At 75.1% G+C, this 115343-nt stretch carries 85 protein-coding genes and 1 pseudogene (1 of these 86 running past the window's edge); 59 read left to right on the top strand and 27 right to left on the bottom strand.

Translation table 11 applies throughout. The features are described 5' to 3' along the window. The 3 genes from KPL60_RS25380 to KPL60_RS25370 form a co-directional block, all read left to right on the top strand. A protein-coding gene (locus tag KPL60_RS25380) for a toxin glutamine deamidase domain-containing protein (RefSeq protein WP_226367431.1) crosses the window boundary here: on the top strand, positions 1–20253 show its 3' portion. The gene continues 8904 nt to the left of window position 1, outside the view; 20253 of the gene's 29157 nt are visible here — the last part of the coding sequence; its start codon lies beyond the left edge, outside the window; it ends in the stop codon at positions 20251–20253. Beyond that, on the top strand, positions 20250–20858 hold the full coding sequence (locus tag KPL60_RS25375; protein WP_226367430.1) for a type VII secretion system-associated protein: 609 nt from the start codon (positions 20250–20252) through the stop codon (positions 20856–20858). The genes KPL60_RS25380 and KPL60_RS25375 overlap by 4 nt, the downstream gene beginning before the upstream one ends. Positions 20859–21012: 154 nt before the next feature. After that, positions 21013–23445 carry a right-handed parallel beta-helix repeat-containing protein gene (locus tag KPL60_RS25370; protein ID WP_226367429.1) on the top strand — a complete coding sequence of 811 codons (2433 nt, stop codon included), beginning with the start codon at positions 21013–21015 and terminating at the stop codon, positions 23443–23445. Positions 23446–23473: 28 nt separating this feature from the next. On the opposite strand, the gene KPL60_RS25365 is transcribed toward KPL60_RS25370, so the two are convergent. Next, positions 23474–26134 carry an AAA family ATPase gene (locus KPL60_RS25365; RefSeq protein WP_226367428.1) on the bottom strand — a complete coding sequence of 887 codons (2661 nt, stop codon included), beginning with the start codon at positions 26132–26134 and terminating at the stop codon, positions 23474–23476. Positions 26135–26346: 212 nt separating this feature from the next. Here KPL60_RS25365 and KPL60_RS25360 point away from each other — a divergent pair, with 212 nt between their 5' ends. The 9 genes from KPL60_RS25360 (at position 26347) to KPL60_RS25320 (ending at position 36206) form a co-directional block, all read left to right on the top strand. Continuing rightward, positions 26347–29064: a LuxR C-terminal-related transcriptional regulator gene (locus tag KPL60_RS25360; protein WP_226367427.1), complete on the top strand. Its 2718-nt coding sequence runs from the start codon at positions 26347–26349 to the stop codon at positions 29062–29064. Positions 29065–29074: 10 nt separating this feature from the next. Beyond that, the gene (locus KPL60_RS25355; RefSeq protein WP_226350140.1) at positions 29075–29854 is read left to right on the top strand and encodes an enoyl-CoA hydratase/isomerase family protein; all 780 of its coding nucleotides are present in this window, start codon (positions 29075–29077) and stop codon (positions 29852–29854) included. Between the two features lie 91 nt (positions 29855–29945). Continuing rightward, complete coding sequence (locus KPL60_RS25350) at positions 29946–30902, top strand: class I SAM-dependent methyltransferase (protein WP_226367426.1); 957 nt, start codon at positions 29946–29948, stop codon at positions 30900–30902. Next, positions 30899–32074 carry a MacS family sensor histidine kinase gene (macS, locus tag KPL60_RS25345; protein WP_226367425.1) on the top strand — a complete coding sequence of 392 codons (1176 nt, stop codon included), beginning with the start codon at positions 30899–30901 and terminating at the stop codon, positions 32072–32074. Before KPL60_RS25350 ends, macS begins: the two co-directional genes overlap by 4 nt. Next, positions 32071–32724 (top strand): response regulator transcription factor, encoded by a 654-nt coding sequence (locus KPL60_RS25340; RefSeq protein WP_226350143.1) that lies wholly within the window; start codon positions 32071–32073, stop codon positions 32722–32724. Before macS ends, KPL60_RS25340 begins: the two co-directional genes overlap by 4 nt. Positions 32725–32853: 129 nt before the next feature. Beyond that, the gene (locus KPL60_RS25335; protein ID WP_226350144.1) at positions 32854–33459 is read left to right on the top strand and encodes a DedA family protein; all 606 of its coding nucleotides are present in this window, start codon (positions 32854–32856) and stop codon (positions 33457–33459) included. A gap of 71 nt (positions 33460–33530) precedes the next feature. Further along, entirely contained in the window at positions 33531–34193 is a 663-nt protein-coding gene (locus tag KPL60_RS25330; protein WP_226367424.1) for a response regulator transcription factor, read from the top strand. 43 nt (positions 34194–34236) lie between these two features. Beyond that, positions 34237–34743 carry a helix-turn-helix transcriptional regulator gene (locus tag KPL60_RS25325; protein WP_226367423.1) on the top strand — a complete coding sequence of 169 codons (507 nt, stop codon included), beginning with the start codon at positions 34237–34239 and terminating at the stop codon, positions 34741–34743. 11 nt (positions 34744–34754) lie between these two features. Further along, positions 34755–36206, top strand: coding sequence for a serine hydrolase (locus tag KPL60_RS25320; RefSeq protein WP_226350147.1), 1452 nt, complete (start codon positions 34755–34757; stop codon positions 36204–36206). Between the two features lie 5 nt (positions 36207–36211). Here KPL60_RS25320 and KPL60_RS25315 read toward each other — a convergent pair whose 3' ends face one another. Both KPL60_RS25315 and KPL60_RS25310 read right to left on the bottom strand, forming a co-directional pair. Next, entirely contained in the window at positions 36212–37150 is a 939-nt protein-coding gene (locus KPL60_RS25315) for a nucleoside hydrolase (RefSeq protein ID WP_226367422.1), read from the bottom strand. Between the two features lie 33 nt (positions 37151–37183). Further along, positions 37184–37387 (bottom strand): hypothetical protein, encoded by a 204-nt coding sequence (locus KPL60_RS25310; protein ID WP_226350149.1) that lies wholly within the window; start codon positions 37385–37387, stop codon positions 37184–37186. Positions 37388–37467: 80 nt separating this feature from the next. On the opposite strand from KPL60_RS25310, the gene KPL60_RS25305 reads away from it, so the two are divergent. Beyond that, positions 37468–38187 (top strand): acyltransferase, encoded by a 720-nt coding sequence (locus tag KPL60_RS25305; protein ID WP_224401605.1) that lies wholly within the window; start codon positions 37468–37470, stop codon positions 38185–38187. 6 nt (positions 38188–38193) lie between these two features. On the opposite strand, the gene KPL60_RS25300 is transcribed toward KPL60_RS25305, so the two are convergent. From KPL60_RS25300 to KPL60_RS25290, 3 genes are all read right to left on the bottom strand, one after another. Beyond that, positions 38194–39432 carry a glycosyltransferase family 4 protein gene (locus tag KPL60_RS25300; RefSeq protein WP_226367421.1) on the bottom strand — a complete coding sequence of 413 codons (1239 nt, stop codon included), beginning with the start codon at positions 39430–39432 and terminating at the stop codon, positions 38194–38196. Positions 39433–40027: 595 nt separating this feature from the next. Next, the gene (locus KPL60_RS25295; protein WP_226367420.1) at positions 40028–41521 is read right to left on the bottom strand and encodes a 1,4-alpha-glucan branching protein domain-containing protein; all 1494 of its coding nucleotides are present in this window, start codon (positions 41519–41521) and stop codon (positions 40028–40030) included. Then, complete coding sequence (locus KPL60_RS25290) at positions 41518–42267, bottom strand: bifunctional 2-polyprenyl-6-hydroxyphenol methylase/3-demethylubiquinol 3-O-methyltransferase UbiG (protein WP_226350152.1); 750 nt, start codon at positions 42265–42267, stop codon at positions 41518–41520. The genes KPL60_RS25295 and KPL60_RS25290 overlap by 4 nt, the downstream gene beginning before the upstream one ends. Before the next feature lie 152 nt (positions 42268–42419). On the opposite strand from KPL60_RS25290, the gene KPL60_RS25285 reads away from it, so the two are divergent. Together KPL60_RS25285 and KPL60_RS25280 are read left to right on the top strand one after the other, a co-directional pair. Further along, entirely contained in the window at positions 42420–42644 is a 225-nt protein-coding gene (locus tag KPL60_RS25285; RefSeq protein WP_062397238.1) for a hypothetical protein, read from the top strand. A gap of 172 nt (positions 42645–42816) precedes the next feature. After that, positions 42817–43023, top strand: coding sequence for a hypothetical protein (locus KPL60_RS25280; protein ID WP_062397236.1), 207 nt, complete (start codon positions 42817–42819; stop codon positions 43021–43023). 16 nt (positions 43024–43039) lie between these two features. On the opposite strand, the gene KPL60_RS25275 is transcribed toward KPL60_RS25280, so the two are convergent. After that, positions 43040–44263: a CdaR family transcriptional regulator gene (locus KPL60_RS25275; RefSeq protein ID WP_226367419.1), complete on the bottom strand. Its 1224-nt coding sequence runs from the start codon at positions 44261–44263 to the stop codon at positions 43040–43042. Between the two features lie 167 nt (positions 44264–44430). Between KPL60_RS25275 and KPL60_RS25270 the strand changes: the two genes are divergently transcribed. From KPL60_RS25270 to KPL60_RS25255, 4 genes are all read left to right on the top strand, one after another. Further along, positions 44431–45876 carry a class I adenylate-forming enzyme family protein gene (locus KPL60_RS25270; protein ID WP_226367418.1) on the top strand — a complete coding sequence of 482 codons (1446 nt, stop codon included), beginning with the start codon at positions 44431–44433 and terminating at the stop codon, positions 45874–45876. A gap of 111 nt (positions 45877–45987) precedes the next feature. After that, positions 45988–47787 carry a DUF3556 domain-containing protein gene (locus KPL60_RS25265; RefSeq protein WP_226367417.1) on the top strand — a complete coding sequence of 600 codons (1800 nt, stop codon included), beginning with the start codon at positions 45988–45990 and terminating at the stop codon, positions 47785–47787. Positions 47788–47864: 77 nt separating this feature from the next. Continuing rightward, the gene (locus KPL60_RS25260; protein WP_226350157.1) at positions 47865–48635 is read left to right on the top strand and encodes an SDR family NAD(P)-dependent oxidoreductase; all 771 of its coding nucleotides are present in this window, start codon (positions 47865–47867) and stop codon (positions 48633–48635) included. A 22-nt stretch (positions 48636–48657) separates the two neighbouring features. Continuing rightward, positions 48658–50070, top strand: coding sequence for an NAD(P)/FAD-dependent oxidoreductase (locus tag KPL60_RS25255; protein WP_226367416.1), 1413 nt, complete (start codon positions 48658–48660; stop codon positions 50068–50070). A 7-nt stretch (positions 50071–50077) separates the two neighbouring features. On the opposite strand, the gene KPL60_RS25250 is transcribed toward KPL60_RS25255, so the two are convergent. Then, positions 50078–50374, bottom strand: coding sequence for a hypothetical protein (locus KPL60_RS25250; protein ID WP_062397226.1), 297 nt, complete (start codon positions 50372–50374; stop codon positions 50078–50080). A gap of 400 nt (positions 50375–50774) precedes the next feature. Between KPL60_RS25250 and KPL60_RS25245 the strand changes: the two genes are divergently transcribed. The 9 genes from KPL60_RS25245 (at position 50775) to KPL60_RS25205 (ending at position 59546) form a co-directional block, all read left to right on the top strand. Further along, the gene (locus tag KPL60_RS25245) at positions 50775–51560 is read left to right on the top strand and encodes an electron transfer flavoprotein subunit beta/FixA family protein (RefSeq protein ID WP_226350159.1); all 786 of its coding nucleotides are present in this window, start codon (positions 50775–50777) and stop codon (positions 51558–51560) included. Positions 51561–51605: 45 nt separating this feature from the next. Further along, complete coding sequence (locus KPL60_RS25240) at positions 51606–52553, top strand: electron transfer flavoprotein subunit alpha/FixB family protein (protein ID WP_226350160.1); 948 nt, start codon at positions 51606–51608, stop codon at positions 52551–52553. A 195-nt stretch (positions 52554–52748) separates the two neighbouring features. Beyond that, positions 52749–53516 carry a GNAT family N-acetyltransferase gene (locus KPL60_RS25235; RefSeq protein WP_226350631.1) on the top strand — a complete coding sequence of 256 codons (768 nt, stop codon included), beginning with the start codon at positions 52749–52751 and terminating at the stop codon, positions 53514–53516. Beyond that, the gene (locus KPL60_RS25230; protein ID WP_226367415.1) at positions 53513–54604 is read left to right on the top strand and encodes a 1-acyl-sn-glycerol-3-phosphate acyltransferase; all 1092 of its coding nucleotides are present in this window, start codon (positions 53513–53515) and stop codon (positions 54602–54604) included. The genes KPL60_RS25235 and KPL60_RS25230 overlap by 4 nt, the downstream gene beginning before the upstream one ends. 67 nt (positions 54605–54671) lie before the next feature. After that, positions 54672–55880: a cysteine desulfurase family protein gene (locus KPL60_RS25225; protein WP_226350162.1), complete on the top strand. Its 1209-nt coding sequence runs from the start codon at positions 54672–54674 to the stop codon at positions 55878–55880. Between the two features lie 3 nt (positions 55881–55883). Continuing rightward, positions 55884–56966, top strand: a complete 1083-nt coding sequence (gene mnmA / locus KPL60_RS25220) for a tRNA 2-thiouridine(34) synthase MnmA (RefSeq protein ID WP_226367414.1) — start codon at positions 55884–55886, stop codon at positions 56964–56966. Between the two features lie 202 nt (positions 56967–57168). Then, on the top strand, positions 57169–57630 hold the full coding sequence (locus tag KPL60_RS25215; RefSeq protein WP_226367413.1) for a nitroreductase family deazaflavin-dependent oxidoreductase: 462 nt from the start codon (positions 57169–57171) through the stop codon (positions 57628–57630). 101 nt (positions 57631–57731) lie between these two features. Beyond that, positions 57732–58178 (top strand): nitroreductase/quinone reductase family protein, encoded by a 447-nt coding sequence (locus tag KPL60_RS25210; RefSeq protein WP_226367412.1) that lies wholly within the window; start codon positions 57732–57734, stop codon positions 58176–58178. 333 nt (positions 58179–58511) lie between these two features. Further along, positions 58512–59546 carry a methionine synthase gene (locus tag KPL60_RS25205; RefSeq protein WP_226368232.1) on the top strand — a complete coding sequence of 345 codons (1035 nt, stop codon included), beginning with the start codon at positions 58512–58514 and terminating at the stop codon, positions 59544–59546. Between the two features lie 389 nt (positions 59547–59935). Here the strand turns inward: KPL60_RS25205 and KPL60_RS25200 are convergent, their stop codons facing one another. Both KPL60_RS25200 and KPL60_RS25195 read right to left on the bottom strand, forming a co-directional pair. Next, positions 59936–61252: an MFS transporter gene (locus tag KPL60_RS25200; protein WP_226367411.1), complete on the bottom strand. Its 1317-nt coding sequence runs from the start codon at positions 61250–61252 to the stop codon at positions 59936–59938. A 103-nt stretch (positions 61253–61355) separates the two neighbouring features. Further along, entirely contained in the window at positions 61356–62042 is a 687-nt protein-coding gene (locus tag KPL60_RS25195; protein ID WP_226367410.1) for a GntR family transcriptional regulator, read from the bottom strand. A 114-nt stretch (positions 62043–62156) separates the two neighbouring features. On the opposite strand from KPL60_RS25195, the gene KPL60_RS25190 reads away from it, so the two are divergent. The 5 genes from KPL60_RS25190 to KPL60_RS25170 are packed head-to-tail and all read left to right on the top strand — an operon-like array spanning position 62157 to position 69185. After that, a complete protein-coding gene (locus KPL60_RS25190; RefSeq protein ID WP_226367409.1) occupies positions 62157–63917 on the top strand; it encodes a thiamine pyrophosphate-binding protein in 1761 nt (586 codons plus the stop codon). Continuing rightward, the gene (locus KPL60_RS25185; protein ID WP_226367408.1) at positions 63914–65311 is read left to right on the top strand and encodes a phenylacetate--CoA ligase family protein; all 1398 of its coding nucleotides are present in this window, start codon (positions 63914–63916) and stop codon (positions 65309–65311) included. The genes KPL60_RS25190 and KPL60_RS25185 overlap by 4 nt, the downstream gene beginning before the upstream one ends. A 42-nt stretch (positions 65312–65353) precedes the next feature. Beyond that, a complete protein-coding gene (locus tag KPL60_RS25180) occupies positions 65354–66877 on the top strand; it encodes an aldehyde dehydrogenase (RefSeq protein ID WP_226367407.1) in 1524 nt (507 codons plus the stop codon). A 15-nt stretch (positions 66878–66892) separates the two neighbouring features. Beyond that, complete coding sequence (locus tag KPL60_RS25175; protein ID WP_226367406.1) at positions 66893–67522, top strand: gluconate 2-dehydrogenase subunit 3 family protein; 630 nt, start codon at positions 66893–66895, stop codon at positions 67520–67522. A gap of 10 nt (positions 67523–67532) precedes the next feature. Next, positions 67533–69185, top strand: coding sequence for a GMC family oxidoreductase (locus tag KPL60_RS25170; protein WP_226367405.1), 1653 nt, complete (start codon positions 67533–67535; stop codon positions 69183–69185). Positions 69186–69228: 43 nt separating this feature from the next. Here the strand turns inward: KPL60_RS25170 and KPL60_RS25165 are convergent, their stop codons facing one another. After that, positions 69229–70008 (bottom strand): isocitrate lyase/phosphoenolpyruvate mutase family protein, encoded by a 780-nt coding sequence (locus KPL60_RS25165; RefSeq protein ID WP_226367404.1) that lies wholly within the window; start codon positions 70006–70008, stop codon positions 69229–69231. Between the two features lie 104 nt (positions 70009–70112). Here KPL60_RS25165 and KPL60_RS25160 point away from each other — a divergent pair, with 104 nt between their 5' ends. The 7 genes from KPL60_RS25160 to KPL60_RS25130 all read left to right on the top strand — a co-directional run bounded on the left by KPL60_RS25160 (position 70113) and on the right by KPL60_RS25130 (position 74929). Continuing rightward, positions 70113–70514 carry a hypothetical protein gene (locus KPL60_RS25160; RefSeq protein WP_226350174.1) on the top strand — a complete coding sequence of 134 codons (402 nt, stop codon included), beginning with the start codon at positions 70113–70115 and terminating at the stop codon, positions 70512–70514. A gap of 36 nt (positions 70515–70550) precedes the next feature. Continuing rightward, on the top strand, positions 70551–71396 hold the full coding sequence (locus tag KPL60_RS25155) for a fumarate hydratase (RefSeq protein WP_226367403.1): 846 nt from the start codon (positions 70551–70553) through the stop codon (positions 71394–71396). Beyond that, the gene (locus tag KPL60_RS25150) at positions 71393–71944 is read left to right on the top strand and encodes a FumA C-terminus/TtdB family hydratase beta subunit (RefSeq protein WP_226350176.1); all 552 of its coding nucleotides are present in this window, start codon (positions 71393–71395) and stop codon (positions 71942–71944) included. The genes KPL60_RS25155 and KPL60_RS25150 overlap by 4 nt, the downstream gene beginning before the upstream one ends. A gap of 38 nt (positions 71945–71982) precedes the next feature. Then, complete coding sequence (locus KPL60_RS25145; RefSeq protein ID WP_226350177.1) at positions 71983–72684, top strand: SDR family NAD(P)-dependent oxidoreductase; 702 nt, start codon at positions 71983–71985, stop codon at positions 72682–72684. A 19-nt stretch (positions 72685–72703) separates the two neighbouring features. After that, positions 72704–73759 (top strand): catalase family protein, encoded by a 1056-nt coding sequence (locus tag KPL60_RS25140; RefSeq protein WP_226350178.1) that lies wholly within the window; start codon positions 72704–72706, stop codon positions 73757–73759. Then, on the top strand, positions 73759–74418 hold the full coding sequence (locus tag KPL60_RS25135; protein ID WP_226367402.1) for an SDR family oxidoreductase: 660 nt from the start codon (positions 73759–73761) through the stop codon (positions 74416–74418). The genes KPL60_RS25140 and KPL60_RS25135 overlap by 1 nt, the downstream gene beginning before the upstream one ends. A 115-nt stretch (positions 74419–74533) precedes the next feature. After that, a complete protein-coding gene (locus KPL60_RS25130; protein WP_226350180.1) occupies positions 74534–74929 on the top strand; it encodes a VOC family protein in 396 nt (131 codons plus the stop codon). A 10-nt stretch (positions 74930–74939) separates the two neighbouring features. On the opposite strand, the gene KPL60_RS25125 is transcribed toward KPL60_RS25130, so the two are convergent. Further along, positions 74940–75491, bottom strand: a complete 552-nt coding sequence (locus KPL60_RS25125) for an SRPBCC family protein (RefSeq protein ID WP_226367401.1) — start codon at positions 75489–75491, stop codon at positions 74940–74942. Between the two features lie 66 nt (positions 75492–75557). Between KPL60_RS25125 and KPL60_RS25120 the strand changes: the two genes are divergently transcribed. Continuing rightward, a complete protein-coding gene (locus tag KPL60_RS25120) occupies positions 75558–76064 on the top strand; it encodes a MarR family winged helix-turn-helix transcriptional regulator (protein ID WP_226350182.1) in 507 nt (168 codons plus the stop codon). Positions 76065–76069: 5 nt separating this feature from the next. Here the strand turns inward: KPL60_RS25120 and KPL60_RS25115 are convergent, their stop codons facing one another. The 3 genes from KPL60_RS25115 to KPL60_RS25105 are packed head-to-tail and all read right to left on the bottom strand — an operon-like array spanning position 76070 to position 79009. Continuing rightward, positions 76070–76891: a DMT family transporter gene (locus KPL60_RS25115; RefSeq protein WP_226368231.1), complete on the bottom strand. Its 822-nt coding sequence runs from the start codon at positions 76889–76891 to the stop codon at positions 76070–76072. 37 nt (positions 76892–76928) lie between these two features. Then, a complete protein-coding gene (locus KPL60_RS25110; protein WP_226367400.1) occupies positions 76929–78575 on the bottom strand; it encodes a peptide chain release factor 3 in 1647 nt (548 codons plus the stop codon). A 50-nt stretch (positions 78576–78625) separates the two neighbouring features. Continuing rightward, positions 78626–79009 carry an ankyrin repeat domain-containing protein gene (locus KPL60_RS25105; protein ID WP_226367399.1) on the bottom strand — a complete coding sequence of 128 codons (384 nt, stop codon included), beginning with the start codon at positions 79007–79009 and terminating at the stop codon, positions 78626–78628. 114 nt (positions 79010–79123) lie between these two features. Here KPL60_RS25105 and ligA point away from each other — a divergent pair, with 114 nt between their 5' ends. Then, positions 79124–81568 (top strand): NAD-dependent DNA ligase LigA, encoded by a 2445-nt coding sequence (gene ligA, locus KPL60_RS25100; RefSeq protein WP_226367398.1) that lies wholly within the window; start codon positions 79124–79126, stop codon positions 81566–81568. 239 nt (positions 81569–81807) lie between these two features. Continuing rightward, on the top strand, positions 81808–82527 hold the full coding sequence (locus KPL60_RS25095) for a 3-keto-5-aminohexanoate cleavage protein (protein WP_226367397.1): 720 nt from the start codon (positions 81808–81810) through the stop codon (positions 82525–82527). A gap of 40 nt (positions 82528–82567) precedes the next feature. Here KPL60_RS25095 and KPL60_RS25090 read toward each other — a convergent pair whose 3' ends face one another. Continuing rightward, a complete protein-coding gene (locus tag KPL60_RS25090; protein ID WP_226367396.1) occupies positions 82568–83224 on the bottom strand; it encodes an amino acid-binding protein in 657 nt (218 codons plus the stop codon). Between the two features lie 339 nt (positions 83225–83563). Here KPL60_RS25090 and gatC point away from each other — a divergent pair, with 339 nt between their 5' ends. From gatC to KPL60_RS25040, 10 genes are all read left to right on the top strand, one after another. Then, positions 83564–83890 carry an Asp-tRNA(Asn)/Glu-tRNA(Gln) amidotransferase subunit GatC gene (gene gatC / locus KPL60_RS25085; protein ID WP_226350187.1) on the top strand — a complete coding sequence of 109 codons (327 nt, stop codon included), beginning with the start codon at positions 83564–83566 and terminating at the stop codon, positions 83888–83890. Beyond that, positions 83887–85395 carry an Asp-tRNA(Asn)/Glu-tRNA(Gln) amidotransferase subunit GatA gene (gatA, locus tag KPL60_RS25080; protein WP_226350188.1) on the top strand — a complete coding sequence of 503 codons (1509 nt, stop codon included), beginning with the start codon at positions 83887–83889 and terminating at the stop codon, positions 85393–85395. Before gatC ends, gatA begins: the two co-directional genes overlap by 4 nt. Beyond that, the gene (gene gatB, locus KPL60_RS25075; protein ID WP_226367395.1) at positions 85392–86894 is read left to right on the top strand and encodes an Asp-tRNA(Asn)/Glu-tRNA(Gln) amidotransferase subunit GatB; all 1503 of its coding nucleotides are present in this window, start codon (positions 85392–85394) and stop codon (positions 86892–86894) included. The genes gatA and gatB overlap by 4 nt, the downstream gene beginning before the upstream one ends. A 67-nt stretch (positions 86895–86961) precedes the next feature. Beyond that, positions 86962–88125 carry an ROK family transcriptional regulator gene (locus KPL60_RS25070; RefSeq protein WP_226367394.1) on the top strand — a complete coding sequence of 388 codons (1164 nt, stop codon included), beginning with the start codon at positions 86962–86964 and terminating at the stop codon, positions 88123–88125. A gap of 157 nt (positions 88126–88282) precedes the next feature. After that, positions 88283–89236 (top strand): LysR family transcriptional regulator, encoded by a 954-nt coding sequence (locus KPL60_RS25065; RefSeq protein WP_226350191.1) that lies wholly within the window; start codon positions 88283–88285, stop codon positions 89234–89236. 220 nt (positions 89237–89456) lie between these two features. Next, positions 89457–90857, top strand: a complete 1401-nt coding sequence (locus KPL60_RS25060) for an MFS transporter (RefSeq protein ID WP_226367393.1) — start codon at positions 89457–89459, stop codon at positions 90855–90857. Positions 90858–90895: 38 nt separating this feature from the next. Next, positions 90896–92176 carry an NAD(P)/FAD-dependent oxidoreductase gene (locus tag KPL60_RS25055; RefSeq protein ID WP_226367392.1) on the top strand — a complete coding sequence of 427 codons (1281 nt, stop codon included), beginning with the start codon at positions 90896–90898 and terminating at the stop codon, positions 92174–92176. Then, on the top strand, positions 92173–92613 hold the full coding sequence (locus KPL60_RS25050) for a RidA family protein (RefSeq protein WP_226350194.1): 441 nt from the start codon (positions 92173–92175) through the stop codon (positions 92611–92613). Before KPL60_RS25055 ends, KPL60_RS25050 begins: the two co-directional genes overlap by 4 nt. Next, positions 92610–93275: a DUF1028 domain-containing protein gene (locus KPL60_RS25045; RefSeq protein WP_226367391.1), complete on the top strand. Its 666-nt coding sequence runs from the start codon at positions 92610–92612 to the stop codon at positions 93273–93275. The genes KPL60_RS25050 and KPL60_RS25045 overlap by 4 nt, the downstream gene beginning before the upstream one ends. Then, a complete protein-coding gene (locus KPL60_RS25040) occupies positions 93272–94411 on the top strand; it encodes a M20 family metallopeptidase (protein WP_226367390.1) in 1140 nt (379 codons plus the stop codon). Before KPL60_RS25045 ends, KPL60_RS25040 begins: the two co-directional genes overlap by 4 nt. Here the strand turns inward: KPL60_RS25040 and KPL60_RS25035 are convergent. From KPL60_RS25035 to KPL60_RS25020, 4 genes are read right to left on the bottom strand one after another with little or no spacing between them, the layout of a single operon-like run. Then, complete coding sequence (locus KPL60_RS25035; protein WP_226350197.1) at positions 94408–95295, bottom strand: carbohydrate ABC transporter permease; 888 nt, start codon at positions 95293–95295, stop codon at positions 94408–94410. The two genes, KPL60_RS25040 and KPL60_RS25035, sit on opposite strands and share 4 nt — an antisense overlap. Continuing rightward, entirely contained in the window at positions 95292–96206 is a 915-nt protein-coding gene (locus KPL60_RS25030; protein WP_226367389.1) for a carbohydrate ABC transporter permease, read from the bottom strand. The genes KPL60_RS25035 and KPL60_RS25030 overlap by 4 nt, the downstream gene beginning before the upstream one ends. Next, the gene (locus tag KPL60_RS25025) at positions 96203–97582 is read right to left on the bottom strand and encodes an extracellular solute-binding protein (RefSeq protein ID WP_226367388.1); all 1380 of its coding nucleotides are present in this window, start codon (positions 97580–97582) and stop codon (positions 96203–96205) included. The genes KPL60_RS25030 and KPL60_RS25025 overlap by 4 nt, the downstream gene beginning before the upstream one ends. Before the next feature lie 47 nt (positions 97583–97629). Further along, positions 97630–100659 carry a glycoside hydrolase family 38 C-terminal domain-containing protein gene (locus KPL60_RS25020; RefSeq protein WP_226367387.1) on the bottom strand — a complete coding sequence of 1010 codons (3030 nt, stop codon included), beginning with the start codon at positions 100657–100659 and terminating at the stop codon, positions 97630–97632. A gap of 157 nt (positions 100660–100816) precedes the next feature. Here KPL60_RS25020 and KPL60_RS25015 point away from each other — a divergent pair, with 157 nt between their 5' ends. Then, complete coding sequence (locus KPL60_RS25015; RefSeq protein WP_226367386.1) at positions 100817–101770, top strand: ABC transporter substrate-binding protein; 954 nt, start codon at positions 100817–100819, stop codon at positions 101768–101770. A 52-nt stretch (positions 101771–101822) separates the two neighbouring features. Here KPL60_RS25015 and KPL60_RS25010 read toward each other — a convergent pair whose 3' ends face one another. Both KPL60_RS25010 and KPL60_RS25005 read right to left on the bottom strand, forming a co-directional pair. Beyond that, the gene (locus KPL60_RS25010; protein WP_226367385.1) at positions 101823–103247 is read right to left on the bottom strand and encodes an MFS transporter; all 1425 of its coding nucleotides are present in this window, start codon (positions 103245–103247) and stop codon (positions 101823–101825) included. A gap of 129 nt (positions 103248–103376) precedes the next feature. Then, positions 103377–104474: a glucose dehydrogenase gene (locus KPL60_RS25005; RefSeq protein ID WP_226350203.1), complete on the bottom strand. Its 1098-nt coding sequence runs from the start codon at positions 104472–104474 to the stop codon at positions 103377–103379. A 55-nt stretch (positions 104475–104529) separates the two neighbouring features. Between KPL60_RS25005 and KPL60_RS25000 the strand changes: the two genes are divergently transcribed. The 3 genes from KPL60_RS25000 to KPL60_RS24990 are packed head-to-tail and all read left to right on the top strand — an operon-like array spanning position 104530 to position 106977. After that, the gene (locus KPL60_RS25000) at positions 104530–105450 is read left to right on the top strand and encodes a 2-hydroxyacid dehydrogenase (protein ID WP_226364479.1); all 921 of its coding nucleotides are present in this window, start codon (positions 104530–104532) and stop codon (positions 105448–105450) included. A gap of 25 nt (positions 105451–105475) precedes the next feature. After that, positions 105476–106078: a DoxX family membrane protein gene (locus tag KPL60_RS24995; RefSeq protein WP_226350205.1), complete on the top strand. Its 603-nt coding sequence runs from the start codon at positions 105476–105478 to the stop codon at positions 106076–106078. After that, the gene (locus tag KPL60_RS24990) at positions 106075–106977 is read left to right on the top strand and encodes a phosphotransferase (RefSeq protein ID WP_226350206.1); all 903 of its coding nucleotides are present in this window, start codon (positions 106075–106077) and stop codon (positions 106975–106977) included. Before KPL60_RS24995 ends, KPL60_RS24990 begins: the two co-directional genes overlap by 4 nt. A gap of 7 nt (positions 106978–106984) precedes the next feature. Here KPL60_RS24990 and KPL60_RS24985 read toward each other — a convergent pair whose 3' ends face one another. Both KPL60_RS24985 and KPL60_RS24980 read right to left on the bottom strand, forming a co-directional pair. Beyond that, a complete protein-coding gene (locus KPL60_RS24985; protein WP_226350207.1) occupies positions 106985–108367 on the bottom strand; it encodes an NAD-dependent succinate-semialdehyde dehydrogenase in 1383 nt (460 codons plus the stop codon). A gap of 90 nt (positions 108368–108457) precedes the next feature. Beyond that, positions 108458–109288: a hypothetical protein gene (locus KPL60_RS24980; protein ID WP_226364478.1), complete on the bottom strand. Its 831-nt coding sequence runs from the start codon at positions 109286–109288 to the stop codon at positions 108458–108460. A gap of 62 nt (positions 109289–109350) precedes the next feature. Between KPL60_RS24980 and KPL60_RS24975 the strand changes: the two genes are divergently transcribed. Then, complete coding sequence (locus KPL60_RS24975) at positions 109351–109992, top strand: VC0807 family protein (RefSeq protein ID WP_226364477.1); 642 nt, start codon at positions 109351–109353, stop codon at positions 109990–109992. Between the two features lie 21 nt (positions 109993–110013). Here KPL60_RS24975 and KPL60_RS24970 read toward each other — a convergent pair whose 3' ends face one another. The 3 genes from KPL60_RS24970 to KPL60_RS34875 all read right to left on the bottom strand — a co-directional run bounded on the left by KPL60_RS24970 (position 110014) and on the right by KPL60_RS34875 (position 113557). Further along, positions 110014–111012: an aldo/keto reductase gene (locus KPL60_RS24970; protein ID WP_226364476.1), complete on the bottom strand. Its 999-nt coding sequence runs from the start codon at positions 111010–111012 to the stop codon at positions 110014–110016. 68 nt (positions 111013–111080) lie between these two features. Then, on the bottom strand, positions 111081–112922 hold the full coding sequence (gene ilvD, locus KPL60_RS24965; protein ID WP_226364475.1) for a dihydroxy-acid dehydratase: 1842 nt from the start codon (positions 112920–112922) through the stop codon (positions 111081–111083). 170 nt (positions 112923–113092) lie between these two features. Beyond that, positions 113093–113557, bottom strand: a complete 465-nt coding sequence (locus KPL60_RS34875; RefSeq protein WP_226364474.1) for a PH domain-containing protein — start codon at positions 113555–113557, stop codon at positions 113093–113095. A 510-nt stretch (positions 113558–114067) separates the two neighbouring features. Between KPL60_RS34875 and ilvB the strand changes: the two are divergent. Next, positions 114068–115343, top strand: a pseudogene (gene ilvB, locus KPL60_RS24955) (biosynthetic-type acetolactate synthase large subunit); the annotation flags it as partial.

Here is a 115343-nt window from a genome sequence, read left to right as displayed (position 1 = left end):
AACGACCGCGGGGTCACCGAACGCGGGCTCGCCACACCCGAGCAGGTGCACAAGCGCCGCTGGCGGGACCGGCGCGGCACCGTCGTGTCCACCCTGGGCCTCTACGACCTGCGGGTCGTCGACGTGCGGCACGCGCCGCCGACCGGCCGCGCCCGCAGCGAGGTCGTCTACGGCGGCTACGTCGCGTCCGGCTCGTCGTCGAACGCCCGGGGCGCCCAGGGACGGGCCGGGTTCGAGGTCAACGACTCGTCGCTGACCGCCCAGGAGCTGGAGCAGTCCTCGCGCCACCCCACCGGGTCGGGCGGGATCCACGGCGGCTACCAGGCCGGCGCCCGCGACACCGGGGCCCAGGGGACCCTCGGTGCGCGCGAGACGTTCAACGACGGGTCCGGTGGCCGGTCGTTCGTCGTGAAGGCCCGTGGCGTGGTCACCCACCGGGCGACGTCGTGGGAGAGCAACCAGCTCCTCGACACCGTGCACACCCCCACCCGCCGGACCGCCATCCGCTACGTCGACCTGCCCGACCACGTGTTCCTGTCCGTCGGCGAGGAGCAGATGCGGGTGTGGGGCCTGCTCCCGCAGGAGGAGAACCGCCCGCACCAGGCACCGGTGGACCTGCAGGTGCCGCCGACGCTGCGCGGCGACGACCCCGTCGCCGGTCTGGGCTGGCCCACCGACGAGGGGCTGCGCGCCCCGCTGGCCGACATCAACGACCAGCTCCCCGGGCACTTCGCCGGCCGGCTCGACGCCGACGAGGTCGCGCTGCTGACCGAGCGGCTCACCGATCCGCAGCGGGGCATCTCCGCGGCCGACCTGAAGGGGCTGCACAGCAGCCTCGGCGGGGACGGGGTGCCGTTCAGCGCCTCCCGGCGGGGCTTCTTCGTCCACCACGACCTGTCCGGGCACCTGTCGTTCGTGCCGGACACCACCCCGGGAGCGACGCGCGTCGAGCAGGTCGTCCACGACGGGCACGCGCCCAAGGTGGAGCAGTACTTCGCCGACCAGCGCTCGTCGACGTCGGTGCGCAGCTCCGGCCCGGTCGCGCAGTTCGGCGGCACCCTCGGCGGCCGGGGCGGCAGCGGTGGCGAGGACCCGTACTACGGCGGCGGCTCCGGCGGGCTCGCCGCGTCCTCGTCGCGGACCGACGTGCACACCGACACCACGGCCGACACCGTCCGGACCTGGCGCTTCCTCGGCTACGACGGGCCCACCGCGATCATCGGGCAGACCGGTCGTCTCTCGCTGACCGTCACCCGCGACGGCGAGACCATCCCCGGCCCGACGTCGGCGCCGTTCACGCTCCGCCACCGGGTGCCCGCGGCGTTCCTGTCGTCCCTGCCGGACCTGCCGCAGCCGCCCCCGGACCAGACCCGCCGGGCCGGACCCGGTGGTGACGCGCCGCGGATCGACCCGGACACGGCGATGGGCGTCGTCCGCACCGACGCCGTGGCGATGAGCCGCGCGGTGCAGGACCACCTCGCGACGGTGGACGTGCCGGACGCGTTCCGACGGCCCGGCGAGGGGGGCCGCCACCAGCTCGACGTGCTGTTCTCGCCCGAACACCTCGACTCGTGGATCCCGTCGATGCTGAAGGGCTCGGCGACGCTCCCGCCGGTCGTGCACCCCACCCAGGTGGGCGTGACGCTGACCCCGCGGATCACGGCGACCCCGGTGTCGCTGCACACCGACGGGGTGTCCTCGGCGATGAACCTCGGCGCCGAGTCCAACTTCCACATCGGGACCCAGACCGCGTCGTCGCAGACCCACTCCGGTGACGTCGTCGGCTCGGTCGTCGGGGAGGGCCGCGACGTCGGCAGCAGCCGCGGCGACGCGCGCGCCGACGGCGCGGCCGGAGCCTCCACGAGCAACCGCGGCGGCCAGGCACCGTTGATCGGGCGCGAGCACGAGACGAAGCTCGGCGACCCCGTCCGGCTGCTCGGCGGCCGGTTCGACTACCGGATCGAGCTGGAGCTGAACCGGCCGGGCCGGGCCCCGGAGACGTTCACGGTGCCGACGGTGACCGGCACCGGGATGCGGCTGTTCCTGCCCGAACGCCACGCCGCGGACCTGCTCGGACCGATGCCCGAGACGGTGCGCACCGCGATGGAGCAGGAGAAGACCCGCGCCGGCGAGTGGCGGGCCGCCGACACCGCGCTGGTGGAGCTGCAGCGCCGGAACGACCAGCTGTGGCTCGACGCGGGCCCCGGCGGCCGCGCCACCCTGGCTCGGGACCGGGCCGCCGAGATCGCGGCGATCGACGCCGACCGACGGACCGCCGCCACCCGGTTCGACGAGGCGGCCCGGGCCTGGGCGCAGGCCAAGACCGACCTCGACCGCCGCGTCCGCGAGTGGGTGAGCCCCGGTGCCGGTCGCGACGACGTCGTCCCGCCCCCGCCCGTGCGTCCCGCCCCGCCGCCCGCACCGCCCGCACCGCCTGCCCCGGCGCCGCCGCAGCGTCCGGCCGCGGCCGCACCGGCCCCGTCGCCGGTCCCCGAGGGGATGCCCCCGGCGGTGCCGCACCCGTCGGTGCCCGAGGCGCCCACCGACGCCCAGGCCGCGGCGATCGGCCAGGCCCTGCAGGTCTACGACCGGCCGTCCGGCCCGGACGAGGTGCGCGAGGCGTACGCGCAGTGGCGCGGGCGCGGCGAGCCGATGCCGCGCGGGGGCGACTGGTCGCTGGCCGCGGCCGTCGCGAACCCGGACCTGGTCGGTGACGGGCCGGGTGCCCGTGCGATCGGCGTCGAGGCGGAGTTCCTCCGCCACCGGTTGGTGAACCTCGCGGAGTTCGTCGCCCCCGGTGACGAGCTCGCCGGGTCCACGGCCCTCACGGCGGTGGCCGAGATCGGCCCGTCGGGCATGACGCTGGAGCTGGTCACCCAGCCGGCCGGCCTCCTCGACGGCGACGTCGGCCGGGTGCCGCTCGAGGAGAGTGCGGCGGCGCTGGACCGGGTGCTGCAGCGGCTGGCCGCCCTGACCGGTCCCGCGCCGCTCTCCACCATCTTCCCGTCGCCGGAGTACCGGCTCTCCTCCGACGCCGACGGGGTCCGGGTCGAGCCCCTGACCGGGTCCGGCGGGGTCACGGTGTCGCCCCACTACACCGCCGGGACCGCCGTCGCCGGACTCGCGGACCTGCTGACCTGGCTGTCCGGCCGGTCGGCGGCGGTCAACGTGTTCCCGGCCCACGCGGCCCGCCTGCACCTGGCGGACGGGCTGGAGCTGGGCCGCCGGGTGGCCGAGGAGATGGTGACCGACCCGGCGTTCGCCGACCGGCCGCCGCACACCCTGGCCGCGACCCGGACGGCCGTGCACGGCACGGTCGCCGCCCTCTACCTGCAGTTCGCGGCCATGTCCCAGCGCCTGCACGCCGACGGCGGAGTCGCGCTGACCAAGAACTTCTCCGCGTTCAACCTGCGGCACTTCCCCGACCACGTCGTCGAGGGCACCGGCCCGGAGGGCGCCGCCTGGCTGCACCGCAACACGGGCCCGGTGATGGAGCGGTTCGCCTCGACGTTCCGTGCCCTCGACCCGCAGGGACACCGCCGGGACCCCGACCCCGGCCTGCTCGACCGCAGGCTCCCCCCGCGCCGCATGAACGACTCCGACCCCAGCACCGCGACCCTGCGCGACTGGCTGTACGGCGGGCTCAGCGACGACCCGCAGCGCCGCCGGGTGGGCCCCGACGAGGCGCTGGGGATCAGCACCACGCTGCCGGAGCTCGACCACAACCGCGCCGCGGACGGCACGCCCCGGCTGACCCCGCCCGCCGCCGTGGGGGAGATGCGCCACGAGGGGCCGCGCACCCAGCGCGACGGCGGGTCGCCGTTCGCCGGTCCCCAGGACCTGCAGACCGGCATCCGCGAGATCGGTACGGCGAGCCGGGAGGCCTACAGCGCGGCCGAGGCGCTGCTCGCCCAGGCGTCGATCGCGGCGACGCCGTTCGCCGCCCCGGGGACGTGGGCCCCCGCCCTGCGCGGTGAGAGCCTCGGCGCCGGCCTCGACGCGGGGCTGGCCGCCCACGAGACCTGGCGGGGGACCCCCCGGGTCGCGTACGGCTCCGCGGCGACCCCGCTCGCGGCCGCCGTCGCCGACGTCGAGAACGCCTTCGGCGCTCCGCTCGCCCCGGTCGGGGAGGGACCGGAGGCGTTCGGCACGGTCGTCGACCGGATCCGGCGGGCCGGCCACGGGGCCGACGCGATCGTCCACGCCTACCCGGAGGCCGCCGAGCCCGGCCGCTCCTACGGTCGCGGCGACTGGGTCGGGCCGGTGCGTCGCGTCTGGAACCTGGTCAACCACGAGGGCACCGTCTGGCTCGTCGACCCGCGGACCGGCACGGCCACCGTCGCCGGTCCGGACCCGATCCCGCGGATCGGCCGGGTGTTCGCCGTGGGCGCCGATCCCGGCGCGGCCCCGATCCGGTTCACCCCCGACGCCGCGGCCCGGACCACTCCGGACGACCCGGGCGCGGGGGCCCGCCCCGAGACAGGCCCGCCCGGCGACGGGCCGACCACCACGGCCGGTCCGGATACCGGGCCGCCCGCCCCCTCCCGGTCGTGGCGCCCCGGCCCGCTGTGGCGCACGGACGCGACGCCGGCCGCCCCGCAGCTCCGGGACCCGCTGCAGCCCGCGCAATGGGACGCCCGCCGTGGCGACGCGACGCCCGGGACCGCGCACACCGAGCAGATCCGCGTCCTGCAGCAGCCGGACGGCACCCTGACCCCGCAGGGCAACCCGGTGACCGTCGACGTGCGCCGCATCGAGGTCGAGCCGGGACGGTGGGTGCGCGAGCTGACCCTGCCGCTGCACCTCGTCGGGGACCCGGCACACGTCGCCCGCGCCACGGAGCTGGCCACGCAGGCGCTGCGCGACCACGTCGACGGCCGCTACACGCTGCCCGGCGGCGACCAGCTGCACCTGCGCATCGAGCCGACGACGCGGGCCGACGCCAACCGCGTCCTCGTGACCTCCGAGCCGGGGTACACCGGGGCGAACTCGACGTCGCTGCACTGGCGGATGGAGCACCTCGAGCGCGGCGACGACCCCGCGCAGGCGGTCGGCCGCACGTTCCACGAGCTGCTGCACCGGGTCGGCCTGCCCGACCGCTACCGGGTCCCCGGCGCGGTCCTCGGCGGGGTCGTCGACGGGACCGGTGTGATGGGCACGGACTGGCGGAGCACGCTGCTCACCGGCGCCGACCTGGCCCGGATCGACGAGGTCGCACGCCAGGCCCCCACCCACGACCTGCCGCTGCCGGCGCCGCGGGACGCCACCCCACCCGCCCCGCCCGCCGCGGAGGGCCCGCCGGTGCGCGGCGCCGACGGCGACCCGATCGCCCCGGACTCCTTCGACTGGGGCACGACCCGCTCCGGCACCGACGCCCCGGGGGACACCGGGGATCCGCTCGGGCCGGAGAGCACGCACGGCTCGTCCGACACCGGGAGCACCCACGGTCCCGGCGACGCGACCCGGCTCACCGTCGCGTTCGACGAGGGTGTCCACCGTGTGGACGCGACCGGGCGGGCCGCCGTGCAGGCCGCCACCGACCGGTGGATCGACGACGTCGTCGCGGCCCGCGCCGAGGGCCGCCCCACCCCGGCCCTGACGGTGACCGGGCACGGCAACGGCTCCCGCTCGGCGTCGCGGGCGTGGGCCGACCGCACCGGCGCCGAGCGGACCGGGCTCGACCGGGCCCGCGACGTCGAGTCGATCGCCCGGGCCCGGCTGCGCGCACGGGTCGTCAACGGCGCGACCGGCGGGCTCGCGGAACGGGAGTTCCGGATCGTCGCCGCCGGGACCGTGCGACCGCCGTCGCCCGGGGCGTCCCCGGCCGAGCACCGTGTCGCGGTGCTGGGGCGCGACACCGCCGACGTCACCGCCGTGGACTCGGTGCACGACGTGCCGTTCCGCAGCCACACCACCCGCCTGGACGCCGCCGCCCGCCGTGAGCTGCAGGGCATCGCCGAGCAGGTCCGTGAACGGGCCCGCCTCGCCCGCGACCAGGGGCTGCCGCCGCCGCGGGTCCGGCTCGTCGGCGACGGCATCGGCCACCGCGCCGACCGGCTCCGCGGTGACGCGCGCAGGCTGCTGGGCGACGCCGACACCGACCGGGCCGGTCGCGCGCGCGACGACGTCGACCACCGCCGCACCACCGGGCACGGTCGTGCCACCGCGGCCGCGGTCTACCTGCGCGGCCTGCTCGCCGACGTCGAGGGCGGGGTCCGGGTCACCGCCCGCTCCGCCGTCGACGCGCCCGACGGCGTCGTCCCACCCCCGTCGCGCGGGGTGCAGGCGCTCGTCGACCAGCCCGTCCGGCGCACCGTGATGGGCGACCAGGACGGGCGCCACCTCGCCGACGTCCCGCGCCGGGTGCACCTCCCGATGCTGGACGGGCGGCTGGACGCACAGATCCTGCAGTCGCTGGACGTGTGGGCGGAGCGGACCGGCGACCCCGCCACCGTGCACGTCTGGACCGACGCGGGCCGGCTCACCGACACCGCCCGGGCCGGCCTGGACCGGCGTGGGTTCACCATCCGCGACGTCGCCACCGAGTTCCCCGCGGGCACCCGACCCTCTGACCGCATCCTCAGCCGGTTGATCGCCGGCGACCTCGACCGGGCCCGTGCGGACGTCGCCGTCGCCGTCCTGCACCGCGACGGCGGCATCTGGGCCGAGCCCGGAGTGCTCCCGGGCGCCCTCGGCCCGCTTCCGGACACGATGCCGCGGATGCCGCGCGGCCTCGTCGACGGCGAACCGCTGTTCCCGCTGCTCACCCGACCCGACGGCGACGGCTCCGCCCCGCCGCCCACCGGGCTCGTGGTCGCCCCGCCCGGGTCGCCGTTCCTCGGTGCGCTGCTGGACTCCCCGCGTCTGGCCGAGGACGGTTTCGTCGCCGGTCGGCTGCACGAGTACCTGGAGACCCGGGGCCTGGTCGACCTCGACGCGCCCCGCGACCCAAACGCGGTGCGCGCGCTGCGCGACGACCTGGAGTCGGGCCGCTACCGCTTCGACGACGACGTCCTGGCCCCCTGGACCGGTCCCGACGCCGGTCCCCGGCGCGGCGACGGGCCCGCGGGGGCCGGTACGTCGACCCGCGCCGGCGGTCCCGGCCCGGACCGGCTGCTGCGCGTCCGGACCGTCGGCGCCGACCAGCGCCGCGCCGTCGCCGAGCTGATCGACGAGATGGTCCCCGGCCGCCACCGTCGCCGGGACCGGGCGGTGGCCGAGCAGCTCGACGAGATGCTGCAGGCCCGTCCGGAGGCGCTGCACAGCGGCCTGCCGTTCGACGTCCGGGTCGGCGGCCGGGTCTACGAGGCCGTCGTCGCGATCGGCGAGGACCCGACCCGTCCGGGTCCGGCCCGCGGTGCGGACGCCCCCGCGGCCACCGACGGCACCGAGCAGATCCGCCGGGGCACCGCCAACCACGTCGAGGGCCTCGCCCACACCTCCGGCCTGTCGGTCCCGGTCGTCGGCACCGGCGGTTCCATCACCGGCTTCGCCGGCGGCGGGATCACCCTCGGCGGCAGCGACACCGTGCACCACCGCACGCGCAAGACCGTGAACGTCGACGTCGGCTACGACGGCAAGCACGCCCCGGCCGGCGACGTCCCGGTGCGCTTCACCGTGACGCTGCGCGACGACTCCGGCGCCCTCGTCGGACCGGGCCCGCGCACCCTCGCCGGCACCGCGAGCGGCTGGTTCGACACCGCCGACCGCAGGCCCGGCGGGCGCGTCCCCGCCCCGCTGGACGGGACCGCGGGCCCCGCGCTGTCCAACGCCGCGGTCCTCGACATCCGCACCCCCGGCGTCGACGCCGCACTGGCCGCGCTGGCCGGTCAGCTCCCGCCGGCGCTGGTCAGGCCCGGGACCCCGGGACACAACCGGCTCGCGCACTTCCTGTCCGACAACACCCTCACCCACCACTTCCAGCGGCTGACCGGCGGCTGGATGAAGTCCGACGAGCTGGCCGTCGGCGGTGGCCGGTCGGCGTTCGTGATGGCCCGGCTGGTCCCCAGGGCCGGCTCGTGGCGCGGTCCGGTCGCCGGGAAGACGACGCTGTCCCAGCGCATCGACTGGGGTGTGGAGTCCGGCCGCAGCCGGGGACGCGGTGTGTCCGGTGAGCTGCGTGGCGGCTGGCGGGTCGCTCCGAAGTTCCTGTTCATGAACCTGGGGCCCTACGTCGGCGCGGGCTGGAACCACCGCCGCGGGTGGGCCGCCAACCACATCAGCGCCTCCCGGCGCAACGTCGACCAGACCCGGCTGCAGGCCTTCGACGTCGACTTCGACCTGGAGATGAAGGTCGCCTGGGGCTCGACGAGCGAGACCGCCCCGCCGGTGCGGGTCCCGGTCGAGACCCTGCTCGCCGACGACCCGCACAACGCCCGCGACGCCGGTCTCCCGGTCCCCGACGAGATCCGCGACGCCCCCCGTTCGGCCCGCACCGACACCCTGCCGCCCTACATCGCGGCGGGCCGCGGCATCGGTCGCGCCCACGTGCACTCGCTGGGCGACGCCCCGGCCCGGCTGCGGGAGCGCATCGAGCGGATCGCCGCCTCCGAGGAGGGCGGCATGGCCTCGCTGGTCGACCACGACGGGTCGCAGCGCACGGCGTCGAAGGCCGGCACGGTCGAGGGCTTCAGCGAGAGCTGGCGGATGCTCGACCACCAGACGACCCACGCCGTCCTCGGTGCGACGGCCGACCAGCTCTACGACGGCGGCGTGCACCTGCTGTACTCCCGGGACGGGGTACGGCACACCGAGTACCTGCACGTCCGCGTCGACGCGGTGATGTCCGACGTCGTCGACGAGGGCCCGCGGGCGGGCGTCGCCGTGAAGACCAGCGCGGGCCACCGCAAGGAGTCCACGGCGAGCTCGGGCAGCGCGTTCGACGCCGGGTTCGGCGGCCGGTTCGGCCTGAGCTTCGACGTCGGCCCGATGTACCTGGGCGGGACGGCCCGTGCCGGGTACGCCCACGGCGGCGACGCCGGGGGCGCGGTCGGCACCGTCACCGGCCGGCGCAGCGTCGGCGGCCCCGGCGGCGACGCGCACCGGGTCACCGGCGTCAACACCTACCGCGTGACGGCGGAGAGGTTCTCGGTCACCAACGCGTTCGGCCGGGTCACCGGCGTCGGCACGCCGGGCCTGCAGGCCGTCGAGCGGACCCCGGTGCGCGACGTCGCCGAGCCGCCCGTCGCCGAGCCGTTCGCCCTCGACGTGCCGAAGGACGAGATGCTGCGGCCGGGCGCGCCGCCGCACCTGCGGCGCATCCCGATGCCGGGCGCCCCGACGGCCACCCCGATCCGGCCGAACCGGACCAATCTCGCCCCGACCCTGCGGCCCGACACGATCATCACCTGGGTCGGCGGGGCGGGCGCCCGGCGCGCGGCCATGGAGGCGGCGTTCGACGCGACGACCGGTGCCGGGGTGCTCGCCCGGTCCGGCACCGATGACGGCCGCGCCCTCGACATGACCTTCGGCCCGGAGCGGGTCGCCAACGACCGCACCGTCACGCAGAAGGGGATCGGGACACCGGTCTTCGTACACAAGGGGCGCCTGTTCGACCGGCGCGGCACGGGCGAGGGCGAGCTGATGCTGTACCGCCCGCGGATCCTGTCGGTGGACCACGCGCCGCCGGTGGACCGTTCCCGCAGCGAGGTCGTCTACAGCGGTGGCCTGGCCTCGGGCAGCAGCAACCGCACGCACACCGTCACCGGCCGCACCGGCGTCGAGATCAGCGACAAGGCGCTGACGGCGCAGGACATCGCCGCGGCCGACGGGCACCCGACCGGCTCGGGCGGCGCGCACGCCGGCTACCGGGCGTCGCACCGGGCCGGGCGGTCGCGCGGCACGGCGGGGGCCAGCGAGACCTTCCACGACCTGGGCAGCAGCCGCTCCTACGTGGTCGTCATGGACGGGGTCTTCAAGGCGACGGCCCGCACGACGGTGACCAACCAGCTCCTGGACCTGGTGCGCACGCCGGCCGAACGGACCGCGACCCGCTACGTCGAGCTGCGCCGGCAGGTCTACGTCTCCGCCGGTGAGGCGCAGCTGCGGGACTGGGGGCTGCTGCCCCCGGAGCTCCCGCGCCCCGACACGTCCGAGGTGCCCCTGCTGGTGCCGTCGCGGCTGCGCGGGACCTCGCCGGTGGTGGGCCTGGGCTGGGCCATGGACGAGGACATCGCCCGCCCCCTCGCCGACCTCGCCGCGAAGATCCCCGGGCACTTCGACGGAAGGCTCCCGGCGGCCGACGTCCGCACCCTGACCGAGCGGTTCACCGACCCGCAGCGCGGGTTCACCGCGACGGACCTGAAGGGCATGCAGGACAGCCTGGGCGGCAACGGCCTGACCTTCACCGGCTCCCGCGGCGGCGTGGTCGGCCACCACGACCTGACCGGGACCCTGCGGTTCGTGCCCGACCCGGCACCGGACGCGGCGCGGGTGGAGCGGGTCGTCCACGACGGGCACGCGCCGAAGGTCGAGCAGTACGTCAGCGACCAGCGGATGAGCGTGACCGCGGTGTCGTCCGGGCCGAGCGCCGACATCGGCGGCAGCGCGGGGGGCCGGGAGGGCTCCGTCGACGGGAGCGCGCACTACGGCGGTGGGCTCGCCGCCGCGGGCGCGTCCTGGTCCTCGACGACCCACCGCCCCGACGCGACGGCCCACACCTACCGCGGCTGGCGCTGGCTGGGGTCCGACGGCCCGACCGCGATCCTCGGCCGCGACGGGCATCTGGAGCTGTCGGTGTCCCGGAACGGGACGACCACCCCGTCGCTGGCCTCGGTGCCGTTCACCCTGCGCCGGCGGGTCCCGGTGTCGTTCCTGTCGACCCGGCCCGACCCGGCGGTCCCGCCGCCGGACCAGATGCGTCCGGCGGCCGACGGGCGCCCCGCGGCGACGGTCGACCCGGAGACCGTCCTCGGCAACATCCGGGGCGACGCGCAGCGCGCCCGGACCGCGTTGCAGCAGGCGCTGCAGGCCGCGGACGTCCCCCGGGCCTGGACGACCCCGGGGGAGCCCGGCCACCACGCCCTCGACGCGATGTTCACCCCCGAGTACCTCGACACCTGGATCCCGCTGCTGCTCGACGGCCCGACCGACCTGCCGCCGGTCGCGCACCCGAGCCTGCCCGGGTACGTGCTGACGCCGCGGCTGCGCATCGTGCCCGAGTCGCTGTACACCGAGGCCGTGTCGGCCCAGCTCGGGGTCGGTGCGGAGTCCAACTCCATGACCTCGACGGTCGCCGGTCCCTACAGCGACGTGTCCGGTGGCGTCGGCGCCGGACTGCTCGGGGACGGCCGCACCGTCGGCGAGTCCCGCGGGGACCTGCGCGGCGACGCCCAGGGGCAGGCGTCGGCGAGCAACCGGTCGATGCAGCTGCCCCTGACCGGACGCGAGCACGAGACCAAGCTCGGCGGCTCGGTCCGGATCCTCAGTGGCTCCTACCGCTACGACGTCGAGGCGGTCCTCACCCGGCCCGGTCGCGACGACCTGCACGTCGCGGGCACGACGCGCGGCGGGGACCTGCGCCTGTTCATCGCCGAACGCGACGCCGAGACGCTGCTGGGCCCGATGCCGGCCGATGTCCGTTCCGCGATGACCGAGGAGAAGGCACGCGCGGACGCCTGGCGCGCCGCCGACAAGGAGCTCGTCGCGGTCCAGCACCGCTACGACGCGCTCTGGCTCGACACCCCCGCGGCGGACCGCCCCCGCCTGGAGGGCCTGCGCGGCGAGAAGACCGGTGACATCGCGACCGACCTCCGTGTGGCCGGCGAGAAGTACGCCGACGCCGCCCGCGGGTGGGCCGAGGCCAAGACCGAGCTGGACCGGCGCACCGCGGAGTGGGTGCAGCGGCGTCCGGTGGCGTCCGCACCGCTGCCGCCCCGGGTGCCGCGGCTGGCCACGATCCCCGAGGGCGAGGAGCCCCCGGCGACCCCGCCGTCGCCGCCGCGCCCCGCCGACACCTCCTCGGAGCGGGCCCCGCGCTCGTCGACGGTCACCGGGCCGCGCACGACCACCGGGCCGGCCACGGACCCCGGAGCGAAGGCTTCCGGGGCGAAGGACGCCGGTGCGAAGGACGCCGGGGCGAAGGACCCCGGTGCGAAGGACCCCGGCAGGAAGGACGCAGGCGGGAAGGACGCAGGCGGGAAGGACGCCGGCACCGCGCGCGACACCCCGGCGCCGACCCGGCCGGGGAGGAGCACGGCCCCGGCTGACCCCGGGACGGTCGTGCACCCGCCCCTCCCGGCGCCGGAGATGCCGACGCGACCGCAGATGGACGCCCTCCGTGTCGCCCTGGACAACCGCGGGCTGCGCTCCAGCCGCGACGACTCGTTCGAGGTCTACCAGCGCTGGCGCGAGCAGGGCCGCCCGGTGCCGGAGTCCCCGGCCGAGCTGGCCCGCGCCGCGGTCGAGCACGCCGACCGGAACGGGTACACCGCCGAGGGACGCCTCACCACTGCGGTCACCGGCCGGGACGGGGTCCCACGACCGTTCGTGTCGCCGGACCGCTGGGCGCACCTGCTGCAGGGCGACACCGTGGACTCCGCCGTGGCCGTCGTGGAGACCTGGCACGGGGCTCCCCGGCTGCCCGACGCGGGCTACCGCCGCCCGGCGGACGAGGTCGTCGCCGAGGGGCTCGGCACCGAGCTGGTCGTCATCGGCGACGGCGCGGGCGCGTGGGCCGCGGTGTCCACGGCCGTCCGGGACGCGGGGCACGGTTCCTCGGCCGTCGTGGAGGCCGTCCGGGACACCGGCCGGCGGGGACCGCGCCTCGCTCCCACCACCTGGGTGCTGCTCCAGGACGGGGACACCCAGTGGCTGGTCGACCCGCGTGCGGGCACCGCGACGCGGGTCGGGCCCGACGGTCCGCCCGCCGTCCGCGGGGTGCGCGCCGCCGCGGTCACCGGCGGCCGGGCGCCGCTCCCGCTACCCACCCACCCGGCCGGGCCGGAGACCCCGCCGCGCCCGGAGCCGACCCCGCGCCCGGAGCCGACCCCGCGGACGGAGCCGACGTCGCGGACGGAGCCGACGTCGCGGACGGAGCCGGATCCGATGGAGGAGTCCGTCCCGGACGCCGGCGGACCCGTCCTCACCCCGCTGCGGCTCGCGGAGATCCGCTCCGCGCTCCGGGACCTGCGCGACGACGCCGGGCTGCCCCGCACCCCGCGGGACGCGGCCGACCTCGACGCCCGCCGCGCGTTCGACCGCTGGTCCGCGCTCGGCCGCGAGATGCCGGCCGACGCGCGCCGGCTCGCCCGTGAGGTCGCCGAGGTCGCCCTGACCGGCGGTGTCCTGCGGCTGCGCGGCGGCGCCCCCGACGGTCCGGCCCACCGGTCCGGCCCCGTCGCCGACACCCCCGCGACGCGGCCGGACGGCGCTCCCGTCCCGCGGCCGTCCGTCCCCCGGCCGGACGGTGTCCTGCGCGCCGCGGTGACCCGGGTCCGGCGGCTCATGACCGGCCCCGGCACACCGCTGCCGACACCGGTCTCCGCCGGGCGTGCGCTGCCGGTCTCCCTGCTGCGCAACCACCGCTTCGCGCTGCACCGGGACTGGGCACGGATGCTCACCGGCACCTCGTTCGACGTCCACCTCGCCTTCCACGACATGTGGCAGGGCAGGCCCCGGGCCGCGGGACCGGACGTCCCGGTGGCCGACCGGTTCGAGGCCGTCACCCGTGCCCACGGTCGCCCGCCGGTGCGGGTGGGTACCGGCCCGGACGCGCTGCTGTCGGTGGCGGCGACCGTCCGGTCGGCGGGACACGGGGCCGAGGCCCTGGTCCTCGCCTCGGGCGGCCCGCTGTACGACGGCTCCGCACACACCCTGGTCAACGTGCGGGGCACGGTCTGGCTGGTGGACCCGGCCGCGGGGTCCGCGGTGGACCCGGCGTCGTCGTCGGTGTCGGTCGGCGCGTGGGTGGCGGCCGTCGGTACGGACGCCGACGGCGCGGGCCTGCCGTTCGAGGTGGCCCCGCCCGGCCCGCCTCCGGTCCTGGGCACCGCCCGGGGCCCGCTGGGCGCGTCCCGTGACGGCGTCCCCCTCCGCGTGTCCATCGGGCCCTCGGCCGTGCCCGGCTACCTGCCCGCCGCGCGGGTCGCGTCCTCCCCGCTCGACCCGTCGAGCGCGGCCTGGCGCCGGCAACGTGAGCAGGCCGCACCCGCCGAGGCGGGCGCCGACGTGGTGCAGCCGTGGGTGGACGCCGACGGTCGGCCGGCCGGCCGCGGGACCCGGGCCACCTTCGACGTCCGCCGGTTCGAGGTCGAACCCGGACGCTGGGTGCGGGAGCTGACGCTGGCGATCCGGTTCACCGGCACCCCGCGGGCCGTCGAGGCCGCCTCGGCCCTCGCCCGGGAGACGGCCGAGGAGATCAGCGCCCGGAACTACCTGTTCCCGGACGGCGACCAGCTGCACGTCTCGGTCGAGCTGGCCGACCACCGCATCACCCCGCACACGGTCGCGGTGGTGGACGACTCCTACGTGCACGGCACCGACCACTCGCACAGCTCACGCTGGAACCTGGTCCAGATCCGGGACAACCTCGCCGCGGGCCTGCGCTCCACCGCCATGCACGAGATGGCGCACCGGCTCGGCACCGTGGACCGCTACACCCGCGACGCGTCGGACTCGGCGGTCGCCTCCGTGCGGGACTGGACCGGCATCATGGGGGCGCTGGAGAACCGCAGCCGCCTGCTCAGCAACACCGACATCGAGCGCATCGACCTGGCGTCCCGGCACGCGGTGGTCCACAGCCTGCGGCTGCCCGACGCCGACGCCGACACCGCCGCGGCGGGCCGCGGCCGGCGGGCCGCGCCCGCCGGGGTGCCGGAGATCGTCGTGCAGCCCGCGCCCGACGCCGGGTTCCGGCCCTCCACAGTCCCGTCGGGACAGATGCTCGCCGCCATCGACCGGGCCCTCGCCGGGCGCGGACTCGCCGCCCCCCGCTCGGCGGTCCTGGCCGCCTACGCCCGGTGGAACGAGCGGACCTCCGGCCTGTCCTACACGACCGACCAGCTGGCGGCGCACACCGTCGACCTGATCGAGCGTTCCGGCGAGGCCAGGACGCTGCCGGCGGCGCCCCCGACTGCGGCCGCCGCGGCGGACCCGTTCGCGCTGCTCAGCCCGCAGACCGGGCCCCGGCCCGGGGCCGGGATCACCGCGCTGCTGGGCGGCCCCCCGGCCACCCGGCAGGCCCCAGCCGGGCTGGACGCCCTGCTCCTCGGGCGCCCGGCACCCGGGGCCGACGGTCCCGCCCCGGCCGCCGGCCTCGACGCGCTGCTGCTCGGTGATCCGTCGTCGCGGTCCGGTGCGGACGGCGCCGCGCCGGAGCAGCCGCGGGCCGACCGTCGTCCGTCCGGAGGGGAGTGGACCGGGTCGGCCGCGGACGCGGTGGAGTTCCGCCGCCTGTGGCGCGGCGACCCGGCACCGGCCGGCTCCCCGGTCGGCGACCCCGTCGAGCAGGCCTTCGGCGCCCACCCCGCCGACGTGGGTGCCGGCCGGGCCGCCATGGTGCGGGTCGTCCGCGCCGTGGCCGACGCGGGTCCCGGCGCGGACGCGCTGCTGCAGGGGATGCCCGAGCCCCTCCCGGCGGGCACCCGGTCCCGGCGCGGCGACTGGGTCGGCCCGGTCCGCCGCACCTGGCTCCTGGTCAACGACGCGGGCTCGGTACGGCTGGTCGACCTGGCCGCGGGGACGAACGTCGAGGCGACCCCGGGCGGGATCGAGCGGCTGGGCCGGCTGCGGGCCGTCGCCGCCCACCCCGACGGCAGCCCGCTGGACCTCCCGCCGGTCGACACCGGCCGTCCGCGGCTGGACGTCACCGACGAGCCCGGCGCCCGGTTCGCCCTGCGGTCCGACGCGCACCGGCTCCTCGGGCCCGGCCTCGACGGCCACCTCGCACTGCACGACATGTGGTGGGGGCGGCCCCGCCCGGCCGACCCCGACCTCCCGGCCGGCGAGCACGCCGCCGCGGTCGAACGCACCTACGGCCACCCGCCCACCGAGGTCGGGACCGGGCAGGCGGCGCTCGACCGGGCCGTCGAGACGGTCCGCCGGGCCGGCGACGGCGCCGACGCGCTGCTGCTGGTCCGTGCCCCCGGCGACACCACCGAGACCCCGGTCAGCGTCGTCCGGGCCGACGGGCAGACGCTCGTCGTGCTCCCCGACGGGCCCCGCGCCGCCTGGGCGGGGGAGGCCACCGTGCCGGACGGCGCCGTCGTCCGTGCCGTCGGTGTCGGCGCCGACGGCGGCCGGCTGCCGTTCCCGGCCCCCGAGCGGCCGGCACCGGCCCCGCTCCCGGGCCCGGCCGCGCCGCCCCCGCCTGCGGGCCCCGCGCCGGCCCCGCGCCGTGGCCCGGACCCGCTGCTGCTGGCCTGGGACGGGCAGCTCCGTCCGGGGCGCCTCGACACCGGCCCGACCTGGTACCCCGGGACGCTGCCGCGCGCCACGCCGCTCACCGACCCGCTGCAGCCGGGTCCCGCCTGGGAACGTGCGCTCGCCGCTCCCGGCCGGACGGCGCTCCCGGAGACGCCGCGGGCCGCCGAGGTCGACGGGGCGATGGGCGCCGTCGGCGGCGATCTGCTGTTCGAGGTGCGCCGGTTCGAGGCGGAGCCGGGCCGCCGGGTCACCCACGTGACGCTGCCGATCGTGTTCGACGGCCCGCCCGAGGCCCGGCGGCAGGCCCGCGCACTCGCCGAGGCGGCCGTCGCCCGCGTCAACGGCACCTACGCCTTCTCCGACGGGGACCAGTTCCACCTCGCCGTCGACCCCGATCCGCGGCCGGGCCCCCGGTACCGCATCCGGGTCACCGACGAGGAGCTGGGCGACGGGTTCGACGGGGTCTCCGACCACCGGCACTGGCGGGTCGACCGGATCCTCGACGAGCTCGCCACGACCGGGGCCGACGTCGCCCTGCACGAGCTGCTGCACCTGGTCGGCCTGAAGGACCGCTACGGCGGCGACGCGACCCTGGCGCTGGTCGGCGGCGTCGTCGACACCGACGGTGTCATGGGCGTCCTCGAGACCCGGCGCGACGTGCTCACCCAGGCCGATCTTGACGAGATCGAGACCACGGTCCGCCAGGTCGTCGTCGACGAGCAGCGGCTGCCCGGGTCCCCGGCCGGCATCGACGCCTCGGCCCGCTCGACGATCACCCCGGGCGTCGACCAGCGGGAGGCGATCGACACCGAGCTCGCCTCCCGCCGGCTGACCGCGAGCGACGAGGACGTCCGCTCGGTCTACACACGGTGGCGTCGGACCACCACGCCGCTGGCCGTCGACGTCGTCGAGGCCGCCCGTGCCGTGGTCGCACTCGGGGTGGCGCGCGGAGCGTTCCGGGCCGTCGACGACGCCGTCGCGGGGCAGAGTCCGACCGTGCCGTCGCTCGTCGTCCTCGACCCCGGCACGATCGGCTCCGCCGCGACGAGATCGTCGGCCCCGCGGACGGTGGACGACCTGGCCTGGACCTACTCCGGATCGAACCCCACCTACGCAGCCGAGTTGCACGAGGCCTGGCACGGGCGGTCGCCCGCTCCCCGCGAGGAGCCGTCCGGGCCCGTCGGCACCCGTCGGATGCTGGAGCAGACCTTCGGCACCCCGATGACCCCGATCGGAACCGGTCCGGCCGCGCTCGGCACGGTCATCGACACCGTCCGGGCGGCCGGGCCGGGCGCCGACGCGGTGGTCTGGGGCTCGTTCGAGCGCGACCCCGCGATCCCCCCGACCGGGGAGGGGCACCTCCGGCTGGTCGGGCCGACCTACTGGAACCTGCTCAACGACGGCGGCGCGGTGCAGCTCGTCGAGCTGCGTACCGCTGACGTCGTCCCGGCCACCGCCGACCACCTGAGCCACCTGGGCCGGGTCGAGGCGGTCGGGACCGGCGCCGACGGCGTGGCGCTGGTCTTCCCCCGGGAGGACCGCCCGTTCGTTGCGCGGATCCCGTTCTCCGACGACCCGACGGCCGTGTTCAGCCTGCACGAGCCGACCTGGCGGCAGCTGCGGGGATCCGGGCTCGACGGGCACCTGGCGGTGCACGATCTCTGGTGGGGCCGCCCTCGCGCCACGCCGGACGCCGTCGCGACGCCCGAGCCGGCCGCCGCACCCGATCCGGTCGGCACCGCGGACCCGGCCGGGAGCGGGAGGAACCGGGAGGACGCCCGGGAGCAGATCGAGCGGACGTTCGGGTTCCCGCCGGTCGACATCGGCGCCGGCCCGGACGCGTGGGCCCGGTTCGCCGACGCGCTGCACACCGGTGGCCATGGCGGCTCCGGCCTGGTCCGGATCGAGCACCCGGGCGACGGTCGCGTCGAGACGCTCTCCGTGGTGCAGGTCGAGGGTGACGTTCTCGTACTGACCCCGTCCGACGGCGGCGTCGTGCTCGCCGAGCACGTCGTCGTCCCCGAGGATGCGCGCCTCACCGCGGTGGGCGTCACCGGCGCGGGCGACCGTGTGCGGACCGTCCCGGTCGGCGAGCCGGCACCGTCCGTGCCCGGGCCACCGGCGCCCGAGGCGCCGCCGCTGCCGCCCGCCGACGCCCGTCCGGCCGCCCTCCCCGGCGGTGCGGAGCCGCGCCACCGCGTCGGCCCCCGATGGCACGGGGGCCGTGAGCCGGCGGCGGACTCCGAGCAGCTGTACCGCCGCGACGTCGTCTGGGACGCCCAGCGGGCCGCGGCCCCGGTGACCGTCGTACGGCCCGACGCGGTCACGGTGCTCCCGCCCGACGGACAGGGCACCGGGGTCTCCCGGTACGACGACCTCGCGCCGGTGGAGGTGCGCCGCTACGAGGTGTTCCCCGGGCACTTCGTCCGTGAGCTGACCGCTGCGGTGCGCCTGGTGGGTGACCCGGCCGCGGTCGCCGAGGCCACCGCGCTGGCCGTCGAACAGCTGGAGCTGCTCAACCACCGCTACCGGCTTCCCGGCGGGGACCAGCTGCACCTGAGCCTCGATCTCTCGCCCACCCGCCCCGAGCACCAGGTCGTCGTGGTGGAGGACGTGCCGTGGGTGCGCGGGCAGTCGGCCACGTCCCATCAGGGGCGCTGGCAGCTGAGCCAGATCCGCAGCCTGAAGGCGACGGGGTCCGCCGTCGCGGCGCACGAGCTCTCCCACGTGTTCGGCCTGCCGGACAGGTACGGCCCGCACGGGAACGACGCCGCCGTCGGCGGGACCACCGCGTACGAGGCCTTGATGGGGCCCGACGGCATCCTGGTGTACACCGAGGCCGACCTGGCCCGCCTCGACGCCCTGTTCGGCGGGTCGCAGCTGCCGAGCAGGCCGCTGCCGTCGGTCACCGCGCCGACGGCCGGGGATCGGCTGGTGCCCGGCCACCACCAGTGGGCCGCGATCCAGAACGTGCTGAGGGACCTGGGTCTCCCCGTCGTCCGGGACGACCTCCCGGAGCCGATCGCCCCGGACGGGCCGACCGGGTCCGGCGATGCCGCGGCGACCGCGCGTGACCGCGCGGCGTACCACGGGGACGAGGCCTACCGCACGGCGCTGCTGGACGCCTACGACGCGTGGCGGCGGCGGACCTCCCCGCTTCCCTTCGACGTCGACACGCTCGCCCGTGCGACCGTCTCACTGGCCGAGATGCGCAACCTGGTGCGCGACCTGCTCCCGTTCACCGCCGACCGGACGGACCGGTTCGCGCTGCACCGTGGGGCGTGGGAGGAGCTGGCGGACACCGGTCTCGACGGGCATCTGGCGCTGCACGACCTGTGGCGGGGACGCCCGCGGGAGGTCGTCGCCGAGCCCGCGGCGGATGCGGTCGAGCAGACCTTCGGCGCCCCGCCGGCGGAGATCGGTACCGGCGTCGCCGCCTGGGTGCAGGTCTACAACGGCCTGTTCCACGGCGGGGACGGCAGCTCGGCGCTGGTCCGGATGCACGACCCGGCCACCGGACGGACCGAGACGGTGTCGATGATCCACAGCCGGGGGGCGGTGGTCGTGCTGACCCCGTCCGACGGCGGCGTCGTCGCCGCGGTGCGGCGGGAGCCGGGCGCCGGCGTGGTCGTCTCGGCCGTGGGGACGGACCGCGACGGGAACCCGCTCCGGCTGCACGGTCCCGCCCCGGACGACACCGTGGCCACACCGGGCGGTCCGACCACGGGTGCCGACGAGGTCGTCGTGGCCCCCGCCGCCCCGCCGGCGCACGAGAGCTGGGTCTCCGAGGCGGTCCCGAGCTGGGACGTCGACGGTGACGCGCCCGCCCCCGTGCCCGGCCGTCCACCCGCAGACACCACGAACCGCCCCCGAACGGAGCACCGTCCATGAGCACCGCCCCCGACCACACGCCCGCCCCCGAGGGCGGGCCCGCCGAGCCCGAGGTCCCCGGCACGGCCGAGGACCGGATCGCCTACCTCGTCGACCCCGCCTGGCGGCCGACCCCGGAGCAGTCCCAGCCCGACCCGACCCGGATCGTGGGGGCCTGGATCCTGCGCGCCGACGGCGGGGTCGAGGGGTTCCAGACCAACCCCGACTACGTCCCCGCGGACCCCGGGTCGCCGACCGACCCCGTCGACGCCGTCCTGCAGATCCTGGCCCTGGACCGGGCGGACGGCCTGCGTCCCGAGGCCGAGACCCTCGAGCTGCTCGACACCGTCCTGCTCGAGGCCCGGCTCGGGGTGGCCCTCGACGAGACCGGCGTCGCCGTGGTCCGGCCGGCGCCCGGCGGCGGCGTGGTCCCCGTCGTCACCGCCGCCGCGCACCGCGACCGGGTCACCGGCGTCGCGTCCTGGCGCGAGACCACCGCCGCGGAGCTGGCCGCCGCCCTGCCCGCCGAGGGCGTCGACGTCGTGGTCAACCCCGACTCGCCCGCCCCGGCGCTGATCCCGGCCGCGACGCTGCGCTCGCTCACCGGCGGGGCCCCCACCGGGTGACCGGTTCGCGGGGGATGTCCCCCGTGGGGCGCGCGTGGGGTCCCGTCGCCGCTCCGCGGTGCCGGGGTCCGCACTAGACAGGGGAGGACCGCCGGAACCGACTCTGCCGAAGGGGTGCGATGGAGCCGCGACGCCGTACGGGACCGGTGCCGCGATGAGCGCGGCCCTGGCCGTCTCGCCGATGGGCGGGTCCGGACACCGCAGCCTGGCCGAGGCCGTGGCCGCGGCTCCGGAGGGCGCCGTCATCAGCGTCGCGCCCGGCACCTACACCGAGCCCCTCGTGCTGCGCCGGGCGGTCACCGTCACCGCGGAGGAGGGCCCCGGCACCGTCCGGATCGCCCCGCGCGAGGGTGTCGCGGTGGTGCTGGCCGGTCCGCCGTCGGCGACCGCGCAGCTGTCCGGGATCACCGTGCAGGGCGCGCCGGGCGTCGTCGCCGCGGTGCTGGTGACGAGCGGTGCGCTGCGGCTCACCGAGTGCACCGTCGCCGGCGCGGGCTGGTCGGCGGTGCTCGCCCGCGACGACGGCGCGGTACACGCCGGTGACTGCGCGCTGTCCGCCCCGGCGGGCGCGGGGGTCGTCGTCAGCTCCCCGGTGGGCAGCTCCGTGTCGCTGTGCCGCATCACCGACATCGGCACCACGGCGGTCGTGGTGGCCGGGGACGGCGTGCTGGACCTGACCGCGACCCGGATCGACGGCCCCGCCGGCAACGGCGTGTTCGTCCACGAGCGGGGCCGGCTCACGCTGTCCCGGACCTCGGTGGCCGGGGCGGGCAAGCCGGCCGTCGCCGTCGAGCAGGACGGTGCCCTCACCGCCTCCGACCTGCAGGTCACCGACGCCGCCGGAGTCGGCCTGTACCTCGCGAGCAGCGCCTCCGTGCAGGTCGACGGGGCCGGGATCGGACCCTGCGGTGCAGTCGGTGTGCACGTCGACCAGGCCTGCCGCCCGCAGCTGCGCTCGGTCACCGTGCGCGGCGCCACCGGGGCGGGTCTGCTGTGGACCGGCAGGGCCTCGGGCACCGCCACCGGCTGCACCGTCGGCTCCACCGCGGGCGACGGGCTGCGGGTGACCGGGCGCAGCACCCCCGAGCTCGACGCCGTCGAGACCGCTGCCGACAGCGGCGCCGGCGTCGTCGTCGACGACGGCGCGGACCCGTTCCTGCGCCGGCTGCGCGTCCTGGACGCCGGGACCTGCGCACTGGTCGTCTCCGGCGGGGCCCGCGGTCGTCTGGAGAACGTGGAGATCGAGCGGGCCGGCGCCGACGGCGTGCGGGTCACCGACGGGGCCCGCCCGCAGATCGACGGGCTCACCCTGCGCGGTGCCGCCGGGTCCGGTGTGGCCGTCACCGGCGCGGCGTTGTCGCTGGCCGACTGCGACCTGTCGGCGGTCGGCGGCGACGGCGTCGCCGCCGGCACCGGCGCGGACCTGACCCTGCAGCACTGTCGCGTCGCGGGCGCCCCCGGAGCGGGGTTCCGGCTGGGCGCGGGCTCGGGCGGCACGCTGGAGGAGTGCACCGCCGGCGACGGCGGTGCTGACGGTGTCGTCGTCGCCACGGCCGAACCGGTCCGCCTCACCGGCTGCGCCGCGCAGGGCAATGCAGGCGCCGGTCTGCGGGTGACGGCCCCCGCCGCGTCGCTCACCGTCGAACGGCTGACCAGCCTCGCCAACGGGGTCCCGGACGCGCCGGGGCCCCGGCCCGGTGGTCCGGCCGCGGCGGCCGCCGGCGGCCCGCAGGAGGCCGTCGCCTCCGCGCCGGGTGCGGCACCGTCCCGGCGCCCGGCCAACGACCCGCTCGACGCCCTGCACGCACTCGTCGGGCTGGAGGGGGTGAAGGCCGACGTCACCTCGCTGGTGAACCTCAACAAGATGGCCAAGCGACGGGTCGACGCCGGGCTGTCCGCCCCGCCGATGGCCCGCCACCTGGTGTTCGCCGGCGCGCCGGGCACCGGCAAGACGACCGTCGCCCGGCTCTACGGCGAGGTCCTCGCCCGCCTCGGGGTGCTGCGGTCCGGGCACCTGGTCGAGGTGGCGCGCGCGGACCTGGTCGCCCAGATCATCGGCGGCACCGCGATCAAGACCACCGAGGCGTTCACGAGCGCGCTGGGCGGGGTCCTGTTCATCGACGAGGCGTACACGCTGTCCAGCGGCCGGGGTGGGACCGGCCCCGACTTCGGGCGCGAGGCGATCGACACCCTGGTCAAGCTGATGGAGGACCACCGGGACGACGTCGTCGTCATCGCGGCCGGCTACTCGAAGGAGATGCAGCAGTTCCTGGAGGCCAACCCGGGCATGGAGTCCCGCTTCAGCCGGACCATCGAGTTCGCGAACTACGACGCCCCCGAGCTGGTCACGATCGTGCGCAGCCAGTGCGAGCGCCACGACTACCGGCTCGCCCCGGAGGCGGAGCAGGCCCTGCTCACCTACTTCGAACAGATCCCGAAGGACGGCACGTTCGGCAACGGCCGGACCGCTCGCCGGGTGTTCGAGCGGATGGCCGACCGGCAGGCGTCCCGGCTCAGCGCCGGCGGTGCCGTGGCTCCCGCCGACCTGACACTGCTGACCGCGGATGACCTCGAACTCGCCGTCTGAGGCCGTCGCGCGCCGGGGGGACGGCCGGTCAGCCGGTGAACCCGCGGTCCTGCATCGCCGTCATCAGCTCGGTCCGCGACCGGTAGCCGGCGCGGGCGAACATCCGGCCCAGCCGGCCCTCCACGCTCTTCTCGCTGACCTGCAGGATCGTGGCGATCGTGCGGTTGCCGAAGCCCTGCCCCACCAGCAGCCCGAGCAGCCGCTCGTTCTCCGCCACCACCGTGGTACGGCCGGGTACGGTCACGCCGGCACGGGTCATCTGACCGCGGACCCAGTTCCGGCACAGCAGGGCGCCGAGGTCCCCGAAGAGGTCGTAGCACTCCCACAGGTCGTCGGGCCCCACGAGGTCCTGCTCGCCCAGGATGCCGATGACCGTCGCCAGCTCGAGAGGGAGGCCGCGCTCCCGGGCGACCCGCAGGCAGCTCTCGACGGTCGCCGGGTGGCGGTCGACGAGCGAGCGGACGAGCAGGAGGTACAGCTCGGTCCGCGAGGTGCCGAGCACATCGTGCAACCGTTCCAGCGCCCGGCCCGCGCGCCGCGCGCCGTCGAGATCGCCGCGGGCCATGGCGATGCGCGCGAGTTGGAGGTGGCTCGCGTCGGTGCCGATGAGGATGCCGCGCTCCTCCGCGTCGGCCACCGAGCCCTGCAGCCGGTCGACCGCCTCGTCGAGGTCCCCGACGGCGACGTCGGCGACGGCGCGCGGGGCGGCGAGCAGGTGCCGCAGCGAGGACTTCGCCGCGATCGCCTCGTCCAGGAACTCCCGGGCCCGGGTGATCTCGCCCCGGGCGAGCAGCAGGAAGGCGTGGTGCTGCTGCATCAGTTCCAGGCCCGCGTCGTGCCCGACGACGAACCCGCCGACGCGGTAGCGGCGGGCCAGGTCCTTGGCCTCGGTGGTCCGGCCCTCCAGGAACGCCAGCGAGGCCCGGTCGGACAGGCTCAGCATCTCCGGGGTCAGACCCTCGTCCGCCATGAGCCGGCGGGCCCGGCCGACGTCGCTGAGCAGGAGCAGGAGCGTGACCAGCCCCTGGGTGAAGGCCAGCCGGCGACGGGCGGAGTTGTCGGCCGGCCACAGCCCCGGATCGGCGAGCAGCGTCTCGAACGTCCCCGGACGCCCCGCCCCCAGCTCGGCCATCATCGAGAGCGTGTCCCCGAGGTAGGAGGTCGCCCCCGGCCCGCGCCACGCCCACCGCGCGTCGTCGAGCAGCTCCAGGGCGTCTCGCCACCGGCCGAGCATGAACAGGGCCAGCGCACGCCACGAGGACCGGGCGGCCACGTCACCGGGGAGCTCGCGGCGGCCGTGGGCGACGGCGCGGAGCCCGTCGAGGTCGCCGAGGCTGCGCATCGAGCCGAGCATCGTCGCACCGGCGTCGACGACCCAGTGCTCGGGCAGGACGTCGCCGAGCTCGTCCAGGACGGACTCGATGGTCGTGACGGCGGTGGCGTAGTCACCGGTGCGGTAGCAGCTGGTGGCGTACATCCAGCGGGCCATCGCCTCGTCGGCGCGGTCGGGCGACAGGTCCGCGGCGGTCAGCCACCAGGCCTTGGTCCGGTGCGGGTCGTCGGCCGCGCGGATCGTGGCCCGCTGGACCAGCTCGGACCGGGCGCGGTCGGTGTCCAGCAACGCGCCCGCCTCGGCGATCCGGTCCGTGAGGTAGTCGGGGTCCTCGGCGTGGGCGACACCCGTCCACAGGGCGACGACGGCGGTGACGGCCACCCAGCGCCGCTCGTAGGGCCGCAGGCAGGCCGCGAGTTCGACAGCCACCTGGGGGACCGGGAAACGCCAGCCGTCGTCGGCCCCGCCACGGTGCAGCACCCCGGCGTCGACGAGCTCCGCCAGGTGCTCACGGGCCTCGTCGACGTCGATGTCGAGGCTCGCGGCGAGCAGCCGGGGCAGCGCGGGCCCGAGGGGTGCGAGCAGGGCGACGGCGGTCGCGACCGGCCACATGGCGGGCCCCAGACGGCGGACCGGACGCAGCAGCGGCCCGTCCGGCCGGGGGCCGGGCTCCGGTCCCGGGCCGAGATAGGCGTGCCGGTCGGAGATCACGACCCGGCCGCCCGCCGACAGGCTCCCCAGCAGGTCCAGCACCGCCTCCGGCACCCCCCGCGTCCGCTCGAGCACGAGGTCGACCAGTTCGGGTGCCGGGCGGCTGCGCAGCTGCTCGGCCAGCAGCCTCGCGGTCTGCGCCCGGTCGAGCGGCCGCAGCCGGTGCGAGTCGAGGACGCCGTCGCGGCGCAGGGCACGGACCACCGCGACGAAGGGGCGCAGGAATCCGGGGACGGGTGTCTGGACGGTGAACACCGCCCGGACACCGGCCTCGGCCAGGGACGGCACCAGCGCGGCGAGCACCGCGACCGAGTCGGGGTCGCTGCGGTGCAGGTCGTCGACGAGCAGCGTCAGCCGGTGCCGGTCGAGCACCATCGCGATCGGTGCCGCCATCCGGGCGGCGAGGGCGGGGGAGTGCCGCGCACCGTCGACCGGGTGCAGCAGCGTCGGGGGGACCCGGGCGAGCACCGCCGTGCTGCCGTCGATCACCGGACCGTCGGGGGTGTAGCGCAGGCGCAGGACGTCGCCGCCCTGCTCCCCGACGCGGGCGGCCAGCCGGTCGAGCACGGCCGTGCGCCCGATCCCCGGCGGTCCGTGCACGAGTGCCGAGCGGGTTCCGTCGTCCGGAAGGTCCGGGACGGGCAAGGGTGCCTCCACAGGGCGGTCGTCGACGACGGTGCGACGGGGCGAGGAACTCCTCGCACCACGGGACGACGAGCGGACTTCGGGCGGGGACCACGGCGGCCCCGGGTACCGGTCCCGGCGGTGCCGACCGGGAACCTGTTGTCGAGCGTACCGTTTCGCGGCACATGTCATGATCTTCGCAGCCCGCGGGGCCGCACGACCGGGACGGTGACATGAGCAGGGAACAGATCGAGTTCTGTGGTCGGGACGAGGTGCTGGACGCCCTGCGAGGCACCCCCGAGGCGTCGTTGACGGTCCTGCGTGGACCGACGTCCAGCGGACGTACCGCGCTGCTCACCCGGATCGGTGACGAGCTGCGCGAGTCGGGTTCCACGGTCCTGTTCGTGGACGCGGTCCAGGACCATGCGCGCTGGGACCGGTTCGGCGTCCGTCCGCTGCTGGCCGCGGTCGGCCGGTCCTTCGAGCAGCTCGACCCCGGCCCCGAGCTGCCCGGAGCGATGAGGTCGGTGCGCCGCCTGGCCACCGCCGAGACCTACGAGTCGATCGCCGGCCGCTCCCGGTTGCGCGCCGAGACCGGTCGTCTCCTCGCCGCGGTCGGGACCCGGGGCCCGGTCACCCTCGCCGTCGACGACGCCGACCACGTCGCGGCTCCGCTGTTCGTGCTGGCAGAGGCCCGGCGCGCCGGGCACCGTGTGCTCGCCGCGATGCGGTCGGTGCAGCTCCCGACCGAGCAGCTCGCCGAGGTCGGCGACGCCGCCGACGAGATCATCGACCTCCCGATGCTGTCGGACGAGGCATCGGTGGAGATCCTGCGACGGGCGGCCGGCGGCCCGGTCGACCCGGGACTCGTCGACGCCCTGCGGGAGTCCCTGGGGCTGCTGTTCGGGTGCCCGGGGACCCTGATCTCCACCCTGGCCGCGTCGCGTGACGAGGGCCGTGTCGTGCGCGTGGACCGCACCCTCTGCCTCCGCGACGACCGGGTGGCGATCGGGCTCCCGACCGGGCACTTCCTGGTGGAGACGGTGCGCGCCGCAGGCCGTGCCGGGGAGGGCCTCGTCGCCCTCGCGGCAGGCCCGACGGGGTTCCGGATCGCCGACCTCGACGCCGTCGCCGGGGCGACCGGACGGACCGCGGTGGGGTGTGGCGCCGTCGTCGACGCCCTCGCCGCGGAGTCCGCGCTCGAGTGCGACTTCCGGGGCCGTCTGACCCCGCTGTGCCGGGCACTGGGGACGACGGTGCGGGCCGGGCTGGGGGAGGACGCACTGCGCGACCTGCACGTGCGGATCGGTCGCCGGGTGCAGTCGACGGTCGGGCTCAGCAGCCGTGACGACCTGTCCGCACTCGCCGGCCACGTCGCCGCGGCCGGGACGGCGTGGCCCGTCCAGCGGCGGCTGACGGTGGTGCTGCACGACGAGGCCGTCCGCATCGCCGACAGCGACCCCGACCTCGCGATCAGCCACCTCCGTAGTGCGTGGCGGCACGCCGGGCCCGGACACGGCCGGCGTCGTGTGCAGGCCGAGCTGATCCGCGCGACCCGGGCCGCCGGCCGCTTCGACGAGCTGGCCGACTTCGTCGCCGACGCCGTCGACGAGGGTGGGTACCGGACGACGGGGTCACGCGCCGAGCTGGCAGCGGCCGCCGCGCTCGCCGCCCTGCAGCTCGGCCGCCGGGTGAGCACGCCGGTCCGTTCGGCCCTGGCGGGGATCGGGGACCCCTACTGTCCGCTGCAGCTCTGCGAACGGTGGTGGCGCGGTGAGAACCTCTCGATCGGTGAGCTGGTGCAGGGCTTCGCGCCGCTCGCGCCGGGCGGGCCGGTCCGCACGCTGCGGGACCTGTCCGCGGACTCGCTGCGGGTGCCCGCGGACGTCCGGCACGCGTTCTCCCGGCGACGGCTGGTGCCGATGCTCCGGTGGCTGCTGGGTCCCTACTACCGGCCCCCGGCCGACGGTCCGTTCGCCGCGTTCGAGCGGATGATGATCGCCTACGGCGACGGGCGCTGGAACCGGGCGTTGTCGGCCGCCCGGTCGCTGCAGACCCAGGAGTCCGCGGACCTGGTCTCCCGGCCGTGGGCGGCGCTGGCCGCCGCGGCCGTCCACCGTTTCCGGGGCCGGGAACGGCGCGCCCGCGCGTGGGCACAGACGATTCCCGAGACCGACTACACCGACACCGACACCGCCGTGCCCGCGCTGCGCGAGTGGGCCGAGGCGCGGCTGGCCCACACCGGGGAGAACCCGCTGGAGGCGCTGCCCGCGACCTGGGCGGTGTACTGCGGCGAGCTGCGACGCGGTTCCCGGGGGCCGCACGCCGGGGAGGTCCTGAACTGGCTGGCGATGCTCGCCCGCAGCAGCGGCGACGACGGGTGGCGACGCCGGATCGCCGAGGCGGTCGAGGAGGCGCTGGCCGACGAACCGGAGTCGGTGGGCCCGGAGTACGGCGAGCTCATCGAGGCGATGCTCCGCGACGACCCCGCTGCCGCCCGCCGGGGCGTCGCGTGGTGGCGCGAACGGGCCAGCCTGCCGGACCTGGCACAGGCGTGCCTGCAGGCCGCCGACGTCGTCGGGCCCGAGGAGGCCGAGCCCCTGCTGCACGAGGCCCTCGCCATCGCCGACGACCTGAAGGCGACCCGGATCAGGCGCTCGGTGCGCCGGGCGATGTCGCGGTACGGGATCGCCGTGCGGACCCCGGAGCTCGGCGAGCAGCGGCTCTCCGAGCTGGAGATGCGGCTGGTCGGGCTCGTCACCGAGGGCCGGTCGAACCGGCAGATCGCGGCCCGGATCACGATGAGCGAGAAGACCGTCGAGAACCACCTCACCCGGCTGTTCGGCAAGACCGGCTGCCGCAACCGGCGTGAGCTGGTCGTCGCGCACCTCGCGGGCCGCCTCACCGGACTGGGTCCCGAGCCGTGGGAACCCGCCGCCGGAGCCCGTTAGAGTCCGCTCCGTGACCGAATTCGTGAGCCTGTCCGTGGACGAGGGCGTCGGGACGATCCGGATCGACCGCCCGCCGATGAACGCCCTGAACCGCCAGATCCAGGGTGAGCTGCTGGAGGTGGCCGACGAGGCCGCCACCCGCGCCGACGTGCGTGCGGTCGTCGTCCACGGCGGGGAGAAGACCTTCGCCGCGGGTGCGGACGTCAAGGAGATGGCGTCGATGTCCTACGCGGACATGACGGTGGTGGCCCGCAAGCTGTCCGCCGGCCTGGGCGCGATCTCGACGATCCCGAAGCCGACCGTCGCCGCGGTGACCGGCTACGCCCTCGGCGGTGGCCTGGAGGTCGTGCTCGGCGCCGACCGCCGCATCGCGGGCGACAACGTCAAGCTCGGCTTCCCGGAGATCCTGCTCGGCATCTTCCCCGGCGGTGGCGGCACCCAGCGCGCCGCGCGGCTGATCGGGCCGTCGCGCACGAAGGACCTGATCTACACCGGCCGGATGGTCAAGGCCGACGAGGCCCTGGCGATCGGGCTCGTCGACGAGGTCGTCCCGGCCGACGAGGTCTACACCCGGGCCGTCGCCTGGGCGAAGCAGTTCACCGCGGGCCCCGCCCTCGCCTACGCCGCCGCGAAGGCGGCCATCGACAACGGCCTCGACACCGACCTGCGCACCGGCCTGGACATCGAGTCCGCGCTGTTCGCGGGCGTGTTCGCCACCGACGACGCGAAGGCGGGCACCGCCAGCTTCGTCGAGAACGGCCCCGGCAAGGCCACCTTCACCGGCCGCTGAGCCGCCGCCGAGCCACCCCGCCCCCGCCCGGACGCGCGACGCGCCCGGGCGGGGAGCAGGTCGGCGGCCGTGTTCTGCAAAACTCCTACTCATGAGTTCGGACCCGGCGCCCACCCCGCACGCCACCGCCGAGCAGGTCGAGGCGGCCTGGCACGACCCGAAGCTCGCCAACGTGCTCTACCACGACTGGGAGGCGGGCACCTACGACGAGAAGTGGTCGATCAGCTACGACGAGCGCTGCATCGGTTACGCCGCGGGCCGCTTCCGCGCCGCGGCCCCGTGGGACGGCCGGCCCTACCTGCGCGCCCTGGAGCTGGGCAGCGGCACCGGGTTCTTCCTGCTCAACCTCATGCAGGCCGGCGTCGCCGAGCGGGGCGTCGTCACCGACCTGTCCCCGGGCATGGTCGCCGCCGCCACCCGCAACGCCGAGCACCTCGGGCTCGAGGTGGAGGGCGCCGTCGTCGACGGCGAGCACATCCCGTTCCCCGACGACAGCTTCGACCTCGTCGTCGGGCACGCGGTGCTGCACCACATCCCTGACGTCGAGGCCGCGTTCCGCGAGGTCCTGCGGGTGCTGGAGCCGGGCGGGCGGTTCGTGTTCGCGGGCGAGCCCACCACCGTCGGCGACGCCTACGCCCGCACGCTCGGGCAGCTCACCTGGAAGGCCACCACCACGCTGACGAAGCTCGGCCCGCTGCAGGGCTGGCGCCGCCCCCAGCACGAGCTCGACGAGTCCTCCCGCGCCGCCGCGCTGGAGTCGGTCGTCGACATCCACACCTTCGACCCGGCCGACCTGGAGCGCACCGCGACCCGGGCCGGGGCCGAGGGGGTGCGGGCCTCCACCGAGGAGTTCGCCGCCGCGATGCTGGGCTGGCCGGTCCGGACCTTCGAGGCGGCCGTCCCGCCCGGCAAGCTCGGCTGGAACTGGGCGATGTTCGCCTACCACGGCTGGCAGCGGCTGTCCTGGCTCGACGAGCACGTCCTGAACCGGGTCGTGCCGCGCAGCTGGTTCTACAACGCCCTGATCACCGGTACCAAGCCGAGATGAGCGATCGGCCCCGGCGCGGCGCGCTGTCGGTCAGCATGGACGACGTGGAGCACCCGCTGGAGCCGTTCTGGCGCGGCGTCATCGCCTACCGCCTGCTGACGTTGCTGACCGTCGTCGGTGTGACGCTCTACCACCTGCGCACCGGCTACGAGCGCCCGCTGGCCGCGGTCGGCGTGCTCGTCGTGATGGCGGTGTGGACGGCCGTGACGTCGTGGGGCTACCTCGGCGGGCTGCCCGGCGCCCCGGACCGCCGCGGCCTGCTCGCGCTCGCCGACCTCGGCGTCTGCGTCGCGATCATGGCGACGACGCCGCTGGTCGTGCGGGTCGCCCACCTCGACGAGGGCGGCCCCGGCATGGGGTCGATCTGGACCTCCGGCGCGGTGCTGGCCTGCGCGGTCGCGTTCCGGATCACCGGCGGGGTGCTCGCCGCCGCCGTGATCTCGGCGGCCCTGGTGCTGTCCAAGCAGCGGTTCGGGGTGCTGGAGCTGGGCGACATGCAGCTGCTCCTGCTGGCCGGGCTGACCGTCGGGTTCGCCGCGCACGTGCTCGACCGCACCGCCGCCCGGCTGCGCCGCCTCGTGGCCGAACAGGCCGCCACCGCCGAACGCGAGCGGCTCACCCGGGCCGTGCACGACGGCGTCCTGCAGGTGCTGGCGCACGTCCAGCGCCGCGGCGCGGAGCTGGGCGGCGGGGCGACCGAGCTCGGCGTGCTCGCCGGGGAGCAGGAGACCGCGCTGCGTGCGCTGCTGTCCGGGCCGGGGACCACCGACGCGTCCGGGCTCCGCGACCTCGCCGCCGCGCTGCGGATCCTCGCCTCGGACCGGGTCACCGTCTCGGCCCCCGGACGCCCGGTCGAGCTGGGCGGGCCGGTCGTCGACGAGGTGGAAGGCGCGGTGCGGGCCGCGCTCGCGAACGTCGCGCTGCACGCCGGCCCGGACGCGCGCGCGTGGGTGCTGGTCGAGGAGCTGCCCGGGACGGTCGAGGTCAGCGTCCGCGACGACGGCCCCGGCATCCCCGAGGGCCGCCTCGCCGAGGCCGAGGCGCAGGGCCGGATGGGGGTGTCCCGCTCCATCCGTGGCCGCGTCGGCGACGTCGGCGGGACACTGACGCTGGACACCGGACCGGACATCGGGACCGAATGGGTCATCCGGGTCCCCAGGGAGGACACATGAGCATCCGGGTGATGGTCGTCGACGACCACCCGATCTGGCGCGAGGGCGTGGCCCGCGACCTCGCCGAGCGCGGCCTCGACGTCGTCGCGACGGCCCCGGACGCGCCCGCGGCCGTCCGGATCGCGACGGCCGTGCGGCCGGACGTGATCCTCATGGACCTCAACCTGGGCGCGACCTCCGGCGTGGACGCGATCGCCGCGATCGGGCAGCAGAGCCCGGACAGCCGCGTGCTGGTGCTGTCGGCCTCCGGCGAGCACGCCGACGTCCTGGAGGCGGTCAAGGCCGGTGCGCTCGGCTACCTGGTGAAGTCCGCCGGGGTCGACGAGCTGCTCGAGGCGATCCGGCGCACCGCCGACGGCGTCGCCGTGTTCACCCCGGGGCTGGCCGGGCTGGTGCTGGGGGAGTACCGGCGGCTCGCCGACGCCCCGCGCCCCGCCGACGGCGCGCCCGCCGTCCCGGCGCTCACCGAGCGCGAGACCGAGGTGCTGCGCCTGGTCGCGAAGGGCATGACGGCCAAGCAGATCGCGGCGAAGCTCGTCGTCTCGCACCGGACCGTCGAGAGCCACGTGCAGAACACCCTGCGCAAGCTGCAGCTGCACAACCGCAGCCAGCTCGTCCGCTACGCCATCGAGCAGGGCCTCGCGGACTGAACGAGCGGGACGGTCCGTTCCCTGCGGTGAGCGGAGGCAAACCCGTAACGGGGGCCACCCCCATCACGAACAGGTCACGGGACCGGGCACACTCGGCTCCGCCCCCGCCGCTCGACCTCCGGAGAGCCCGTGACCGACCCGAGCGCCCTGATCGGGTACCTGCTCCAGAGCCCCTGGCTGGTGCCCCTGCTCGCCGTCGCCGTGATGTGCGACGGGCCGTTCCCGTTCCTGCCGAGCGAGCCGGTGCTGTTCAGCGCCACGGCCGCCGCACTGGCGGACGGCGACCGGTGGCGGATCGCGGCCCTGTTCGGCGCCGCGGTGGTCGGGTCCCTGCTCGGCGACGCGGTGCTCTACGGCGCCGGACGCAGCTCCAACTCGGTCGTCCGGGGCGCCCGTCGCGGCGACGGGATCGGCGCCTGGGTCCGCCGCCACCTGCACCGCCGGCCGGTCGCCGCGCTGGTCGCGACCCGGCTGCTGCCCGGCGGACGGCTGGCGAGCGTGTCCGCGGCCGGCCGGGTCCGGCTGCCGCTGCGCGCGTTCCTGCCCGCGACCGTCGCGAGCGCGCTGGTGTGGAGCACCTGGATGACCGGCATCGGCGTATTGGTCGGGCCGATCACGCATGGCGACCCGCTGATGTCGGTGCTCGCCGGGGTCGTCCTCGCGGCGCTCGTCGCCTCCGCGGCGGCAGCGGCCAAGGCGCTGCTGCGGCTGCGCCGCCCCGTCGTCGCGGTCTGACGCCCGCCCGACCCGTTCGCGTCGAACCGGCGGGTTCCGCGCCGTTCGGACGGCCTACTGTGCTGCGGCACATGGCAAGCTGGGCCGTCCGGACGAACGGGGCGGGGAGAACTGAGGACGTGCACGACGACGGCGACCGGGTCTCGGCGGTGGCGGTGGGGCGGCCGGTGGTGCCGCCGGGGGTCGAGGTCGTGGCCCACGTGCCGCCCGCGCCCGCCGAGGGGGCCGCGGCCGCGGTCGATCGCGCCCGGCCCGCTCTGGTCCTGGTCGATCTGACCGGCCCCGAGGGTGTGGCGCCCGCGGTGATCGCCGCCGTGCTCGCCCGCGTGCCGGACGCGGCGGTGCTGGCCGTCGCAAGTGCGGTCGCCGACCACGCCCGGGTCCTCGACGCGGTACGAGCCGGGGCGACCGGCGTCGCGACCGGCGCCGACCCCCGGGAGCTGGCCGCCGTCGCCGCCGCGGCCGCCGCCGGGCGTCCCGCGTTCTCCCCGGGGCTGGCCGATGTCGTCCTGGAGTCGGTCGCGGCCCCCACGCACGCGGTACCGGAGCTCAGCCCACGCGAGTCCGAGGTGCTGCGGCTGGTGGTCGAGGGGCTCACCGCCAAGCAGATCGCGGCCCGGCTCGTGCTGTCCCCGCGCACGGTCGAGAACCACGTGCAGCGGCTGCTGCGCAAGTTCGAGGTGCCCGGCCGCGCGGCCCTCGTCCGGCACGCCATCGAGTACGGACTCGCCTGAACCGTCGTTTGTGCGTTTCCACGTACTTCCGTACTTTGGGGGCGTGAGTGGGATCGAGGAGCGGCTGCGCGCCGTCGAACAGGCCGTCGCGGACCTGCAGGACGCACTCCGCCCGACCGGCGGGGACACCCCGGCGGCGGCGCCCGCGGACGGCGCCCTCTGGGCGCTGACCGAGCTGGAGGCCCGCAGCCCCGGCGCGGTGCTGATGGCCGGCAGCGTCGGACTCCCCGGCGACGAGGGCACCGTCCGCTGGCAGTACGCCCGCCCGAGCGAGGTCCTGCTCGACGCCGACTGGTCCGAGCTGAGCGCGACCCTCGACGCGCTCGCCCACCCCGCGCGGCTCGCGATCCTGCAGCACGTGCTGGGTGGCGTGCACAGCACCGCCGAGCTGCTGGAACAGCCCTCGGTGGGCACGACCGGGCAGCTGCACCACCACCTGCGCCAGCTCGTCGCCGCCGGCTGGCTGGCCTCGACCCGGCGCGGCCACTACGAGGTCCCGGCCGCCCGGGTCGTCCCGCTGCTCGTCACCGTCCTGGCCGCGCACCGATGATTGGAACCGTCATGACCACCTCCGTCACCGGGCACCGGATCGGGATCGTCGCGGCCGTCGTCGCCGTGCTGGCCGTGCTCGTCGGGGCACTCGCCGGCCCGGATCGCCAGCGGCTCGGCCCGCAGGGCGCCGGGGACCCGGCCCTGGCCGACCGGGTCCGGGCCGCCGCCGGCCCGCTCGGCGGCCTGCGGTCGCTCGCCGTCGCCGAGGTCACGCCGACGGCGGTCACCACCGCCGCACTCGGCCCCGCCGCCCCCGGGGCGCCGTTCGAGATCGGGTCGGTCACCAAGACCTTCACCGCCGCGCTGTTCGCCGACGCCGTGACCCGCGGCGAGGTCCGCCCGGACGAGCGCCTCGACCGCGTGCTCGGGGAGCTGGCGGGCACCTCGGCGGGCGGGGTGACCCTCGGGTCGATCGCCCAGCACCGCTCCGGCCTGCCGCCGTTGGGCGCCACCGCCGCCACGGGCGCCCTGGCCGCGCGGGCGGTCAACGGCAACCCCTACCTGTCGACGACGACCGCGCAGCTGATCGACGACGCCCGCAGCGCCCCCGTCGAGCCGCAGCAGCCCCCCACCTACTCGAACTTCGGGGTCGCCCTGCTCGGGACGGCGCTCGTCCGCGCGGCGGGCGCCACGGACTACCCGGCCCTGGTCCGGGACCGGATCACCGGTCCGCTCGGCATGACCGCGACGACCTTCGCCGCCACCGACGCGCAGATCCCGCCGGACGCGGTGCCCGGCCACCTCGACAACGGCCGCCCGGCACCGCGCTGGTCCGGCGAGGGCTACCTGCCCGCCGGGAGCTCCACGTTCTCCACCGCCGACGACCTGGCGCGCTGGGCGCAGGCCCAGCTCACCGGCGTCGCACCGGGGACCGCGGCGCTGACCCCGACCGCGCAGGACGACCCCGACACCTCGATCGGCTGGATCTGGGTCACCAGCACGGCCACCGGCGGGGACGGCGCCCGGCACCCGTTCGTCTGGCACAACGGCGGGACCGGCGGGTTCCGCAGCATGCTCGCCCTCGACCGCGAGACCGGGCGGGCCGTGGTCGTCCTCGGCGACACCACGGCCGGGGTCGAGCCGGTCGCCGCGGCACTGCTGTTCGGCACGCCGCCGTCCGAGGACGCCCCGCACCCGCTGGTCTGGGTGCCGGTCGGCATCGCCGCGCTGTTCTCGCTGCTCGCGCTGCGTCGCGCGGTGCGGGCGGGTGCGCGCCTGCCGATCGCCGACGGCCTGCTGACGGCGGCGTTCGGGCTGGTGCTGCTGTGGAACCGCGGCCCGTGGGCGACGGTCGGCGGCTGGGTCTGGGGCCTGGCGCTCGCCCCGGCCGCGGCGGCCCTGGTGGTCGCGGTGCTGCGCGGCCGGGAGCTCCCGACGGTCCCGCCGCGGCGCGCCGTCACGGCCTGGGGTGGGCTCGTGGTCTCCGTCCTGCTGCTCGCCGCGGCGGTGTGGGCGGGCTGAGCCCGCTACGGGTGCGCGGTGAGCCGGGCCAGCGCCGCGTCGAGGACGGCCGGCACGTCGGGCGCGGACAGCACGTCCACCGGGCGGGTGCCGGGTCCGGCGGGCACGGTCGCCCCGCGGGCCGGGCCGAACCCGGTGTCCACGGTCAGCGCCGTCGGCGTCGGGGTCAGCGAGCCGGGTGCGACGCACTCCAGCAGCGCCGTCGCGTCGTGCAGGGCGACGGCGTCGCGGCCGTAGCGTTCCTGGTAGAACCGCATGTAGGGGGCGATCATCGCGGCCAGCTCGGCGCCGACCGGGTCGGCGTCGCCCAGTGCGGCGACCCACTCCGGGCCCGCGGCACAGCCCAGCGTGGTCTCCAACGGCACCAGCGCGACCGGCACGGAGCCCTCGCCGGGGTCCTGGGCCAGGACGCGGTGCGCGGCCTCCGGGTCGGCGTGGACGTTGAACTCGGCGGCACCGGTGACGTTCCCGCCGCCGATCGCCCCGCCCATGACGACGACCCGCTCGATCCGCCCCACCAGGTCCGGGCGGGCGGCCAGCAGGATCGCGGTGTCGGTGAGCGGGCCGATCGAGGCGATCGTGACCGGCTCGGTCGCCTCCTCCAGTACCCGCGCCATCAGGGCGACCCCGGCCCCGGCCACCGGCGCGACCGGCTCCGGCAGCGCCGCGGCGCGCCCGCCGAGCCCGTCGGAGCCGTGCACGTGCTCGGCCCGCTGCTCGCGCCGGTGCACCAGCGGCCGGGCGGCGCCGCCCCCCAGCGGGACGTCCGGGCGTCCGGCGAGGGCGAGCAGCCGTCCGGCGTTGGGCAGGGTGGCGTCCAGGCCGACGTTGCCGAACGTGGCGACGACGGCCCGGACGTCCACCTCGGGACTGCGCAGGGCCAGCACGAGCGCGACGGCGTCGTCGACACCGGGGTCGGTCGAGATGATCAACGGGCGGGGCACACCGGCGAGCCTACGACCGGCCCGCCGGGGGGATCACTCGCTGCGGGTGGGCTCGTCCTCGTTCTCGGCCTCGACCTCGCGGGCGGCCGCTCCGGTCGCTCCGGAGTCGTCGGTCGTCGCGTCGGGGCGGGGGTTGCCCGCCTTGTCGGTGTCGGCGCGGGAGGTGCCGCCGCCTCCGGAGGTCAGTTCGTCGGTACCGACGTCGGTGCCGTCGTCGGGCTGGCGGTGGTCGCTCACGGGCGGACCTCTCGGATGGGGGACGTGGTCCCCGGGAGGTACCCGGCGCCGCAAGGGTGCACACGCCTAGGGTCTGACGGGTGCGACGTCCGCCGATCCCCGACGCCGACCCGGAGCAGGCGAAGCTGTTCAGCCTCACCTCGCTGCGCTGGATCCTGCGCCACCGCGCGTACAGCCCCTGGTACCTGCGGCGGTACTGGCGGCTGGCGAAGCTGCGGCTGCGGCACCCGCACGTCGTGCTGCGCGGGATGGTGTTCCTCGGCAAGGACGTGACGATCGAGGCCCGCCCCGGGTTCGGCCGGCTCGAGATCGGCCGCTGGGTGCACATCGGCGACGGCACCGCGCTGCGCTGCCACGAGGGCTCGATGCGGATCGGTGACAAGGTCGTGTTCGGCCGGGACAACACGGTCAACTGCTACCTCGACGTCGAGATCGGCGCGACGACGCTCGTCGCCGACTGGGTCTACGTCACCGACTTCGACCACCGCACCGAGGACGTCCGGCGCCCGATCAAGGACCAGGGCATCGTGAAGTCGCCGGTCCGGATCGGCGAGGGCTGCTGGCTCGGGGTGAAGACCTCGGTGCTGCGCGGCACCCGGATCGGCCCGGGCAGCGTGCTCGGGGCGCACGCGGTCGCGCGGGGGGACATCCCCGCGGAGTCGATCGCCGTCGGGACCCCGGCCCGGGTGGTGCGCGACCGGCGGGCCGACTACGAGGCCGCCGCCGCCGAGCGCGCCGCGGTCGCGGACATGGCACGCAAGGCCGACCGGGCCCTGCAGGCGCGGCTCGACCGGGCCTGAGCCGGCTCAGGCGTCGAACAGGTTCCCGGTGGGGATCTTCGGGCGGGGGAGCTCCCGCGGCCCGGCCGCGGTGGCGCCGGCGTAGATGCGGGCGGTGTGCCCGGCGATGACCGGCCAGGCGAAGTCGGTGCGCAGCCGGGCCCGGGCCGCGCGGGCCCGGCGGCGGGCGGCGGCCGGGTCGGCCAGCGCGCGGTCGACGGCGTCGGCGATCCCGGGGACGTCGCCGGGGGTGAACCCGAGGCCGGTCTCGCCGTCGCGGACCAGCTCGCCGAGCCCGCCCGCGGTCGAGGCGACGAGTGTCGCGCCCACCGCGGCGGCCTCCAGCGCGACGATCCCGAACGGCTCGTAGCGGCTCGGCAGCACGACGGCGTCCGCGCCGCGCAGCAGGGCGGTCAGCTCGCCGTCGGGCAGGTGGCCGAGGAAGGTCACCGAGCGCGTCACCCGGTGCCGCGCCGCGCGCTCGGCCAGCATCTCCTGCTGCGTCCCGCTCCCGGCGACGAGCAGCCGGGTCCCGCGGTGCCGCCGCCGGATCCGGGGCAGCGCCGCGATCAGGTCCTGGACGCCCTTCTCGTACTCCAGACGTCCGAAGTAGACGATCCGCGGCCCGTCGCCGGCGTGCGCGGGGGCGGCGGCGCGGGACCGCCAGCGACGCGGGTCGATGCCGTTGTGCACCACGTGGACGGCGGCCGGGTCGAGGTCGTGCAGTGCCGACACCTCGGTGCGCATCGCGCCGGAGCAGGTGATGACCTCGTCCGCGCGCTGCGCGAGCCACCACTCGGTGGAGTGCACCTGCCGGTTCAGCGGCCCCGGCAGCCAGCCGGAGTGCCGGCCCGCCTCGGTGGCGTGCACGGTCGCGACCAGCGGGACCCCGAGGACGTCGGCGAGCGCGATCGACGGGTGCGCGACGAGCCAGTCGTGGGCGTGCACGACGTCCGGCCGCCAGCCCGGCAGCAGTGCGGTCAGCGCGTGGCGCAGCATCGCGTGCCCCATCGCGAGCGTCCACGCGACCAGGTCGGTGGCGAACTCCAGCTCCGGCGGGTCCTCGGCCACCCGCAGCACCCGCACCCCGTCGACGGTCTCGGCGCGGGTCGGGTGGGTCTCGGCGTCGGTGCCGGTGGGGGCCCGGGACAGCACGACGACCTCGTGCCCGGCCGCGACGAGCTCGCGGGACAGCGCGTGCACGTGCCGGCCCAGCCCGCCGACGACGACCGGCGGGAACTCCCAGCTGACCATCAGCACCCGCATCGCTAGATCCTGACAAATGCCGGACCGGCGGTAACCCCCGGGGCGCCGTGCCCATCGCGCCCACCGCACCGACCTCCGCCCCGCCGTGCCCGGTCCCTGTCGCGCGCCGGCGTCCCGCGCCGAACCGTCGACGCGCGGGGGCTGGGAGAACGCGCGTCCGATCGGGAGCGCGTTCTCCGGACGCGGACGCGTCCATCGGCCGGTCGGTGGGACGTGGCACGGGGGTCGGGTGGGGGCCCGTTGCGTGGCACCCCGCCCCGTCGCGTGGCACCCCGCCCGGCGGTCGCCGCGCCCGGCGACAGGTAGCCATACCGTGCGATCGGGTGCCACGTCCGGCGGTGTCGCGCCGCCCCGGCGCGGCCGGGAGGCCACGCCGGTGGGAGCAGAGGCCCGTTGCGTGGCACCCCGCCCCGTTGCGCGGCACCCCGCGCGGCGGTCGCCGCGCCGGGCGGCAGGTCGCCACACCGTGCGATCGCCGCGCCGCACCCGGCAGAACAGGATCGGTGGCCCGGGCCCGGGGCCCCGAGGCGTCCGGGGCCGGTGCTCCCCGACCTCGACCCCGCCGAATCCGCTTACCGGGTAAGCGAGTTCGCGGTCAGACCCGTCCCAGGTCCCGGGCGTCCACGTGTCCGAAGGTCGGCAGCGGCGCGTCCGCCCAGGCCGCGACCCGGCGCTGTGCGGCCCGCCGCCGCCCGGCGCGCAGCAGCCCGGACAGCTCGGCCACCCGTCCGGCGTGCAGGTCGGCGCGGGAGCGGGCGTACCCGGCGGCGGAGTCCTTGCTGACCATGAACGCCCAGTCGCTGGACAGGGCGTGCAGCGCCTGGTCGGCGAGCAGGTCGGCCAGCGGGTCCCGGACGGGTCCGGGCAGCGGGGCGGCGAGCAGGTCGGACTGGACCTCGGCGTTCCGCGCGACCAGGTCGGCGACCTGCGGCCCGGCCCAGACCCGCCAGTCCTTGCCCGAGCCCCAGGACGACTCCCGCAGGTCGACCGGGTCGCCGACCAGACCGTCGTCGACGGCGTCGCCGAGGGTGCGCACGGCGACCCCGGCCTCGGGCAGCCTGCGGAGCACGGCGGCCAGCCAGGCAGGTCCCTCGTGCCACCAGTGCCCGAACAGCTCGGTGTCGAACGCGGCGACGGTCAGCGCCGGGCGGCCGCGCTCGGCACGCAGCGCGGTCAGGCGCGCGACGACGGTGTCGACGAAGTCGTCGGCGTCGCGGGAGACGGCGCGGGCGGCGAGCGCGGGGTCGTAGGGCTTCTTCCGCTCGGTCGGTACCCGCCGTCCGGTGACCCGCGCCGGCTTGAGGCCGGACTCGTGGTCCCAGGTGTGGAAGTCGCGGTACTCGGCCGAGCCGGGGTAGCCCTTGCGGGGCGACCACACCCGGTAGGTGATCTCCAGGTCGCGGCCGACGCACACGACGTCGGAGGTCCCGACCGGCCGGGCGAACGCGGTGTCGCCGCGCAGCGCGGGGCCGTCGACGAGGAAGCGGCGCACCCCGGCGGCGGCGTAGTCGTGCTCCATCCCGGGCGCGAAGCCGCACTCGGGCGCCCAGATCCCGGCCGGCCGGGCGCCCAGGCGCAGGGCGTGGTCGTCGAGCCCGGCGCGTAGCGAGAACGCCCGCACCCGTGGGTCGAGCAGCGGCTGGAACGGGTGCGCGGCCGGCCCGCCCAGCAGCTCGACGGCGCCGGAGTCGCGCAGACCGCGCAGCGCGGGCGACCCGCCGTGGCGCCAGTGCCGCTCGAACTCGGCCGTCGCCGCCGTCGACACCCGGTGCTCGTGCGCGGCCAGGTCCGGCAGCCGGCCCGCCGCCGAGTGCGCGCGCAGCGTCCACCCGCCGAGCCAGTCGTGCACCCCGCGCAGGCAGTGCGGGTCGTCGAGCTGCGCGGCCAGCACCGGCGTCACCCCGAGGGTGGCCAGCCCGGTGCGGCCCTCCTCGGCCAGCTCCCGCAGCGTCGCGACGACGGGCAGGTAGGAGTGCGCCCAGGACTGGTAGAGCCACTCCTCGCCGACCGGCCACCGGCCGTGCCGGGCCAGCAGCGGCAGGTGCGAGTGCAGGACGAGGCAGAACGTCCCGACGGGCGCGCCGCTCACGGCCGGGTCGCCGTGACCAGCAGGTCGAGCGAGGCGTCGAGGTCGGCGTGGTCGCCGGTGCGCAGCACGAAGTCCGAGCACCGCACACCGGCGACGTCGACGGCCAGCGCGTGCGGCCACGGCTCCCCGGACAGCGCCAGCCGGGTCTGCGCCTCGATCAGGCCACCGTGGCGGGCGTCGAGCTCGCGCAGCCGCGGACCGTGGTGCAGCCCCTGCACGACGACACGGCCGAACCCGGCGTCGTCGACCAGCCCGGCCAGCTCGCGCGGGTCGAGCTCGCGGGTGTGGAACGGGTTGAGCGGGGTGTCACGGCCGGGGGAGAAGGTGATCCGGTTCGGCGTCGACACCATCAGCCGCCCGCCGGGGCGCAGCACCCGCCTGCACTCGCGCAGGAACCGCTCCTGCTCCCACAGGTGCTCGATGACCTGCAACGACACGACGACGTCGACGCTCCCGTCGGGCACCGGCAGCGCCACCAGGTTGGCCCGGGCCACGCCCACCCGCGGGTAGCGGGCCCGGACGTGGGCCACGGTCGTCTCGTCGTAGTCCAGCGCCAGCACCGAGCGGGCGGCCCCGGCGAGCAGGTCGGCGCCGTAGCCCTCGCCGCAGCCGGCCTCCAGCACGGCGACGCCCGAGCAGTCGGCGGCGATGGCCGCGTAGACCACCTCGTGGCGGCGGAACCAGTAGTTCTCGTGGCTGATGCCCGGGACGGTGCGCTCTCCGGTGAGGGGCAGGCTGCTGGTCACCCACCGACTTCACCACGCCCGTCGGGGGGAGTTCGCACCGGTCCCCTCGCGTGCGCTACCGCTCGTCGACGCGGAGCAACGCAGTGTCACCACGGACGTCTGATGACGTGGAGCCCGACTGACATCCCGCCAGGCACGACGGAGGGGGACACATGACCGACATCGCGACCGACGAGGACACGGTGACGCTGACCATCACCGGCCGTAGCGGATCCTGGCTGGTGTCGGGTGTGCTCGGCCGGGAACCGCTGCCGCTCAAGGGGTTGGACGACGGCGCGCTCGCCGAGATGCTGTGGGCGATGCTGCCGGTGGCACCGTCGGCCGCGCACGGTCCCGCGTACCCGGCCCCCGCGCCCGGCCGCCGTCACCCGGGCTGAGCCGCAGTCCGGTCGCGCACGTCCGGTTCGCGGTCGGCGCACGGTTCGTGCCGGTCGGCGTGCGGTCGGTCCCCGGACGGGTATCAACTGCCCACCGACGGGTATCCGCCGTTCCCCGGGCCCGTGCGGGCCAGGGGTGACGCCGACGGCGTCGTGCCGAGAGGAGCCCAGGATGAACGATCCGGCGGACGAGAACGAGACGCTGTCGCTCACCATCACCGGGCGGTCCGGTTCCTGGGTGGTGTCGGGTGTTCTCGGCGACGAGCCGGTCGAGCCGCGCGCGATGGACGACGAGGCCCTCGGCGAGGTGCTGTCGATGGTCGTGCCCGAGGAGGACCGCGTCCACGCCGAGCCCCCGCCCGGCCGCCGCGTGAGCTGAGCGAGGGCGGGCGGAACTACAGCCGTCCCCGCAGCAGCGACGCCGCCAGCAACGCCACCTCGACCTGCAGCCGGTCCTCCCCGACCGGGCGCCCGAGCAGCTCCTCGGCCTTGCGCACCCGGTAGTGCACCGTGTTCTTGTGCAGGTGCAGCCGGGCCGCGGCCTGGATGTAGCTGCCCCCGGCGGCCAGGAACACCCGCAGCGTCTCGCGCAGCTGGTCGGTGCCGGGCTCGTCGGCGGTCAGCCCGGACAGGGTCCGGGCGACCCAGCGGCGCAGGTCCTCGGACCGGTCGGTGAGCAGCGCGGCGACGGCGACGTCGTCGAACCGGATGACCGCGGGCCGGTCCTCGGCGGTCTCGGCGACCGCACGGGCCCGCTGCGCCTCGGCGAGCGAGCCGCGGAACCCGTCGATCCCGGCGGCCGACCCGCCGACGGCGATGCGCACCCCGGCCGGGAGCCGGTCGCGGAGCAGGCCGACGTCCAGCCGCACCTCGTCGGGCCCGGACAACCACGCCCACAGCGTGCGGCTGTCCGCGAGCACCGTCAGCGGGGTCCGCCCGGACGCCTCGTAGAGCAGCCGGGCCCCGGCCTGCAGCGCGTGCCCGTCGGCGGGGCCGTCGCCGGACGCGGGGGTCCACACCAGCGCCGCGGTGTGCCGGCCGGTCACCGGGATCCCCAGCAGCTCCGAGGCGGCCGCGTCGGTCAGCGGGTCGGTGTCGAGCACCATCCGGACCCGGGTCGCCAGTCCCGCCCCGGACCGGGTGCTCCACCGCCGTCGCTCGGCCTCGTAGATGTCGATGAGCCCGGCGATGACCTCGTCGATGTAGCGGTTCGTGCGTTCGCTCAGCACCGACACCGCGTCGAGCACGTCCGGGTCCCCGTGGTGCGGCCCGGCCCGCAGCGCGTCCAGCGCCCACTGCGCGAACATCTGCTCGCCGAGCCGGTAGGCCCGCAGCAGCGCCTCCAGCGACAGGTCGTGCTGGGCGAACCGGCGGGCGTACTCGGCGGCCGCGGGCGGCACCGTGATGCGGTCCATCGGGATCGAGTGGACGAGCATGTCCATGATCGCGACGAGGTTCGCCGAGGTGCTCGCGACCATCAGCCTGCGCAGCGTCTCGTCGTGCCGGAACTCGGGGATGACCTCGACGAACCAGTCGGTCATCGCAGTCGTCAGCTCGGGCAGCCGGGCCTCGACGTCGCGGGCGACGGCCGCCACGACCTCGTCGACGTGGGCGGACACCCGCGCGACGCTAGCGGGTCGGCCGGTCCCCGGGCCGGCGGGTACGACGCGTTGTGTCCCCGGCACAACGGGCCCGCCACGATTCGTGATCGACGTACATGGTGTCGGTCACACCGCGGACCTACGTTTCCCCCACACCGGTTCCGACGACGCCGAGGGGGAGTCCGATGCACATCGCCGTGCTGCCGCGGGAACGGGCGCGCACCGCGCCGGAGGCGCCCTGTCTCGCCGACGAGCACCGCGCGCTCGACAACGCCGGGTTCGCCGCCGCCGCCGTCGCCGCGGCGGCGGGCGCGCTGCACGCTGCGGGGACCGGGGCGGGCGACGTCGTCGCCGTCGTGCTGCCCAACCGCGTCGAGCTCGTGGTGACGTTGTTCGCGGCCTGGCGGCTCGGCGCGGCCGTCACCCCGGTGAACCCCGCGCTGACCGCCGACGAGGCGGGCCACCAGATCACCGACTCGGGGGCGGTCGTCGTCGTGGGGGAGCGGGCGGCCTCGCCGCTGGTGACCCTGGACGTCGCCGAGCTGGCCGGGGACCCGGCCGCCGCACCCGACCCGGTCACCGACGACGACGCGACCGCCCTGCTGATCTACACCAGCGGCACCACCGGGCGCCCCAAGGGCGTCGTGCTCGACCACGCGAACGTCCGCGCGATGTGCGGGATGGTCATCGCCGGGATCGGTCTCGGCGCCGACGACCACAGCCTGCTCGTGCTGCCGCTGTTCCACGTCAACGGCATCACCGTCTCGGTGCTGTCGCCGCTGCTCGCCGGGGGCCGCACCACCATCGCCGGCCGGTTCCGCGCCGAGACCTTCCTCGACACCGTCGCCCGGGTCCGGCCCACCTACTTCTCCGCCGTCCCGGCGATCTACGCCATGCTCACCGCGCTGCCCGCGCGCGAGGCCGACACCTCTTCGCTGCGCCGGGTGATCTGCGGGGCCGCGCCGATGCCCGCCGAGCTCGTCGCCCGCTTCGAGGAGCGCTTCCAGGTGCCGCTGGTGGAGGGCTACGGCCTGTCCGAGGGCACCTGCGCCTCGACGATCAACCCGTGGGACGGCCTCCGCAAGCCCGGCACCGTCGGGCTGCCGCTGCCCGGTCAGCGGGTCGCGCTGATGGACCCCGAGGGCCGGCTCGTCGACGACGGCCCCGGCGAGGTCGTCGTCTCCGGGCCCAACGTGATGCGCGGCTACCTGAACCTGCCCGAGGCCACCGCCGAGACGATCCGCGACGGCTGGCTGCACACCGGCGACGTCGGCCGCTTCGACGACGACGGCTACCTCGTCCTGGTCGACCGGATCAAGGACATGATCATCCGGGGCGGGGAGAACCTCTACCCCCAGGAGATCGAGAACGCGCTGTACGCCCACCCCGCCGTGCACGAGGCCGCTGTGGTCGGCGTGCCCGACCCGGTCCTCGGCGAGGTCCCGGTCGCCCACGTCGTCCTGCGCCCCGGCGTCGCCGCGACGCCGGAGGACCTCGCGGCGCACTGCGCGCAGCGGCTCGCCCGCATCAAGGTCCCCACCCGGATCGCGCTCGTCGGCACCCTGCCGCGCAACGCCGTCGGCAAGGTCGACAAACCCGCGCTGCGGCGCGCGCCCGTCCCCGCCGGCTGACCCCGGCACCCACCGACCTCCCGCGGACCCGCACGGTCCGGCGGGGGAGCCGTCCTGCCCGGACACCGCCCGCGGACGGCCACCGAACCTTCCACCGGAGAGGACCGCACGATGGGGTTCAAGACGGGGGACTTCCCCCCGGTCGATCTCGACACCTTCCTCGACAGGCCGTTGTTCGAGCGGACCAAGGTGCTCGCCCTGCACTGGACGCAGTACGGCTTCGGGTCGCCGAAGATGATCCCGACGACCTACGTCGTGAAGCTGTTGGTCCTCTACGGCGTCATCGGGACCGCGCTGATCACCTGGACCTCGGGCGTCGGCCCGTTCTGGGAGGTGTCGGGCTGGTGGGACCAGCCGGTCGTCTACCAGAAGCTGGTGCTCTGGACGGTGCTGCTGGAGGTCGTCGGCGTCGCCGGGTCCTGGGGGCCGATCGCGGGCAAGTTCAGGCCGATGACCGGCGGCATCCTGTTCTGGGCCCGCCCCGGCACCATCCGGCTCCGTCCGTGGAAGGCCGTCCCCGGTACCGACGGCGACACCCGCACCGTGCTCGACGTCGTGCTCTACCTGGGCCTGGTCGCCTCGCTGCTGACCGCGGTGGTGCTGCCCGGCGTGCCGAGCGCGTCGCTGTCGGCGGTGCTGCCCGACAACACCTCCGGGCTGGTCGCGCCCTGGCTGATGATCGCGCCGATCGTGCTGCTGGTCCTGTGCGGCCTGCGCGACAAGACGATCTTCCTGGCCGCCCGCGGCGAGCAGTACCTGCCCGCGATGGTGTTCTTCGGGACCCTGCCGTTCGTCGACATGATCGTCGCGGCGAAGCTGCTGATCTGCATGGTGTGGATCGGCGCGGGCGTGTCGAAGTTCGGCAGGCACTTCACCAACGTCATCCCGCCGATGGTGTCCAACAGCCCCTGCATCCCCTCGAAGTGGATCAAGCGGGCGCACTACCGGGACGCCTCGGGCGACCTGCGGCCGTCGCGGCTCGCGACGTTCATGGCCCACGTCGGCGGCACGACGGTGGAGATCATCACCCCGCTGGTGCTGCTGTTCTCGACCGACCACCGGCTGACCCTGGCCGGGGTGGTGCTGATGGTGGTGTTCCACCTGTTCATCACCTCGACGTTCCCGCTCGCGGTGCCGCTGGAGTGGAACATCCTGTTCGGCTACCTGGCGATCTTCCTGTTCCTCGGCTTCCCCAACGGCGACGGCTTCGGCGTCGGCGACATGTCCTCCCCGGTGCTGACCGTCGCGATCGTGGCCTGCCTGGCGTTCTTCCCGGTGCTGGGCAACCTGCGACCCGACCTGGTGTCGTTCCTGCCGTCGATGCGCCAGTACGCCGGCAACTGGGCCTCGGCGCTGTGGACCTTCACCCCCGGCGCGGAGGAGAAGCTGAACCGGCTGCCGCACCGGCCCACCACCAACCAGGTCGACCAGCTGCAGGCACTGGGCTACCCGCCGGCGGTCGCCGAGGTCACCATGCAGCAGACGATCGCCTGGCGGTCGATGCACTCCCAGGGCCGCGGCCTGTTCTCGGTCCTGGCCGCCCGGCTCGACGACCTGGACTCCCGCACCGTCCGCGAGGCCGAGTTCGGCTGCAACTCCGTCATCGGGTTCAACTTCGGCGACGGCCACCTGCACGACGCCCAGCTCATCGCCGCCCTGCAGAAGCGGATCGGGTTCGCGCCCGGCGAGTTCGTCGTCTGCTGGGTGGAGTCCCAGGCCATCCACTCGTCGGTCCAGCACTACCAGCTGATCGACGCCGCCCTCGGCGTGGTCGAGCGCGGGTACTGGAAGGTCGCCGACGCCGTCGCCGAGCAGCCGTGGCTGCCGAACGGGCCGATCCCGCTGACCGTCACCTGGCGCGCCCCGCAGCGGGCGACGGCCGGCGACGGCGTCGAGGCCCCGGCCCCCTGAGACCCGGCGGGACGGGCGGAGACACCGCAGCCCGCCCGTCCCGCCGGACCGACACCGCACGACGAGAGGGACACGACATGGGAGACGCACTGGACGGCCGCGTCGCGCTCGTCACCGGCGCGGGCAAGGGCCTCGGCCGGGCGATCGCCCGGCGCTTCGCCGAGGAGGGGGCGACCGTCGTCGTCTCCGACATCGACGGCGACGCCGCACGGCGCACGGCGGAGGAGATCCCGGACGCCACGCACCTGTCCTGCGACGTCCGCGACGAGGAGCAGGTCCAGGAGCTCGTCGCGCACACCGTCGAACGGCACGGCGGGCTGCACGTCCTCGTCCCCAACGCCGGGGTCGGGCGTCCGCAGCCGCTGCTGGAGATGAGCCTCGCCGACTGGCGGGAGGTCACCTCGGTCAACCTCGACGGCGTCTTCCTGTCGATCCGCTACGCCGCGCCCGCGATCATCGCCTCCGGCGGCGGCACGATCGTCACGCTCGCCTCGGTCACGGCGACGGCGGGCTCCCCGCTGATCGGGCACTACGCGGCGGCCAAGGCCGGCGTGGTCAACCTGACCAGGACCGCGGCGACCGAGCTGCGGCCGTACGGTGTGCGGGTCAACGCGTTGCTGCCGGGCTTCGTCGACACCGACCTGGTGACGTCGGCCCGGCCCGGCTTCGAGGCCGCGCTCGGCCTGCCCGCCGGTGGTTTCGACGGGCTGATCGAGCAGAAGCAGGGCGGCTACGGCACCCCCGACGACGTCGCGGAGGCCGCGCTCTTCTTCGCGAGCGACCGGTCCCGCTTCTGCACCGGCAGCGGGCTCGTGCTCGACGGCGGCCTCGACGCGTCGCTGCTCTGACCCGGTACCCCAGGAGGACGCCATGACCACCGCGACCGTCGTCGGATCCGGGCCGAACGGGCTCGTGGCCGCGGCCGTGCTGGCCCGCGCCGGGGTGGCGGTGACCGTGCTGGAGGCCGCCGACGAGATCGGCGGCGGCACCCGCACGGTGGAGGCGATCGTCCCGGGGCTGCTGGTCGACCACTGCTCGGCGGTGCACCCGATGGCCGTCGGCTCGCCGGTGCTCGAGGAGCTGGGCCTGGACCGGTACGGGCTGCGGTGGCGGCTGCCGGAGGTCGACTGCGCCCACCCCCTCGACGGCGGCGACGCCGGCGTCCTGGTCCGCTCGGTCGCCGGTACCGCGGCCGGCCTCGGGGCCGACGGCGCGCTGTGGCGTGCGCTGTTCACCGGACCGGTGCGCGACTACGACACCTTCTCCCCGGACTTCCTCGGCCCACTCGTGCGGATCCCGCGCCACCCGCTGCTGCTGGCCCGGTTCGGTGCGCCCACCGTGCTCCCGGCGGAGGTGCTGGCCAGGGCGTTCCGCACCGAGCGCGGACGGGCGTTGTTCCTGGGGTCGGCGTCGCACGCGTTCCGGCCGCTGAACCGGCCGCTGTCCTCGGCGATCGGGCTCGGCCTGTTCACCGCCGGGCACCGGCACGGCTGGGGTGTCGCCGAGGGCGGGTCGCGGGCGATCTCCGACGCGCTCGCCGCGGTGCTCGCCGAGCACGGGGCGAAGGTCGAGACCGGGGTGCGCGTGCGGTCGGCGGACGAGCTGCCGCCGTCGGACGTCGTGGTGTGGGACGTCGGCCCGGACCGGCTGCCCGCCCTGCTGGGGGACCGGCTGCCGGCGCGGGTCGCGCGGGCCTACCGGCGCTTCCGCCACGGCCCGGCCGCGTTCAAGGTCGACTACGCGGTGGCGGGCGGCGTGCCCTGGACGCACCCCGACGCGCGACGGGCCGGGACGCTGCACGTCGTCGGGTCGGCGGCGGAGAACGCACTCGTCGAGCGCGAGGTGCACGCGGGCCGGATGCCGGAGCGGCCGTTCGTCCTGGTCGGGCAGCAGTACCTGGCCGACCCGTCCCGGTCGGCGGGCGACGTCCACCCCGTGTGGGCCTACGCGCACGTCCCCCGCGGGTACACCGGCGACGCCACCGAGGCGGTCACCGCGCAGATCGAACGGTTCGCGCCCGGGTTCCGGGAGCGGGTCGTGGGCACGATGGTCACCGACCCGGCCGCGTTCGCGGGCAACCCGAACTTCGTCGGCGGCAACATCCTGACCGGGTCCAAGGACCTGCGGCAGCTGCTGCTCGGGCCGCGGACGACGCTGCAGCCCTACGACACGGGGGCGCCGGGCCACTTCCTCTGCTCGGCCGCGACGCCGCCCGGCCCGGGTGCGCACGGGATGTGCGGCGCGCACGCCGCGCGTCGCGCGCTCGCCCACCTGGGCCGCTGAGGGCGGGTCAGACGGGTTCGGGCTCCCCGCTCACGGCCACCACCCCGCCGATGTCCTGGCGCAGCCACGCCAGCAGCGTCGCGTCCTCCAGGGTCAGCGGGACCTCCGGTCCGCCCCACCCCAGACGGGTGGTCGGCCGGTGGACCAGCGCGTCCTCCAGCATCGCGGCCAGACCGTCGGTGGCCCGGACGGTGCGACCGCCGTGCTCCACGGTCCGGCTGCCCGGTACGTCCTCGTCGGCGTGCGGCCCCGTGCTGAGCACGTAGCCGGTCCCCAGACGGTCGTCGAACCCCGTCACCTGCACGACGGCTCCCTCCTGCCGAGTGCGCGAGGTGCCGACGGTAGCGAAACCGGACCCCCGATCAGGGGTTGCGGCGTGTGACCTCGTGCGCGCACCAGGTGAGGAGGCCCGCGCGTGAGTACGGTCACGACCTGCCCCGGTTTGCCGGGACGCTACTCGTTGGTAACAATGAACGTCACAGTGGCACGGCGTGCCGTTACGGCACGAGCAATGGCAGAGTCACCGGCTACGACGGGCGCGACGCCGCGGCCCACCCCCGCTCTGATCGAGAGCGCGCGGCGCAGCACCGTCACGGTGACGCGAGACGGTCCGGACCCGGGACGACCGGGACCGGAACGCGACGAAGGACGACGCGGTGTGCGCGTGGGCGCAGGCCGCCGCGGCAGGAGGTCGAAGAGGTCCTATGAAGATCGTGACCCTGGTGAAGCAGGTGGCCGACACCTACTCGGAGCGGAAGCTGTCCGACTCCGACCACACCCTCGACCGTGAGGGTGCCGAGGCGGTGATCGACGAGATCAACGAGCGCGCGGTGGAGCAGGCTCTGCTGCTGAAGGAGGCGCACGACGGCTCCGAGGTCGTCGTCGTGAGCATGGGCCCGGACCGGGCCACCGACGCGATCCGCAAGGCGCTGTCGATGGGCGCGGACTCCGCGGTGCACCTGTCCGACGAGGCCATCCACGGCTCGTGCGCGGTGCAGACCGCGAAGGCGCTGACCAAGCTGATCGGCACCGTCGACGGCTGGGACATGGTCATCGCGGGCAACTCGGCGTCCGACGGCCAGATCGGTGCGGTCCCGGCGATGATCGCCGAGCTGCTCGGTGTGCCGTCGCTGACCCACGCCAACGAGCTCTCGGTCGAGGGCACCACGGTGAAGGCCAAGCGGGAGACCGACGAGGGCGTCACCCACCTGACCGCGGAGCTGCCGGTCGTGGTGTCGATCGGGGAGAAGTCCAACGAGCCGCGCTACCCCTCGTTCAAGGGGATCATGGCGGCGAAGAAGAAGCCGGTGGAGACCCTCGACCTGGCCGGCGCCGGGATCGACGCCTCCGAGGTCGGTCTGGCGAACGCCCTGACCACGGTCGTCTCCGCCTCGCCGAAGCCGCCGAAGCAGGCCGGCGAGAAGGTCACCGACGAGGGCGACGGCGGCGCGAAGATCGCCGAGTTCCTGGTCGGCCAGAAGCTGATCTGACCCCGGTTCTTCCTGGCTTCCCTCTTCGTTTGGAGATAGAGAATCATGGCTGAGGTTCTGGTCCTCGTCGACCATGTCGACGGTGACATCAAGAAGACCACCTACGAGCTGCTGACCGCCGCCCGCGCGCTGGGCGAGCCGTCGGCGGTCGTCGTCGGTGCCGCGGGCACCGCGGACAAGCTGGCCGACGGTCTGACCGAGCACGGCGCCGAGAAGATCTACGTCGCCGAGACCGACTCCACCGACTTCCTCTCCCCGGAGACGACGGTCCTGGAGTCGCTCATCGGGTCGGCGTCCCCGGCCGCGGTGCTGCTCGCGGCCACCGGCAACGGCAAGGAGGTCGCCGGTCGGCTCGCCGTCCGGACGAACTCCGGGCTGCTGTCCGACGTCGTCGGCGTCTCGGCGGACGGTGTGTCGCACTCGATCTTCGGTGGTGCCTACACCGCCGAGGCCAAGTCGAACACCGAGCACCCGGTCATCACCGTGCGCCCGGGCTCGATCGAGATCGAGGCGGCCGCCGGTGCGGGTGCCCGCGAGAGCGTCGAGGTCCCGGCCCCGTCCGGGCGTGCCGCGACCGTGACCGGCCGCGAGCCGATCCAGGGCGGGTCCCGTCCGGAGCTGACCGAGGCGACCGTGATCGTCTCCGGTGGGCGCGGCGTGGGCTCGGCCGACGACTTCACCGTCGTCGAGGGCCTGGCGGACTCCCTCGGTGCCGCCGTCGGTGCCTCGCGTGCCGCGGTCGACTCCGGCTACTACCCGCCGCAGTTCCAGGTCGGCCAGACCGGTAAGTCGGTCTCGCCGCAGCTCTACATCGCCCTCGGCATCTCCGGCGCGATCCAGCACCGCGCCGGCATGCAGACGTCGAAGACGATCGTCGCGGTGAACAAGGACGAGGAGGCGCCGATCTTCGAGATCGCCGACTTCGGCATCGTCGGCGACCTGTTCAAGGTCGCGCCGCAGCTGCAGGAGGAAGTGGCCAAGCGCAAGGGCTGACCCCTTCCGGTCCTCCACCGCGTCGACGCCCGGGTGCTGCGTGCACCCGGGCGTCGACGTGTGTGCGGGGCCTGTTCACCCGCTCCTGCCTGCGACGACACCTGTCCGGGTCCGTTCACCCCGATGCCACCGACGTGTCGTCGCGGAACCGTCCGGGTGTCGCACCCGGCCGGTACCAAGCCGGGTGTGAACCAGGTGATCGTCTCGACCCCGGAGACCGCGGCCCGGCGGTACTCCCTGCTCCTCACGACCGACGACGGCGACGTCGCCGCGGCGCAGGCGCTGCGGCACCGGGTGTTCGCGGGTGAGCTGGGCGCCCGGCTCGACAGCCCCGTCCCCGGCCGCGACGTCGACCGCTTCGACGCCCACTGCGACCACCTCGTGGTCCGCGAGGACGCCACCGGCGAGATCGTCGGCACCTACCGGATGCTCCCGCCGCAGCGGGCGCGCGCCGCGGGCGGCCTCTACGCCGACGGCGAGTTCGACCTCACCAACCTCGACCCGCTGCGCCCCGGGATCGTCGAGACCGGGCGCTCCTGCGTGCACCCCGACCACCGCGGCGGCGCCGTCGTCGGGCTGGTGTGGGCCGGGCTCGCCCGCTACATGCTGCTCACCGGGCACCGCTGGCTGATCGGCTGCGCCAGCGTCTCCCTCGCCGACGGCGGCACCCAGGCCGCCGCGGTCTGGGACCGGGTCCGCGCGAAGCACCTCGCGCCCGAGGAGTACCGCACCGTCCCGCACCGCCCCTGGGACCCGACCGGCGCACCCGCGGGCCGGGGCGGCGGCATCCCGCCGCTGCTGCGCGGCTACCTGCGCCTGAACACCTGGGTATGCGGGCCGCCCGCGCACGACCCGGACTTCGGCGTCGCGGACTTCCCGGTGCTGCTGGGGATGGACCACATCGACCAGCGCTACCTGCGCTTCTTCCTGGGCGAGGACGCCGCCGGGGTGACGGGCGCATGACCCTCGCCGCCGGGCCGGAGGGCGACGCCGGCGCGCCCCTCCGCCCGCGCCGCCGGTTCCGTCCGCGCGGCCGTGCCTCCGCCGTCCCGTCCGCCGGGGCCGCGGTGCTGTCGTCCGCTCCGCCGGCTGCCCCGGTGGTCCCGGCGACGGGGGACCCCCGTGGTGCCGTGCACCACCCGGCCCGCGCCGCCCTGCGGACCCCGGTGCACCCGCTCGTCGACCACCCCACGCACCCGCCGGCACCGCCCGCGTCGCGGCGTCCCGGCGGGCCGTGGGCGGCCTGGTCGCCGTGCACCCCGCAGGAGTGCCTGCCCCCGCGTGCGACGACCGGCACGCTGCGCCTGGCCCGCCGTACCGCGGCACTGCTCTCGGTGCTGGCGGTGGCCGTGACCGTCGTCCCGGCCGCCGCGCTGCTCGGCGCCCGCGTGCTGGACCCGGTCCTGCGGGCGTTGCACCGCGCGGTGCTCCGCGCCGCCGGGGTCCGGCTCGTCGTGCGCGGCGGGCCGCTCGCGCCCACGGACGGGCGGGGCGCGCTGGTCGTGGCCGACCACACGTCGTGGATCGACATCCCGGCGCTCGGTGCGATCGGACCGGTCACCATGCTCGCCAAGCGGGAGGTCCGGGACTGGCCGCTGATCGGCGCGCTCGCCGCCCGCATCGGCACCCTGTTCGTGCACCGCGAGGGCCTGTCCCGGCTGCCCGGCACCGTCGCCACCTGCGCCGACGCGCTGCGGGACGGCACGCTGGTCGGTGTCTTCCCCGAGGCGACGACGTGGTGCGGCGCGATCTCCGGGGACTACCGGCGCGCGCCGTTCCAGGCCGCGATCGACGCGGGCGCCCCGGTCCGGCCGGTCACCGTCGCGATCACCACCCCGGACGGGCGGCCGACGACGGCCGCCGCGTTCGTCGGCGAGCAGACCCTCGGCGACACCGTCGGCCGGGTGCTGCGGCTGCCCGGCCTGGTCTGCGAGGTCACCGTGGGCGAGCTCGTCGAGCCGGGCCCGCACACCGACCGGCGCGCGCTGGCCGCCCGTGCCCGCGACCGGGTCCGTCACCCGCGCCCGGCCACGACCGCCACGGCCGTGTGAGACGGACGGTCGTCCACGACGGGTTCGGCACGCACCGCTGTCAGGACGGGGTCTACCCTGGAGGCCGATGACGTACCTGGACCACGCGGCGACCACACCGATGCTGCCCGCTGCCGTCGCCGCCATGAGCGACGCGCTCGGCCGCACCGGCAACGCGTCGTCGCTGCACTCGTCGGGCCGCCGCGCCCGGCGCGCGGTCGAGGAGGGGCGCGAGCGGATCGCCGAGGCGGTCGGCGCGCGCCCGTCCGAGGTCGTGTTCACGACCGGCGGCACCGAGAGCGACAACCTCGCGGTCAAGGGCCTGTTCTGGGCCCGCCGGGCCGCGGACCCGCGCCGCACCCGGGTGCTGGTCTCGGCCGTCGAGCACCACGCGGTCGTCGACGCGGCGGAGTGGCTGGCCACCCACGAGGGCGCCCGGCTGCGGCTGCTCGAGGTGGACGCGACCGGCCGCGTCCACCCGGAGACGCTGCGCGCCGCGCTCGCCGAGGACCCGGACGGGAACGCCCTGGTCTCGGTCATGTGGGCCAACAACGAGGTCGGCACCGTCAACCCGGTGCGCGAGCTCGCCGCCGTCGCCCACGAGTTCGGGGTGCCGTTCCACACCGACGCCGTGCAGGCCGTCGGCATCCTCGACGTCGACTTCGCCGCGAGCGGCGCCGACGCCCTCACCCTCACCGGGCACAAGCTCGGCGGCCCCTACGGCGCGGGCGCGCTGCTGCTCGGCCGCGAGGTCACCTGCACCCCGCTGCTGCACGGCGGCGGCCAGGAGCGCGACGTCCGCTCCGGCACCCTGGACGTGCCCTCGCTGGCCGGGCTGGCGACGGCCGTCGTCGAGTCGGTGGCCGCCGCGCCGCGCCGCCGCGTGCACCTGGCCGGGCTGCGCGACGAGCTGGTCCGCGTCGTGCGCACCGAGGTGCCCGACGCGGTCCTGAACGGCGACACCACCGACTCCCGGGTCGACGGCGGTCCCGGCAGGCTGCCCGGCAACGCGCACCTGTCGTTCCCCGGCTGCGAGGGCGACAGCCTGCTCATGCTGCTCGACGCCAACGGCATCGACTGCTCCACCGGCTCGGCCTGCACCGCAGGCGTCGCCCAGCCCAGCCACGTGCTGCTGGCGATGGGCGCCGACGAGTGCACCGCCCGCGGGTCGCTGCGCTTCTCCCTGGGGCACACCAGCACCTCCGCCGACGTCGCCGCGGTCGCCGGGGCCATCGGGTCGGTCGTGGAGCGCGCCCGCAACGCGAGCCGTCGCACCCCCGCGTCGGTCACGGGCTGAGCCGTGCGGGTCCTCGCTGCGATGAGCGGCGGCGTCGACTCCGCGGTGGCCGCCGCGCGGGCGGTCGCCGCCGGGCACGACGTCGTCGGCGTGCACCTCGCGCTGTCGCGCACCCGCGACGCGATGCGGTCCGGGTCGCGCGGCTGCTGCTCCAAGGAGGACGCGGGCGACGCCGCCCGCGCCGCGGACGTCCTCGGCATCCCGTACTACGTCTGGGACCTGTCCGAGGAGTTCACCCGCGACGTCGTGGACGACTTCGTCGCCGCCTACGCCGCGGGGGAGACCCCGAACCCCTGCCTGCGCTGCAACGAGAAGATCAAGTTCGCGGCGGTGCTGGACCGGGCGCTCGCCCTCGGCTTCGACGCCGTCTGCACCGGCCACTACGCCCGGCTCGACCCGGCCGGGCCGGTGCTGCGCCGCTCGGCCGACGCGGGCAAGGACCAGTCCTACGTGCTGGCCGTGCTGCGCGCCGACCAGCTGCGGCACGCGATGTTCCCGGTCGGCGACACCCCCAAGCCGGAGATCCGGGCCGAGGCCGCCCGGCTCGGGCTGCGCGTCGCCGGGAAGCCCGACAGCCACGACATCTGCTTCATCCCCACCGGCGACACCCGCGGCTTCCTGGCCGACCGCCTGGGCGCCGCCCCCGGCGCGCTCGTCGACGCCGCCTCCGGCGAGACCCTCGGCACCCACGACGGCGTGCACGGCTTCACCGTCGGGCAGCGCAAGGGCCTCGGGATCGACCGGCCGGCCGCCGACGGCCGCCCCCGCTACGTGCTCGGCATCGAGCCGGTCAGCGGCACCGTGCGGGTCGGCCCGGAGGCCGCGCTCGACGTCACCGCGATCACCGCGCGCACCCCCGTGTGGACCTCGGGCGCGGCGCCGGACGCACCGTTCGGCTGCGTCGTGCAGGTCCGCGCGCACGGCGGCACCGCACCCGCCACGGTCACCCCGCTCGACTCCGCCGTGCAGGTGGAGCTGTCCGAGCCGCTGCGCGGTGTCGCCCCGGGGCAGGCCGTCGCCTTCTACCGCCCCGACGACGACGGCGACGTCGTCCTGGGGTCGGCGACGATCACCGGGACGGCCTGACCGAGGTCGCCCGGCCGCGTCCGGCCGGTGGCACCTGACCGACCCGGCCCGCCGTCGCCCGTGCGCCGAGATGCACCCCAGCGGGCCGCGCGGAGCCGTTCCAGCCCGCTGACCTGCATCTCGGTGAACCCGGGCCTGTCGCACCAACCCCAGCGAGAGCACTGCTCTTGCTTCTGTGCGTCAAACGGTGAACACTGCTCTCATGACGAACCAGCGCTCTCAGATCCACTACCTCGCCCCCGGCCGCATCACCCGCCGGGTGATGAACCCCCTGGTCGCCGGGCTGACCCGGCTCGGCCTCCCGCTCGCCGGCTCCGCGGTGCTCGGTGTCCGCGGCCGCCGCTCCGGCGAGGTCCGCACCACGCCGGTCAACCCGCTGCGCCACGACGGAGCCCGCTACCTCGTCGCCGCGCGCGGCGAGACCCAGTGGGTGCGCAACCTGCGCGTCGCAGGGGAGGCGGAGCTGACCGTCGGCCGTCGCACCGAGCGGGTGGCCGCGACCGAGCTGACCGAGCCAGCCGCCGTCGTCCCGGTGCTGCGGGAGTACCTGCGTCGCTGGGCCTGGGAGGTAGGGGCGTTCTTCGACGGGGTCGACGCCTCCTCGTCCGACGCCGAGATCGCCGCCGTCGCCCACCGTCACCCGATCTTCGTCCTGGCCGCATGATCCTTCTCCGCGGAGCCGGGAGCGCCTTCCCGGGCGCCGTGGGCTCCGGGGAGAGGGATCACCGGAGCGACGGACGCGGTGATCGGTGAGAGGCTGTCGCCATGAGCGACCGTGACTACCGAGCACCCGGCCTGCTGGTGCGCCGCGTCCTCAATCCGCTGGTCGGGGCCCTGGCTCAGCGCGGCATCACCCTGGGTGACACGGCCGTGCTCGCCGTCCGCGGCCGGCGCAGCGGCACGGTCCGCACCGTCCCGCTGACCCCGGTCCTGCTCGACGGGACCCGCCACCTCATCTCGCCGCGCGGTGAGACCGACTGGGTCCGCAACCTGCGCGCGGCCGGCGGGAGCGCCGAGCTGCGCGGCCGTGGGGGAGCGGAGCCGGTGTCCGCCACCGAGCTCGACGCCGCGGCGGCCGTCCCCGTACTGCGCGCCTACCTGCGCGGACTCGGCCGGGCCGCCGGGATGCTGTTCGACGACGTCGGTCCCGCCTCCACCGACGCCGAGCTCGCCGCCGCCGCACCCCGCCACCCGGTGTTCGCCCTGGGGTGACCGCCAGGATCCGATGCCGAGCTCGCCGCCGCACCCCACCACCGGTGTCCGCCCTGCGGTGATCACCAGGAGTGGAGCGCCAGGCGCAGTCCACCCGACGCCGCACTCCACTCCCGGCGATCGTGCCCGCCGACGCCGGACCGGGGGCGCACGCACCCGGACGGGACGGCGGAGGACACTGGGGGTGTGACCGTCCCGGACCCCACCGACCCGCTGGTCGCCGCGCTCGCCGCCGCCGGACTCGGCGACGTGCGTCCCGGTGAGACCCTCCCGCCCCCGCCGCGCATCGAGGTCGTCGACGACGCCCCCGCCGAGCCCGCCGCGCCCCGCGCCCTGTGGCCCGCGGGCGTCGGCACCGGCGTCGGCTCACTGCCCGGCACCGACGTCCGCGAGGCGTGTGCGCTGGTCACCGGCGAGAACCCGGAGTTCCCGGCGCTGCCCGAGCTGCCCGCCCGCGGTGTCGGCGCGGACATGGTCGGCCGCACGGCCGGGCTGCTCGTGGATCTCGCCGTCGAGGTCGTGCCGACCGGCTGGCGGGTCACCGCCCACCCCGGGCGCGACCTGCGCCGGGCCCGCGACCTGATGTCCGGCGACCTGGACGCCTTCGACGACGCCTGCGACCGCATCCGCCCGTCCTGGGTGAAGGTCCAGGTCACCGGCCCGTGGACGCTCGCCGCCTCGGTCGAGCTCGCCGCCGGGCACCGGGTGCTCACCGACCGCGGCGCCGTCCGCGAGTTCGCCGCCAGCCTGACCGAGGGGCTGCGCGCCCACGTCGCCGAGGTGGCGCAGCGGACCGGGGCGACGGTCGTCGTCCAGCTCGACGAGCCCGGCCTGTCCGCCGTGCTCGCCGGATCGCTGCCGACCGCGTCCGGCTACGGCACCGTCCGCTCGATCGCCGCGCCGGACGCCCAGGACCTGCTCCGGGACCTGATCGCCGGCATCGACGCCCCGGTCGTCGTGCACTGCTGCGCGGACCGCCCGCCGATCCGACTGCTCGCCGGGACCGGTGCGGCCGCGGTCGGGATCGACGCGACCCGGCCGGCGTTCGCCGGGGCCACCGCCGAGCCGCGCGCCCTCGACGCGATCGGCGAGACCTGGGACAGCGGTGTCCCGCTGTTCCTCGGGCTGCTGCCCGGCACCGCGCCGGCCCGCGAACCGGCGATCGGCGACCTCGCCCGCATCGGCTACGACCTCGCCGACCGGCTGGGCTTCGACCGGCCGCGCCTGGTCCGGCTCGCCGTCCCGACGCCCGCCTGCGGGCTCGCCGGGGCGACCCCGGCCTGGGCGCACCGCGCGCTCGCCCTGTCCCGCGAGCTGGGGAAGGCCTTCGCCGACCCCGACGAGGTCCCGCCCGCCGACGAGCGCTGACCCCTCGCACGCGCTGCGCGCCCTGCGATGCACCGACCCCCGCCAGCTGATCCACTCCGCGCGCGCGTCCGGACGCGCGCGCCCAACGGATCACCGCGCGCCCAACGGATCACCGCGCGTCAGATGGATCACTGGGCGGCGGAGGGATCACGGTGCGGCGGGTGGATCGCCGTGAAGCGGCCGGAGGGCGGTGCGGAGAGGATCACCGCCCTCCGCGCGCTGATCCAATCCTCGCGCGCTGATCCGCTCCGCGCGCGTGTCCGGACGCGCGCGGCGGGCGGATCACTGCGCGGCGGACGGATCACTGCGCGGCGGACGGATCACTGCGCGGCGGACGGATCACCGCACGGCGGGCGGATCACCGCGCGGTGAGGAGGGACCCGCGCCGGTCAGCGCTGCCCGTTCACCTGCTCCGGGCGCACCGCGAGCACCAGCAGCCCACCCGCGACGAGCACCCCGCCGAACAGGTACAGGCTGCTCGCGGTCGACCCGGTGGCGTCGGAGACGAGTCCCACCAGCGAGGTGCTCACGGCTCCGGCGACGTTGCCGATCGAGTTCACCAGGGCGATCCCGGCGGCCGCCCCGACGCCGGACAGCAGCGCGGCGGGCAGGCTCCAGAACGCGGCCTGGGCGCTGGAGACCGCCGCCGCGGCGACGGTCAGCGCCACCAGGGCGAGCACCGTGCTGGACTGGGTCAGCCCGACCGCCACCAGCCCGAGCCCGCCGACGACGGTCGGGACCGCGGTGTGCCACCGTCGCTCGCCGGTGCGGTCGCCGTGCGTGGCGACCGCGATCATCGCCACCACGGCGACCAGGTAGGGCACCGCCGACAGCAGGCCCACGGCCACCGTGGACTGCACGCCGCTGCGGGACAGGATCGTCGGCAGCCAGAAGCTGATCGTGTAGATCCCCAGCGCCACCGCGAAGTAGATCCCGCCGAGCAGCCACACCACCGGGCTGCGCAGGGTGTCGCGGACCGAGGCGTGCGCGCCGGGCTTGGCGTCCTCGTCGGCGGCGACGGCGGCCGCCACCAGGTCGCGCTCGGCGGGGGTCAGCCAGGTCGCGTCGGCCACCCGGTCGTCGAGCCTGCGCAGCACGACCAGGCCGAGCAGCACCGCCGGGACCGCCTCGACGACGAACATCCACTGCCAGCCACGCAGGTCGCCGACGCCGTCGAAGACCTGCATCAGCCAGCCGGACAGCGGTCCGCCGACGATCGTCGCGACCGGGATGGCCGCCAGGAACAGCGCGGTGATCCGGCCACGGCGGTGTGCCGGGAACCAGTAGGTCAGGTACAGCAGGATCCCGGGGATGAACCCCGCCTCGGCGACGCCGAGCAGGAACCGCAGCAGGTAGAACGTGCCGGGGGAGCTCGCCAGCGCCATCATCCCGGAGACCAGCCCCCAGCTGACCATGATGCGGGCGATCCAGCGGCGGGCGCCGACCCGGTGCAGGACGATGTTGCTCGGCACCTCGAAGAGGATGTAGCCGACGAAGAACACGCCGGCCCCGATGCCGTAGACGGCGTCGGAGAACCAGAGCTCGTCGTCCATCTGCAGGCGTGCGAAGCCCACGTTGACCCGGTCCAGGTAGGACACGGCGTAGCAGACGAACAGCAGCGGGACGAGCCGGAGCGCGACCTTCCGGTAGACCCGGTCGTCGGCGGTGCGTTCGGGGGTGCGGGCGGGGTCGGGACGTGCGGCCATGACCGGTCTCCTCGGCGCTGAGGGTTCTCGACGGCGACCACCATCGACATTCTGAATTCAGAAGTCAACCGTGGGCCGGGACCGGCTCGCGATCACACGGGGCTCAGGAGGCCGCGGTGTCGGTGTCCCCGGAGTGCTCGGCCGCGAGCGCCTCCAGGATGAGCTGCTCGCCGTGTTCGGCGTGTCGGCGGGCCAGTGCCTCGGCCCGGTCGGCGTCCCCGGCGACGACGGCGGCGAAGATCGCCGAGTGGTCCTCCCAGACCCAGCGGGGCGCGCTCCCGCGGAACAGCAGCTCGCCCATCACGCGCTGCACGTTGCGCCAGATGACCGCGGCGCTCTCGACCAGCAGCGGGTTGCCCGAGTGCTCGGTGACGAACCGGTGGAAGTCGATGTCGGCGGCGACCATGCCCGCGTAGTTCTTGTCGGTCTCGGCCCGCTGACCGGCTGCGACCAGCGAGAACCCGTACGACGCCTGGTCCGCCGTCAGTCGCCCGGCCGCGCTGCGGGCGGCGTAGCCGTCGAGCACCGCGCGCAGTCCGTAGAGGTGGCGGACGAAGTCGGCGTCGACCGGTGCGACCTCGAGGCCGCGCCGGCCGAAGTCGCGGAGCATGCCCTGGTTGCGCAGCAGCAGCAGGGCCTGCTGCACGGGCTGGCGCGACACCGAGAAGCGCTCGGCCAGCTGCTCCTGGCGCAGCGGGGTCCCCGGCGTCAGCTTGCCGGTGCAGATGTCGTCGACGATCGCGTCGTAGACCTGCTGCACCCGCGAGGGCGGGGCCGGGAGGGCGGTCATCGGGCCGGTCCTTTCGCGCCGTGAGATGTCCCGTGGGACAACGGATCGAGCTTACCCAGCGGCTGATTCACCAGTCCTTCCGGTTGACTTCTGAATTCAGTATGCCCACAGTCGGTGGCGTACGTCACCCGGCCGTCGTCGCCCGAGGAGGCCCGCTCGATGCCCGAGCACCCTGCGCCCGAAGAGGCGCGCACCGCCGCCGCACTGGTGGCCCGGTTCCTGTACGAGCGCGGGGTCCGCCGCGTGTTCGGTCTGCAGGGCGGGCACATCCAGCCGATCTGGGACCAGCTGGCCCGCCTCGGCGTCGCCATCGTCGACGTCCGCGACGAGGCCGCGGCCGTGCACATGGCCCACGCCCACTCCGAGCTGACCGGCGAGATGGGGATCGCGCTGGCCACCGCGGGGCCGGGCGTGACCAACACCGTCACCGCGGTCGCCAACGCCTCGGTCTCGCGGATCCCGCTGATCCTCATCGGGGGCTGCCCGCCGCGGCCGCAGGCCAACAAGCACCCGTTGCAGGACATCGCGCACACCGCGATCCTCGCGCCGGTCACCCGGCAGAGCCGCACGCTGCGGGTCGCCGACGAGGTGCTCCGCGAGTGCGACGAGGGCTGGTCCCGCGCCCTCGGCGACGCGGGCGAGCCCGGGCCGGTCTACCTGGAGATCCCCACCGACGTCCTGCGCGAGACCGTGCCGCCCGCGGTCGTGCTCGACGAGCACCTGCGCGCCCCGGTGCGCCGCCGCGCGCTGCCGCACCCGGCCGACGTCATGGCCGTCACCGAGCTGGTGAACGCCGCGCAGCGCCCGCTGGTGATCACCGGTCGCGGCGCGCGCACCGCCCAGGAGGCGCTGCTGCGCTTCCTCGACGCCTCCGGCGCCGCCTACCTCGACACCCAGGAGGGCCGCGGGCTCGTCCCGCAGGACCACCCCGCGGTCGTGGGGGCGATGCGGAGCCGGGCGATGCGCGAGGCGGACCTCGTGGTCACCGTCGGGCGTCAGCTCGACTACCAGCTGGGCTTCGGCTCGCCCGCCGCGTTCCCCGACGCGCGCTGGGTACGGATCTCCGACACCGCGAGCGAGCTGTTCGACAACCGGCGCGGCGAGGTCGAGATCCTGGCCGACGTCGCGTCCACCCTGGACGAGCTCGCCGGTACCGCGGCCGGCGACGGCACCTGGCGCGACGGGCTGCGTGAGGCGCACCTGGAGCGGTCCTCGGGCTACCGAGACAAGCTCGCCTCCACCCCGCCCGGCGGCGACGGCCTGATGCACCCGAACCACATCTTCGCCGCGCTGCACGACATCGACCTCGACGGCGCGACCGTCGTCGCCGACGGCGGGGACCTGCTGTCCTTCGCCCGGCTCGGCGTCCCGCCGCAGGCCCGCTACCTCGACGCCGGCGCGTTCGGCTGCCTCGGGGTCGGCGTGCCGTTCGCGATCGCCGCGGCGCTCGCGAACCCGGACCGCCCGGCGATCACGGTGACCGGTGACGGCGCGTTCGGCATCAACGCGATGGAGGTCAACACCGCCGTCCGGCACGGTGCGCCGATCGTCGTGATCGTCTCGAACAACGCCGCCTGGAACATCGAGCGCTACGACCAGGCCGAGAACTACGGCCTCGTCGTCGGCACCGAGCTGGAGCACAACGACTACGCCCGGCTGGCCGAGGGACTCGGCGCGCACGGCGAGCGGGTCACCGAGCCCGGGCAGATGGCCGACGCGCTCAAGCGGGCCATGGCCAACGCTCCGGCCGTGATCGACGTCGTGACCAGCCGCGACGCACCGTCACCCGACGCGGGCAAGGGCCTGGGCTGGGTGCCGGACTACCAGGCCCTCACCCCCTGGAACGACGCCGAGATCGAGCGGAGGAAGGCATGAGCCCGCAGATGGAGGAGTGGCACTTCCCGGCAGGCTACGACCAGAGCTACCTGCCGGACCCGGAGAGCCCGTACTGGTTCCCGCACCGGGAGACGATGGACCCCGCCGAGCGCGACGCCGCGGTGCTGGTCCGGCTGCAGGAGGTCCTGCGCTACGCCTACGACAGCTCACCGTTCTACCGGCGCAAGTACGACGAGGCCGGGCTCGACGTCCGTGACGTCACCACCTGGGAGGCGTTCGAGCAGGTCCCGGTCGTCACCAAGCAGGAGCTGCGCGCCTCCCAGGAGAACGCCCCGCCGTTCGGTGACTACGTCTGCGTCGACGACGCCGAGCTGCACCACATCCACGGCACCTCGGGCACCACCGGCACCCCGACCGCGTTCGCGATGGGCCGCCGGGACTGGGAGGTCATCGCCGACAACCACGCCCGCATCCTGTGGGGGATGGGCGTGCGTCCCGGCGACACCGTGTTCGTCTCCGCCCTGTTCTCGCTCTACCTCGGCTCCTGGGGCGCCATGTCCGGAGCGGAACGCCTGCGCTGCAAGGTGTTCCCCTACGGCGCCGGTGCCTCCGGGATGACCGCCCGGGCCGTGCAGTGGCTGGCCCGCACGACGCCGAAGGCGTTCTACTCGACGCCGTCCTACGCGCTGCGCCTCGCCGAGGTCGCCGAGCAGGAGAAGGTCGACCCGCGCGAGTTCGGCATCGACGTCATGTTCTTCTCCGGCGAGCCTGGAGCCTCGGTCCCGACGGTCCGCAAGGCGATCGAGGACGCCTTCGGGGCCCGGGTCGTCGACTGCGGCACGATGGCGGAGATGACGCCGTTCATGTCGGCGTCGGCCACGCAGGGCAGCCCGGACGGGATGCTGCTGTGGCAGGACATCGTCTGGCACGAGGTCTGCGACCCGGCCACCTTCCGCACCGTCCCCTACGGCGACGAGGGCACCCCGGTCTACACGCACCTGGAGCGCACCTCGCAGCCGATGATCCGGCTCGCGTCCAACGACCTGACCCGCTGGGAGATGGGCACCAACGGCTGCGGGCGCACCTACCCGCGGCTGCCCGCCGGGGTCTACGGCCGGATCGACGACATGATCCACATCCGCGGCGAGAACGTGTACCCCACCGAGATCGACAACGTCCTGCGCGAGATCGAGGGCTACGGCGGCGAGCACCGCGTGCACGTCACCCGCACCGGCTCGATGGACGAGATCGTCGTCAAGGCGGAGTGCGCGCCCGAGCACGCCGAGCGCTTCGAGAGCGCCGCCGGGAGCGGGCTGCACCGCGTCGTCGGGCTGCGGGTGGGGGTCGAGGTCGTCGCGCCCGACACCTACGAGCGCAGCGAGCACAAGGCCCGCCGCGTCATCGACGAGCGCGAGCACACCAAGCGTCCCTGAACAGGCGATCCCTGTACCCCCGTGGCAAGGAGGCCACCGAGCATGTCCGTCACCACCCACGCACTGACCCTCGACAGCGACGCCCGCACCGCCGACCAGGTGGCGATGTTCGTCGACGGCGAGTTCGTCCCGGCCGCGGCCGGCGCGACCTTCCCGACCGTCGACCCGAACACCGGCCGCACCATCGCCGAGGTCCCGCGCGCCGACGGCACCGACGTCGACCGCGCCGTCGCGGCGGCGAAGCGGGTCGCCGTCGAGTGGCAGTTCACCGACGCGATCGCCCGCGCCGCGCTGCTGCGCAACCTCGCGGCGCTGGTCACCGAGCACGCCGACGAGCTCGCCCGGCTGGAGGCACTCGACTCCGGGCACTACCTCGCCAAGGCGAGCGAGCTCATGGGCGCCATCCCGCTGTGGCTCGACTACTGGGCGAGCCTGGCCGACAAGGTCGGCGGGCGCACCATCGAGGTGCCCGGCAACAAGCTGTCGTTCACCCTGCTCGAGCCGCTCGGCGTGACCGCGCACATCGTGCCGTGGAACTACCCGCTGCTGATCATGGTCCGGTCCTGCGCCCCGGCGCTCGCGCTCGGCAACACCTGCGTGGTGAAGCCCGCCGAGGACACCTCGCTGTCGGCGCTCAAGTTCGCCGAGCTGGTCAAGGAGGCGGGCTTCCCGGACGGCGTGTTCAACGTCGTCACCGGCTACGGCACCGAGGCCGGCGCCTCGCTGGCCGCGCACCCCGACGTCGCGGGCATCACCTTCACCGGCTCCACCGAGACCGGGAAGACGGTCGCCAAGCTCGCCGCCGACCACGTCGCGCAGGTCAACCTGGAGCTCGGCGGCAAGTCCCCGACGATCGTTTTCCCCGACGCCGACCTCGACGACGCCGTCGAGGCCGCCGTGCAGGGGTTCTGCTCGCACACCGGGCAGGTCTGCGTCGCCGGGACCCGGCTGTTCGTGCACGCCGACGTGCGCGACGAGTTCCTGGCGAAGCTCACCACCCGCCTGGAGCAGACCCAGGTCGGTGACGGCTTCGCCGAGGGCACCCAGATGGGGCCACTCGTCTCGCAGAAGCAGTACGACCGCGTCCGGGACTACATCGAGATCGGCAAGACCGAGGGCACCCTGCACTACGGCGGCGGCCGCCCCGCCGGAGCGCCCGAGGGCGGCTACTTCGTCGAGCCGACGGTGTTCGTCGACGTCGCCCACGACGCCCGGATCGCCCGCGAGGAGATCTTCGGCCCGGTCGCCTCGGTGCACACCTGGACCACCGAGGACGAGCTCGTCGAGGCGGCCAACGACTCGATCTACGGCCTGTTCGCGGTGCTGCTCGGCAGCGACATCAAGCGGCTGCTCTCCACGGCCCGCCGGCTCCAGGTCGGCGGCGTGATGATCAACGACTGGTTCGGCGAGCTGCCGATGACCCCGCACGGCGGGCACAAGCAGTCCGGCACCGGGCGCGAGGAGGGCCTCGAGGCCGTCCACGGATACACCCAGGTCAAGCACGTCAGCGTCAACCTCGACCCGTCGCTGCGCGCCGGCAGCGACTGGGCCGGCGCCCCGCTGTAGGAGAGGAGACCCACGATGAACGACGCACCTGCTCCCTTCGGAGCACCGGCGGAGACCGCGAACCCGGGCGAGGCCGGCGGGTTCTTCGAGAGCGGCCGCCCGCGGATCGGCGGCCTGCTGAACCCGATCCGGTTCGACGGGACCCAGACCGCGGTGCTGAACGCCGTCGCCGACACCCTCATCCCGCCGGACCCGGCGTGGCCGACCGCGAGCGAGGTCGACCTCGTGACCTTCGTCGGCCGCTACGTCACGCCGTCCGGGTACCGCAACAAGCACTTCCCGTTCGCCGAGGAGGACGCGTTCAAGGCCGGTCTCGACCGGCTCGGGCAGTCCTTCGTGGACGGTGACGTCGTCGCCCGCACCGAGGCGGTCGCCGCGCTGGAGAAGGCCGAGGACCCGCTGTTCGAGCAGCTGCGCGCACTCGTCTACTACGGCTACTACTCCCGGCCCGTCGTGACGCTGGCGATCAACCGCAACCTGCCCGCCGGGCGCGACTACCACGGCCCGCCGCTGCCCTACGGCTACCTGCAGACCACCGAGCCCTGGGACGAGGACCTGCTCACGCAGGCCCAGGAGCACGGCTCCTACCTCGAGACCGACGACGTCGTGCGCGTCGACCTGTCCCAGCTGTCCTGGACCAAGTGAGGAGTACGTCATGGCTGCCTACGAGGAGACCGACGTCCTGATCATCGGTGCGGGCCCCGGCGGGGCCGGGATCGCGCTGAAGCTCGCGAAGGCCGGGGTGAAGGTGACCTGCCTGGAGCAGGGGCCGTGGGTCACCCCGAGCGACCACCCGCACTACCACGACGAGTGGGAGCTGGAGAAGCAGCGCGGCTGGGCCTACGACCCCAACGTCCGGCAGCTGCCCGAGGACTACCCGGTCACCGGCGTCACGACGCCGTACATGATGAACAACGTCGGCGGCTCGACGATGCACTACGCGGGCCACTGGCCCCGCTACAAGCCCGTCGACTTCCGCAAGGGCACCGAGCACGGCCTCGAGGGCACGATCGACTGGCCGATCAGCTACGAGGACCTCGCCCCGTTCTACGACGAGAACGACGAGATCTACGGCATCTCCGGCCGCATCGGTGACCCGTCCTATCCGGACCGCAAGCAGGCCGTCCGTGACCCGGAGGTGCTGCCCGGCAAGCTCGGGCTCAAGTACGCGAAGGCCTCGCGCGACCTGGGCTGGCACTGGTGGCCGTCGGACAACGCGATCATCACGCGGGACCGGGAGAACCGGCAGGCCGACCAGGCGATGGGCAACGAGCTGTCCGGCTCACCGACCGGGTCGCTGTCCACCCCGTCCAACGCGCACTGGCCCTATGCGATCCGGCATGGCGCGGACCTGCGCACGATGGCCCGGGTCGAGCAGATCAACGCCGCGAACGGGAAGGCCACCGGGGCGACCTACATCGACCGCGACACCGGCGACCGGCACGAGATCCGGGCGAAGATCGTGGTGCTCGCGGCCAACGGGATCGGGTCGCCGCGGCTGCTGCTGCAGAGCGCGCAGAAGGGGCATCCGGACGGGCTGGCGAACTCCAACGGCATCGTCGGCAAGTACCTGATGCACCACGTCTTCGCGTTCTGCGACTCGTGGTTCGACGAGCCCATCGAGGGCTACAAGGGCAGCTTCGGCGCGCCCCTGTACAGCCACGAGTTCTACCACACCGACGTGAGCAGGGGATTCGTCAACGGCTTCGGCATGCAGGTGGCGCGCAGCTTCGGGCCGGCCTACGCCGCGATGGGCACGCACACCGGCTACACCGCACCGTGGGGCGAGCGGCACCGCGAGTTCTTCGACGGCCACTTCGCCAACCACCTGATGGTCTTCATGTTCGGTGAGGACCTGCCGGTGGAGACGAACACGGTGACGTTGAACCACGACGTGACCGACAGCTCGGGCCTGCCCGCGGCACACGTGAACTACGAGCTGCACGCCAACGACATCGCGCTCGCGGAGTACGGGATCGACAAGATCTTCGAGGCCACGCGGGCGGTCGGGGCGGTGGAGACCAACGACACCGGCGTGCTCTACCCGCCGCCGGCCTGGCACCTCATGGGCACCTGCCGGATGGGGAACAACCCCGGCGACTCGGTGCTCAACAAGTGGTGCCAGACCTGGGACGTGCCGAACCTGTTCGTCTGCGACGGCAGCACCCTCACCACCGGGGCCGCGGTCAACCCGACGAGCACCATCGGCGCGCTGTCCCAGCGGACGGGCGAGTACATCCTGCGCAACTGGGACGCGATCGTCGCCCAGACGACGACACCGTCCAACGCGGACGCGCCGGACATGTGAGGCCGGGCCGGGCCGGCGCCGCGTGGCGCCGGCCCGGTGCCGCTCAGTTCAGCTTGCGGGTGCCCTCGGGCAGACCGCCGCCGGCGTAGACGTCCTCGGCGAGGCCCGCCAGCGCGGTCAGCGCCACGTTCTGGCTCCACGGCCCGTAGGACACGCGGGCGACGCCCAGCTCCTGCGCGGTCTTCAGCGGGATCGACCCGGGGATGCCGATCAGGTTGACCCTGCGCTCGCCGAGCGCCTCGACCAGGCGTCCGACCTGGGTCTCGTCGAGCTTGCCGGGCACGAAGAAGTTCGACGCGCCGGCGTCGAGATAGGCCTTCCCGCGCTCGATCGCGTCGGCCAGTACGGCCTCGGGGTCCTTGTCGCCCGCCTTGAGGAACGCGTCGGTCCGGGCGTTCAGCACGAAGTCCACGCCCGCCGACTCCGCCGCGGCGACGGCCGCCTCGACCGCCTTCACGGCGTCGGCGAGCGGCTTGACCTGGTCCTCCAGGTTCGCCCCGACGATGCCGACGTCGATCGCGCGGGCCACGGTGCCGCCCGGGTCGCCGTAGCCGGCCTCCAGGTCCGCGGTGACCGGCAGGTCGCCCGCGACCTTCGCGATCAGCCCGACCTCGGCGATCATGAGGTCGCGCGGGATGTTCTCGCCGTCCTCGTAGCCGCGGGAGGCGGCGATGCCGTGGCTGGCGGTGGCCAGGGCCTTCGTGCCCGGCGTCTCGGCGACGACCTTCGCGGTGATCGCGTCCCAGACGTTGACGACGAGCAGCAGCTCGGACGCGGCGTGCAGCTCCTGCAGCTTCGTGGCCTTCTCGGCGGTGGAGGTCATGCGGCCACCGTAGGACGGTTCCGGGGAGCCCGCCGCGTACCCAGAACTGAGGATCTGTCGTGTCCCTGACAGCGGTGGGGCCGTCCGACCCCGATTCTGGTGCCGTGCTCCGAGACCGGTCCGACACCCGACACCCGACCACCCCGCGGGGTGGCCTCGGGTCGTCCGCGCTCGTACTGGGAGCGCTGGGCTCGGTGTTCGTCGCCGTCGCGATCGCGCTGTCCGCGGTGTCGCCGCTGACCGTCGCCGGTCTCGCACTCGCCTCCGCCGGGGTGGTCCTGACCGTCGGGGGTCTGGTGCTCGGCACGCTGGGCGCGGTCCGCGCCTGCCCGGGCCGGTCCCGCACCGCGATCTCTGCCGCAGGACTGTCGGTGGCCGGGCTGGCCGGCGGGCTGATCTGGCTGGCCGCGTTCGTGATCCTCGCCGTCACCGGGCCGGGGCCCGCCCCGCTCGACGGCACCGACACCACACCGGCCTGTGCGCCGGACGTCTGCCACACGCCCTGACCTGCGGGGCCGGCCGACCGGCCCGATCATGGCGGGATGCGGGACATCGACGTCGGCGTCGTGGCCGACACCGTGCGACGCCTGTGCGTCGAGGCCAACCACGAGCTGCGCGGGGACCACCTGGCCGCGCTGCGCCGCGCGCGGGACGTCGAGGAGTCCCCGACCGGGCGCGAGGTGCTCGACCGGCTGCTCGCCAACGCCGAGGTGTCCGCGCGCGAGCACATCGCGTTCTGTCAGGACACCGGCTACGCGGTCTGCTTCCTGGAGATCGGGCAGGACGTGCACTTCTCCGGGGGTTCGCTGGCGGCGGCGATCGACCGCGGCGTCGCCGAGGGCTACCGCGAGGGGTACCTGCGCGCCTCGCTGGTCCGGTCGCCGGTGGACCGCACCAACACCGGTGACAACACCCCGGCGATGGTGCACTACGACCTCGTCGAGGGCGACGGCGTCCGGCTGACCCTGCTGGTCAAGGGCGCGGGCTGCGACAACATGAGCGCGCTGCGGATGCTCACGCCGGCCGCGGGCGTCGGCGGCATGACCGACTTCGTGGTCGAGACGGTCGAGCGGGCCGGACCGTCGGCGTCGCCTCCGGTGACGATCGGGATCGGCATGGGCGGCACGTTCGACCGGGCCGCGGTCCTCGCCAAGCGGGCGCTGACCCGCGACCCGACCGGGTCGCCGTCGCCGGATCCGGCGATCGCCGACCTGGAACGGGAGATCCTCGACGCCGTCAACGCCACCGGGATCGGCCCGGCCGGCTTCGGCGGCACGGTGACCGCGCTGTCGGTGCACATCGAGGCGTACCCGACGCACATCGCGGCGTTCCCGGTCGCGATCAACCTCGACTGCCACTCGCACCGCGTCCGGGAGGTGACCCTGTGAAGCACCTCGACCTGCCGCTGGACCACGACGTGCTCGGCGACCTGCGGGCCGGGGACTCCGTGCTGCTCACCGGCGAGATGCTGACCGCGCGCGACGCCGCGCACGCCCGGTTCGCCGAGGCGATCCGGGCGGGGGAGCCGCTCCCGGTCGACGTCGACGGCGCCACGATCTACTTCGTCGGCCCCACCCCGGCCCGCCCCGGCCACCCGATCGGCTCCGCAGGACCGACGACGGCGTCGCGCTGCGACCCGTACTCACCGCTGCTGATCGAGCGGGGTCTGCGCGGCATGATCGGCAAGGGACGGCGCTCGGCCGAGGTGAAGGCCTCGATGCGCGAGCACGGTTGCGTCTACTTCGGAGCGGTCGAGGGGACCGCGGCGCTGCTGTCGCAGTGCGTCACCGCGGCCGAGGTGATCGCCTACGACGACCTGGGGACCGAGGCGGTCCGGCGGCTGGAGGTCCGCGACTTCCCGGTGCTCGTGGTCGACGACCTGCACGGCGGGGACCTCTACGACGACGGACCGGCCCGCTGGCGGCGCGACCGCTAAAGATGCGGCACCCCGTCACGAACGGGACGATCAGGATCATGACCGGACGCCTCGAGGGCAAGCGGGTGCTCGTCACCCACGCCGACCGCTACATCGGACCCCCGGTGGTGGAGCTGTTCCGCGCCGAGGGCGCGGACGTCGTCGCCGACACCACCGACTACACGACCGGCCCGGACGTGGCGCCCCGCGTCGTCGCCGACGCCGGTGAGATCGACGTGCTCGTCGCCAACTTCGCCGGACCGCCCGCCCGGATGCCCGTCACCGACATGATCGGCGACGTCCGCGAGTTCACCGACGCCGAGTTCCAGGACTACCTCGACGAGCTCGTCTGGCCGCTGCTGCGGATCGTGCGGGCGGCGCTGCCCGCGATGACCGCGCGACGGTCGGGCAAGATCGTCGCCGCGACGAGCGCGACCCCGCTGCGGGCCATCCCGGGGCTGGCCGTCTACTCCGCTGCGCGCGGCGCTCAGAACGCGTTCCTGCAGGTCGTCGGAGCCGAGGCCGCGCCCTTCAACGTGCAGGTGAACGGGCTGGGCCCGGCGCACGTGCGCAACAACATGTACTACACCGACGAGATGCTCGACGACGACGAGGTCCGCGGGTCGTTCGAGGCACAGATCCCGGCCGGGCGCCTCGGGGAGGGGCGCGAGGCCGCAGAGCTCGCGCTGGCGCTGGCGTCGGCGGCCAGCGACTTCATGGCCGGGCAGATCGTGCCGGTGTCGGGGGGATGGACGACCTGATCCCGGGTACATCGGTGGTGTGCCACCGATCCCCTACACCGACGCCGTCGAACAGCTCCAGCCGGACGAGGACGAGCACATCCGGCGCTGCATCGACTCCCTGCTCCGCACCAACGCGATGACCTTCGACCTGCACCGCCACGGGTACCGCGCGACGCACGCCAAGAGCCACGGCGTGCTCCGCGGGACCCTGCAGGTACACCGCGACCTGCCGGCCGAGCTGGCCCAGGGCCTGTTCGCGACCCCCGGCGAGTACGACGCCGTCGCCCGGATCGCGACCGAGACCGGCCAGCTCGACGACGACCGGCAGCCCAACGCGCGCGGGTTCTCCCTCAAGGTCTTCGACGTCCGGGGCGAGACCCTGCACCCGTCCGACCCGGACCACCGGGTGCACGACCTGCTGTTCAACACCCTGCCCGTGCTGCCACCGGGCACGGCGAAGAAGTTCATGGAGATCACCGAGATCCGCGAGCGACACTTCTCCGAGCCCGAGAAGATCGACGAGGAGGTCGCACAGCGACCCGACGCCCATGAGCTCGGCGCCTTCGGTCGGCTCGCGAACATCCACCCGCTGGCGCACGCGTACTACACCCAGGGCGTGTTCCGCCACGGCGACTACGTCGCCAAGATCGGTCTGTACCCGGGCACGCCGGAGCAGGAGGGTCTCGCGTCCCGTGAGATCGGCGACGACGACTCCCGCGGCGTGCTCCAGAGCCTGGTCGAGGAGTGGACCTCCACCCGCGACACCGTGTTCGACGTCCGGGTGCAGCTGCGCACCGACGCCGACGCGATGCCCGTGGAGGACGCCGCGGTCGACTGGCCGCAGGACCTGTCGCCCTACGTCACCGTCGCGACGCTGAGGTTCCGGCCGCAGCACGCGTACTCGCCGCAACGCCGGGTGTTCGCCGACGACCGGCTCGCGTTCCGGCCGTGGCACGGACTCGCCGCGCACCGCCCGCTGGGATCGGTCAACCGGCTCCGCCGTCGCGCCTACCAGGAGCTCGGTGCGCAGCGGGGCGACATGAACGCGGTCGCGGTGACCGAGATGCGGTCCGCCTCGGAACTGCCCGACTGATGGCCGCCGTGTTCGTCGTCGGCGCGGGGCCGGGCATCGGCCGCTCGGTCGCCCGCCGCTTCGCCGGGTCCGGGCATCCGGTCGGGGTGCTCGCCCGCTCGTCGCCCACCGTGGACGCCCTGCTCACGGACCTGTCCGACGGCGCGGTCGGTGTCACCGCCGACGTCGCCGACGAGGCAGCACTGCGCGCCGCGCTCGACGAGCTGGTCGCGCGGCTCGGGGTGCCCGAGGTCGTCGTCTACAACGCCGGAGTGATCCGCACCGACACCGTCACCGGGCTCGACGCGGCGACGCTGCTCCACACGTACGCGGTCAACGTCGGCGGCGCGGTGACCACCGCCGCGGCCCTGCTCCCAGCGATGGCCGACCGCGACGGCGGCAGCTACCTGATGACGGCCGGCATGCCGCACCCGCTGCCGCAGCTGACGAGCCTGTCGCTGGGCAAGGCCGGGCTGCGTGCGCTGGCCGAGCTGCTCGACGCCGAGTTCGGCCCGCGCGGCGTGCGGTCGGCGACCGTCACCGTGTGCGGCCCGGTCGCGCCGGGCACCGCCTACGACCCGGACGACATCGCCGAGCACTACGCCCGGCTGCACCGGCTGCCCGCCGGGGCCTGGCCGCTCGACACCCGCTTCGGCGACCCCGCCGACGCCGCGGGCTGACCCGCCGCACCCCGCCCGCCCGGCCGCGACGTAGACCGGTAGTGCACGATTGATCATCGGGCGGAACGGGAACCCCGGACATGCACGTCCCGCCATGCGATCCGGAGGTCGTCCCGTGCCCGAGTTCCCCGCCATCCACCACCTCGCCCTGTCGGTCACCGACCTGGACGCCAGCGAGCCCTGGTACACGAAGCTGATCGGCGCCGAGCCGGCGATGACCCTGTCGGACGGCCCGTTCCACCGGCGTGTGTTCGCGCTCCCGTCGGGCCAGCTGCTCGGCCTGACCCGGCACGACTCGGTCGACACCGGCGACACGTTCGCGCCGAACCGGCCGGGTATGGACCACGTCGGGTTCGGTGTCGCCGACCGCGGCGAGATCGAGCAGTGGCGTGACCACCTCGACTCCGTCGGCATCGCCCACGACGGGATCGTCGAGGCCGACTACGGGCTCGCGCTGTCCTTCAAGGACCCGGACGGCAACGCCCTGGAGTTCTTCGTCCTCGCCTCCTGACCCGTACCGGTCAGCGGAGCAGGCCGAGCAGCCCGGGGCCGTCGCGCCGGTCGTCGCGACCCTCCGGGCCGGTGAACCCGCTCCCGGTCAGGTCGGCGCCGTCCGTCTGCTCCGGGTCGGTCCCGCCCAGCTCGACGAGGACGCGCAGCCGGGCGAGATCGGACCGGAGGGTGCGGGCGAGCATCCACCGCAGCGGCCCCGGCACCAGGCGCAGCACGCCGGGTGGCCGGACCCGCAGCGTCAGCCGGACCCGGCAGGCGTCGCCGCCGAGGGGGACGACCTCGCGCGTCCCGTCGGCGTCGACGCCCGCCGTCGTGCGCCACGCGAACCGGCGCCCGGCGACGACCTCGGTGACCAGGCCGTCGTTGCGCGTGGTGCGACCGGCCGTGCCCAGCACCTCGTGTGTCGTCGTGCCCGCGCGGACCGGGCCCTCGGGGGTGGGGGTCATCCGCCGCACTCCCGTGCGCCACTGCACGTCGCGGGCGTAGTCGGCGAGAACGGCCCAGGTCTCGGCGGCCGGGGCGTCGACGATGGTCTCGGCGGCGACGGTGAGATTATTCATGCTATAAACAGTACGATATCGAAATATTAAGCTCCAGTGTTTTCGACGTCGACCTACCATCGGCCGGTGCCCGATCACGACGCCGTCGACGACCTGGTGGACCAGTGGCGCCGGGAGCGCCCGGACCTGGACGGCGACGGCCTGGCCGCGATGGCGACGATCGGGCGGCTCGGCCGCATCGCGGCGCTCGCCGCGCCACGCGTCGAGCGGGTGTTCGCCGGGCACGGCCTGCGCACCGGCGAGTTCGACGTGCTCGCCGCACTGCGGCGGGCCGGAACGCCGTACACGCTGACACCGTCGCAGCTCAGCCGGACCCTGATGCTGTCCCCGGCCGCGATGACGCACCGCCTCGACCGCCTCGACGACCTCGGCCACGTCGAGCGACGGCTCGACCCGGAGAACCGGCGCAGCATCCTGGTCACGCTCACCGACGGCGGGCGGGACCTGGTGGACCGCCTGGTCACCGAGCACGTGGCGAACGAGCGGGACATGCTCGCCGCCCTCGGCCCGGCGGACCGCGTCGCTTTCGACGACCTGCTGCGTGCGCTTCTCGCGGGGCTCGAGACCGGCTGAGCGGCTCAGACCCGGTTGCCGGTCCGCGCCGACGCCCGGGCCAGCGCGATCGTGGCGACCACCAGCACCACCACCAGCACACCGACGAGCAGCCACCCGGCCCCGCCGGTGTCGAGCCGCTCGTCCAGCACGGTCACACCGACCACGGCCGCCACGACCGGCTCCCCGACGACCACCGCCGGCAGCGACGCCCCCAGCGCGCCGGCCTGGAAGGCGGACTGCTGCAGCAGCGTCCCCCCGACGACGGCGACGACCAGCACCCACGTCTCCCACGAGGTCAGCAGCGCGACCAGCCCGTCGGACAGCGTGTCCACCACGCCGAGGGTGAGCGCCGCGACGACGCCGTAGGCGATACCGGTCGCGGCGGCGAGCAGCAGCGCCCGCGGCGTCCCGGTCGTCACCCGGGCCGCGAGCAGACAGGCGGCGAACAGCACCAGCAGCACCGACCCCGTCGGCGCCCACGCCGCGAGCCCGGCCCGGTCCACCCCCGCGGTCGGCTCACCGACGGTCACGAACAGCACCAGCGCCACGACCAGCACCGTCGCCCAGGTCAGCTCGGCGCGCGACGGTCGTCGCCCGGCCCAGCGCGCGGCCAGCGGCAGCGCGAACACCAGCTGGGTCACGATGATCGGCTGCGCCAGCAGCAGCGACCCGAACCCGAGCGCGACGGCCTGCATCGCGAACGCCGCCGTGTCACCCAGCGACCCGGCCAGCCAGCGCGGGTCGCGGACCAGCCGCGCCAGCATCCGCAGCCCCCGGTCGTGCGGGTCCGCCGCCGCCGAGGTCTGCTGGGCGACGGCGGCGAGCGCGAAGAGCAGCGCCGACAGCAGCGCGGCGCCGATCGCGGCGACGGTGTTCAGCGGATCAGGAGATCGAGGACCCGGCGGGCATGGCCTCGAACCGCATGTCCGGGAACTTGCGCTGGATGATGTCCATCCGCCACTTGTTGGTGAACAGCGCGAGGTGCTCGCCGTCGGCGTCGCGGCGCAGGACCTCGCACTCGGACTGCCCGGCCAGCTTCTCGACCGCCTCGGCGTCGACCAGGCGCGCGATCTGGTACGGCAGCCGGTCGAGGGTGACCGGGGCGTTGAACTCGGTCTCCAGGCGCGTGGTGACGACGTCGAACTGCAGTGGCCCGACCGCCGCCAGCACCGGCGCCTGGTCACCGCGCAGGTCCGAGCGCAGGATCTGGATGACCGCCTCGTTGCCGAGCTGCTCGATCCCCTTGCGGAACTGCTTGTACTTGCCCGCGTCCTTCGCGCGGATCACCGCGAAGTGCTCGGGGGCGAACGCCGGGATCGAGGGGAACTCGACCGGGTCGGCGGCGTAGAGCGTGTCGCCGGGGCGCAGGGCGGTGGCGTTGACCAGGCCGACGATGTCGCCGGGGAAGGCCTCCTCGACGGTCCTGCGCTCGGCGCCGAACACCGACTGGGCGTACTTGGTGGCGAAGGGCTTCCCGGTCGCGGCGTGGGTGAGCACCATGCCGCGCTCGAACCGGCCCGAGCAGATCCGCAGGAACGCCATCCGGTCGCGGTGCGCCTTGTCCATGCCGGCCTGGACCTTGAAGATCAGTCCGGAGGTGGGCGCCTCGAGCGGGCGGTCGTCGCCCTTCACGTCCGGGCGGGGGGCGGGCGGCGGGGCCAGGTCGACCAGCGAGTCGAGCAGCCGGGCGACGCCGATGTTCGACAGCGCCGACCCGAACAGCACCGGGGTGGCCTTGCCGGAGCGGAAGCCCTCCTCGTCGAACCCGGCGCCGATCTCGTCGAGCAGGCCCAGCTCGTCCTGCGCGTTCTGCCAGTACTCCGGCTCCTGCGCGGCGATCGTCTCGGCGTCGACGACCTGGGCGGTGGCCTTGGTCGCGCCGCCCGCGGCGCGGGTGAACGCGGTGTACTCGCCGGTGGTGCGCTCGATGAGCCCCTTGAACTGTCCGGCGATGCCCAGCGGCCAGGTCAGCGGCATCGGGCGCAGGCCGATGGTCTGCTCGACCTCGTCGAGCAGCTCCAGGGCCTCGCGGCCGGGCCGGTCCCACTTGTTGACGAAGGTGACGATCGGGACACCGCGCGAGCGGCAGACGTCGAAGAGCTTGAGGGTCTGCGGCTCGAGGCCCTTCGCGGCGTCGAGCAGCATCACCGCGGCGTCGACGGCGGCAAGCACCCGGTAGGTGTCCTCGGAGAAGTCACCGTGGCCGGGGGTGTCGAGCAGGTTGATCACGCAGTCGCGGTAGGCGAACTGCAGCACCGCCGAGGACACCGAGATGCCGCGGGCGCGCTCCATCTCCATCCAGTCCGAGGTGACGCCCTTGCGGCCGGACTTGCCGTGCACCGCACCGGCGGAGTCGATGACCTCCGCGTGCAGCGCCAGCGCCTCGGTCAGCGTCGACTTGCCCGCGTCGGGGTGGGAGATCACCGCGAACGTCCGCCGGCGGGCGGTCTCACCGACGACGCGCGCGTCGCCGGCGGTTCCGGACGACGGTGCCGTCTCCCTCTGGGCCGCGCTCTCGGTGGTGCTCACACCCGCATTCTAGGCGTCGCCACCGACACTCCCCGACGACGGCGCCCGGCTCAGGTCCCCGCTTCCAGCAGCGCCCGCATGTCGGGCAGGTCGAAGTGCTCGACGGTCGCCCACGCCGACGGGCTGCCGTGGTGCGGGTCGGCGCCCGCGGCGAGCAGCGCGGTCACCGACGGCGCCGACCGGGCGAACAGCGCGGCGGCGAGCGCGGTCTGGCCGCGGTCGTTGGTGTGGTCCGGCTCCGCGCCGCGGGCCAGCAGGTCGGCGACGACGGCGTCGTGGCCGTAGTAGGCGGCGAGGATCAGCAGGGTGTCGCCCTTGGGATCGGTCAGCCCGACCGGGACGCCCGCGTCGAGGTAGGCGGCCAGCTGCTCCGCCGCACCCTCGCGGGCCAGGTCGAACATCCGGTGCGCGAGTTCCACGGCGGCCTGGTCCACCCCGCCACGGTAGGGGCACCGCGGCCGCCCCGCCGGTGCCGTTCCGGTGCCGCCACCCGGACGGGAGCACTCGGCGACGGGTGGCTGTCGGGGGTCGCCGCTAACCTGCGCGTCGTGAGTTCCCAGTCCGACGCCCCGCAGGCCCGCGAGCGCCACGCGCAGCTGGCGGCCGAGGTGGCCGACCACCAGTTCCGGTACTACGTGCTGGACGCGCCGGTCGTCTCCGACGGCCAGTTCGACGAGCTGTGGCACGAGCTGCTCGCGCTGGAGGAGGCACACCCCGAGCTGGTCACGCCGGACTCGCCGAGCCAGCGCGTCGGCGGCACGTTCTCCACCGACTTCACCGCGTACGACCACCTCGAGCGGATGCTGTCCCTGGACAACGCCTTCTCGCCCGACGACCTGCGCACCTGGCAGGAGCGGGTGACGAAGGAGGTGGGCGAGGACCTCCACTACCTGTGCGAGCTCAAGATCGACGGGCTCGCGGTGAACCTGCTCTACACCGACGGGCGGCTCACCCGGGCCCTGACCCGCGGCGACGGGCGCACCGGCGAGGACATCACGCTCAACATGCGCACCCTCGCCGAGGTGCCCGAGCAGCTCACCGGCGCCGAGGAGTTCCCGGTGCCGGGGCTCGTCGAGGTCCGGGGCGAGGTCTACTTCCGGCTGGAGGACTTCGAGCGGCTCAACGCCTCGCTGGTCGAGGCCGGCAAGGAGCCGTTCGCGAACCCCCGCAACACCGCGGCCGGCTCGCTGCGCCAGAAGGACCCGCGGGTCACCGGCTCGCGCAACCTGCGGCTGATCTGCCACGGCCTGGGCAAGCGGGAGGGGTTCACCCCCGACACCCAGTCCCACGCCTACGACGCGCTGGTCGCCTGGGGCCTGCCGATCTCGCCGCGCACGACCGTGCTGCAGGGCATCGGACGAGTGATCGAGTACGTCGAGCACTGGGGCGAGCACCGGCACGACGTCGAGCACGAGATCGACGGCGTGGTCGTGAAGGTCGACGAGGTGGCGCTGCAGCGCAGGCTCGGCGCGACCTCCCGGTTCCCGCGCTGGGCGATCGCCTACAAGTACCCGCCGGAGCAGGCCACCACGCGGCTGCTCGACATCCGGGTCAACGTCGGGCGCACCGGCCGGGTCACCCCGTTCGCGGTGATGGAGCCGGTGAAGGTCGCCGGGTCCACTGTCGAGATGGCGACCCTGCACAACGCCGACGAGGTGCGCCGCAAGGGCGTGCTGATCGGCGACCGGGTGGTCATCCGCAAGGCGGGCGACGTGATCCCCGAGGTGCTGGGCCCGGTGGCCGACGTGCGCGACGGCTCCGAGCGCGAGTTCGTGATGCCGACGCACTGTCCCGAGTGTGGCACCGCGCTGGTGCAGCAGAAGGCGGGCGACGTCGACCGGCGCTGCCCGAACGCCCGCTCCTGCCCGGCGCAGCTGCGGGAGCGGCTGTTCCACGTCGCGGGCCGCGGCGCGTTCGACATCGAGGGGCTCGGCTACGAGGCCGCCGTGGCGCTGCTGACCTCGGGCGTGCTGACCGACGAGGGTGACGTGTTCGCCCTGACCGAGGACGACCTGCTGCGGACCGAGCTGTTCCGCAACCAGAAGGGCGAGCTGACGGTCAACGGCCGCAAGCTGCTCACGAACCTGGAGGCGGCGAAGGACCGGCCGCTGTGGCGGGTGCTGGTGGGTCTGTCGATCCGCCACGTCGGGCCGACCGCCGCGCAGGCGCTGGGCCGCGAGTTCGGCTCGATGGAGGCCCTGGAACGCGCCGCGGCGCAGGCGAAGGCGGACACCGAGGCGGCCGGGGTCGCCATCGTCTCCGACGGGACCGCGGGGGAGGACGACGCCGCGGCCGAGGCCGCGGCGTCGACGGCCGAGGGCGCCGCCGCCGAGGCGGCCGGCGACGTCGAGACCGCGGAGGCGGAGGCGGCGACCACCGCCGGGGCGGCGGACTCCCCGCAAGCCGCGGACTCCCCGCAAGCCGTGGACGACGCCGCGGGCGCGGACGACGCCGCGGGCGCGGACGGCGCGGAGAACGCCGACGAGAACGCCGACGAGGCGGACGCCGCGGCCGTCGAGGCCGCGAAGCAGGAGCGGGCGGCCGCGCGCGCCCGGGCGAAGGCCGTGGCCGAGGCGCTCGCCCCGATCGCCGGAGTCGACGGCGTGGGCCCGACCATCGCGGCGGCGGTGCGGGACTGGTTCTCCGTCGACTGGCACCGCGAGGTCGTGCAGAAGTGGCGGGCCGCGGGCGTCGCGATGGAGGACGAGGTCGACGACTCGGTGCCCCGCTTCCTGGAGGGCCTCTCGATCGTGATCACCGGCTCGATGGAGAACTGGTCCCGCGACGAGGCCAAGGAGGCGATCATGGCCCGCGGCGGGCGCGCGGCCGGGTCGGTGTCGAAGAAGACGGCGTTCGTCGTCGCGGGGGAGGCACCCGGCTCGAAGTACGACAAGGCCGTCGAGCTCGGGGTGCCTGTGCTGGACGAGGCCGGGTTCTCGGTCCTGCTCGACCGCGGTCCCGACGCGGCGCGCGAGCAGGCCGCCGACGCCTGACCGCCGGTCCGGGCACCCGGCCGGTCCGTCCCGTCCGGCGACTCGGCGTGCGCCACGCCGACGGTGAGCGACCGCTCACCGGGCGTGTTCGACGTCCGGCGCGGCCCGGCGGCCGGACGTCGACGTCCCCCGGGCGCGCCCGCGCCCGGCCGCGGGCCGCGGTCGATCACCGCCTACTCTCGGTTGCACGGCGGGGTCCTCCCGGCGGGAGGACGACCACTCGGATCGGGGAACACACGGTGTTGCAGGCGGCGCTCAACGGCTCACGACCGGCGGACGCGCACCCGGCGCTGCCGACCCTGGCCCGCCATCTCGCCCGCGACGCCCGGGCCGTCGCCCGGCTCGGCGTCACCTCGGTGCACGTGCACCCGCGCGACGACAGCGGTGCCGAGTCGATCGAGCCCGCCGTGGTCGGCGACGTCGTGTCGCTGATCCGCCAGGAGGCCCCGGGCATCGAGATCGGCGTCCCGACCGGGCGCTGGATCCAGCCCGACCCGAAGGACCGCGTCGAGACCGTCCTGTCCTGGGGCCGGCTCGGCTCCGGCAAGCCCGACGTGTGCGGCGTCAACGTGCACGAGCTCGGCTGGACCGAGGTCTGCCACGCCGCGTGGTCGGTCGGCATCGCCGTCGAGCTCGGCGTCTGGACCAGCGGCGACGCCGTCACCCTCCGCCAGAACGGGCTGCCCCCGGGGACCCGGCGGGTGATCGCGGAGTCGACGGTGATCGACCCGGAGACCGCCGTCGCCGAGGGCATCCGGATCCTGCGCGCGCTCGGTCAGCCCCCCGTCCCCGTGCTGCTGCACGGCGAGGAGGAGGGCGCCTGGCCGGTGCTGGAGTACACGACCCGGGTCAACATCGACACCCGGATCGGCTTCGAGGACGTCCTGGTGCGCCCCGACGGATGGCTCGCGACCGGCAACGACGACCTCGTCCGCACCGCCCTGTCGATCCGGGTCTGACCGGACCGCCCGCCGCGGTCACGGCGGGCGGCAGCGGCGGTCAGGCCTTCAGCACCGTCGCGACGATCCCCGCGAGGTGCGCCAGCCGCGCGAGCTCCGACGGCCGGAACACCGGCCCGCCCGGCCGCCCGACCACCAGCGTCTTCGGCGGCACCCCGGTCCCGAACGGCGCGGCGGCCAGCTCGGTGTCCATCGCCCGCCAGGGCTCGGGGACCCAGTGGCTGTCGTCGAGGGCGATCGCCCGGTCCAGCGGCAGCCAGGGCAGGTCCCCGGACCGGGTCTCGGGCGCCGCGGAGCTCTCCGCGATCCGGTAGGAGCGGCCGTGCTCGCTGACCGCGACCAGCGCCCAGCCGGCGCGGAACAGCCGCGGCACCTCGGCGGCGAGCAGGTCGAGCCCGTGGGCGTGGTCGCCGGCGATCTCGTCGAGCAGCTCCAGCTCGCGGTGGGTGTCCAGCTGCCCGGTGTGCGGGCGCACCGACTCCACCGACACCCCGGGCACCGACTCGGCGGCGGTGATGAGCACGTCCGGCGGCCGGTTGGTCGGCAGCTCGACGGCGATGTCGTCGACCGCCTGGCCGTCGCCGCGTTCCACGACGTCCACGCTGAGGATGTCCGCCCCGGCCCCGCCGAGGGCGGAGGCGACGGCGCCGAGATTGCCGGGCTTGTCCGGGAGGACGACCCGGAGCAGGAACGACACGGAGTGGATCCTCTCCCTCGACAGCGGGCGCCTCGTCGGCACGCGTGTGCACCGCACCGGAGCGGCGGGGAGCGGTTCCGGGCGGGAACGATGATCCTGCCACCCGCGGGCCCGTCGGTCACCCGCCACCCGCAGCGGGGTGTGCGCGCCCGGTCACCGGGGGGCGATCGGCCGGTGGACCGGCGGGAATAGACTCGGGCGGGTAGACCGGCGCGCGCGGGAGCGACCGGGTCGTGTCGGCAGCCGGACCGGCGGTCGCACCGTCGTCGCCGCTGCCAGGACACCGTCGCGACCGTCCACCCGCCGTCGTCATCATCGGACACCATCCCGAGGAGGGGCATGACCGCCGATTCCGCGGAGCGGACGGGCGGGGTCATCACCCGGGACGAGGTCGCACACCTCGCCCGGCTGGCCCGCCTGGCCGTCACCGACTCCGAGCTGGACACCTTCGCGTCGCAGCTCGACGTGATCATCGGGTCGGTGGCCCGGGTCGGGGAGGTCGCCGCCGACGACATCCCGCCGACCTCGCACGCCGTCCCGCTGGAGAACGTCTTCCGCCCGGACGAGCGCCGCCCCGGCCTCGACCAGGCGCAGGCGCTCGCCGGCGCCCCGGCCGCCGAGGACGGGCGCTTCCGCGTCCCGCGGATCCTGGGGGAGGAGCAGTGAGCGACCTGATCCGGCTGACCGCCGCCGAGCTCGCCGAGAAGATCCACTCCCGTGAGGTCTCCGCCGTGGAGGCCGCGCAGGCCCACCTCGACCGGATCGCCGCCGTCGACGGCGAGGTGCACGCGTTCCTGCACGTCGGCGCCGAGTCCGCGCTGGCGAGCGCTGCGCTGGTCGACGAGCGGATCGCCGCGGGCGAGGCACCGGAGTCCCCGCTGGCCGGGGTGCCGCTGGCGCTCAAGGACGTGTTCACCACCTCGGACATGCCCACCACCTGCGGCTCGCGGATCCTCGAGGGCTGGCAGCCGCCCTACGACGCGACGGTCACCGCGCGCCTGCGCGCCGCCGGGATCACGATCCTGGGCAAGACCAACATGGACGAGTTCGCGATGGGCTCGTCCACCGAGCACTCCGCGTACGGCGTCACCCGCAACCCGTGGGACACCACCCGGGTGCCGGGCGGCTCCGGCGGCGGCTCGGCGGCGGCGCTGGCCGCGTTCGAGGCGCCGCTGGCGATCGGCACCGACACCGGTGGCTCGATCCGCCAGCCCGCCGCGTTCACCGGCACCGTCGGCGTCAAGCCCACCTACGGCCAGGTCTCCCGCTACGGGCTGGTCGCCTGCGCGTCGTCGCTGGACCAGGGCGGGCCGTGCGCGCGCACCGTGCTGGACGCGGCGCTGCTGCACGAGGTCATCGGCGGCCACGACCCGCGCGACTCGACCTCGATCGACCGGCCGGTCCCGGCCGTGGTCGAGGCCGCGCGCCAGGGTGCGACCGGTGACCTGTCGGGGCTGAAGGTCGGCGTCGTGCGCGAGCTGGGGGGCGAGGGCTACCAGCCCGGCGTCCGGTCGGCGTTCGACGCGTCGCTGCGCAGCCTGGAGAAGCTGGGCGCGGAGATCGTCGAGGTCTCCTGCCCGCACTTCGAGTACGGCATGGCCGCGTACTACCTGATCCTGCCGAGCGAGGTGTCGTCGAACCTCGCCCGGTTCGACGCCATGCGCTACGGCCTGCGCGCGGCCGAGGGCCGCTCCGCGGAGGAGGTCATGGCCAACACCCGCGAGCAGGGCTTCGGGCCCGAGGTCAAGCGGCGGATCATGCTCGGCACCTACGCGCTGTCCAGCGGCTACTACGACGCCTACTACGGCCAGGCGCAGAAGGTCCGCACGCTGATCAGCCGGGACTTCGACGCGGCGTTCGCCCAGGCCGACGTGCTCGTGTCGCCGACCGCGCCGACCGTGCCGTTCCCGATCGGGGACAAGGTCGACGACCCGCTGGCCATGTACCTGAACGACCTGGCCACCATCCCGACCAACCTGGCCGGGGTGGCCGGCATGTCGGTGCCCAACGGGATCTCCGAGGGGCTCCCGACCGGTCTGCAGATCATGGCCCCCGCGCTCGGCGAGGCCGTCATGTACCGCGTCGGGGCGGCGTTCGAGGCCGCCCGCGACGCCGACGAGGGCGGTCCGCTGATCGCCCGCGTCCCGGAGGTTGCAGGGGTGAGGGCATGACCACGTCCGTGGAGCTCGTCGACTTCGACGACGTCGTCGCCCGGTACGACCCGGTGCTGGGCATCGAGGTGCACGTCGAGCTGTCGACGAACACCAAGATGTTCTGCGGCTGCCCGACGGAGTTCGGCGCCGAGCCGAACACCCAGGTCTGCCCGGTCTGCCTGGGCCTGCCCGGCGCGCTGCCGGTGGTCAACCGGGCCGCGGTGGAGTCGGCGATCCGGATCGGCCTGGCGCTGAACTGCTCGATCGCGCCGTGGGGCCGGTTCGCCCGGAAGAACTACTTCTACCCGGACATGCCGAAGAACTTCCAGACCTCCCAGTACGACGAGCCGATCGCCGTCGACGGGTTCCTGGACCTGACCCTGGACGACGGCGAGGTCGTCCGGATCGGCATCGAGCGCGCGCACATGGAGGAGGACACCGGCAAGTCGCTGCACGTGGGCGGCTCCGACGGTCGCATCCACGGCGCGGACCACTCGCTGCTCGACTACAACCGGGCGGGCGTCCCGCTGATCGAGATCGTCACGAAGATGATCCCGGACACCGGGGCCCGCGCCCCGGAGGTGGCCCGCGCCTACGTCACCGCGCTGCGCGACCTGATCCAGTCCCTGGGCGTCTCCGACGTCCGGATGGACCAGGGCTCGATGCGTGCCGACGTGAACCTGTCGCTGTCGCCGAAGGGCGGCGCGCTGGGCACCCGCACCGAGACGAAGAACGTCAACTCGCTGCGGTCGGTCGAGCGTGCGGTCCGGCACGAGATGGGCCGGCAGGCGGGCGTCCTCGACGCCGGCGGCGAGATCGTCCAGGAGACCCGGCACTTCGACGAGTCCACCGGCCACACCCGCGCCGGGCGGCGCAAGGAGACCTCGGAGGACTACCGGTACTTCCCGGAGCCCGACCTGGTCCCGATCGCGCCGTCGGCCGAGTGGGTCGAGGAGCTGCGCGGCACCCTGCCCGAGCTGCCGTGGGAGCGCCGCAAGCGCATCCAGACCGAGTGGGGCATCTCCGACGAGGAGATCCGCGACCTGGTCAACGGCGGCGCGCTGGAGCTGGTCGAGGCCACCGTCGCGGCGGGTGCGCCGTCGCAGGAGGCCCGCTCGTGGTGGGTGTCCTACCTCGCCCAGCAGGCCAACACCCGCTCCGTCGAGCTCGCCGACCTCGGGATCACGCCGGAGCAGGTCGCCCGGGTGATCGAGCTCGTCGCCACCGGGGAGCTGACCAACAAGCTCGCCCGCCAGGTCGTCGACGGCGTGCTCGACGGCGAGGGCGGCCCGGACGAGGTCGTCGCGGCCCGCGGGCTGAAGGTCGTCTCCGACGAGGGCGCGCTGATCGCCGCCGTCGACGCGGCGCTGGCCGAGCAGCCCGACGTCGCGGAGAAGATCCGCGGCGGCAAGGTCCAGGCCGCCGGGGCGATCGTCGGTGCGGTCATGAAGGCGACGAAGGGCCAGGCCGACGCCAAGCGGGTCCGCGAGCTGATCGTCGAGCGGGTCGGGGCCTGACCTGACCGGGGCCCGGGCCCGCCGGGGCGCGAACCTGCCCCGGATCGGCGACTTCAACCAGGCGGTCGTGCTGGACGCGCTGCGGCGCGCCCGGCACGACCTGTCCCGGGCGGAGCTGTCCACGGCCACCGGGCTGTCCGCACAGTCGATCACCAACATCGTCCGCAGGCTGGTCGAACGCGGCCTGGTCGACGAGCGGGAACCGGTCGGGTCGCAGGGGCGCGGCCGGCCGCCCGCGACGCTGCGGCTGGACCCGGCGGGCAGCTACGCCGTCGGGGTGCACGTCGACCCGACGGTGACCGCGGTCGTCCTGGTCGACCTCACCGCGGCGGTCGTGGCCGCCCGCCGCACCGTCGCCGCGTCGGCGACGACGCCGGACGAGCTGGTCACCGCGGTCGCGGCCGCGGTGACCGAGGTGACCGCGGGGGTGCCGCCCGACCGGGTGCTCGGCGTGGGCATCGCGACGCCCGGCCCGGTGGACACCGGCGCCGGCGTCGTGGTCGGTGCGCCGCTGTTGCCCGGCTGGGACCGGGTCGCGCTGCGGTCCCTGGTCAGGGACGCGACCGGGCTGCCGGTGGTGATGCACAAGGACACCGCCGCAGCCGCGGTCGGGGAGCTGTGGCACGACCCCGACCCGGCCGACTTCGTGTTCCTCTACCTGGGCACCGGGCTCGGCGCCGGGTTCGTGGTGGGCGGGGAGCTGCTGCCGGGCAGCACCGACAACGCCGGCGAGATCGGGCACCTCATGGTGGCGCCGGACGGGCCGCCCTGCCCGTGCGGCCAGCCCGGCTGCGTCGGCCCGTCGGGCATGCCCCGCACCCTGGTGGCCGAGGCCGCCGCGGCCGGGGTGCTCGACCCGCTGCCGCACGACGCCACCGACCGCCGGGTGGACGCCGCGTTCAGCACGCTCTGCGCGCGGGCCGCCGACGACCCGGTCGCGCACGGCATCCTCGCCCGCAGCGCCGGGCGGATCGCGCGCGCCGCGGTGACCCTGTGCAACGCGCTCGACGTCGGCGCCGTCGTCCTCGGCGGGCCGGCGTGGTCGCGGACTGCGCCGGTGTTCCTGCCGATCGTGCGCGACGTCGTCACCGCCACCACCGAGGCCCGGCGGGTGCACGAGGTCGACGTGCGCGGCAGCGCCCTCGGCGACGACGCCGCCGTCGTCGGCGCCGCCTGTCTCGTGCTCGAACACGCCTTCTCCGCGCGCCCGGCGACGCTGCTCATCCGCTGACCACCGGCCGCGGGTGTCGCATCGGTTCCGGCGGGGCTCGCGGGGTGTTGCATCGATTGTGCCGATCCTCCCTGCCCGGGAGACTCCGGGCACGGGATCCGTGGTCACGGTCGGAGCCCGGGACGGGAGGGGTCATGTCGCTGTCGGACCGGGCGTCGTGAGCCGCCGGCCGGACGTCACGCTCACCCAGCTGCGCTACTTCGTCGAGGCCGCGTCGACGTTGAGCATGACGCGTGCCGCGGAGGAGCTCCGCGTCGCGCAGTCGGCGGTCTCGGCGTCGATCGCCCAGCTGGAGAAGCAGGTCGGGACCCCGCTGTTCCTGCGCAGGCACGCCCGCGGGCTCGTCCTGACCGCGGCCGGCGAGGCGTTCCTGCGCGACGTGCGCGGGCTGCTCGACCACCTCGGCGAGGTGCTGGACGCGGCACGCGGCCGCGGGGACGAGGTCCGGGGCCGGATCACGCTGGCCTGCATGGTCACCCTCGTCCCGTTCCTGCTGCCGTCGCTGCTCGCCGAGCTGAGCGAGCACTGCCCGGGGCTGGCGGTCGAGGTGCTGGAGCTCGAGGCGGCCGCGGTGAGCGCCGCGCTGCGCAGCGGCACCGTCGAGGTCGCCGTCACCTACGACCTGGGGCTCGGGCCGGGGGTGACCCGCGAGGTGGTCGCGCACGCCCCGCCGTACGTGATCCTCCCGCCGGGGCACCGGCTGGCCGGCGCGGCGCAGGTGCGCCTGATCGACCTGGCCGACGAGCCGATGGTGCTGCTGGACCTGCCGCACAGCCGGGAGTACTTCCGCGACGTGCTGGCCACGGCCGGGGTGACCCCGCCGGTCGCGTACCGCTCGCACAGCGTGGAGGCCGTCCGCGGGATGGTCGCGCGCGGGCTCGGCTTCTCGGTGCTCAACCAGCGGCCCACGCACGGCGACACCTACACCGGGGGCACGGTCGAGAGCCGGCCGATCGCCGACGACGTCCCGGCGCTGTCGGTCGTCGTCGCCTGGATGGAGTCGGCGCGCCGGACGGCCCGCGCCCGCGCCGTCACCGACGCCGCCCGTGAGGTCGCCCACCGGCACCGGGTGGCGGCCGGTGACCCGTCGGTGGACGACGGCGACGACTGAGCCCTCCACCGGCCGTGGTCACGGGGCCGTGACAGGGGTGATACACGGACGCAACTGCATCGATCGAACCGATGCAGCGGACCGCATTTCACTGTTTGATCGACTTTCCCTCCGTTGCCTAGCGTCGTCCCCCACGCGGCCGTGGATGTTCCCGCCGCTGCTCACGGCCCGTTCCCCCGGGTTCCGGCCGTGGTCCACGACGAGACCCGCTGGGGGATCCGTGTCCGAACCCACCGCCCGCTCCGCGGCCGAGGCCGCGCTCGACGCCGCGGGCCGGCCCGACCCGGCCACCATGCGCCGCAGCGTCGTCGCCGGCGCCGTCGGCGTCTTCGTCCACTGGTTCGACTGGGCCGTCTACGCCTACCTGGCCACGACCCTGGCCGTGGTGTTCTTCCCCGCGGAGAACCACGTCGCCGGCGTCCTGTCGGTGTTCGCGGTGTTCGCGGTCTCGTTCGGGATCCGGCCGATCGGCGCGCTGGTGTTCGGGCCGCTCGGCGACCGCATCGGGCGGCGCCGCACGCTGTCGATCGTCATCGTGATCATGTCGGTGGCGACGCTGGCGATCGGCCTGCTCCCCGGCTACGCGACGATCGGCATCGCCGCCCCGATCCTGCTGGTCGCGATCCGGCTGGTGCAGGGCTTCGCCGCCGGTGGCGAGTTCGGCAGCGCGGCGAGCTTCCTCGCCGAGTCCGCGCCGCGGCGCCGCCGCGGGTTCGGGACGAGCTGGCTCGAGGTCGGCGCGCTGCTCGGCTTCCTCGGCGGCTCGTTCACCTTCTACCTGCTCTCGGTGTCGCTGACCGCGGAGGAGATCACCGCCTGGGGCTGGCGGATCCCGTTCCTGATCGCCGCGCCGATGGGCGTCATCGGGTACGTCATCCGGGCGAAGATCGAGGACACCCCGGAGTACCGGGCGCTGGAGGCGACCGACTCGGTCTCCCGCCGCCCCGCGCGGGAGCTGTTCCGCAGCAACTGGCGCCAGCTGCTGCAGGTCGCCGGGCTGATGACGATGATGCACGTCCTGTTCTACTCGGTGCTGACCTACCTGGTGACCTACCAGACCGACCACCTGGGCCACTCGGCCGAGAGCGCGGCGCTGCTGTCGACCTGCGCGTCGCTGCTCGGGCTGGTCCTGGTGCCGGTGTTCGGCAGGCTGTCGGACCGGACCGGCCGCAAGCCGGTGCTGGTGACGGCCGCGGTCGTCCTGCTGGTGACGGCGACGCCGGCCTACCTGCTGATGCAGACCGGCATGGTCGGCACCGTGGTCGCCGCGCTCGGCCTGGCGGTGATCCTCTCGGCGATCCTCGGGACCTACGCGGTGTGGTCGGTCGAGACCCTCCCGACCCGCACCCGCCAGGGCGGTCTGTCCATCGCCTACAACGTCAGCGCCGCGCTGTTCGCCGGCACGGTCCCGTTCCTCATGACCGTGCTCATCGCGACCACCGGGAGCCTGCTCGTCCCCGGCCCGTACCTGATGGCCGCCGCGGCGATCGGTCTCGTCGCCGCCCTGAGCATGCGCGAGACGGCCGGGACGAGCCTGCTGCTCGACCAGGACCTCGCGGGCCTGCCCGCACCGACGCCGGCCGCGCAGCCGGCACCCGTCGCGGACCGGGTCGGCTCGTGAGCGGGCACAGCGGACGGAACCGTGGAACGGAGTACGGGATGGCCGACGTCGTGACCGAGGTACTGGTCGTCGGTGGGGGGCAGGCCGGGGTGGCCGCCAGCGAGCACCTGGGCGCCCGCGGGATCGACCACCTGGTGCTCGAACGCGACCGGATCGCCGAGAGCTGGCGCACCCGTCGCTGGGACTCGCTGGTGGCGAACGGCCCGGCGTGGCACGACCGGTTCCCCGGGCTGGAGTTCGACGGGGTGGCACCGGACGGGTTCGCGTCGAAGGACCAGGTGGCCGACTACTTCTCCGCCTACGCGGAGAAGATCGACGCCCCGGTCCGCTGCGGGGTCGAGGTGCTCGGTGTGCACCGGCACGAGGGGCGGCCCGGCTTCCGGGTGGAGACCTCCGCGGGCACCGTCGACGCGCAGCGGGTCGTGGCCGCGACCGGTCCGTTCCAGACGCCGGTCGTCCCGCCCGTCGTGCCCGCCGACGCCGGCGTGACCCAGATCCACTCCAGCGACTACCGGCGTCCCGGTCAGCTGCCCGACGGCGGCGTGCTGGTCGTCGGGGCGGGGTCGTCGGGCGTGCAGATCGCCGACGAGCTCCGGCGCTCCGGGCGCGCGGTGCACCTGTCGGTGGGCCCGCACGAGCGGCCCCCGCGCCGCTACCGCGGGCAGGACTTCTGCTGGTGGCTCGGCGTGCTGGACAAGTGGGACGTGGCGGCGCCGCCACAGGGGGCCGCACACGTCACGATCGCGGTCAGCGGGGCCCGGGGCGGGCACACCGTCGACTTCCGTGAGCTGGCGGCCACCGGCATCACCCTGGTCGGGATGACCCGGTCCTTCGCCGACGGTCGGCTGCGGTTCGCCCCGGACCTGGCCGACACCGTCGCCGCGGGGGACGCCCACTACCTGGCGATGCTCGACGAGGCCGATGCCTACGTCGTGCGCAACGGGCTCGACCTGCCCGAGGAGCCCGCCGCCCGCGTCCTCGGGCCCGCCCCGGACTGCGTGACCGACCCGGTCACCGAGCTGGACCTCGCGCGGGCCGGGATCACCTCGATCGTCTGGGCCACCGGCTACAGCTCCGACTACGGCTGGCTGCCCCCCGGCGCCCTCGACGACGACGGCCGCCCACGGCACTCCCGCGGGATCTCCACCGAGCCCGGCATCTACTTCCTCGGCCTGCCCTGGCAGTCGCGGCGCGGGTCCAGCTTCATCTGGGGCGTGTGGCACGACGCCGCCCACGTCGCCGACCACATCGCGATCCAGCGCGGCTACCTCGCCCACCTCCCCGAGCCCACCGTCACCACGAGCGGAGCCCCCCGATGACCGCACAGCCGGCACAGCCGACCCACACCCGCATCCGGCCGTTCAACACCCGCGACACCTACCCGGAGCAGAACCTCGACAACGACCTGTGCCAGGCCGTCGTCGCCGGGAACACCGTCTACGTCCGCGGCCAGATCGGGCAGGACCTCGACACCAGCGAGTCCGTCGGCATCGGCGACGTCGCGGCGCAGGCCGAGCAGGCGATGGCGAACATCGACCAGCTCCTGCGCGAGGCGGGCAGCCGGATGGAGCACCTGGTCAAGCTGACGATCTACCTGGTCGACCCCCGCTACCGGGAGGCCGTCTACCGGACCGTCGGACGCTGGACGACGGGCGTCCACCCCATCTCGACCGGCGTCGTGGTGTCCGCGCTCGCCCGCCCGGAGTGGCTGTGCGAGATCGACGCCATCGCCGTGATCCCGGAGGACGGACGGTGACCTTCTCGATCGCGGCCCGCCAGGACGGCCGGTTCGGCATGGCCGTCAGCTCCTCCAGCCCGGCGGTCGCCGCGCGCTGCCTGCACCTGCGGCCGGGGGTCGGCGTCGCCGCGTCGCAGAACGTCACCGACCCGCGGCTCGGCGGGCGCCTGCTCGACCGGCTGGCCGCCCACGACGACGCCGTGCGGGCGGTGCGTGAGGTCGGCGCCGACGCCGTCGACCCGGAGTACCGCCAGCTCACCGCGCTGGGCCGGACCGGCCCGCCCGCCTGGTTCAGCGGGGAGCGGACGCTGGGCACACGCGGCGCCGCCGCCGGTGCGGACGCGGTGGCCGCGGGCAACATGCTGGCCGACGCCGGGCTGCCCGCGGTCCTGGTCGACGCCTTCGAGTCCGCGACCGGCGAGCTCGAGGAACGGCTGCTCGCCGCCCTGCGCGCCGGCCTCGCCGCCGGTGGGGAGGAGGGCCCGGTGCACTCGGCCGGGCTGGCCGTCGTCGCCGACGTCGAGTGGCGGGTGACCGACCTGCGGGTCGACTGGGCCGAGGACCCGGTCGACCGGCTGGCCGAGGCGATGGAGGTCTGGCTGCCGCAGCGCGACGACTACGTCCGCCGCGGGCTGGCCCCGGCGACCGCGCCGTCCTACGGCGTCCCGGGCGACCGGTGACCGGGGCGAAGGCGGCCGCCCGGGCCGCCGTCGACCGGGCGGCGGACGGGCTGGTCGCGCTGTCGGCCGAGCTGCACGCCCACCCCGAGACGGCCTGGGAGGAGCACCGGGCCGCGACCGTGGTGCCGGAGCTGCTGGACCGCCGCGGGTTCGCGGTGACGCCGTCGTACCTGGGGCTGGAGACCGCGTTCCACGCCCGGTACGGGTCCGGACCGCTGCGGATCGCGTTGTGCGCCGAGTACGACGCCCTGCCCGGGCTCGGGCACGCCTGCGGGCACAACCTGATCGCCGCGTCGTCGGTCGGGGCCGCGCTGGGCCTGGCCGAGGTCGCCGACGAGCTGGGGCTGACCGTCGAGGTCTACGGCACCCCGGCCGAGGAGGGCGGCGGCGGCAAGATCGAGATGCTGGACCGCGGCGCGTTCCGCGACGTCGACCTGGCGATGATGGTGCACCCCGGCCCGGTCGACGTCGCCGAGGCGCGTCCGTTCGCCGTCAGCCACTCCCGGGTCTCCTACCGGGGCCGGGCCGCGCACGCGGCGGCCTACCCCGAGGAGGGGGTCAACGCCGCGGACGCGTTCACCGTCGCCCAGGTCGCGATCGGGCTGCTGCGACAGCAGCTCCCGCACAGCGCGCGGGTGCACGGCATCGTCACCGCCGCGGGGACGGCGCCCAACGCGATCCCCGAGGACTCGTCGGGACGCTGGTACGTGCGCGCGGAGACCCTCGCCGAGCTGGCCGAGATCGAGCCGAGGGTGCGACGCTGCTTCGAGGCCGGTGCCCTGGCCACCGGGTGCACGCTGGAGATCGAGCCGGAGAGCAGGCCCTACGCCGAGTTCCGCGCCGATCCCACCGCCCTGGCGCACTACCGCGTCAACGCCGTCGAGCTGGGGCGGGAGTTCGCCCCCGACGGCCCGGCGGGCCGGATGAACCGGGCGTCGACCGACATGGGCAACGTGTCCCAGGTCGTGCCGGCCATCCACCCCTACATCGGGATCGGGTCGCTGCCCGCCACGAACCACCAGCGCGAGTTCGCGGCGCACTGCGTGGGTCCCGACGCGGAACGGGCGCTGCTCGACGGCGCGGTCGCGCTGGCCTGGACCGGCGTCGACCGTGCCGGGCAGCGCGACACCGCCTAGCCCTTCAGCCCGCCCGCCGCCGCGAACCCGGACCCGAGCCGGCGTCCCAGCACGAGGTAGAGCACCACCACCGGGGCCGAGTAGAGGATCGAGAAGGCGGCGAGCTGGCCGTAGGCGACCTGGCCGTACTGCGAGGAGAAGGTGAACAGGCTGACCGCGGCGGGCAGCTTGTCCGGCGAGAGCAGCAGCATGAACGGGACGAAGAAGTTCCCCCACGTCTGGACCAGCGTGAAGATCGCGACGACGGCGACGCCCGGGCGCATCATCGGCAGCACGACCTCCCACAGCGTGCGCAGCATGGTGGCGCCGTCGACCCAGGCGGCCTCCTCGATCTCGACCGGAACGCCGTCCATGAAGCCCTTGGTCAGGAAGATCGCGTACGGCAGCGCCGACGTCGCCAGGAACAGCACCGCCGCCGGCATCGAGTCGATGAGGTTGACCTGCACGAACAGCGCGTAGACCGGGATCATGATCGCGGTGATCGGCAGCCCGGTGGCGAAGACGATGGTCAGCAGGAACGGTCGGCTCGCCCGGCTGCGGTAGCGCGAGAGCGGGTAGGCGGCGAGCACCGCGCAGACCACGGTGACCAGCGTGGCGCCGCCGCAGAGCACGACCGAGTTCCACATCGGGCGGAACGTCGTCTCGGTGTCGAGCACGGCGGCGTAGTTGTCCAGGGTCGGTTCCGCGGGCCACGCCACGGCGAGCGAGGCCTCCGCGTCGAACGACGCGAGGACCACCCAGGCCAGCGGGATGCAGAAGAACACCGCGACCGCCACCAGGACGAGGTCGGCGGGGCGGGGTCCGCGCCGGCGCCGTGCGGCGTCCGGCGCGGGGGACGGGACGGCCGGGTCGACCGGCGGTGGACGGTGCGCGGTGGCGGTCATGCGTCCTCCTTGGCGAGCAGGCGCAGGTAGGCGATCGAGGCGATCCCGCCGAGCAGCAGCAGGAGCAGGGCCACCGCGGTGCCGTAACCGAGCTGCCCGTAGGAGAAGGCCTGCTCGTACATGTGCAGCGGCAGCGTCTGGCTGGAGGTGCCGGGGCCGCCGCCGGTCATGACGTAGATGAGGCCGAACACCGACAGCGTCTGCAGCGTGATCAGCATCAGGTTCGTCGCCACGGCGCGGCGGATCAGCGGCAGGGTCAGGGAGAAGAAGCGCTGCACCGGGCGGGCGCCGTCGATCATCGCCGCCTCCTCGACCTCGCGCGGGATCTCGGCGAGTGCGGCGGTGTAGACGAGCATGGTGAACGCCGTCCCGCGCCAGATGTTGGCGAAGGACACCGCGACGATCGGCAACGCGACGAGCAGCTCCTGCTCGGGCAGCCCGACCAGCCCGAGCAGGGCGTTCAGCGAGCCGTCCCCGGCGAGGAAGGTGTACCAGAGGTAGCCGACGACGACCTCGGGCAGGATCCACGCCCCGACCACGATCGCCCCGGTCACCGCGCTCACCGGCTTCGACGCGTTGCGCATCAGCAGGGCCAGCGCCAGCCCCAGCAGGTTCTGCCCGATGATCGCCGACACCACGGTGAAGACCAGGGTGAGACCGGCGGAGTTCCAGAACTCCGCCGAGGTGAGTGCGTCGGTGAAGTTGCCGAGCCCGACGAACGACGTGGTGTCCGCACCGTCCCCGCGCAGCGCCCGGTTGGTGAAGGCCAGGTAGACGCTGTAGAGCACCGGCCCGGCGAGGAACAGCACCAGCAGGACGACGGCCGGCACGATCGGCCCGCCCCGCAGCAGGGTGCGGCGCAGCGGCGTGGGTCCGCGGTCGGTGGCCTGCCGCCCGGCGAGGGCGGTCATGCGCGCGCCTCCGGCGCGGTCTGCTCGACGCCGACGATGTCGACCAGCGCGGCGTCGTAGGCGTCGGCCGCGGCGTCGGGGCCCAGCCGCCCGGTCATGACGTCCTCGGTCGCCGCCTGGATCGCCGAGGAGATCTGCGGGTACGGCGCCGTCGCGGGCCGGTAGTCGGCGTAGGGGACGAGGTCGGTGAAGAAGGGGGAGGCGGGGGAGTAGCCGTCGTACCCGGGGTGTTCCATGACGTCGCTGCGGTTGGCCAGCTTGGCCTCGGCGACGGTCCACCGCAGGGCGTTCTCGGTGGACATCAGCGTCTCCAGCAGCCCCCAGGCCAGGTCCGGATCGGGGGCCAGGCGCGGCAGCGACCACGCCCAGCCACCGGAGAGGGTCACGAACCCCCGGCCCTGCCCGCGCCGGGTGGGCATCCGGGCCAGGTCCATCGTCCGCGACCACTCCGGCCAGGCCCCGGACGCGCCCGGGTCCCAGTTCTGGGCGATCCAGTTGCCGTCGACGACCATGCCGACCCTCCCCTCCGGCATCCACGACGTGTAGACGGTCTCGGTGAGGTTCGGGTCGAGCGCGGCCTGCAGCGGCGGGCCGAGGCCCTCACCGAAGACGGTGTGCAGGAACCCCAGCGACTCCCGCATCCCGGCGGCGCCGGTCGTCCAGCGCCGGGTGGCCTCGTCGTACAGGACCGAGTCGGTGCCGTTGAACAGCATCTGCAGGCCCTGCATGCTGGCCTTCTCGCCCTGCGCCTTGCCGGAGTAGAGGACGAGGGGGACGACGTCGGGGACCTGGTCGCGGATCGCCCGCGCCGCCGTGAGCAGGTCGTCCCAGGTCCGGGGCCGGAAGGGCGCGGCGATCCCGGCGGCCGCCAGGACGCCGCGGTGGTACCAGATCCCACGGGTGTCGGTCGGTCCCGGGATGCCGTAGACCTTCCCGTCCTCGCCGGTGACGGCGTCCTTCGCGACGTCGACGTAGGTGTCCCACAGGGGCCAGCGGGAGACGTAGTCGTCCAGCGGTCGCAGGTAGCCGGCGGCGATGTCGGCCTTGAGGATGAAGGTGTCCTCGTAGGCGATGTCCGGTGTGGTCCGGGCCGAGGCCATCATCAGCTCGTTCTTGGTGAAGAAGTCGTTCTCCGCCGCGACCAGCGGGACCACCTCCACCGAGGTACCGGGGCGGGCCGCCATGAACTCCGCGGCCGCGCCCTCGATGTAGTCCCCGACGGCCCGGGCCGAGCCCCACTGCTGGTAGGTCACCCGCAGGTGTCCCGGAGCCCGGGCGTCGGCGCCGCACGCGCCGAGCGCCGGGGCGGCGAGCAGGGCGCCGCCCGCCGCGAGGAGCGCGCGCCGGGAGAACCCGCGGGCAGGGGGTGGGGTCATCGGGCGGACCGTCCTTTCGCGTCGTTGCGAGGGCGGGGCGGGAGGGGTCAGGCGCGGGTCAGGCGCACCGTGGCGATCTGGAACGCGCGCAGCTCCAGCCGGAGGTCCCCGCCCAGTGCGCGCGGGGTGTCGAGCGTGCGTTCGAGTAGGTCGGTCTCGACCGCGCCGGTGCAGTCGAAGCCGGGGCGCAGCACCGCGCGGGCCCGACCGCCGTGCGCCTCGTAGAGCCGCACGACCACGTCGCCGGAGCCGTCGTCGGCGAGCTTGACCGCCTCGACGACGACGGCGCCGGTGCCGCCGTCGTCGACGGTCACCAGCGGCTCGACCGGGCCGGACCCGGTGATCTCCCGGGTGCCCAGCGCCACCCGGTAGCCCTCGCGGACGGCGTCGGGGATCTCCGTGCCGGGGGTGAGCGTGCACCGCAGGACGTGCTCGCCGGAGTCCGCGTGCGGGTCCGGGAACTGCGGGGCCCGCAGCAGCGACAGCCGCAGCAGCGTGGTCGTCCCGGCGGCGGTGCCGTCCGGCCCGGGCCGGGTGTCGCGGGTGATGTCGTGGCCGTAGGTGGCCTCGTTCGCGACGGTGACGCCGTAGCCGGGCTCGCCGACGTGCACGAACCGGTGCGCGCAGGTCTCGAACCGGGCCGCGTCCCACGAGGTGTTGGTGTGCAGCGGCCGGTGCAGGTGCCCGAACTGGATCTCCGAGGTGGCGCGCTCGGCGTGCACGTCGAGCGGGAACGCGAGCTTGAGCAGCTTCTGGCGCTCCTGCCAGTCCGCGTGCACCCGCACCTCCAGGGCGCGACCGCCGGGGGCGAGGGTCCAGTCGGTGGTGACCGTGCTGTCCCCGGCCACGACGACGGTGCGCACCCCGCCCGGGACCGGCTCGGCCGACGAGGCCTGCGGCAGCCCGGTCTCGACGCGGCGGTAGTGCCGGTCGACGTCCCAGGCGTCCCACTCGTTGGGGATGTCCTGGAACAGCTGCAGGCCCGCGGTCGCGCCGGGCGCGAGGACCGCCCGGCCGGCGTCGAGGTCGTCGAGGGCGTGCACCCGGCCGTCGTCGCCGACCAGCACCGACAGCCGTCCGTTGCCGATGCGGTGGCCGCCGTCGACCCGCTCGACGGTCACCTCCGGGCCGTCCGGCGCCGCGGCCGGGCCGATGCCCAGCGCGGGTGCGCCGTGCAGCGGGTAGGGGCCCGCGTTGGCCCGCAGCACGACGTCGCCGTCCCCGGCCAGTGCGGCCAGCGCGCCGTCGACGATCGTCTCCAGCTCGGCGGTGACCGCGGCGTGGTCGCGTTCGGCGTCGTGGTGGACCCAGGCGATGGAGCTGCCCGGCAGGATGTCGTGGAACTGCAGCAGCAGGACCTTCTGCCACAGCCGGCGCAGGTCCTCGGCCGGGTAGGGGGCGCCGGTGCGGACGGTGGCGGTGGCGGCCCACAGCTCCGCCTCGCGGAGCAGGTGCTCGTTGCGCCGGTTGCCCTGCTTGGTGCGGGCCTGCGAGGTGTAGGTGCCGCGGTGGTACTCCAGGTACAGCTCGCCGGACCACACCGGCGGGTCCGGGTAGTCCGCCTCGGCCTCGGTGAAGAACTCCTCCGAGGTGCCGATCCGCACCCGCGGCGCGCCCTCCAGGTCGGCCTGGCGGCGGGCCAGGGCGAGCATCTCCCGGGTGGGGCCGCCGCCGCCGTCGCCGTGGCCGAAGGGCACCAGCGAGACGCCGGCGCGGCCCTTCTCCCGGTACTGGCGCTGGGCGCGGTCGAGCTCGTCGGCGGTCAGCTCGGAGTTGTAGGTGTCGACCGGCGGGAAGTGGGTGAACACCCGGCTGCCGTCGAGGCCCTCCCACAGGAACGTGTGGTGCGGCATCCGGTTGGTGTCGTTCCAGGAGATCTTCTGGGTGAGGAACCAGCGCGACCCGGCCGCGCGGACCAGCTGCGGCAGCGCGGCGGTGTAGCCGAACGAGTCCGGCAGCCACACCTCGAGCGGCTCGACGCCGAACTCGTCGAGGAAGAACCGCTTGCCCTCGACCAGCTGGCGGGCCAGGGCCTCGCCACCGGGCATGTTGGTGTCCGACTCCACCCACATGCCGCCGACCGGCACGAACGTCCCGGCGGCGACGGCGTCGCGCAGCCGGGCGTACAGCTCGGGGTAGGTGTCGCGGACCCACCGGTACTGCTGTGCCGAGGAGCAGGAGAACCGCAGCCCGGGGTCGGTCTCGGCGAGGGTCAGCACGTTGGAGAAGGTGCGTGCGCACTTGCGGACGGTCTCGCGCGTCGGCCAGAGCCACGCCGAGTCGATGTGCGCGTGCCCGGTCGCGACGACGCGGTGCGCGCTGGCGTGCGCGGGTGCGGCGAGGGCGGGGGCGAGCCGCTCGCGGGCCGGCCCCGCGGTCGTCGTGAGGTCGCGCGGGTCGATCACGTCCAGGGCGTCCTCGACGGCGGACACGATCAGCGCGTGCCGCGCGGTGTCCGGGTCGAGCCGGTCCAGCCAGCCCTGCAGCACGGTCAGGTCCTGGTCGAGCTCCCAGACGGTCTCGTCCAGCAGCGCCACGTCGACCCGGCGCAGCGTGTAGAGCGGGTCGGAGCCCGCGGTCGCCGGGTCGCCGAGCGGGGTCGGGACGAACCAGCCGTGCTCGGAGATGTGCGGGTTCGCGGCGGCCTCGACGAACAGGTCGACGGTGTCACCGGTGACGGGCACCCAGGCGTTGCGCGGCTCGATGCCCTTGACGATGCGACCGTCCGGGCTCCAGACGGTGCCCTCGGCCTGGAAGCCCGGGTTCTCGGTGCCGAACCCCAGGTCGACGACGGCCTCCACGCGCGTCCCCGGTGCGTCCCACCAGTCCGCGGGCACGGCGCCGGTGGCGCGGAACCACACGGTGCTCCACGGACGCCCCCACGCCGAGAGGTGACCGCGGCCCACCGGGAACGGGGCGTAGGCCTGCCCGGCGGCCTCGGCGAACCCGACGGGCTCGCCCGGGACCTCCCAGGCGGCGACCTCCAGCGGCCGGGCGTCCCGGTACCGGGACCGCTCCAGGTGCTCGGAGCGGAAGCGACGCAGGCGGTCGACGACGAAACGGGTCCGGTCGTGCACGAACTCTCCAGCCGGTGGGCGACGGTGCCGCAGTTAGTAAAAACGATGGAAGAAATGACCACAAGAGTCCGGTCGACGCGTGGTGCGCGACAGGCGACCGCGAAGTGAGGTGAGGCTAAGTTCATCGGCAGAGTCCGTATCGTCCCCCGGAGGACCCGTGTCCACAGCCCTGCTCGAGCGTCACGTCGTCGAGATCGCCACCCGCCGCCAGCTCCTCGCCGCGGTCGGCACGGCGGGCCTGCTCGCCGCGTGCGGCCGCCCCGCGGCGACCGTCGGCGCCCCCGCCGGGCGCACCCGCAGCGTCACGACCGCGCTGGGCACCTACGACGTGCCCGTCGCCCCGGTCTCGGTGCTCGCCGTCGACTCGCGGGTCGACCTGGAGACCGCCGTCGCGCTCGGCCTGCCGGTGTCGGCGACCAGCCTGCGTCCCCCGGCCGCGTGGGTCCCGGCCCCGCCCGGGCTGCCGGTCCTCAAGGGTCCGATCGTCGACGAGGAGGTCCTCGCGCTGGGCCCGGACCTGATCGTCTGCTCGGCGGAGGACGACGGCGAGTACTGGCCGACCGCCCGGCTGCAGCGGATCGCGCCGGTCGTCCCGACCTCGTTCGACGTGCCGTGGCGCGCCGACCTGACTGCGATCGCCACCCAGCTCGACCGGCGCGACGCGCTGGACCGGGTGCTGGCCGAGTACGACGCGGTCGCCGCCGGGGTCCGCGAGCGCCACCGTGCCGCGCTGGCGACGAAGCGCGTCGTCATCGCCCAGTGGCGGCCGGAGGCGGGCACGTTCGTGGTGAACACGGCGGGCCGGCTGCAGCAGCAGGTGCTCACCGACCTGGGCGGGTCGCTGTTCGGCTCCGAGCGGGCCTACGCGGCCGACCAGGAGGTGCCGCTGGAGACGATGAGCGAGTTCCGCGACGCCGACGGCTTCTACCTGCAGAACACCGGCACCGAGCGGTCGCTGGCGACCATGGCCGACGTCCCGGTGTGGCGGGAGCTGCCCGCGGTGCGGGCGGGCCGGGTCGTCGAGACCGCGGGCAACGTCAACTACGGCAGCGTCTACAGCGCCATGCAGGTCGCCCGCGACCTCGACGCGCTGTTCGCCCTGCTCGGCTGAGCGGATCCCCCGGCGCCGGACCCGTGTGGTCCGGCACCGGAACCGCTCGCCCTCAGGGGCGGGACGCCGTCGCGCCGGAGCCGTCGGTGGCGTCGGTGGCGTCCTCGCGGAACTCCAGCGGCGCGGCACCCGGCAGCGGCTTCCCGGCGGGCTCGACGAGGAACCACACGCTGACCAGCCCGACCAGTCCGGCGCCGATCAGGTAGTAGCCCGGCCAGTCCAGGTTCCCGGTGGCGGTCACCGCGGTCTCGATCACCGCGGGCGCCGTCCCGGCGAACAGTGACACCGCCAGGTTGAACGTCAGCCCGAGACCGGCATAGCGGACCAGGGTGGGGAACTGGGCGGGCAGCGTCGACGGGCAGACGCCCGCGAAGCAGACCAGGATCGCGGCCAGCAGGACCAGGCCGGTGGCCTGCCCGGCGAGCCCGAGCTGGAGCAGCCACACGATCGGCAGGCCGAGCACGACCAGTCCGATGCTCCCGGCCGCCAGTAGCGGGCGCCGTCCGATCCGGTCGCTCCAGTGTCCGACGACGACCACCGCGGCCAGCGCGAGCACGGTGACCCCGACCTGCAGCAGGGTCGCGACCTCCCGGCTGGTGCCCGCCGCGCCGGAGCGGGGCAGGGTGCCGGTGAGGTAGGTCGGCACGTACGCGGTCAGTACGTAGTTGGTGACGTTCCAGGCGATCACCAGGCCGGCGGTGACCAGCGCCGCGGAGCGGTAGCGCTTCACCAGGATCCCGAACGCGCGGCCGTGGGTCATCGTGACCAGCGCGGGGGAGCGCTCCATGAGCTGGCGGAACGCGGGCGTGTCCTCCAGGCGCAGCCGCAGGTAGACCCCGGCGATGCCGAGCGGGAGCGCCAGCAGGAACGGGATCCGCCAGCCCCAGGCGAGCAGGTCGTCGTCGGGCATCAGGGTCACCAGCGCCGCGGTGACACCGGCACCGAGCGAGTAGCCGACGATCGTGCCGAACTCCAGCCAGCTGCCGAAGAAGCCGCGCCGCCGGTCGGGGGCGTACTCGGCGACCAGCGTGAGCGCGCCGGTGTACTCGCCGCCCGCGGAGAAGCCCTGCAGCATCCGGATGAGCACGACCAGCACCGGCGCCGCGACGCCGATCGTGCCGTGCGACGGGACGAGCCCGAGCAGCACCGTCGCGACGGTCATCAGCAGCACCGTGGCGGCCAGCACCCGCGGCCTGCCCACCCGGTCGCCGAGGTGGCCGAACACGAACCCGCCGAACGGGCGGGCGACGAACGCCGCCGCGAACGCGGCGAGGGTCAGCACCAGCGACCACCGGCCCGCGTCCGGGAAGAGCACCCGGTTCAGCACCACCGCGGCCAGGTAGGAGTAGATCCCGAAGTCGTACCACTCGGCGACGTTGCCCACCGACGCCGCGGTGGCGGCCCGGCGGACGGTGGCCTCCTCCTCGACCGCGGTGTCGAGGGCCCGGCGACGGCTCCTGCGCGGCTTCTCGATCATGTGGCCCCTTCGCCGTCCGAGCGCGTGCCGGGACGTCCCGGCCTGCGGTGCGGCGCCTGTTCTAACATTGATATATTAGGCCGCGCAACAGCGGCCGACAGGTGGACGCAGGATCGGTACCGGGCGGTGTCAGATGGCGCTGGCGCCGCCGCCGGTCGGCGGCTGGATGCGCACGACCCGGTCGTCGGTGGCGCCGGGGGAGCCGCCGTCGCGGTTGACCGTCCCCAGCCACAGCAGGCCGTCCGGGGCGAGGGTGACCGGGCCGATCCGGCCGTAGGTGCCCTCCAGGACCGGCTTCGGGTCGCCGGTGAAGGTGCCCTCGGCGCCCGGGTTGAGCACGAACAGCGCCTTGCCGGTGCTCTGTGCGACGACGACCGCGCCCGGCAGCACCGTGCACCCGGCGACGCCCGGGCGGTCCGGCCAGGTCCAGGCGGGCGCGCCGAGCGTGCCCGGCGTGACGCGGTGCAGGACGTCGCGCCCCGCGGTGCGGTCGGTGACCCAGGTGGTCCGCGCCGCGGGGTCGACGCACACCCCGCCCGGGGCGGTGAGCCCGCGGGCCAGGACCGGCGAGGCGCGGTCGGGGTTGCCCGGGGCCGGACGGCCCAGGGTGTCGATCCGCAGCACCGCACCGGCGAGCGGGCCCGCCCCGGCCGGCGTGGCGACGACCAGCGAGGAGCCGTCGGCGTCGACGGCCAGCGCCCCGCCCGGCGGCAGCCCCTCCAGCACCGGCTTCGGCGCCTCACCGGGCGCGATCCGCCAGACCCGTCCCTCGGACAGGGCGTAGAGCAGGCGGTCCTCGGCGTAGCCGGGGGACAGGACCAGCCCGGTCAGCCCGCCCGCCGGGTCGACCGGCACGGTCGCGACCGGCTGCGGGGTGGCGTTGCGGCGGACCTCCAGCACCCGCCCGGTCCGCCGCTCGGCGACGAGTGCGCGGTCGCCCTGCGGGAGCACCGCCACCGCCCCGACCGGCCCCAGGCAGGCCGCGACGACCTGCGGGTCCGGGTCGACGCACGGCTGCGGTGCCGGCGCGGCCCCCTGCTGCTGCGGCGACGGGGCCTGGCTCGACGGCGGTGCCTGCTCCTCCGGGGCCACCCGGGGCGGCCCGCCGAGCTCGCCCTCGCCCTCGGCCTGCGGGCGCCAGTCGCGGGAGCCCGCGTCGGGGAAGGTGGCGCAGCCGCTCAGCAGCACGACGAGCGTCGCGACGATCAGCAGCAGCCGGGCGGTCACGAGGAACCAGGCTAGGCCCCGCGAGGTGAGTGCCCGGTGAGTACGGTCGGGCGTCATGAGCAGCCCCGTGACCGTCCTGGTGCCGCACACCGTCGGAGCCGAGATCCTGTCCGGTGTGGACGGCCTGGATCCGGTCGTCTACGACCCGGAGAAGCCGCTGCCCGACGAGGCCGCCCACGCCCGCGTGCTGGTCGCGCCGTTCCTGGCGGGCTCCGACGCGGTCGGGATCATCGAGCAGGTCCCGAACCTGGAGCTGGTGCAGCTGCTCACCGCGGGCGCCGAGACGTGGATCGGGCGGCTGCCCGAGGGCGTCGGCCTCTCCGACGGGCGCGGCGCGCACGGCGGGGCCACCGCCGAGTGGGTGGTGTCGGTGCTGCTGGCCGTCTACCGGCACCTGGACCGATTCGTGCGTGCCCAGGACCGCGGCGAGTGGGACTACCACCAGACCGAGGAGCTGGCCGGCAAGAAGATCCTCATCGTCGGCGCGGGCGACGTCGGGCAGAAGACCCGGGCCCGTCTGGAGCCCTTCGAGGTGGAGACCGCGCTGGTCGGGCGCACCGCCCGCGACGGCGTCCACGGCTGGGACGAGCTGCCCGCGCTGCTGCCGCACTACGACGCGACCGTGCTGATCGTCCCGCTCACCGACGAGACCCGCGGCATGGTCGACGCCGGCTTCCTGGCCGCCATGCCCGACGGGTCGCTGCTCGTCAACGGCGCGCGCGGGCCGGTGGTGGACACCGACGCGCTGGTCGCGGAGCTGACCTCGGGGCGGATCCGGGCCGCCGTCGACGTCACCGACCCCGAGCCGCTCCCCGCGGGCCACCCGCTGTGGTCGGCGCCCGGACTGCTGCTCACCCCGCACGTCGGCGGCAGCGTGCCGCTGGCGATGCGCCGCGCCTACGGCGTCGCGGCCGAGCAGCTCGCGGCGTTCGCCGCCGGTGACGCGCCGCCGAACCTCGTGACCGGCGCCTACTAGGCGCGCGCCGGTACTGTCGCCGACCATGAGCGGGCCCACGCAGCAGTACGACTGGGGCAACATCTCCGGCGACGAACCGGCGGAGAAGACCCGCCCGGAGCGCATGCCGGTCCCCGCCCACCTCTCCTCCGACATCGGGCTGCTCGTGCTGCGGCTGGTCGTCGGGGCGTCCTTCGCCGCGGCGGGGGCACGCAAGCTGTTCGGCGTCGCGGGCGGGATCGGCCTCGACGCCAGCGCGACCGCGCTCGCCGACGCCGGGTTCACGTCCTTCGCCGGCCCGCTGGCCTGGGTGCTCGCGGTCGGTCAGCTGGTCCTCGGCGTGCTGCTCGTGCTGGGGCTGCTGACGCCCTTCGCCGCGGCGGGCCTGCTCGCGACGAAGGTCGTCGCCGTGGTGGTGGCGCTGGTGCCGGCCCTGTCGGTGCCGCTGTTCGCCTCGGACGGCGCGAACTCCCTGGAGCTGGACCTGCTGCTCGGCGCCGGGGCCGCGGCGCTGGTGTTCGCCGGGGCCGGGCGGATCGCCCTCGACGCCGGGCGCACCTATCAGCGACGCCCGCTGCCGTGGTCGGTGCTGTCGCTGCTGGTCGCGGTCGCGGTGTCGCTGCTGGTCCTGTTCGTGCTGCGCCGGTGACCCCTGCCGACGACGCGTGGCTGCGCCCGCTCGCCCGGCGCCGCCGTCGCGACCTCGCGGTGCGGGCCCGGACCCCGCTGACCGGCGGGTACGCCTCCGGCGGGGCCGAGCGGATCGACCTCGACGACGGCACCGCGGTCGTCCTCAAGCACACCGGGGCGGTGGAGACGGCCGCGCTGCGCGCCGTCGCGGTGGTGAACGGGTCCGTCCGGCTGCCGCGGATGCTCGGCTCCGGCGACGGCTGGGTGCTGCTCGACCACGAGCCCGGCGCGCCGCTGCCGGCCGGGGCCCCGGTACCCGACGAGGTGTGGCGCACCCTCGCGCTGGTCCACGCGCACTGGCGGCGCAACCGGCCGCGCGGCGTCCCCGTCGTCGACGACGCCTGGTGGGCGCGGCTGTGCGGGCACGCCGCGGACCGGCTGACGGCGGCCGGGCACGACGCCGCGGCCGCGTCCGTCGTGGCCTGGGCCGGGGACGACCGCGCCCGCACCGCGCTGCGCGCCCTGCCCCGCACCCTGTGCCACGGCGACGCCCACCGCGGCAACGTCGTCGCCGGTCCGGCCGGTGCGGTGCTGCTGGACTGGGGCAATGCCCGCGTCGCGGTGGGGTCGCTCGACGTCGTGGTGCTGGCCGCGCCCCCGTCCGACGGCCCGGCCGACGCGCCGTCGTCGCCGGTGCCCGCGGTCTACCGGGACACCCTGCACACCGCGCTCGGCGCGCCGGACCCGCCCGCCATGGTCGCGGTGGAGACGGCGTGGGCGCGGGCGGCGGCGCACGTGCAGTTCCTGCCGTTCGCCGCCGACCACCAGGACCCCGACCGGGTCACCTCGATGGTCCGGGTCGCCGCCGCGGCCCTCGACGAGCTGGGCGACCTGCTCGCCACCGCCCGCCGCGGCTGATCCCGGCTCAGCCCTTCGGCTTGGCCGTGCGACGCAGCCGGGTGTTGACGAACTCGCCCATGCCCCAGCGGCCCAGCTCACGGCCGAAGCCGGAGCGCTTCACCCCGCCGAAGGGGAGCCCGGGCAGCGTCGTGCCGTGCTCGTTGACGTAGGCCATGCCCACCTCGAGCCGGTCGGCGATCTCCTGCGCGCGCTCGATGTCGCCGCTCCACACCGACCCGCTGAGCCCGTAGCTCACGTCGTTGGCCAGCGTGACCGCCTCGTCGACCGAGTCGACGCCGTAGACCACGGCGACCGGTCCGAAGATCTCCTCGGAGTAGGCGTCCATGTCCTTCGTGACGCCGGTCAGCACGGCCGGGCGGAGGAACGCGCCGTCGCCGTCGGGCACCTCGCCGCCGGTGTGCAGGGTGGCGCCCTGCTCGACGGCGCGGCGCACCTGCTCGGCGACGCCGTCGCGCGCCGCGACCGAGGACAGCGGGCCGAGCCGGGTGCCGGAGTCGGTCGGGTCGCCGTGCTCGGTGGCCTCGAACGTCGAGACCAGCACCGACACGAACTCCTCGACCTTGTCGGTCGGCACGATCATCCGCTTCGGGGAGTTGCAGGCCTGGCCGCCGTTCATCAGGCGGGCCCGGGCGGCGACCTTCGCGGTGCGGGCGACGTCGGCGTCGTCGAGGACGATGAACGCGTCCGACCCGCCCAGCTCCAGGACGGCCTTCTTCAGGTTGCGCCCCGCCGTCTCGGCGACCGAGGCACCGGCCCGCTCGCTGCCGGTCAGGGAGATCCCCTGGATCCGCGGGTCGGCGATCATGTCGGCGATCTGCTCGTTGGTCGCGTAGACGTTGACGTAGACGTCGGCCGGGACGCCCGCGGTGTGGAAGATCTCGTCCATCACCTCGGCCGAGGCGGCACAGATCGGGGCGTGCTTGAGGACGATCGTGTTCCCGACGACCAGGTTCGGCGCGACGAACCGCGCCACCTGGTAGTAGGGGAAGTTCCACGGCATGACCCCGACCAGCGGCCCGATCGGCTCGGTCTGTACCACCGACTCCTGCGCGCCCTGCGGGTCCAGGGTCTCCCTGCTCAGCAGGTCCGGGCCGTGCTCGGCGTACCAGCGGTAGATCGACGCGGCCAGTGCGACCTCGCCCGCTGCCTCCTTGACGGGCTTGCCCATCTCGGTCGCGATCAGCGCGGCCAGCTCGTCGCTGCGGGCCTCGTAGGCCTCGGCCACCCGGACCAGGATCCGTGCCCGGTCGGCGGCCGGGGTCGCGCGCCACCCGGGGTAGGCGTCGGTGACGCGGCCCAGGACGTCGGAGACCGCCGCGTCGTCGAGCTCGGGGAACGTCTTCTCGGTCTTCCCGGTGGCGGGGTTCGTGGTCACGTAGGCGGTCATGGTGCCCTTCCGTCGTGGGGTGGCGCGGGTCGCGCTCCTATCCGACGGATGTCCGCCGCGGGGGGACCGGCAAACATCGGGTCCGCCTCGTCACCCCACGCCTGCCGCCTCCAGCCGGGCCCGGACGTGGGCGTGTGCCGGTGGGACGCAGCGGTCCAGCACGCCGCGCAGCTCGTCGACCAGACGTGCGGCGGGCCAGTCCGGCGGCAGCAGGACCGTGGGCAGCGCCGGCGCCCGGACCAGGTCGACGAACACCGGGTTGGTCAGCTCGACGAGGCGGCGCAGGCACCCGGCACCGCCCCCGGGCGGCGACGCCGCGGCGGCGGCCAGGCGGTCGGCGTGACCGGCCAGGACGGCCGCGACCCCGTCGAGGTCCCACGCCCCGACCGCGACGCGGGCCGCCTCGGCGGTGTCCACCGCGAGCCCGGCCACGGTCACCCGGGCACCGGGCGGGGCGTCGGCCAGCACCTCGGCGAGCTCGGCGCCGCGGTCGGCCACCGCGATGAGCACGCCCGGCTGCAGCACCCCGTACCCGGCGAGCACGGCGGTGCGCCGCAGCCGGTCGCGGTAGGCCCGCTCCTGCTCCGGGACGGCGTGCAGCAGTGCCCGGAACGAGCCCGTCCACTCCGGGGGACGGGCGCCGAGGTCGTCGCCGAGGCGCCGGACCGCCGCCCCGAACGGGCCGTCGAGGCGCAGGTGCACGGCGCGCCCGTCGCGCCGGCCCGCGAGCTGGCCGTCCTCGCGCATCCGGGCCAGCAGCCGTCGCGCGGCGGGCTCGCGCATGCCGAGATCGCCCAGCAGCCCGACGAGCACGGCGGCGGGCAGCTCGTCACGACCGGCGACGCGCAGCAGCGACGCGACCACACCGCTCGTCGGGTTGCGCCTTGCCACGAGCGCGCCCAGCTCTACACCTCTGCTCACGGTCGTGAACCATTCCGTCCAGTTCGGGGGAACCGATGGTAGAGGCAGCGGGCCGGAACGGAATGGGGCAGGCACTGTCCTGGGCGCAGATGATCGTGCTGAGCATCGCGGTGCCCGTGGTGGTCTACGACGTCCTCACCGACCGCGGGGTCGGCCCGGTCCCCGCCCTGCTCGCCGGGAGCATCGGGCCGCTGCTCGACATCGGCATCACCTGGCTGCGCAGCCGCCGGATCGACGAGTTCGGCGTGCTCGTGCTGGTGTTCCTGGTGGTCGGCGCCGTGGTCGGGCTGGTGTTCTCCGACCCGCGGATCCTGCTGCTCAAGGAGTCCGCGACGACGGGCGTGCTCGGCCTGCTCCTGCTGGGCTCGCTGGTGCTGCTCCCGCGCCCGCTGATGTTCTGGTTCGGCCGTCGCTTCGCCACCGGCGGTGACCCGGCCCGGGTGGCCTGGTGGGACGGGCTCTGGCAGTACGCCGGCTTCCGCCGCACCCAGCGCGTGCTCACCGCGGTGTGGGGCGTGGTGCTGGTCGCCGAGGCGGTCGTGCGGATCGTGCTGACCTACCGGCTCCCGGTCGCGACGATGGTGGTGGTGAACGCCGTCGTCCCGCTCGCGGTGCTGGGCGTGCTGATCGGCTGGACCGTGCTGTACGCCCGGCGGGCGCAGGCCGCGGGACAGCGCCGCGCCGCGGCCGCCGCCTCCGGCTGAGACGACGGCCGGGCGCCCGGCTCAGCGGCCGACGTTGCGCTGCAGGTGCGCCGGGTAGCGCTCCCCGGCCACCGCCGACGACGGGGCGGCCGCCTCGATCTCGGCCAGCTCGTCCGCCGACAGCTCCAGCACGGCGGCCTCGACGTTCTGCTCCAGGTAGGTCCGCCGCTTGGTCCCCGGGATCGGCACGACGTGCTCCCCGCGGCTCTGCACCCAGGCCAGCGCGAGCTGCCCGGCGGTGACCCCGCGGCGCTGCGCGATGGCGGTGAGCGCCTCGACGATCGCGAGGTTCGCGGCCATGTTCTCGTCGGAGAAGCGGGGCAGACCGCGGCGCATGTCGCCCTCGCCGAGCTGGCCGGTCGAGGTGATCGCGCCGGTCAGGAAGCCGCGTCCGAGCGGGGAGAACGGCACGACGCCGATGCCCAGCTCGGCGCACGTCGGCGCGACCGACTCCTCGATGCCGCGCGTCCACAGCGACCACTCCGACTGCACCGCGGCGGGCGGGTGCACGGCGTGGGCGCGGCGGACGGTGTCCGCGCCGCACTCGGAGAGCCCGTAGTGGCGGATCTTCCCCTCCTCGATCAGCCCGGCGAGCGCGCCGACGGTCTCCTCGATCGGCGTGTCCGGGTCGACGCGGTGCTGGTAGTAGAGGTCGATGTGGTCGACGCCGAGGCGGCGCAGCGACTCCTCGGCGCACCGCCGCACGTAGGCCGGGTCGCCCTGCGCGCCCTGGTTGCCCGCGGCGTCGCGGACGATGCCGAACTTCGTCGCCAGGACCACGCGGTCGCGGCGGTCGGCGATCGCGGCGCCCACGAGCTCCTCGTTGGCGCCGTCGCCGTAGACGTTCGCGGTGTCGAGCAGGGTGACGCCCAGGTCCAGGGCGCGGTGGATCGTCGCGATCGACTCGGCGCGGTCGGAGGTGTCGCCGTAGGCCTGGCTCATGCCCATGCAGCCCAGGCCCTGGGCGGAGACGGTGAGGTCGCCGAGACGGCGGGTTCCGAGACGCATTCCGGTAGCCATGACAACCAACCTAGACGCGAACGGCCCCGGTCCGCAGGGCGCGGACCGGGGCCGTCGGGACGTGCTGATCAGGGGATGCGGCGGACCGCCCCGGTGTCGGCGCTGGTCGCCATGTGGGCGTAGGCGCGCAGGGCCTTCGACACGACGCGCTGCCGGTCGACGGGCTGCCACGGCCGCTCGGAGGACTCCATCTTGGCGCGCCGGTCGGCGAGCACCTCGGCGTCGACGAGCAGCTCCAGGGACCGGGCGCGGACGTCGAGCCGGACCCGGTCGCCGTTCTCCACCAGCCCGATCGTGCCGCCGGCGGCGGCCTCGGGGGAGACGTGGCCGACCGAGATGCCCGACGAGCCGCCGGAGAACCGGCCGTCGGTGATCAGGGCGCAGACCTTGCCCAGCCCGGCACCCTTGAGGAACGCGGTCGGGTGCAGCATCTCCTGCATGCCCGGCCCGCCCGAGGGGCCCTCGTAGCGGATGACCAGCACGTCGCCGGGCTTGATCTCCTTCTTGAGGATCGCCGAGACGGCGTCCTCCTGGCTCTCCAGCACCACGGCCGGGCCCTCGAACTCCCAGATGTCCTCGGGGATGCCCGCGGTCTTGATCACGGCGCCGTCGACCGAGAGGTTCCCGCGCAGCACGGCCAGGCCGCCGTCGGCGGAGTAGGCGTGCTCGAGGTCGCGGATGCACCCGCCCGCGGCGTCGGTGTCGAGGGAGGACCAGCGGTTCTCCGTCGAGAACGCCTGCGTGGTCCGGACCCCGCCCGGCGCGGCGTGGTAGAGCTCGACCGCGGTCTCCGACGGGGCCGACGACCGGATGTCCCACTCGGTGAGCCACTGCTCCAGCGTGGGGGAGTGCACGGTGTGCACCCCGGTGTTGAGCAGCCCGGCCCGCCACAGCTCGCCCAGCAGGGCGGGGATGCCACCGGCCCGGTGGACGTCCTCCATGTGGTAGTCCGAGTTCGGCGCGACCTTGCTCAGGCACGGCACGCGCCGGGAGATCGCGTCGATCGCGGCGAGGTCGAAGTCGATCTCGCCCTCCTGGGCGGCGGCCAGGATGTGCAGCACCGTGTTGGTGGAGCCGCCCATCGCGACGTCGAGCGCCATCGCGTTCTCGAACGCCTCGCGGGTGGCGATGTTGCGGGGCAGCGCGGACGCGTCGTCGTCGCGGTACCAGCGGGTCGCCAGGTCCATCACGGTGCGCCCGGCGTTCAGGAACAGCTCGCGGCGCGCGGCGTGCGTGGCCAGGGTGGAGCCGTTGCCCGGCAGCGAGAGCCCGAGCGCCTCGGTGAGGCAGTTCATCGAGTTCGCGGTGAACATCCCGGAGCAGGACCCGCAGGTCGGGCAGGCCGAGCGCTCGACCTCGGCCAGGCCGGCCTCGTCCACCTCGGACGACGCGGACGCCGAGATCGCGGTGATCAGGTCGGTGGGTGCCTGCGCGACCCCGCCGACGACGACCGCCTTGCCGGCCTCCATCGGACCGCCGGAGACGAACACGGTCGGGATGTTCAGCCGCATCGCGGCGTTCAGCATGCCCGGCGTGATCTTGTCGCAGTTGGAGATGCACACCAGGGCGTCGGCCGCGTGGCCGTTCACCATGTACTCGACCGCGTCGGCGATGATCTCGCGGCTGGGCAGGGAGTAGAGCATCCCGCCGTGGCCCATCGCGATGCCGTCGTCGACGGCGATCGTGTTGAACTCCTTGGCGACCCCGCCCGCCTCCTTGATCGCGCCCGCGACGAGGTCACCCATGTCCTTGAGGTGCACGTGGCCGGGCACGAACTGGGTGTAGGAGTTGGCGATCGCGACGATCGGCTTGCCGAAGTCGTCGTCGCCCATGCCGGTCGCGCGCCAGAGCGAACGCGCTCCGGCGGCGTTGCGACCGTGGGTGGTGACGCGGGAACGCAGGGCGGGCATCGGTCTTCTCCAGCCGGGTCTTCCGTGGTGGTTCGTGAGGGACCCCGGTGGGCGCGTCGCGGAGCGTGGGCACGAGCCGCCCGGGGGGTGCGGCGCGACGGCGGCGGGGCGGGTCGCGTCCCGCCGGCCGGCGGGCCGATCGCCCGCAACCGTACGCCCCGCGACGGGCGTCAGTGACCCTCGGCCGGATCCTCCGGGTCGGTCACCGCGGCCGGGTCGGCGAACCGGCCGCCGCTGGCGACCGAGAGCGCGGGCAGGTCGCGCGCGTGCACCGCGGGCAGGACGAGGGCGTCGTCCTCGCCCAGCACCGCGCTGACCCGCGAGCGCGAGCCGATCCGCAGACCGCGCACGTCGTCCCAGTCCACGGTGCGGGAGGAGAACGCGCCGCGGACGGTCAGCGTCTCCGGGTCCACGGTGGTGCGGACCCGCAGGATCCAGGCGATCGCCGCGGCCGGGGCCAGCAGCACGACCCAGAACCACGGCAGGCTGAACACCAGCGGCGTCGACCCGACGACCGCGACCAGGATGGCGAAGATGGTCAGCCGGCTCGGCTTGAACACCAGCGCGCGCGAGCCCACGCGGAGCTTGCGGCCCTCGTCGCGGACCCGGGGGGTCCACGCCAGCTCGCTGTCCACCTGCTGGGACGCCCCCGGGGCCGGCTGCGGGTCGGCGGAGGGCGGGGTCGGGGGGGGACGGCGCGGTCGTCGGTGCTGCTCACGACCCCAGTGTGACAAATCCGGACCGTGACCCCACGGCCCGGACGGGTGGGGTCGTTTGACTCCGTCCGTGGGACGCGTGCTAGCGTCGATGCATGTTCGCCGTTCGAATTCTCGTACTTCTTGGGCGCGTCGTCGCCTGAGTTCGACCTTCTCGAACGACGACGCGCTCACCCTCGCAGCGCCCGGAGTGCCGGGCGGCGGGGGTTTTTTCATGTCCAGCTCCGAGTCCAGCCCATGTCCGGCATCTGATCGACACGATCTCCAGCGAGGCAGACCCAGATGACCACCGTCCCCGCCAAGCCCGGCTCGCCCGGCCCGAAGCCGGGCCCGCCGCCCGGCCGGTCCGCGGCCTCCGGCACGTCCCGCAGCGCGGCCCCGGCACCCGGTGAGACCACCGTGCCCGGCCCGCGCATCGTGGACGAGCCCATGACCGGCGCCCAGTCCCTGGTGCGTTCGCTCGAGGAGATCGGCTGCGAGGTCGTCTTCGGGCTGCCCGGCGGGACGATCCTGCCCGCGTACGACCCGCTCCTGGACTCGACGAAGGTGCGTCACATCCTCGTGCGCCACGAGCAGGGCGCCGGACACGCGGCGACCGGCTACGCGCAGGCCACCGGCCGGGTCGGGGTCTGCATGGCGACGTCCGGGCCGGGGGCCACGAACCTGGTCACCCCGATCGCGGACGCCCACATGGACTCGGTGCCGCTGGTGGCCATCACGGGTCAGCAGACCCGGCCGCTGATCGGCACCGACGCCTTCCAGGAGGCCGACATCACCGGCATCACCATGCCGGTGACCAAGCACAACATGCTGGTGACCGACGCGACGGAGATCCCGCGCGCGATCGCCGAGGCCTTCCACCTGGCGTCCACCGGCCGGCCCGGCCCGGTCCTGGTGGACATCCCGAAGGACGTGCTGCAGGAGCAGACCACGTTCTCCTGGCCCCCGAGCTGCAGCTGCCCGGCTACCGGCCGACGACCCGGCCGCACGGCAAGCAGATCCGCGAGGCCGCCCGGCTCATCCGCGAGTCGGCCAAGCCGGTGCTCTACGTCGGCGGCGGTGTCCTCAAGGCCGAGGCCGCCGAGGAGCTCAGGGAGCTGGCCGAGCTGACCGGGGCGCCCGTCGTCACCACCCTGATGGCGCGCGGTGTGTTCCCCGACAGCCACCCGCTGCACCTGGGCATGCCCGGGATGCACGGCACCGTCGCCGCGGTCGCGGCGATGCAGCGGTCCGACCTGCTGGTCGCGCTCGGCTCCCGGTTCGACGACCGGGTCACCGGCAAGCTGGAGAGCTTCGCCCCGGGGCGAAGATCATCCACGCCGACATCGACCCGGCCGAGATCTCCAAGAACCGGCGCGCCGACGTGCCGATCGTCGGGGACTGCAAGGAGGTCCTGGCCGACCTGGTCGAGGCGTCCGTGCGGACCGCGCCGAGCACGGTGAGCCGGACCTGTCGGCCTGGTGGAAGCAGGTCGGCGGGCTGCGCGACCGCTACCCGCTCGGCTACGACGAGCCGACCGACGGCGCGCTCTCGCCGCAGTACGTGATCGAGCGGATCGGCGCGATCGCCGGGCCGGACGCGATCTACACCGCGGGCGTCGCCAGCACCAGATGTGTGGGCCGCGCAGTTCGTCAAGTACGAGAAGCCGCGGACCTGGCTGAACTCCGGCGGGCTCGGGACCATGGGCTACGCGGTCCCGGCCGCG

This window comes from Pseudonocardia sp. ICBG162, from assembly GCF_020496225.1.
Lineage (GTDB): Bacteria > Actinomycetota > Actinomycetes > Mycobacteriales > Pseudonocardiaceae > Pseudonocardia > Pseudonocardia alni.
This window is presented reverse-complemented; position numbering and strand designations above follow the sequence as displayed.

Bases quoted from the DNA above. Each gene is read 5' to 3' on its own strand.
- KPL60_RS25035 (WP_226350197.1), bottom strand. From the start codon at position 95,295: ATGACCGCCACCGCGCACCGTCCACCGCCGGTCGACCCGGCCGTCCCG.
- KPL60_RS24985 (WP_226350207.1), bottom strand. From the start codon at position 108,367: ATGACCGCCTACGTGACCACGAACCCCGCCACCGGGAAGACCGAGAAG.
- KPL60_RS25165 (WP_226367404.1), bottom strand. From the start codon at position 70,008: ATGACCTCCACCGCCGAGAAGGCCACGAAGCTGCAGGAGCTGCACGCC.
- KPL60_RS25175 (WP_226367406.1), top strand. From the start codon at position 66,893: ATGAACGACGCACCTGCTCCCTTCGGAGCACCGGCGGAGACCGCGAAC.
- KPL60_RS25180 (WP_226367407.1), top strand. From the start codon at position 65,354: ATGTCCGTCACCACCCACGCACTGACCCTCGACAGCGACGCCCGCACC.
- KPL60_RS25125 (WP_226367401.1), bottom strand. From the start codon at position 75,491: ATGAATAATCTCACCGTCGCCGCCGAGACCATCGTCGACGCCCCGGCC.
- KPL60_RS25030 (WP_226367389.1), bottom strand. From the start codon at position 96,206: ATGACCGCCCTCGCCGGGCGGCAGGCCACCGACCGCGGACCCACGCCG.
- KPL60_RS25285 (WP_062397238.1), top strand. From the start codon at position 42,420: ATGACCGACATCGCGACCGACGAGGACACGGTGACGCTGACCATCACC.
- gatB (WP_226367395.1), top strand. From the start codon at position 85,392: ATGACCACGTCCGTGGAGCTCGTCGACTTCGACGACGTCGTCGCCCGG.
- KPL60_RS25135 (WP_226367402.1), top strand. From the start codon at position 73,759: ATGGCCGCCGTGTTCGTCGTCGGCGCGGGGCCGGGCATCGGCCGCTCG.
- KPL60_RS25280 (WP_062397236.1), top strand. From the start codon at position 42,817: ATGAACGATCCGGCGGACGAGAACGAGACGCTGTCGCTCACCATCACC.
- ilvD (WP_226364475.1), bottom strand. From the start codon at position 112,922: ATGCCCGCCCTGCGTTCCCGCGTCACCACCCACGGTCGCAACGCCGCC.
- KPL60_RS25000 (WP_226364479.1), top strand. From the start codon at position 104,530: ATGAGCAGCCCCGTGACCGTCCTGGTGCCGCACACCGTCGGAGCCGAG.
- KPL60_RS25240 (WP_226350160.1), top strand. From the start codon at position 51,606: ATGGCTGAGGTTCTGGTCCTCGTCGACCATGTCGACGGTGACATCAAG.
- KPL60_RS24995 (WP_226350205.1), top strand. From the start codon at position 105,476: ATGAGCGGGCCCACGCAGCAGTACGACTGGGGCAACATCTCCGGCGAC.
- KPL60_RS25195 (WP_226367410.1), bottom strand. From the start codon at position 62,042: ATGACCGCCCTCCCGGCCCCGCCCTCGCGGGTGCAGCAGGTCTACGAC.
- KPL60_RS25225 (WP_226350162.1), top strand. From the start codon at position 54,672: ATGACGTACCTGGACCACGCGGCGACCACACCGATGCTGCCCGCTGCC.
- KPL60_RS25265 (WP_226367417.1), top strand. From the start codon at position 45,988: ATGGGGTTCAAGACGGGGGACTTCCCCCCGGTCGATCTCGACACCTTC.
- KPL60_RS25170 (WP_226367405.1), top strand. From the start codon at position 67,533: ATGGCTGCCTACGAGGAGACCGACGTCCTGATCATCGGTGCGGGCCCC.
- KPL60_RS25300 (WP_226367421.1), bottom strand. From the start codon at position 39,432: ATGCGGGTGCTGATGGTCAGCTGGGAGTTCCCGCCGGTCGTCGTCGGC.
- KPL60_RS25210 (WP_226367412.1), top strand. From the start codon at position 57,732: ATGAGCGACCGTGACTACCGAGCACCCGGCCTGCTGGTGCGCCGCGTC.
- KPL60_RS25200 (WP_226367411.1), bottom strand. From the start codon at position 61,252: ATGGCCGCACGTCCCGACCCCGCCCGCACCCCCGAACGCACCGCCGAC.
- KPL60_RS25370 (WP_226367429.1), top strand. From the start codon at position 21,013: ATGAGCGCGGCCCTGGCCGTCTCGCCGATGGGCGGGTCCGGACACCGC.
- KPL60_RS25255 (WP_226367416.1), top strand. From the start codon at position 48,658: ATGACCACCGCGACCGTCGTCGGATCCGGGCCGAACGGGCTCGTGGCC.
- KPL60_RS24975 (WP_226364477.1), top strand. From the start codon at position 109,351: ATGGGGCAGGCACTGTCCTGGGCGCAGATGATCGTGCTGAGCATCGCG.
- KPL60_RS25185 (WP_226367408.1), top strand. From the start codon at position 63,914: ATGAGCCCGCAGATGGAGGAGTGGCACTTCCCGGCAGGCTACGACCAG.
- KPL60_RS25245 (WP_226350159.1), top strand. From the start codon at position 50,775: ATGAAGATCGTGACCCTGGTGAAGCAGGTGGCCGACACCTACTCGGAG.
- KPL60_RS25360 (WP_226367427.1), top strand. From the start codon at position 26,347: ATGAGCAGGGAACAGATCGAGTTCTGTGGTCGGGACGAGGTGCTGGAC.
- KPL60_RS25215 (WP_226367413.1), top strand. From the start codon at position 57,169: ATGACGAACCAGCGCTCTCAGATCCACTACCTCGCCCCCGGCCGCATC.
- KPL60_RS25375 (WP_226367430.1), top strand. From the start codon at position 20,250: ATGAGCACCGCCCCCGACCACACGCCCGCCCCCGAGGGCGGGCCCGCC.
- KPL60_RS25340 (WP_226350143.1), top strand. From the start codon at position 32,071: ATGAGCATCCGGGTGATGGTCGTCGACGACCACCCGATCTGGCGCGAG.
- KPL60_RS25155 (WP_226367403.1), top strand. From the start codon at position 70,551: ATGCGGGACATCGACGTCGGCGTCGTGGCCGACACCGTGCGACGCCTG.
- KPL60_RS25010 (WP_226367385.1), bottom strand. From the start codon at position 103,247: ATGATCGAGAAGCCGCGCAGGAGCCGTCGCCGGGCCCTCGACACCGCG.
- KPL60_RS25350 (WP_226367426.1), top strand. From the start codon at position 29,946: ATGAGTTCGGACCCGGCGCCCACCCCGCACGCCACCGCCGAGCAGGTC.
- KPL60_RS25230 (WP_226367415.1), top strand. From the start codon at position 53,513: ATGACCCTCGCCGCCGGGCCGGAGGGCGACGCCGGCGCGCCCCTCCGC.
- KPL60_RS25260 (WP_226350157.1), top strand. From the start codon at position 47,865: ATGGGAGACGCACTGGACGGCCGCGTCGCGCTCGTCACCGGCGCGGGC.
- KPL60_RS25050 (WP_226350194.1), top strand. From the start codon at position 92,173: ATGACCGCACAGCCGGCACAGCCGACCCACACCCGCATCCGGCCGTTC.
- gatC (WP_226350187.1), top strand. From the start codon at position 83,564: ATGACCGCCGATTCCGCGGAGCGGACGGGCGGGGTCATCACCCGGGAC.
- macS (WP_226367425.1), top strand. From the start codon at position 30,899: ATGAGCGATCGGCCCCGGCGCGGCGCGCTGTCGGTCAGCATGGACGAC.
- KPL60_RS25055 (WP_226367392.1), top strand. From the start codon at position 90,896: ATGGCCGACGTCGTGACCGAGGTACTGGTCGTCGGTGGGGGGCAGGCC.
- KPL60_RS24970 (WP_226364476.1), bottom strand. From the start codon at position 111,012: ATGGCTACCGGAATGCGTCTCGGAACCCGCCGTCTCGGCGACCTCACC.
- KPL60_RS25145 (WP_226350177.1), top strand. From the start codon at position 71,983: ATGACCGGACGCCTCGAGGGCAAGCGGGTGCTCGTCACCCACGCCGAC.
- KPL60_RS25320 (WP_226350147.1), top strand. From the start codon at position 34,755: ATGACCACCTCCGTCACCGGGCACCGGATCGGGATCGTCGCGGCCGTC.
- KPL60_RS25025 (WP_226367388.1), bottom strand. From the start codon at position 97,582: ATGACCCCACCCCCTGCCCGCGGGTTCTCCCGGCGCGCGCTCCTCGCG.
- KPL60_RS25330 (WP_226367424.1), top strand. From the start codon at position 33,531: ATGGCAAGCTGGGCCGTCCGGACGAACGGGGCGGGGAGAACTGAGGAC.
- KPL60_RS25270 (WP_226367418.1), top strand. From the start codon at position 44,431: ATGCACATCGCCGTGCTGCCGCGGGAACGGGCGCGCACCGCGCCGGAG.